100 protein-coding genes (1 of these 100 cut by a window edge) are annotated in these 115,343 nt (G+C 54.1%); 61 read left to right on the top strand and 39 right to left on the bottom strand.

The annotated features are described in order from the left end of the window. Nucleotides 1-21: 21 nt before the first annotated feature. Both IEY39_RS26395 and IEY39_RS26390 read left to right on the top strand, forming a co-directional pair. Nucleotides 22-1,386 (top strand): methyltransferase RsmF C-terminal domain-like protein, encoded by a 1,365-nt coding sequence (locus IEY39_RS26395; RefSeq protein ID WP_188937315.1) that lies wholly within the window; start codon nt 22-24, stop codon nt 1,384-1,386. Between the two features lie 41 nt (nt 1,387-1,427). Next, nucleotides 1,428-2,504: a muramidase family protein gene (locus tag IEY39_RS26390; RefSeq protein WP_188937314.1), complete on the top strand. Its 1,077-nt coding sequence runs from the start codon at nt 1,428-1,430 to the stop codon at nt 2,502-2,504. Here the strand turns inward: IEY39_RS26390 and fmt are convergent. Then, a complete protein-coding gene (gene fmt, locus IEY39_RS26385) occupies nt 2,482-3,426 on the bottom strand; it encodes a methionyl-tRNA formyltransferase (protein ID WP_229689106.1) in 945 nt (314 codons plus the stop codon). The genes IEY39_RS26390 and fmt overlap by 23 nt on opposite strands. Further along, nucleotides 3,416-4,576: an exo-beta-N-acetylmuramidase NamZ family protein gene (locus tag IEY39_RS26380; RefSeq protein WP_229689105.1), complete on the bottom strand. Its 1,161-nt coding sequence runs from the start codon at nt 4,574-4,576 to the stop codon at nt 3,416-3,418. Before IEY39_RS26380 ends, fmt begins: the two co-directional genes overlap by 11 nt. Before the next feature lie 51 nt (nt 4,577-4,627). Here IEY39_RS26380 and IEY39_RS26375 point away from each other — a divergent pair, with 51 nt between their 5' ends. Further along, nucleotides 4,628-5,083 (top strand): FKBP-type peptidyl-prolyl cis-trans isomerase, encoded by a 456-nt coding sequence (locus IEY39_RS26375; protein WP_188937312.1) that lies wholly within the window; start codon nt 4,628-4,630, stop codon nt 5,081-5,083. Nucleotides 5,084-5,090: 7 nt separating this feature from the next. Here IEY39_RS26375 and IEY39_RS26370 read toward each other — a convergent pair whose 3' ends face one another. Further along, nucleotides 5,091-6,014, bottom strand: a complete 924-nt coding sequence (locus IEY39_RS26370; RefSeq protein ID WP_188937311.1) for a CPBP family intramembrane glutamic endopeptidase — start codon at nt 6,012-6,014, stop codon at nt 5,091-5,093. 31 nt (nt 6,015-6,045) lie between these two features. Here IEY39_RS26370 and pepT point away from each other — a divergent pair, with 31 nt between their 5' ends. Beyond that, the gene (pepT, locus tag IEY39_RS26365) at nt 6,046-7,299 is read left to right on the top strand and encodes a peptidase T (protein ID WP_188937310.1); all 1,254 of its coding nucleotides are present in this window, start codon (nt 6,046-6,048) and stop codon (nt 7,297-7,299) included. A 23-nt stretch (nt 7,300-7,322) separates the two neighbouring features. Here the strand turns inward: pepT and IEY39_RS26360 are convergent, their stop codons facing one another. Continuing rightward, the gene (locus IEY39_RS26360; RefSeq protein ID WP_188937308.1) at nt 7,323-8,309 is read right to left on the bottom strand and encodes a YpdA family putative bacillithiol disulfide reductase; all 987 of its coding nucleotides are present in this window, start codon (nt 8,307-8,309) and stop codon (nt 7,323-7,325) included. Between the two features lie 52 nt (nt 8,310-8,361). Between IEY39_RS26360 and IEY39_RS26355 the strand changes: the two genes are divergently transcribed. The 3 genes from IEY39_RS26355 (at nt 8,362) to IEY39_RS26345 (ending at nt 10,520) form a co-directional block, all read left to right on the top strand. Further along, the gene (locus tag IEY39_RS26355) at nt 8,362-9,297 is read left to right on the top strand and encodes an SPFH domain-containing protein (protein ID WP_188937306.1); all 936 of its coding nucleotides are present in this window, start codon (nt 8,362-8,364) and stop codon (nt 9,295-9,297) included. An 87-nt stretch (nt 9,298-9,384) separates the two neighbouring features. Beyond that, nucleotides 9,385-10,089, top strand: a complete 705-nt coding sequence (locus tag IEY39_RS26350) for a MotA/TolQ/ExbB proton channel family protein (protein ID WP_188937304.1) — start codon at nt 9,385-9,387, stop codon at nt 10,087-10,089. Nucleotides 10,090-10,115: 26 nt separating this feature from the next. Then, nucleotides 10,116-10,520 carry an ExbD/TolR family protein gene (locus IEY39_RS26345; protein WP_188937303.1) on the top strand — a complete coding sequence of 135 codons (405 nt, stop codon included), beginning with the start codon at nt 10,116-10,118 and terminating at the stop codon, nt 10,518-10,520. Nucleotides 10,521-10,557: 37 nt separating this feature from the next. Here IEY39_RS26345 and IEY39_RS26340 read toward each other — a convergent pair whose 3' ends face one another. Continuing rightward, complete coding sequence (locus tag IEY39_RS26340) at nt 10,558-11,898, bottom strand: carbohydrate porin (RefSeq protein ID WP_188937301.1); 1,341 nt, start codon at nt 11,896-11,898, stop codon at nt 10,558-10,560. A 62-nt stretch (nt 11,899-11,960) separates the two neighbouring features. Further along, complete coding sequence (prmC, locus tag IEY39_RS26335) at nt 11,961-12,806, bottom strand: peptide chain release factor N(5)-glutamine methyltransferase (protein ID WP_188937299.1); 846 nt, start codon at nt 12,804-12,806, stop codon at nt 11,961-11,963. Nucleotides 12,807-12,864: 58 nt separating this feature from the next. On the opposite strand from prmC, the gene ribD reads away from it, so the two are divergent. From ribD to IEY39_RS26320, 3 genes are read left to right on the top strand one after another with little or no spacing between them, the layout of a single operon-like run. Further along, complete coding sequence (gene ribD / locus IEY39_RS26330) at nt 12,865-13,881, top strand: bifunctional diaminohydroxyphosphoribosylaminopyrimidine deaminase/5-amino-6-(5-phosphoribosylamino)uracil reductase RibD (protein WP_188937298.1); 1,017 nt, start codon at nt 12,865-12,867, stop codon at nt 13,879-13,881. Continuing rightward, complete coding sequence (locus tag IEY39_RS26325) at nt 13,835-14,485, top strand: IMPACT family protein (RefSeq protein WP_229689104.1); 651 nt, start codon at nt 13,835-13,837, stop codon at nt 14,483-14,485. Before ribD ends, IEY39_RS26325 begins: the two co-directional genes overlap by 47 nt. Before the next feature lie 48 nt (nt 14,486-14,533). Beyond that, nucleotides 14,534-16,315 carry a hypothetical protein gene (locus IEY39_RS26320; RefSeq protein ID WP_188937297.1) on the top strand — a complete coding sequence of 594 codons (1,782 nt, stop codon included), beginning with the start codon at nt 14,534-14,536 and terminating at the stop codon, nt 16,313-16,315. Here the strand turns inward: IEY39_RS26320 and IEY39_RS26315 are convergent. After that, a complete protein-coding gene (locus IEY39_RS26315; RefSeq protein WP_188937296.1) occupies nt 16,293-17,195 on the bottom strand; it encodes a 3-hydroxyacyl-CoA dehydrogenase family protein in 903 nt (300 codons plus the stop codon). The genes IEY39_RS26320 and IEY39_RS26315 overlap by 23 nt on opposite strands. A 7-nt stretch (nt 17,196-17,202) precedes the next feature. Further along, complete coding sequence (locus tag IEY39_RS26310; protein ID WP_188937295.1) at nt 17,203-17,838, bottom strand: carboxypeptidase-like regulatory domain-containing protein; 636 nt, start codon at nt 17,836-17,838, stop codon at nt 17,203-17,205. A gap of 163 nt (nt 17,839-18,001) precedes the next feature. On the opposite strand from IEY39_RS26310, the gene IEY39_RS26305 reads away from it, so the two are divergent. After that, complete coding sequence (locus IEY39_RS26305) at nt 18,002-19,102, top strand: Mrp/NBP35 family ATP-binding protein (protein WP_188937294.1); 1,101 nt, start codon at nt 18,002-18,004, stop codon at nt 19,100-19,102. Here IEY39_RS26305 and IEY39_RS26300 read toward each other — a convergent pair. Next, the gene (locus IEY39_RS26300) at nt 19,099-19,596 is read right to left on the bottom strand and encodes a hypothetical protein (protein WP_188937293.1); all 498 of its coding nucleotides are present in this window, start codon (nt 19,594-19,596) and stop codon (nt 19,099-19,101) included. The two genes, IEY39_RS26305 and IEY39_RS26300, sit on opposite strands and share 4 nt — an antisense overlap. Nucleotides 19,597-19,644: 48 nt before the next feature. Here IEY39_RS26300 and IEY39_RS26295 point away from each other — a divergent pair, with 48 nt between their 5' ends. Genes IEY39_RS26295 through IEY39_RS26285 form a run of 3 tightly spaced genes read left to right on the top strand, consistent with a single transcriptional unit; the run spans nt 19,645 to nt 21,901 of the window. Further along, nucleotides 19,645-20,256, top strand: a complete 612-nt coding sequence (locus IEY39_RS26295) for an FMN-binding negative transcriptional regulator (RefSeq protein ID WP_188937292.1) — start codon at nt 19,645-19,647, stop codon at nt 20,254-20,256. 9 nt (nt 20,257-20,265) lie between these two features. Continuing rightward, nucleotides 20,266-21,087: an orotidine-5'-phosphate decarboxylase gene (pyrF, locus tag IEY39_RS26290; RefSeq protein WP_188937290.1), complete on the top strand. Its 822-nt coding sequence runs from the start codon at nt 20,266-20,268 to the stop codon at nt 21,085-21,087. Between the two features lie 43 nt (nt 21,088-21,130). Further along, on the top strand, nt 21,131-21,901 hold the full coding sequence (locus IEY39_RS26285; RefSeq protein WP_188937289.1) for a hypothetical protein: 771 nt from the start codon (nt 21,131-21,133) through the stop codon (nt 21,899-21,901). A 152-nt stretch (nt 21,902-22,053) separates the two neighbouring features. Here the strand turns inward: IEY39_RS26285 and IEY39_RS26280 are convergent, their stop codons facing one another. Genes IEY39_RS26280 through IEY39_RS26260 form a run of 5 tightly spaced genes read right to left on the bottom strand, consistent with a single transcriptional unit; the run spans nt 22,054 to nt 26,932 of the window. Beyond that, a complete protein-coding gene (locus tag IEY39_RS26280) occupies nt 22,054-23,277 on the bottom strand; it encodes a cation:dicarboxylate symporter family transporter (protein WP_188937287.1) in 1,224 nt (407 codons plus the stop codon). Beyond that, on the bottom strand, nt 23,274-24,587 hold the full coding sequence (kynU, locus tag IEY39_RS26275) for a kynureninase (protein ID WP_188937286.1): 1,314 nt from the start codon (nt 24,585-24,587) through the stop codon (nt 23,274-23,276). Before kynU ends, IEY39_RS26280 begins: the two co-directional genes overlap by 4 nt. Nucleotides 24,588-24,640: 53 nt before the next feature. Next, nucleotides 24,641-25,693, bottom strand: coding sequence for a DUF4097 family beta strand repeat-containing protein (locus IEY39_RS26270; protein ID WP_188937284.1), 1,053 nt, complete (start codon nt 25,691-25,693; stop codon nt 24,641-24,643). Next, nucleotides 25,668-26,381 carry a hypothetical protein gene (locus IEY39_RS26265; protein WP_188937283.1) on the bottom strand — a complete coding sequence of 238 codons (714 nt, stop codon included), beginning with the start codon at nt 26,379-26,381 and terminating at the stop codon, nt 25,668-25,670. Before IEY39_RS26265 ends, IEY39_RS26270 begins: the two co-directional genes overlap by 26 nt. Continuing rightward, a complete protein-coding gene (locus tag IEY39_RS26260; protein ID WP_229689103.1) occupies nt 26,378-26,932 on the bottom strand; it encodes an RNA polymerase sigma factor in 555 nt (184 codons plus the stop codon). Before IEY39_RS26260 ends, IEY39_RS26265 begins: the two co-directional genes overlap by 4 nt. A gap of 142 nt (nt 26,933-27,074) precedes the next feature. Here IEY39_RS26260 and IEY39_RS26255 point away from each other — a divergent pair, with 142 nt between their 5' ends. From IEY39_RS26255 to IEY39_RS26245, 3 genes are read left to right on the top strand one after another with little or no spacing between them, the layout of a single operon-like run. Continuing rightward, a complete protein-coding gene (locus tag IEY39_RS26255) occupies nt 27,075-28,265 on the top strand; it encodes an acyl-CoA dehydrogenase family protein (RefSeq protein WP_188937280.1) in 1,191 nt (396 codons plus the stop codon). Continuing rightward, nucleotides 28,262-28,801: a shikimate kinase gene (locus tag IEY39_RS26250; RefSeq protein ID WP_188937278.1), complete on the top strand. Its 540-nt coding sequence runs from the start codon at nt 28,262-28,264 to the stop codon at nt 28,799-28,801. Before IEY39_RS26255 ends, IEY39_RS26250 begins: the two co-directional genes overlap by 4 nt. Continuing rightward, nucleotides 28,798-29,193 carry a DUF423 domain-containing protein gene (locus tag IEY39_RS26245; protein ID WP_188937276.1) on the top strand — a complete coding sequence of 132 codons (396 nt, stop codon included), beginning with the start codon at nt 28,798-28,800 and terminating at the stop codon, nt 29,191-29,193. Before IEY39_RS26250 ends, IEY39_RS26245 begins: the two co-directional genes overlap by 4 nt. Here the strand turns inward: IEY39_RS26245 and IEY39_RS26240 are convergent. Then, a complete protein-coding gene (locus tag IEY39_RS26240) occupies nt 29,188-31,050 on the bottom strand; it encodes a sensor histidine kinase (RefSeq protein ID WP_188937275.1) in 1,863 nt (620 codons plus the stop codon). The two genes, IEY39_RS26245 and IEY39_RS26240, sit on opposite strands and share 6 nt — an antisense overlap. Nucleotides 31,051-31,181: 131 nt before the next feature. Here IEY39_RS26240 and IEY39_RS26235 point away from each other — a divergent pair, with 131 nt between their 5' ends. Beyond that, nucleotides 31,182-33,755: an FtsK/SpoIIIE family DNA translocase gene (locus IEY39_RS26235; protein ID WP_188937273.1), complete on the top strand. Its 2,574-nt coding sequence runs from the start codon at nt 31,182-31,184 to the stop codon at nt 33,753-33,755. A 98-nt stretch (nt 33,756-33,853) separates the two neighbouring features. After that, nucleotides 33,854-34,528, top strand: coding sequence for an outer membrane lipoprotein periplasmic chaperone LolA1 (gene lolA1 / locus IEY39_RS26230; protein WP_188937268.1), 675 nt, complete (start codon nt 33,854-33,856; stop codon nt 34,526-34,528). A 14-nt stretch (nt 34,529-34,542) separates the two neighbouring features. On the opposite strand, the gene IEY39_RS26225 is transcribed toward lolA1, so the two are convergent. Continuing rightward, on the bottom strand, nt 34,543-35,106 hold the full coding sequence (locus tag IEY39_RS26225) for a UbiX family flavin prenyltransferase (RefSeq protein ID WP_188937266.1): 564 nt from the start codon (nt 35,104-35,106) through the stop codon (nt 34,543-34,545). A 52-nt stretch (nt 35,107-35,158) separates the two neighbouring features. On the opposite strand from IEY39_RS26225, the gene IEY39_RS26220 reads away from it, so the two are divergent. Then, on the top strand, nt 35,159-35,743 hold the full coding sequence (locus IEY39_RS26220) for a thioredoxin family protein (RefSeq protein ID WP_188937264.1): 585 nt from the start codon (nt 35,159-35,161) through the stop codon (nt 35,741-35,743). Nucleotides 35,744-36,127: 384 nt separating this feature from the next. Here IEY39_RS26220 and IEY39_RS26215 read toward each other — a convergent pair whose 3' ends face one another. Beyond that, nucleotides 36,128-37,384 carry an aminotransferase class I/II-fold pyridoxal phosphate-dependent enzyme gene (locus IEY39_RS26215; RefSeq protein WP_188937262.1) on the bottom strand — a complete coding sequence of 419 codons (1,257 nt, stop codon included), beginning with the start codon at nt 37,382-37,384 and terminating at the stop codon, nt 36,128-36,130. Between the two features lie 92 nt (nt 37,385-37,476). Between IEY39_RS26215 and pafA the strand changes: the two genes are divergently transcribed. The 27 genes from pafA (at nt 37,477) to IEY39_RS26070 (ending at nt 77,116) form a co-directional block, all read left to right on the top strand. After that, nucleotides 37,477-39,126 (top strand): alkaline phosphatase PafA, encoded by a 1,650-nt coding sequence (gene pafA, locus IEY39_RS26210; protein ID WP_188937260.1) that lies wholly within the window; start codon nt 37,477-37,479, stop codon nt 39,124-39,126. 173 nt (nt 39,127-39,299) lie between these two features. Continuing rightward, on the top strand, nt 39,300-39,626 hold the full coding sequence (locus tag IEY39_RS26205; protein ID WP_188937258.1) for a HesB/IscA family protein: 327 nt from the start codon (nt 39,300-39,302) through the stop codon (nt 39,624-39,626). A gap of 36 nt (nt 39,627-39,662) precedes the next feature. Further along, the gene (gene sufB / locus IEY39_RS26200; RefSeq protein WP_188937256.1) at nt 39,663-41,108 is read left to right on the top strand and encodes a Fe-S cluster assembly protein SufB; all 1,446 of its coding nucleotides are present in this window, start codon (nt 39,663-39,665) and stop codon (nt 41,106-41,108) included. Nucleotides 41,109-41,120: 12 nt separating this feature from the next. Continuing rightward, entirely contained in the window at nt 41,121-41,891 is a 771-nt protein-coding gene (gene sufC, locus IEY39_RS26195) for a Fe-S cluster assembly ATPase SufC (RefSeq protein WP_188937254.1), read from the top strand. A gap of 2 nt (nt 41,892-41,893) precedes the next feature. Next, complete coding sequence (gene sufD / locus IEY39_RS26190) at nt 41,894-43,213, top strand: Fe-S cluster assembly protein SufD (protein ID WP_188937253.1); 1,320 nt, start codon at nt 41,894-41,896, stop codon at nt 43,211-43,213. Continuing rightward, entirely contained in the window at nt 43,203-44,456 is a 1,254-nt protein-coding gene (locus IEY39_RS26185) for an aminotransferase class V-fold PLP-dependent enzyme (protein WP_229689102.1), read from the top strand. The genes sufD and IEY39_RS26185 overlap by 11 nt, the downstream gene beginning before the upstream one ends. Beyond that, on the top strand, nt 44,453-44,881 hold the full coding sequence (locus IEY39_RS26180) for a SufE family protein (protein WP_188937251.1): 429 nt from the start codon (nt 44,453-44,455) through the stop codon (nt 44,879-44,881). The genes IEY39_RS26185 and IEY39_RS26180 overlap by 4 nt, the downstream gene beginning before the upstream one ends. Further along, a complete protein-coding gene (locus IEY39_RS26175; RefSeq protein ID WP_188937249.1) occupies nt 44,878-45,198 on the top strand; it encodes a metal-sulfur cluster assembly factor in 321 nt (106 codons plus the stop codon). Before IEY39_RS26180 ends, IEY39_RS26175 begins: the two co-directional genes overlap by 4 nt. Before the next feature lie 125 nt (nt 45,199-45,323). Next, a complete protein-coding gene (locus tag IEY39_RS26170; protein ID WP_188937247.1) occupies nt 45,324-48,593 on the top strand; it encodes a SusC/RagA family TonB-linked outer membrane protein in 3,270 nt (1,089 codons plus the stop codon). A gap of 23 nt (nt 48,594-48,616) precedes the next feature. Then, nucleotides 48,617-50,164: a RagB/SusD family nutrient uptake outer membrane protein gene (locus tag IEY39_RS26165; RefSeq protein WP_188937246.1), complete on the top strand. Its 1,548-nt coding sequence runs from the start codon at nt 48,617-48,619 to the stop codon at nt 50,162-50,164. An 11-nt stretch (nt 50,165-50,175) separates the two neighbouring features. Continuing rightward, nucleotides 50,176-51,369: an oligogalacturonate lyase family protein gene (locus tag IEY39_RS26160; protein ID WP_188937244.1), complete on the top strand. Its 1,194-nt coding sequence runs from the start codon at nt 50,176-50,178 to the stop codon at nt 51,367-51,369. Between the two features lie 13 nt (nt 51,370-51,382). Further along, nucleotides 51,383-55,456, top strand: coding sequence for a glycosyl hydrolase (locus IEY39_RS26155; protein ID WP_229689101.1), 4,074 nt, complete (start codon nt 51,383-51,385; stop codon nt 55,454-55,456). Continuing rightward, nucleotides 55,453-56,214, top strand: a complete 762-nt coding sequence (locus IEY39_RS26145; protein WP_188937242.1) for a rhamnogalacturonan acetylesterase — start codon at nt 55,453-55,455, stop codon at nt 56,212-56,214. Before IEY39_RS26155 ends, IEY39_RS26145 begins: the two co-directional genes overlap by 4 nt. Continuing rightward, nucleotides 56,214-61,112: a DUF8487 domain-containing protein gene (locus tag IEY39_RS29955; RefSeq protein ID WP_229689100.1), complete on the top strand. Its 4,899-nt coding sequence runs from the start codon at nt 56,214-56,216 to the stop codon at nt 61,110-61,112. Before IEY39_RS26145 ends, IEY39_RS29955 begins: the two co-directional genes overlap by 1 nt. Before the next feature lie 15 nt (nt 61,113-61,127). Then, nucleotides 61,128-63,365: a glycoside hydrolase family 88/105 protein gene (locus IEY39_RS26130; protein WP_188937240.1), complete on the top strand. Its 2,238-nt coding sequence runs from the start codon at nt 61,128-61,130 to the stop codon at nt 63,363-63,365. Next, nucleotides 63,362-66,313, top strand: a complete 2,952-nt coding sequence (locus tag IEY39_RS26125) for a glycoside hydrolase family 2 protein (protein ID WP_188937238.1) — start codon at nt 63,362-63,364, stop codon at nt 66,311-66,313. The genes IEY39_RS26130 and IEY39_RS26125 overlap by 4 nt, the downstream gene beginning before the upstream one ends. A 126-nt stretch (nt 66,314-66,439) precedes the next feature. After that, nucleotides 66,440-67,717, top strand: a complete 1,278-nt coding sequence (fucP, locus tag IEY39_RS26120; protein ID WP_188937237.1) for an L-fucose:H+ symporter permease — start codon at nt 66,440-66,442, stop codon at nt 67,715-67,717. After that, the gene (locus tag IEY39_RS26115; protein ID WP_188937236.1) at nt 67,714-68,049 is read left to right on the top strand and encodes an L-rhamnose mutarotase; all 336 of its coding nucleotides are present in this window, start codon (nt 67,714-67,716) and stop codon (nt 68,047-68,049) included. The genes fucP and IEY39_RS26115 overlap by 4 nt, the downstream gene beginning before the upstream one ends. Before the next feature lie 4 nt (nt 68,050-68,053). After that, entirely contained in the window at nt 68,054-68,809 is a 756-nt protein-coding gene (locus tag IEY39_RS26110) for an SDR family NAD(P)-dependent oxidoreductase (RefSeq protein ID WP_188937235.1), read from the top strand. Nucleotide 68,810: 1 nt separating this feature from the next. Next, on the top strand, nt 68,811-69,668 hold the full coding sequence (locus IEY39_RS26105) for a fumarylacetoacetate hydrolase family protein (RefSeq protein WP_188937234.1): 858 nt from the start codon (nt 68,811-68,813) through the stop codon (nt 69,666-69,668). Further along, entirely contained in the window at nt 69,655-70,509 is an 855-nt protein-coding gene (locus IEY39_RS26100; RefSeq protein WP_188937233.1) for an amidohydrolase family protein, read from the top strand. The genes IEY39_RS26105 and IEY39_RS26100 overlap by 14 nt, the downstream gene beginning before the upstream one ends. Then, nucleotides 70,506-71,294: an L-fucose dehydrogenase gene (locus IEY39_RS26095; protein WP_188937232.1), complete on the top strand. Its 789-nt coding sequence runs from the start codon at nt 70,506-70,508 to the stop codon at nt 71,292-71,294. Before IEY39_RS26100 ends, IEY39_RS26095 begins: the two co-directional genes overlap by 4 nt. Before the next feature lie 4 nt (nt 71,295-71,298). After that, nucleotides 71,299-72,309: a zinc-binding alcohol dehydrogenase family protein gene (locus IEY39_RS26090; protein ID WP_188937230.1), complete on the top strand. Its 1,011-nt coding sequence runs from the start codon at nt 71,299-71,301 to the stop codon at nt 72,307-72,309. Further along, the gene (locus IEY39_RS26085; protein WP_188937229.1) at nt 72,306-73,325 is read left to right on the top strand and encodes a sugar kinase; all 1,020 of its coding nucleotides are present in this window, start codon (nt 72,306-72,308) and stop codon (nt 73,323-73,325) included. Before IEY39_RS26090 ends, IEY39_RS26085 begins: the two co-directional genes overlap by 4 nt. Continuing rightward, complete coding sequence (locus tag IEY39_RS26080; RefSeq protein WP_188937227.1) at nt 73,315-73,986, top strand: beta/alpha barrel domain-containing protein; 672 nt, start codon at nt 73,315-73,317, stop codon at nt 73,984-73,986. The genes IEY39_RS26085 and IEY39_RS26080 overlap by 11 nt, the downstream gene beginning before the upstream one ends. Beyond that, nucleotides 73,983-75,464: a tagaturonate reductase gene (locus IEY39_RS26075; protein WP_188937225.1), complete on the top strand. Its 1,482-nt coding sequence runs from the start codon at nt 73,983-73,985 to the stop codon at nt 75,462-75,464. Before IEY39_RS26080 ends, IEY39_RS26075 begins: the two co-directional genes overlap by 4 nt. Next, nucleotides 75,461-77,116 carry a UxaA family hydrolase gene (locus IEY39_RS26070; protein ID WP_188937224.1) on the top strand — a complete coding sequence of 552 codons (1,656 nt, stop codon included), beginning with the start codon at nt 75,461-75,463 and terminating at the stop codon, nt 77,114-77,116. Before IEY39_RS26075 ends, IEY39_RS26070 begins: the two co-directional genes overlap by 4 nt. Before the next feature lie 48 nt (nt 77,117-77,164). Here IEY39_RS26070 and IEY39_RS26065 read toward each other — a convergent pair whose 3' ends face one another. From IEY39_RS26065 to IEY39_RS26020, 10 genes are all read right to left on the bottom strand, one after another. Further along, nucleotides 77,165-78,286: an IPT/TIG domain-containing protein gene (locus IEY39_RS26065; protein ID WP_188937222.1), complete on the bottom strand. Its 1,122-nt coding sequence runs from the start codon at nt 78,284-78,286 to the stop codon at nt 77,165-77,167. 101 nt (nt 78,287-78,387) lie between these two features. Further along, nucleotides 78,388-79,530 (bottom strand): IPT/TIG domain-containing protein, encoded by a 1,143-nt coding sequence (locus IEY39_RS26060; protein ID WP_188937221.1) that lies wholly within the window; start codon nt 79,528-79,530, stop codon nt 78,388-78,390. Nucleotides 79,531-79,580: 50 nt separating this feature from the next. Continuing rightward, nucleotides 79,581-80,711: an ABC transporter permease gene (locus IEY39_RS26055; protein WP_188937219.1), complete on the bottom strand. Its 1,131-nt coding sequence runs from the start codon at nt 80,709-80,711 to the stop codon at nt 79,581-79,583. Then, a complete protein-coding gene (locus IEY39_RS26050; protein ID WP_188937218.1) occupies nt 80,708-81,814 on the bottom strand; it encodes an ABC transporter permease in 1,107 nt (368 codons plus the stop codon). The genes IEY39_RS26055 and IEY39_RS26050 overlap by 4 nt, the downstream gene beginning before the upstream one ends. A gap of 14 nt (nt 81,815-81,828) precedes the next feature. After that, nucleotides 81,829-82,569 carry an ABC transporter ATP-binding protein gene (locus IEY39_RS26045; protein ID WP_188937216.1) on the bottom strand — a complete coding sequence of 247 codons (741 nt, stop codon included), beginning with the start codon at nt 82,567-82,569 and terminating at the stop codon, nt 81,829-81,831. Nucleotides 82,570-82,571: 2 nt separating this feature from the next. Further along, the gene (locus tag IEY39_RS26040) at nt 82,572-83,474 is read right to left on the bottom strand and encodes an ABC transporter ATP-binding protein (protein ID WP_188937215.1); all 903 of its coding nucleotides are present in this window, start codon (nt 83,472-83,474) and stop codon (nt 82,572-82,574) included. Between the two features lie 2 nt (nt 83,475-83,476). Beyond that, the gene (locus tag IEY39_RS26035) at nt 83,477-84,412 is read right to left on the bottom strand and encodes an HlyD family secretion protein (protein WP_188937213.1); all 936 of its coding nucleotides are present in this window, start codon (nt 84,410-84,412) and stop codon (nt 83,477-83,479) included. 13 nt (nt 84,413-84,425) lie between these two features. Continuing rightward, on the bottom strand, nt 84,426-85,718 hold the full coding sequence (locus tag IEY39_RS26030; RefSeq protein ID WP_188937211.1) for a TolC family protein: 1,293 nt from the start codon (nt 85,716-85,718) through the stop codon (nt 84,426-84,428). A 63-nt stretch (nt 85,719-85,781) separates the two neighbouring features. Beyond that, the gene (locus IEY39_RS26025) at nt 85,782-86,414 is read right to left on the bottom strand and encodes a TetR/AcrR family transcriptional regulator (protein WP_188937209.1); all 633 of its coding nucleotides are present in this window, start codon (nt 86,412-86,414) and stop codon (nt 85,782-85,784) included. A gap of 80 nt (nt 86,415-86,494) precedes the next feature. Next, complete coding sequence (locus tag IEY39_RS26020; protein WP_188937207.1) at nt 86,495-87,796, bottom strand: hypothetical protein; 1,302 nt, start codon at nt 87,794-87,796, stop codon at nt 86,495-86,497. Between the two features lie 140 nt (nt 87,797-87,936). On the opposite strand from IEY39_RS26020, the gene IEY39_RS26015 reads away from it, so the two are divergent. Continuing rightward, entirely contained in the window at nt 87,937-89,136 is a 1,200-nt protein-coding gene (locus IEY39_RS26015; protein ID WP_188937206.1) for an aspartyl protease family protein, read from the top strand. Here IEY39_RS26015 and IEY39_RS26010 read toward each other — a convergent pair. From IEY39_RS26010 to IEY39_RS25985, 6 genes are all read right to left on the bottom strand, one after another. After that, nucleotides 89,113-89,613, bottom strand: a complete 501-nt coding sequence (locus tag IEY39_RS26010) for a GNAT family N-acetyltransferase (RefSeq protein WP_188937205.1) — start codon at nt 89,611-89,613, stop codon at nt 89,113-89,115. The genes IEY39_RS26015 and IEY39_RS26010 overlap by 24 nt on opposite strands. After that, nucleotides 89,606-90,049 (bottom strand): MarR family winged helix-turn-helix transcriptional regulator, encoded by a 444-nt coding sequence (locus tag IEY39_RS26005; protein ID WP_188937204.1) that lies wholly within the window; start codon nt 90,047-90,049, stop codon nt 89,606-89,608. Before IEY39_RS26005 ends, IEY39_RS26010 begins: the two co-directional genes overlap by 8 nt. Nucleotides 90,050-90,116: 67 nt before the next feature. Next, complete coding sequence (locus tag IEY39_RS26000; protein WP_188937203.1) at nt 90,117-91,808, bottom strand: GMC oxidoreductase; 1,692 nt, start codon at nt 91,806-91,808, stop codon at nt 90,117-90,119. Further along, on the bottom strand, nt 91,798-92,472 hold the full coding sequence (locus tag IEY39_RS25995) for a 3-keto-disaccharide hydrolase (RefSeq protein ID WP_188937202.1): 675 nt from the start codon (nt 92,470-92,472) through the stop codon (nt 91,798-91,800). The genes IEY39_RS26000 and IEY39_RS25995 overlap by 11 nt, the downstream gene beginning before the upstream one ends. A 39-nt stretch (nt 92,473-92,511) precedes the next feature. Next, on the bottom strand, nt 92,512-94,740 hold the full coding sequence (locus IEY39_RS25990) for a TonB-dependent receptor (RefSeq protein ID WP_188937201.1): 2,229 nt from the start codon (nt 94,738-94,740) through the stop codon (nt 92,512-92,514). Nucleotides 94,741-94,838: 98 nt separating this feature from the next. Beyond that, nucleotides 94,839-95,207 (bottom strand): hypothetical protein, encoded by a 369-nt coding sequence (locus tag IEY39_RS25985; protein ID WP_188937200.1) that lies wholly within the window; start codon nt 95,205-95,207, stop codon nt 94,839-94,841. 119 nt (nt 95,208-95,326) lie between these two features. On the opposite strand from IEY39_RS25985, the gene IEY39_RS25980 reads away from it, so the two are divergent. From IEY39_RS25980 to IEY39_RS25970, 3 genes are read left to right on the top strand one after another with little or no spacing between them, the layout of a single operon-like run. Continuing rightward, nucleotides 95,327-95,785 carry a MarR family winged helix-turn-helix transcriptional regulator gene (locus tag IEY39_RS25980; protein ID WP_188937199.1) on the top strand — a complete coding sequence of 153 codons (459 nt, stop codon included), beginning with the start codon at nt 95,327-95,329 and terminating at the stop codon, nt 95,783-95,785. A 25-nt stretch (nt 95,786-95,810) separates the two neighbouring features. Next, nucleotides 95,811-96,269 carry a DoxX family protein gene (locus IEY39_RS25975; RefSeq protein WP_188937197.1) on the top strand — a complete coding sequence of 153 codons (459 nt, stop codon included), beginning with the start codon at nt 95,811-95,813 and terminating at the stop codon, nt 96,267-96,269. Further along, nucleotides 96,266-97,015: a universal stress protein gene (locus IEY39_RS25970; RefSeq protein WP_188937196.1), complete on the top strand. Its 750-nt coding sequence runs from the start codon at nt 96,266-96,268 to the stop codon at nt 97,013-97,015. Before IEY39_RS25975 ends, IEY39_RS25970 begins: the two co-directional genes overlap by 4 nt. Before the next feature lie 34 nt (nt 97,016-97,049). Here the strand turns inward: IEY39_RS25970 and IEY39_RS25965 are convergent, their stop codons facing one another. Continuing rightward, entirely contained in the window at nt 97,050-99,299 is a 2,250-nt protein-coding gene (locus IEY39_RS25965) for a hypothetical protein (protein ID WP_188937195.1), read from the bottom strand. A gap of 296 nt (nt 99,300-99,595) precedes the next feature. Between IEY39_RS25965 and IEY39_RS25960 the strand changes: the two genes are divergently transcribed. From IEY39_RS25960 to IEY39_RS25935, 6 genes are all read left to right on the top strand, one after another. Then, nucleotides 99,596-99,796 (top strand): hypothetical protein, encoded by a 201-nt coding sequence (locus IEY39_RS25960; RefSeq protein WP_188937194.1) that lies wholly within the window; start codon nt 99,596-99,598, stop codon nt 99,794-99,796. 317 nt (nt 99,797-100,113) lie between these two features. Beyond that, nucleotides 100,114-100,953 (top strand): chromate resistance protein ChrB domain-containing protein, encoded by an 840-nt coding sequence (locus IEY39_RS25955; protein WP_188937193.1) that lies wholly within the window; start codon nt 100,114-100,116, stop codon nt 100,951-100,953. A gap of 78 nt (nt 100,954-101,031) precedes the next feature. After that, entirely contained in the window at nt 101,032-102,207 is a 1,176-nt protein-coding gene (locus IEY39_RS25950; RefSeq protein WP_188937192.1) for a chromate transporter, read from the top strand. A gap of 11 nt (nt 102,208-102,218) precedes the next feature. Then, entirely contained in the window at nt 102,219-103,085 is an 867-nt protein-coding gene (locus tag IEY39_RS25945; protein WP_188937191.1) for a DUF1259 domain-containing protein, read from the top strand. After that, a complete protein-coding gene (locus IEY39_RS25940; RefSeq protein WP_188937190.1) occupies nt 103,082-104,095 on the top strand; it encodes a hypothetical protein in 1,014 nt (337 codons plus the stop codon). The genes IEY39_RS25945 and IEY39_RS25940 overlap by 4 nt, the downstream gene beginning before the upstream one ends. After that, nucleotides 104,092-105,063, top strand: coding sequence for a YncE family protein (locus IEY39_RS25935; protein ID WP_188937189.1), 972 nt, complete (start codon nt 104,092-104,094; stop codon nt 105,061-105,063). The genes IEY39_RS25940 and IEY39_RS25935 overlap by 4 nt, the downstream gene beginning before the upstream one ends. 62 nt (nt 105,064-105,125) lie before the next feature. Here IEY39_RS25935 and IEY39_RS25930 read toward each other — a convergent pair whose 3' ends face one another. The 4 genes from IEY39_RS25930 to IEY39_RS25915 all read right to left on the bottom strand — a co-directional run bounded on the left by IEY39_RS25930 (nt 105,126) and on the right by IEY39_RS25915 (nt 110,342). After that, complete coding sequence (locus IEY39_RS25930) at nt 105,126-105,929, bottom strand: DUF4382 domain-containing protein (RefSeq protein ID WP_188937188.1); 804 nt, start codon at nt 105,927-105,929, stop codon at nt 105,126-105,128. 83 nt (nt 105,930-106,012) lie between these two features. Then, complete coding sequence (locus IEY39_RS25925) at nt 106,013-108,664, bottom strand: TonB-dependent receptor (protein ID WP_188937187.1); 2,652 nt, start codon at nt 108,662-108,664, stop codon at nt 106,013-106,015. A gap of 13 nt (nt 108,665-108,677) precedes the next feature. Continuing rightward, nucleotides 108,678-109,718, bottom strand: coding sequence for a FecR family protein (locus IEY39_RS25920; RefSeq protein WP_188937186.1), 1,041 nt, complete (start codon nt 109,716-109,718; stop codon nt 108,678-108,680). Nucleotides 109,719-109,754: 36 nt separating this feature from the next. Beyond that, complete coding sequence (locus tag IEY39_RS25915; RefSeq protein WP_188937184.1) at nt 109,755-110,342, bottom strand: RNA polymerase sigma-70 factor; 588 nt, start codon at nt 110,340-110,342, stop codon at nt 109,755-109,757. A 579-nt stretch (nt 110,343-110,921) separates the two neighbouring features. Between IEY39_RS25915 and IEY39_RS25910 the strand changes: the two genes are divergently transcribed. The 4 genes from IEY39_RS25910 to IEY39_RS25895 all read left to right on the top strand — a co-directional run bounded on the left by IEY39_RS25910 (nt 110,922) and on the right by IEY39_RS25895 (nt 115,258). Next, nucleotides 110,922-111,392: a hypothetical protein gene (locus IEY39_RS25910; RefSeq protein WP_188937183.1), complete on the top strand. Its 471-nt coding sequence runs from the start codon at nt 110,922-110,924 to the stop codon at nt 111,390-111,392. Nucleotides 111,393-111,462: 70 nt separating this feature from the next. Beyond that, on the top strand, nt 111,463-112,374 hold the full coding sequence (locus tag IEY39_RS25905; protein ID WP_188937182.1) for a hypothetical protein: 912 nt from the start codon (nt 111,463-111,465) through the stop codon (nt 112,372-112,374). A gap of 21 nt (nt 112,375-112,395) precedes the next feature. Then, on the top strand, nt 112,396-113,001 hold the full coding sequence (locus IEY39_RS25900) for an AraC family transcriptional regulator (protein ID WP_229689099.1): 606 nt from the start codon (nt 112,396-112,398) through the stop codon (nt 112,999-113,001). Nucleotides 113,002-113,056: 55 nt separating this feature from the next. After that, the gene (locus IEY39_RS25895) at nt 113,057-115,258 is read left to right on the top strand and encodes a heavy metal translocating P-type ATPase (protein WP_188937181.1); all 2,202 of its coding nucleotides are present in this window, start codon (nt 113,057-113,059) and stop codon (nt 115,256-115,258) included. A gap of 70 nt (nt 115,259-115,328) precedes the next feature. On the opposite strand, the gene IEY39_RS25890 is transcribed toward IEY39_RS25895, so the two are convergent. Next, nucleotides 115,329-115,343 carry the 3' portion of a rhodanese-like domain-containing protein gene (locus IEY39_RS25890; protein WP_229689098.1) on the bottom strand. Its footprint extends 438 nt past the window's final position, so only the last 15 of its 453 coding nucleotides appear in the window; its start codon lies off the right edge, out of view; it ends in the stop codon at nt 115,329-115,331.

The following is a 115,343-nucleotide window of genomic DNA, read 5'->3' as shown; positions in this document are numbered from 1 at the left end:
TGCGATAACTTTGTACCGATAGTGCCATCCCAGCTACCAAAAGAATTCCTTTCTTCCCTCGAAGGTCTGCCCGGTTATGAAACGGCGGCTTTCGAAGCCGTGCACGCCGCGGGGGATACCCCCACCTCCATCCGTATCAACCCCGCCAAACCCCCTGTCAGCCTGCCGGACAAGGCTACACCGGTGCCGTGGTCTTCCTATGGTTATTATCTTCAAACACGGCCCTCTTTTACCTTCGACCCCCTATTCCACGCCGGAACATATTATGTGCAGGAGGCCTCCAGCATGTTCCTCGAACAGGCGTTGCGCCAGACCATCGACCTTACCCAGCCGCATAAGGTGCTCGATCTCTGTGCCGCGCCGGGCGGAAAGTCGACTCTGCTGCAATCCATTTTGTCGCCGGACAGCCTGCTCGTAAGCAACGAAGTCATCCGAAATCGCGTTACTATCCTGCAGGAGAATATGATCAAATGGGGCGCTGCCAATGTGGTCGTCACCAACAACGATCCCCGCGATTTCCAACGGCTGGAGAACTATTTTGACGTCATCGTAGTCGATGCTCCCTGTAGCGGCAGCGGACTCTTCCGCCGGGAACCCGAAGCCGTTGAAGAATGGAGTCCGGGAAATGTTCAGCTCTGCTGGCAGCGGCAACAGCGGATACTGGCCGATTGTTGGCCTGCGCTCCGCCGCGATGGCATCCTCATCTATTCAACCTGTTCCTACGCGAAAGAAGAAGACGAGGACATCCTCGACTGGATAACAACCGAACTCGATGCGACAAGCTGCCGGCTGCAGCCCGCGCCGGAATGGAATATCATAGAGACGGTGGGCAAAAGCGGCGCTTATGGCTATCGGTTCTATCCCCATCAGGTGAAAGGCGAGGGTTTTTTCATCGCCTGTTTGCGGAAGAATGACGGAGCCGGCTTTTCACCGCCCCGTAAGATGAGCCATCCCGAACACCCAAACAAAAAAGAGCAGGCATCCTTATCCGAATGGATCGCTGCTTCGACGCCGCTTGCTTTCTTTGTGCACAACGAGCAGGTACATGCCTTTCCCGAGCCGTTGCTGCTCGAGTTACCTATCCTGCAATCCGCCTGTTATCTGAAGGAGGCAGGGCTTTCGTTGGGGCAGCTGTCCGCAAAGGAATTTATCCCCAACCACCATCTGGCCATGAGCACGATGGTCTCGCCTGGTGTTCCGGCCCTGTCCCTATCCCGTGAGCAGGCCCTGCAATACCTTCGAAAGGAAGAAATGCGCGCCGAGACCACGCACCGGGGCTGGACGCTTGTGCAGTATGAGGGCCGCAGCCTGGGTTGGATCAAAGCCTTACCCCAGCGCTCGAACAATTACTATCCGAAGGAATGGCGAATACTCAAAAGAGAATAAAAAACCGCATCTTTGCTTCAAACCACATAAAAAAATAATGTATGCGATCACCGGCTACCGTACTTTTACTGATCGGCTTGTTTTTTATAAAGTTTGCCAAATCCCAATCCAATGAACTGATCGTCTTTGGCCAGACAGGTAAGTTATACCTCGAACATACGGTGGTAGCCAAAGAGAACTGGTATAGCGTCGGCAGGCTTTATAATATCAGCCCCAAAGAGCTGGCTCCTTTTAATCATCTTACGCTGAACAATCCCCTCATCATCGGGCAGATACTCCAGATACCACTGACGGCCGTCAACTTCTCCCAGACAATGCAAAAGACACCCGCCGAGACGTTGATTCCGGTGTACTATATAACCCAGGAAAAAGAGTGGATGTATCGCATCAGTGTCAATCATAACAAGGTTCCCATCCCGACCCTGGAGAAATGGAACAATATGAACAAGGATGCAGTACACCCGGGGATGCATCTGATCGTGGGTTATCTGAAAGTAAAGACGGATTTGTCTGCGTTGGCAACTACACCCACCACGACGCGACCCGCGCCTCCCCCGCCGCCCGTGACCACCACCGCTGAAACAAAACCTGTCACGGCTAAAACCACCGACACCCCCAGTACAAAATTCGAATCGGCCACCACGACAACCCAGGCGGCAAAACCCGCCGTCACCGCCAAAGAGACCAAAGAGGTGAACAACCCGCCGGCCACTACGACTAGCGCTCCGGCCACGACGACCACCGCTCCGGCCACGACGCCAGTCAGCGCACCACCCACAACAACGAGTCCCGCTGCTCCGCCGGCGCCTCATTTCGATGGCGGGGTATTCAAGGCTGATTTCCTCGACAACGGTAAAACAGCCAGTGGCGTGGCAGGCATCTTCAAGAGTACCAGCGGCTGGCAGGATGGGAAGTATTATGCGCTGATGAACAACGTGGCCATCGGCAGCATCGTAAAAGTGACCGATGGGACGAGCGGCAGAAGCGTCTACGTAAAAGTTCTCGGTCAGCTGCCCGATATGAAGGAAAGCGCAGGACTCACCATCCGCATCAGCAATGCCGCGGCGGCAGAGATGGGAGCCACCAGCGATCGGTTCAATGTCCAGGTAAACTATTAAACCGGTAGCCTCTTAAGAAATCGGTGACCGCCATTTTCTTTTTTCCTTCCAGCTGTAGCTCGGTGACGCGGATATAGCCATCCGCCGTTGCAAAGCGGAGATAAGTCTTTCCGTCGGTATCATAGACCCCCGGCGCGACATCCGGGGCAAGCGTGTGCAGCACTTTTTCGGCGCGATAGATCTTCAGCAGCTTTCCATCCAATTGCGTAAAAGCAGCCGGAAAGGGCGACAGCCCCCTGATGAGGTTGTACACGGCAAACGTTGGCTTGTTCCAGTCGATGTGGCCCGTCTCCGTGAAGATCTTAGGCGCATGCTTTAAATCCGTCGGATTTTCCTGCGGCTTTGGTCGCAACGTACCGGTGGCCAAACCTTCTACCGTGCGCACCAATAGCTGCGCGCCAATAACCATCATCCGATCGTGCACATCGCCCGCCGTGTCGGTATCCGCGATGGGAAAACGATCTTGTAAAAGGATACTTCCCGTATCTATTTGATGTTGCAATTGGAAGGTGGTGACACCGGTCTCTGTTTCACCATTGATCACCGCCCAATTGATAGGGGCGGCGCCCCGGTATTGCGGCAACAGCGAGCCGTGGAGGTTGACGGTTCCCATCGGGGGCATGTCCCATACGATTTCCGGCAGCATGCGGAAGGCGACGACAATCTGCAGGTCGGCGCGAAATGCCCGCAACGCCTCCAGAAAACCCGGGTCGCGCAATTTCTCCGGCTGCAGGATGGGCAGGCCTTCTTTCTGCGCGTATTTTTTTACGGCGCTTTCCGTCAGCTGCATCCCCCGGCCCGCAGGCTTATCCGGAGCCGTCACGACGGCAACGACCATACAACCGGCGTCCAGCAGCGCCTCCAGGCTGGCGACGGCGAATTCGGGGGTGCCCATGAAAACAATACGGGGATTAGTCGGCATACAGCAAATATTTTTTTCTTAAGGTCTTAAAATGGCTCAGCGCCGGCTCCCAGCTCTTGCGGATCTCATCCTCCGTCAGCCCTTCGCGTAATTGCTGCCGTAACGTCGACGATCCCGTCAACCGGTCGAAACCACTACCGTTGCCGTTAAAAAAATGTTCTTTATCCGGGAATAGCGCATAGGCCTTCAATAGCCATTGCAGCGACCACCGGTTTCCGGTCGCTTTTTCCACATTTATCGCGCTTAGGTCGTAGCCATAACAAACTTCGCCCATTTGCGGCGGGTGGGTAGCCCCGGGGACGCTCTCGGGAGTGAAACTATATCCTTCATGCGGAAAGGCCGGATGACCGAATTGTTGAAAAGGTTTTGACGTCCCCCGACCCAGGCTCACCGGTGTCCCTTCGAACAAACAGAGGGCAGGGTAGAGGTATACAGACTGCATCGTAGGCAGATTGGGTGAAGGCTTCACCGGCAGTACATACCTGCTGCCGTGCGTATAGTTCTTGCAAGGAATGACAATAAGCCGGAAGGCAGTATCTCCTTTGACCCAGTGTTCGCCCAACAGCATGCGGGCATATTCGCCGATGGTCATGCCATACACTATCGGGATGGGCTGCATGCCGACAAACGACCGGAAGGCGGTGTCCAGCACAGGACCGTCTACATAGAAGCCATTGGGGTCCGGCCGGTCCAGGATGACCAAAAGCCGATGGTTCTCTATAGCCGCTTCCATATATCGCTGCATCGAGGCGATATACGTATAAAACCGCACACCTACATCCTGGATATCGAATAGCATCACATCGATACCCTCCAGGTCAGCCGCAGTGGGCTTGGTTTTGTTACCATAAAGTGAAATAATGGGGATGCCGGTTGCCGCATCCACCTGGTTGCCTACCGTTGCGCCTGCATCGGCCTCCCCGCGGAAGCCGTGTTCGGGCGAGAATATCTTCGTGATACGGATGCCCTTCTTTAATAAAGAGTCTACTAAATGGGTCTTTCCGATGACGGAGGTGGTATTTGCAAAGACGGCCACGGTCTTGCCGCTGAGCATCGGCAGGTAGAGATCCGTCTGCTCGGCGCCCGTTTTTATCTGTGCGCCCGCCGCCAGTTGCAGCAGGCAAATGCTCAAAAGGATCATGCTTCTCATGGTCCGCAATTTAATTATTCTTCCTACCTTGCACGAATAATAAAAACGCATATGGCACAAGAAGTAAAATCCGGCGATACCGTTAAAGTTCATTATCATGGACGTCTCTCCGATGGGACGACATTCGATTCCTCCGAAGGTCGTGAACCCCTGGAATTTGAAGTAGGCAGCGGTATGGTGATAAAAGGATTCGATGACGGCGTGATGGGTATGACTGTAGGCCAGAAAAAGACCATCGAGATCCCTGTGGACGATGCCTATGGACCCCGCGACCCCCAGGCGATAATCGAATTTCCTATTGATCGCTTTCCTCCCGGGCTCAAACCCGAAGTAGGGATGCAGCTGGCCATGAATAACGGCGCCGGACAACAGATGCCGGTGGTCATCGTAGAAGTGAATCCCGAATTTGTCGTCCTGGATGCGAACCACGCGCTTGCCGGTCAGGATCTGATCTTCGACCTCGAACTCGTCGAGATCAATACGCCTTCCCGGATCATCATGCCTTAGAGAAATTTCAGGTTGGTCCCGGTGCGGTAGACGAGCTTGCCTGGCGGTATTTTTTCTCAAACACCAGTGCAAGCACGCAAAGCGCTATTACCGATACGGCCGTAGTCAGTATCGAGCCTTCCAGTCCGAAGTCACCCCCTGTAATAGAGAGGTCGCCTTTTGGTTCTGCCACCAGCACGGAGGGCAGCTGGAACCCGCTTACATGGAAACCAAGGATGGGGCCCTGGAAAAAATTCCAGCTGAGGTGGAAAAAGAACGAGAACCAGAGATTCTTCGTATAGATATAGTTGATGCCGAGTAGGGTCCCTGCCAGGAAGAGGTTGACAAACGCCAGCGTATGAAGACCGGGGTTGGCAAAGTGGAAGATGGCAAAGAGCAGTGCGGATAGGATAAGCGCAACCCATTTGTTGGAGAAGGATTCCATCAGGTTACCCAATACATAGCCCCGGAATACCAGCTCTTCACTAAAGGCGATGAAGGCCATCAGACCCAGCGAAACGAATGTCGTAGACGGGTCCCAGGTGATGTCGGTCCATTCCAGGTGACCACTTGCCTTCATCAGCAGGGCGGCGATCCCAAGCAGGGCCGGGCCCATGAATAATCCCGTTACGGCTTCATTGGGGAAGGCATCTAACGACCAGCCCAGGCTGCCCAGGCTCCGGCGGTCGATCCAAAGCCGGAAGATCGCCACGCTGATGAAAGAGACCGCCAGCTCCACCATAACGATGAGCCAGAAATAGTTGGTCATCAGCGTTTGGGACAGCGAGGTAATCGTTTCCGCCTTCAATTGATCAAGGGAAATGCCCGCTACCACCACCCCAATGGCCGGGATGGCAATAAGCAATGTCAGCACCCCAAAGACGATGGCAAAAAGCAATACACGCAGCCACCCTTGTCGGATCACCGGTTTTTTTGTAGCCTGATCAGCCATAGGTGTTATATTCGCGAGGTAATTTACGAACATGTTTGATAACTACACCTTCACAGTGGCGGAAAGATTTCTCCGTTATGTCCGCATCGATACCCAGAGCGACCCCCAGTCAGGCAGCCATCCTTCTACAGAAAGGCAAAAACACCTGGGCAGGCTGCTGGTGGAAGAGCTGCAAACCCTTGGTCTGGCCGACGCTACGCTCGACGATTTTGGTTATGTCTATGCCACCCTGCCCGCCAATACAGAAAAGACCGTGCCCGTCATCTGCTTCTGCGCACACATGGACACCGCCCCCGACTGTACGGGGACGAATGTCAATCCGCTGGTGCACTATAACTACGATGGCGGCGACATCGTGTTGCCCGACGACCCGACTCAAATAATCAGCCCTCGGGAACATCCCTATCTTTCCATGCGTAAAGGCGACGATATCATCACCGCTTCCGGCACTACTTTGCTGGGCGCCGATGACAAGGCCGGCATCGCCGTGATCATGGATCTGGTGCATTTCCTGGGGCAAAACCCCCAGCTCAAACATGGTACTATCCGCATCCTCTTCACTCCCGATGAAGAGATCGGCAGGGGAGTGGATAAGCTCGACCTTGCCCGGCTTGGCGCCGATTTTGGTTATACGCTGGATGCCGGCGAACGCGGCACATTCGAGGATGAGACCTTTTCCGCCGACGCGATGACCATCACCTTTCATGGGGTCAGCGCTCATCCGGGCTACGCAAAGGACAAATTGGTCAATGCCATAAAAGCGGCTGCTCACTTTGTCGACTCCCTGCCAAAAGACGAATTCTCGCCCGAAACCACTGAAGACCGTTATGGATTCGTCCATCCCGTCCGCATCTCCGGCATCGCCGAAAAAGCGACAGTAGAATTCATCATCCGCGACTTTGTCACCGCAAAGCTCAAAGCATATGAAGAATACATCAAAGACAAAGTGGAAGACACGCTAACCGTTTTTCCCGGCGCCAAGGCCGGCATCACCGTCAACGAACAATACCGTAACATGAAGGAAGTGTTGGACAAACATCCTGAGGTCACTCAATACGCCATCGAAGCCATCGAAAGGGCAGGGCTGGAGGTGCGTCGCAGCAGCGCCCGGGGTGGCACCGATGGTTCGCGGCTTTCCTTTATGGGGCTTCCCTGCCCCAATATTTTTACGGGGGAAATGGCCTTTCACGGCAAACACGAATTTGTCAGCATCCAGGATATGCAGGCCTCGGTAAAGACGATCGCCTGCCTTGCGCTCATTTGGGAAGAACGGTCACCCGGCTGACCATCACGCCTGCCGGCGTCGGACTAGCTGGGCTGATCAACCGCCGTCTTTTGAACAATTGACCGCATGATCTGCTCCGCATGTACGCGGGAATTCTCGATAAACCAGACATGTGTATTCATTCCACCACATACCACCCCCGCCAGGTAAAGGTTGGGGACATTGGTTTCCATGGTATCGGGGTTATAAAGCGGTTGCAGCCGGCCGTCATCCGAAAGGAGGATACCGCTGCGCCGCAGAAAGTCAAAGTCCGGTTGGTATCCCGTGAGGGCGATGACATAATCGTTGGGTATGGTCTTTATGCCGTCAGGAGTCTGAATATCCACTTCACAATGTCGGATAGCCGATAGGGTGGATTGCGTATAGACAGTGATGCTGCCCTCTTTTATGCGGTTTTCGATGTCGGGTTTTACCCAATATTTCACCCGGGGACCGATGCCTTCCCCACGGATCACCATCGTAACTTCCGCACCTTTGCGCCAGGTCTCCAATGCGGCATCCACCGCGGAGTTGCTGGCGCCCACGACAACCACCTTCTGCATAGCATAGAAATGGGGCTCCTTATAGTAATGGGTCACTTTTGGCAGGCCTTCGCCGGGGATATCCATCAGCACCGGGATATCATAGAATCCCGTGGCCAGGATAACATAGGTGGCGGTATAAATGTTACTGGCGGCGATCACCTCGAACCCGTCTCTCACCGGATGGATCTCGCTAACCGCTTCCTGCAGCCGAATATTGATATGGTTGGACACCGCCACCCGGCGATAGTATTCGAGAGCCTCGCTACGGTTGGGTTTCACGTTGTTGCTTACAAATGGGACACCGCCTATCTCTATCCTTTCGGATGTGGAGAAAAAGGTCATATTGGCCGGGTACCGGTACAAGGAGTTGACCAGACAGCCTCTTTCCAGGATAAGATAATCGAATCCCGCCTTGCGGGCTTCCAGGGCGCAGGCGATACCGATAGGGCCACCGCCTATAATGATGATGTTGTAGTTTGTACGCATTTTTATAGTTCCGGCCACAAATTTATGTACATTCACCCATAAAACTTTCCATATGGAGACTATCAATGTTCTCACTATCATCGTGGTCCTCATCGCCCTTGCCGTGGTTTTCAGCAGCCTCGTGTCTGTTACCCAGGGATACGTTTACGTTGTCACCATGTTTGGTAAATACCAGCGCATCTTTCGGCCAGGATTGAATTTCAAGATCCCCTTCCTGGAAGCGATATACAAAAAGATATCCATCCAAAACCGGAGTGTCGAACTGGAATTCCAGGCCGTCACTGTCGATCAGGCCAACGTCTACTTTAAGAGCATGCTGCTCTATGCCGTACAAAACCCCGAAGAAGAGACCATCAAAAAAGTCGCCTTCAAATTCATCAGTGATCGCGATCTGATGCAGGCGCTTACCCGCACTATCGAAGGCAGCATCCGCTCTTTTGTCGCTACGAAAAAGCAGGCCGAGATCCTCGGACTCCGGCGGGACATAGTCGAATTTGTAAAAGAGCAGATCGACCATTCGCTCGAAGAATGGGGTTACCACCTGATGGACTTGCAAATCAACGATATCACCTTCGACAAGGCCATCATCGAATCGATGAGCAAGGTCGTAGCCAGCAATAACCTCAAGGCTGCTGCCGAAAACGAAGGCCAGGCCCTTCTTATCACCAAGACAAAGGCGGCGGAGGCGGAAGGCAACGCCATCAAGATCTCTGCCGAGGCCGAGAGAGAGGCAGCCCGGCTTCGTGGGCAGGGTGTCGCATTGTTCCGGCAGGAAGTAGCCCATGGGATGAGTGAAGCCGCCGAAGAGATGAAGCGGGCCAACCTGGACACCAATGTCATCCTCTTCAGCATGTGGACAGAGGCGATAAAGAACTTTGCGGAAGTGGGCAAGGGAAACATCATCTTCCTCGATGGCAGCGCCGAAGGGATGGAGAATACGATGAGGCAGATACAGGCTATGGTGATGAAACAGGGCCAGTCCAAGTAGCTGCGTGTCAAGTCAATTTTAGGATTTCGTTAAGAAAATACGCGACCCCGGCCCGTCGTTATTGCTGTAAATCTTTACATTTACCACATGAATTTATTCTTCCTGCAGGTAATCATCGATTCAGCAAAGATCAAAGACAGCCTGGACAGAGCCGCCCAGATAGCAGCCCAGCAAAAACAAACTTTATGGGATATCCTGCTCAAGGGCGGCCCCCTCATGATCCCCCTGGCTATTCTCCTGGTGATAGCCCTCTTCGTCTTTTTCGAACGCTATCTTGCCATCAAAAAAGCCTCGAAGATGGATGATAACTTCATGAGCATCATCCGCGACAATATCATCAGCGGGAACATCCAGGCCGCCCGCAGCCTGTCGAAGAATACCAATACGGCGGTGGCCCGGATGATCGACAAGGGCATCCAGCGGGTCGGCAAGCCCATCGATGCCATCGAGCGGAGCATGGAGAATGTGGGGAAACTCGAACTCTATAAGATGGAAAAGAATCTGAGCATCCTCTCTATGGTAGGTTATATCGGTCCTTTGTTTGGATTTTTGGGCACCATTGCCGGGATGTTCCAACTGTTCTACAGCATCGCCAACACTGGGGAGTACAGCATCTCCAACATCGCGGGCGGCATCTATGTAAAAATGATCTCCTCGGCGTCCGGGCTTATCATCGGTATCATCGGCTACGTGGCCTATCGCTACCTCAACGCCCAGATCGACAAGGCTACCAACAAGATGGAAGTGGCCAGCGCCGATTTCATCGACATCCTGCAGGAACCCACGCGATAGACAAGTCAATCAATTCATCCTTTGACATGAACTTAAGAAGAAGACATAGAGAAGAAGCCGAAGTCCATACGGGTCCACTGAACGATATATTGTTCATTCTGCTCCTGTTCTTTCTTATTGTTTCCACGCTCGCCAACCCGAATGTGGTCAAGCTGTCGCAGCCTAAGTCCAAAAGCGACACCAAGGCCAAACAGACGGTGGTAGTCTCCATCGATGCCAATAAGCAATTCTATGTGGGCACTACCAAGGTCACGATAGATGAATTAAAGGCAAAACTCCAGCCCTTTCTCGCAAAGGAGCCCGACCAGCCATCCGTCGTCATCAATGCGGATAAATCTGTGCCGGTCGACGACGTTGTACAGGTGATGCGGGTAGCCCGCGACCTTGGGGCCCGCACGGTGCTGGCGGTTGATAAGAATGGTGCTCAATAATTCAATAGGTTACAACGGCCTTCCGGCGCGGGGAACACTAAAACTCCACGTGCACCCGCGCCGCAAACAAATGAACCGGCCCCCGGTCCTTATTATAAGCAGGGTTTTGGACAAACTGGTAATCCAGCGTTCCCCAGATATTCGTAAAAAGCTTCGCCTCGTAAAAGACTTCCGCGATGTTCTCCCGGCCGTAATGCGGCAATTGCCCGTCGCCGATCATAAATCCATATCCGCCAATGGCCAGGAAGTCCCGGTGATCCTTTGAAATGCCGTTGCTCAGCAACGCCACCCCGATGTTGTCCGCCTTCCGCTTCCAGGAATCCCCATAGATGCGTATCCCGCCGCTGAGGGTATTATCGATCTCCGCAAACGCCCAGGTGGCCGTCTTACCGTCATTCCACCCCAGCCGCAGGAAGGTGCTGATCGCATGGCCCAGTTCCTGCTCGGCATTGAGGCCAAACCCTATCTTCTTATCGCCATATCGAATTCCGGTATTGATGATCGCCAGGTTGGTGTCCGAACCGGATAGTTTGCTGTTGATGATATCCCGGTATTTGGGCGCCTTGTTGACATTGTAAAACCCGAGCAGCCGAACGGCGCCTTTGTGTCCGTGAAGGGTATAGCGTTTCTCGAATTCGAGGTTCTCGCTGTTGGTTTGGAAATAATGCTGATCCATATCCGGACCGTTGGCATACGTTGGTTCCAAAACTGTTCCTGCCCGCAGGGTCCAGCCGGGTTTCACCAGTTCGGCAACAAAGCCATAGGTATACCCCCGGGTGTTGGCGGCATAGTCATAGGCACCGTTGTTCATCAGGGCCCAGTTCATGAAATCCATCCGGGGCTCGTGGCTCACATTGCTGTTGTCAAAAAAGTCGCCCAGCGAGAATTTTCCGGCGGTGAGGGTGATGCGGGAGGTCGAAACCCGCTCCTTCACCTGGTTGGCATCGTCTTCGAGGTCCTCAAAATGGTCTTTGTCGAGAAAAATATGCTGCCGAAGGAAAAGGCGTCCGGTGTAGACTGTCGGCTCCGGGTTGCCGATACGGAAGGTCTCGCCATTGGGGAAACCAGCTATCCCCAGCGTGCTGCTCACCCCACGTCCCCCGGCCATTTCGGGATTCCAGAAAGCGGAAGCCCCTTTCCAGAGGGAATGGCCCACGTAGATGGTGCTGGTCACCGAATAAGCCTTCTCATGGCCGGGTTGCAGGCTGTTGGTGCCGGAATAGGGTGCGGAAAAGGTGGGATGCCATTGTATGATCCCCGTGAACTGAAAATGCGTGCTCCAGCCGGAGTCGCTGAATAGGGCATCATTGGATTGAGAAAAAGCCGTTGCTGATGTAAGAAAGCCGATAAGCAGAAAGAAGAAGGTCCTGATTCGCATTAGAACTTTTTAATTCCGCGCGAAAATAGCTCACCAGGATATATAGGTAAAATATCTTATTGTTACCACGTTGCTTTTACCATCCGTTGCTTCCCCTGCAAGTCTTTCCGTAAAACCACCTCCCGCGCCCCCAGTTGGACGAGCAGGTTTTGCACCGCCATACCCATCTCTTCATGTATCTCGGCGAAAAGGGCGCCTCCGGTCGCCAGCCGCTGCCGGGCAAATTCCCCCAGGGCCCGGTAAAATACCAAGGCATCATCATTCGGAACGAAAAGTGCGGAACCAGGCTCATAATCAGTAACATGAGTCGCCATTGTGGGCTTTTCGGCCACCGGGATATAGGGTGGGTTGCTCACCAGCCAGCGCAGGGGTGGTAACTCCGCCCACCGGCCGCTATCCAAAAAATCCAGCTCGAAAAAGCCAACTCTTACCCCCAGTTCGTGGGCATTCCTCCGGGCAACCGCTAATGCATCCGCGCTAACATCACAGGCATACACATCCACCGCAGCCAACCTATGGGCCAGCGTCACTGCGATACACCCGCTGCCCGTACCCACATCCAGCAGCCTGCCCTCTCCGGAGGCCTCGGCGATGACCCACTCCACCAACTCTTCGGTCTCGGGCCTTGGGATCAGCACCCGCTCGTCGACATAGAACTTCAGCCCCCCAAACCAGCTTTCCCCCAGCACATACTGTACGGGCCGGTGGGCCAGCAACTCATCGCGGCAGCTTTCGTAGACGGCTAGCACCACCGGCGGCATCGGCTCCGTCCGGATCATCATTCGCTGTAATTTCTTCTTGCCGCTGATCGCTTCCATCACCCAATCGGCGATGACAGCCGCTTCCCGTTCGCCATACAATGGAGTCAGCCCGCCGGCCAGTTCTTTTTGCGCAGAAAACCAATCCATCCGGTAAAAATAGCCCGTTTAAGTTTAAATTTGCGCCTTGATCTCACCGGAAACATACATGCATCGATGCCTCGAACTGGCCCGGCTTGGCGCCGGCCACGTCGCTCCGAACCCGATGGTTGGCGCCGTGCTGGTGTTTGAAGACCGCATCATCGGAGAAGGCTATCATCGGCAATACGGCAAGGCTCACGCCGAGGTCAACTGCATCGACTCGGTTAGCGAGGCGGACCGCGACCTCATCTCCCGGTCGACCATCTACGTCTCGCTGGAGCCCTGTGCGCATCATGGCAAGACGCCACCCTGCGCTGATCTGCTTATCGCGAAGAACATCCCCCGGGTTGTCGTCGGTTGTCGCGACCCCTTCCCGAAGGTGGATGGGAAAGGCATAGAAAAACTAAAAGCGGCAGGCATCGAGGTCACGCTGGGTGTCCTGGAAAAGGAATGTATCGACCTCAACCGGCGCTTTTTCACCTTCCATACACGACACCGACCCTATATTGTACTGAAATGGGCGCAGAGCGCCAACGGGTATATTGCCCGCCCCGGCGAGCGAACGCCCATCTCAAACGAATATACCAACCGCCTCGTCCATAAATGGCGTTCGGAAGAGGCTTCCATCCTCGTCGGCCCCCGTACGGCCCTCATCGACAACCCGGCGCTTACGGCCCGCGGCTGGACGGGACCCGATCCCATCCGGCTGGTGATCGACAAAGACCTCCAGCTGCCAGCCGGCCTGCAACTCTTCGACAGGAAGGTGAAGACGATCGTATTCAATACCTTGAAACACGAAGAAGAGAACAACCTCCTATACTACCAGGTGGCTGAAGACAGCAGCCTGGTCAACCAGCTCATCACCGCCCTTCATCGCTTGAAGATAGATAGTGTGCTCGTCGAAGGTGGCGCCCGTCTGCTTCAGTCCTTTATCGATGAGGGTGTCTGGGATGAGGCGCGGGTTATCACCAACAACGATCTTGTCATCCCCGCCGGACTACCGGCCCCCCGTTTGCAAAACGCGAATCCCATATCCCATGAAAGCCTATTGTCTGATACTATTCGTTATTACCATCATGACTGATCAGGATTTCTATTACACCATCGGGAAAAGCGGAAAAGCCGAATTCAAAGACAGAGGCAGCAAGTTCATCGGTTATGTCTGTCCGGTCTCTTCCGTGGACGAGTTTAAGGAAAGACTCAACGACATTAAGAAAGAACATCCCAAAGCCACGCATCATTGTTTTGCCTACCGGCTTGGCCTCGATGGCAACACCTTCCGCGTAAGCGATGCCGGCGAACCCTCCGGCACCGCCGGCCGGCCAATCCTGGGGCAGATAGACAGCAAGGGACTTGTCAACGTGCTGGTGGTCGTGGTGCGTTATTTCGGGGGCACCCTGCTGGGCGTACCAGGGCTCATCAATGCCTATAAGTCCGCTGCCGCGCTTGCGCTTCAGACGACCCCGCTGGTGCAGAAGCCGGTGGAAAAGGAATTCGTCGTGCAATTCGACTATACGCAGATGAATGAGATCATGGTGCTGGTGAAACAATACAATTGCCGGGTCGTCCGGCAGGAAATGCAACTTTTTTGCAATATGACTATTGCCATACCCCGCAACAGGGTCACCGAAGTCAGTTATAAGTTGCACGAACTCAGGAATGTAGAACTTTCGCCCGCTGTAGTATAATTTTGAGGTCCACTTAAGCGTTTTAAGCGGTAACCCAATCGTAACCCTTTGAAAAAACTACTCTCTGCCCTGACCGTGACCATTCTGACAGCATCCCTCATCGGCTTCATCGCCTGTAATAAGGATTCTTCTGCCAGCAATACCACCTCCGGCAGCAACGATATTCCTCCCGACATCACCGTAACAGCCAGCCTGCAAGGCCGCGTGGTCGACGAAAATGGCGTGCCCGTGCAAGGGGCTGCCGTCACCAGCGGCACGGTCAGCACTACGACTGACATCAATGGGTTATTCAACTTTTCCAATATCAGTCTTTCGAGCCGTTTTGGTTACGTACAAGTGGTGAAGAGCGGTTATTTCACCGGCAGCAGAAGTATCATCACCAATAGTGGCGCTTCCAATTATGTCACCATACAACTGACGCCCCGGACGGCTACCGCAACTTTCCCGGCCGCTTCCGGTGGGACCATCTCCGTCCAGCCCGGCGACAGTGCAGCCTTCACCGCCAACTCCATAGTCAGCGCGGCAACAAACGCCGCCTACACCGGGACGGTGCATGTATTCGCCACCTACCTCGATCCCACTGCCGCCGATCTCTATAAACATATGCCCGGCGATCTCAGGGGCATCGGCAGCGATGGAAAGGAAACGGCCCTGCAAAGCTTTGGAATGCTCAGGGTAGAGTTAGAAGATGACGCAGGCAACAAGCTGCAGATCGCATCCGGGCAGAAGGCTACCCTTACCTGGGCGATACCCGCAACCTTACAATCTTCTGCTCCGGCTACCATTCCGCTGTGGTATTTTAATGATTCCACCGGCCGCTGGATCCAGCAGGGTTCCGCCACCCGCCAGGGTAACAACTATGTGGGGACGGTGAGCCATTTCTCCTGGTGGAATTGCGATGCGCCTATCGGAACGGTCGTTTTTAAATTGCATGTAAAAGATCAATACGGTAATCCGATACCCCACACCTATGTTGAATTCACCTCTTCCACCATGGGGACCAGGGGCGGCTATACCGATGCCAATGGCTTTGCGCAGGGTTTGATCCTGAAGGGGCAGGCCCTGGTGATGAAGGTGGTGACGGAATGTGGTAATGTGATGGGCGGGATCAATGTCGGTCCGGCATTGCAGGATCAGGACCTGGGCACAGTCACTATAAACGTGAATCCTGTTGATCTGACCCTGACGGGCACCGTTGTAGACTGTAGCAACAACCCCGTAGATAGCGGAATGGTCAATGTCACTATAGACGGGCTCGATTATCGTGCTGCCGTGACCAAGGGCGCCTTTACTCTCCCCATAGTCCGGTGTTATGCTACGGCGGCGAATATTCCGGTGACGCCCACTGACTTTATAGGGCAGCAGACGGGTTCGACAACCACCATCAACGCCGGCTCCGGCCAGGTGAAAGTAGGGCAACTGTCGGCCTGTGGTATTACTAATACGCAATTCGTCACGGTGACGGTGAATAACGCCACTTACAACTGGACCACCCCCACGCCGCCCAACACCATTACCTATCAGGTTTCAACCGGGTCTATCGGCACGACACCCGCTACTTTCGAGCAGATCCTGGCTTCGGATAATTCTACTCACAGGCTCAGTCTCAATTTGACGAACCTTTCGGGTACGGGTCAGTATTCGGCTTATATGACGCTTAACGCGCCCAACACCAATTACGCTTATGGTAATCCGGTAACCTGTAATGTTACCTCCTTTGGCGCCGTAGGCAGTTTTATCACCGGGACGTTGAGCGGCAATCTGAAGGATACCATAACCAATACATCCTATCCCCTCACCGGCAGTCTCAAAGTGCAGCGGACTCAGTAAACCGGGCGCTGACGACCAGGTCTTTGCTGCCGTGGGTATACTTGTAAAACCCTTCGCCGCTCTTGATGCCGAGGTAACCTGCCGTGACCATATTGGTCAGCAAGGGGCAGGGGGCATATTTAGGATTGCCAAAACCATCGTGTAATACGTGGAGGATGGACAGACACACATCGAGCCCGATGAAGTCCGCCAGTTGCAGCGGCCCCATAGGGTGCGCCATTCCTAATTTCATGATCGTGTCGATTTCGTTGACTCCTGCCACGCCTTCATAGAGGCTGTAGATGGCTTCGTTGATCATGGGCATAAGGATGCGATTGGCGATGAATCCGGGATAGTCGTTTACGACACAGGGGGTCTTACCCAGTTTCTCCGCCAGCGTTACCACCTGCCGGGTCACCGAAGCATCGGTCGCATACCCATTGATCACCTCCACCAGCTTCATCACCGGCACCGGGTTCATAAAGTGAAGGCCGATGACGGCCGCCGGCCGCCGCGTCACCGAAGCGATCTTCGTTATCGAAATAGAGGAAGTGTTGGAAGCCAGGATACAACCCATGGGCGCATGCTCGTCCAGTTGACGGAAGATGCTCAACTTTAATTCGGTATTCTCGGTAGCTGCTTCGACGATGAGGTCGGCCTTGGAGACGCCCGCAGGTATCTCGGTATAAGTGGTGATGGCATGCAGGGTCGACTTCTTATCATCCTCCGTCAGCGCCCCCTTGGCTATTTGCCTGTCGAGGTTCAGCGCTATCGTTTTCAACGCTTTTTCCAGTTGGTGCGATGAGGTATCTATCAGGCTGACGGTAAATCCTTTCTGTGCGAAGACATGCGCGATGCCATTGCCCATGGTACCGGCGCCAATTACGGAGATATTTTGCATATGGAAGCTAGTTGTTATTTCGGAAATCTCCCCGCTTCCAGGCCTGGATGAAGTCAGCCCAGGCAAGGGGATTGAAGATGTTCTGCGGCGGGGTCTGCCCGGTGTAGTAATAGCGTTGGGCGCTTTGTCGCAGATAGGTGCTCGTCGCCTCGCCTGAGCTTGCGGGAAGGTTCCTGGCGAGTATCCGCCGCTTGGCGGCATCATTGTTTTGACGGGCTATTTCAATGTCGTCATCCGGAACTTTCGTGTTGACGAAGTCCCGTTCGAATTGCTCTCTTGTCGGCCGGGCCGCGATGATCGTGGCGGGCAGATATTGGGCATCCACCGTCATTAATTGAATGAGACTAATTTGGTTACCACGAGTCGTATCCGAAACATGATACGTAATAGGCTTATAGCCGATGCTGGTAAATTCTATCACATCACCTTTCAGCACGACAAGGGAAAATACCCCCTGATCGTTCGACAGCGTACCCCGTCCTCCTCCTTTTACTACCACACTCACGGCCGGTATCGCCTTCAGGCTGTCGGCTGTCATTATGACACCATATAGTTCTACGACGGAGTCTTTAAGCTTGTCAAATTGAGCATGTACGGCGAAGGGGGCGGACAGAAGCAGAAAGTATAGTACAAATTTTTTCATTCAGCTGAAAACTTCAAGTTTTGTCAATTAGGTGCAAATTAAACTTTTAAAAGTGCAAATCGCAAACAAAGTAAGGCCGCCATTGGTTAATTTTGTCTCAAAATAACCTTTTTAACAAAATCTTGCTAAACTGGGCGGAGCCCAGTTTACAAATCTAATAAATATGACCACGGAAAAAGTTTTACAAGCTCTTAGCAACGTACAGGAACCCGATCTGGGAAAGGACATTGTGACGTTGAACATGGTGCAGAATCTGGAGATCGACGGTAACTATGTGGCTTTTACCGTTGTCCTTACTACGCCGGCATGTCCGCTGAAAGATCATATCAAGAATGCCTGTATCAATGCAATAAAGCTGCTTGTAAATAAAGACGCGACTGTAAATGTGAAGTTTACAGCCAACACCACCACCCAGCGAAAAGATGCGCGCGAAATGCTGCCGAAAGTGAAGAATATCATCGCCGTCGTCAGCGGCAAGGGTGGGGTAGGCAAGAGCACTGTTGCCGCCAATTTCGCTCTGGCTCTGGCTCGCGGTGGCGCCAGTGTCGGATTGATGGATGCCGATATTTATGGCCCCAGTGTGCCCATTATGTTTGGCGTGAGGGGACAACGCCCGATGATGATGCAGGGTGGTGAGAATGGCAAAGGGCTCATCGTGCCGCTGGAAAAGTATGGTATCAAACTGATGAGCATCGGGTTGCTGGTAGATGAAAAGAATGCCGTCGTCTGGCGCGGACCGATGGCCAGCAGCGCTATCCGGCAATTTGTCACCGATGTGTTCTGGGACGAGCTTGACTATCTTGTCATCGACATGCCTCCGGGTACGGGAGACATCCATCTCACGCTGATGCAGACGGTTCCCGTGACGGGTGTCATCGTCGTTACGACGCCCCAGGACGTTGCGCTTGCCGATGCGAAGAAGGGCATTGCCATGTTTGGCCAGGCACAGCTGAAGGTCCCGATCATCGGGCTGGTGGAGAACATGAGCTACTTTACACCGGCAGAGCTGCCCGATCACAAATACTACATTTTCGGAAAGGAAGGCGGCAAAAGACTCGCCGAAGAATATGATCTGCCTTTCCTGGGCCAGATACCGCTTGTGCAAAGCATCCGCGAAGGCGGGGACACCGGTGTTCCTATCATGATGAGCGATGACGCCGTCACCAGGAAGGCGTTTGTCGATTTTGCCGGCAACGCAGCCCGCAGCATCGCGATGCTGAATGCAAACATTAGGGCAGATAAAGTGGCCGAGGTAGTTGCTTAAAAGGATAATCTCGCCCGACAATAGTTGAGAAAGACGCGGATCAGCAGGAACAACACCAGTCCCAGCAGGAGGCCGCCTATCAGCCCGCTGAAACCGCCGATAAGCAGGACAGCTATTCCGCTGAGGTGAAGGTGAAAGAGGCGGTTGATAAAATAAAACCCTATCTCCCCGATGAGGATACCGCTGAGGCAGCCGGTAACGGCTACAACGGTTTTAAATCCCGCGCCGATGCTTTTCCTATACAGCCCCACCAGCACGCCTGCGGAGAGGACACCCGCCACTACCAGCCCGAAAAGGACAAGCATCGCCAGCGTCGCGATCATCGAACCGGCAAGCGTAGCCCCTATTATAATCGAAACAAACGCGATGCCCAACGCCAGCAGGAAAAGATTGAATTCGTCGTCATCATTCAGATGCGGGACGGATGGATCCTGGGCATAGCCGCTTACGGCCAGGAGAAGGACAACGAGGATGAGGATCAGCAGGCGCTTCATAGAAAGACAGGTATTCCTTAAAAATACACTTTTTTCGTAATTTGCAGCATGTACATTCCCCGCCGCTTCGAAGAAAAAGACAAATCAACGATCTACGACTTTATCCGCGCCAACTCCTTTGCCATCCTCGTTTCCATTCAGGAAGGGCGGCCCATCGGCACCCACATTCCGCTGCATCTCGAAACAGGTGCAGACGGAAAAGACTTCCTGACAGGACATATCTCCATCGGCAACGAACAGAAGCATACGCTTACCGAAGGTGCGCGCGTGCTGGCTATCTTCGCCGGTCCGCATGCCTATGTCTCCCCCCGCTGGTATACGCAGATTAATGTCCCCACCTGGAACTATATCGCCGTTCATATCTACGGCACGGTCACCATTATGGAGGGCGAAGAACTGCGTACAGCGCTTTCCCGGCTCGTCGATACCTATGAACAACACCTGCCCCACCCGATGCGTATCGACGATATCCCCGAAAAGATGCTGCACGACAACCTCCGCGGCATCATAGGGTTTCGCATCGCCATCGACGAGATACAGGCGGCTTACAAGCTCAGCCAGAACCGCGATGAGCAGAGCTATCACCAGGTGATCGATCATCTCTCACAGGGAGACGAAACAGCCCGCGCTGTTGCTGCAGAAATGAAAAAAAGACGCTAGCTTTGCGCCATGACTCGCCAGCAGCTGATAGCCCGCATCCGCAACACGGGTTCCTACCTTTGTGTCGGGCTCGATTCGGAAAAAGCAAAACTCCCTCGCCATCTTCTCTCCCATCCCGATGCCGGAGACATTGTGTATGAATTCAACCGGCAGATCATCGACGCGACAAAAGACTACTGCGTAGCTTACAAGATCAACACTGCCTTCTATGAGGCTGATGGTGTTAAAGGCTGGGAGACTTTGGAAAGGACTGTCAACTATATCCCCTCCACCCACTTCAAAATTGCCGACGCCAAGCGTGGCGACATCGGCAACACCTCTTCTCAGTATGCCCGGGCTTTTTTTGAGACGCTGAATTTCGATGCGGTCACTGTGGCCCCGTATATGGGTGAGGACAGCGTGAAGCCTTTCCTCGAATACAAGGACAAATGGACCATCCTGCTGGGGCTGACCTCCAACCCGGGCTCGCGCGACTTCGAATTACAACCCGCGGGGAATGGGCTCTTATACGAAAAAGTGCTGACTACGGCTGCCGGCTGGGGCAGTCCGGACAACCTGATGTACGTGGTGGGGGCAACACAAGCCGCTGAATTCACCCGCATCAGGAGTCTCACTCCCGACCATTTTTACCTTGTACCCGGGGTGGGCGCTCAGGGCGGGAGTCTCGAAGCCATCTCCAGGAATGCGATGAACAAGGACGTAGGTCTGCTCGTCAACGCCAGCCGCGCCGTCATCTATGCTTCCGCCGGCGAAGACTTCGCGCAGGCCGCGGGGTCCGTAGCAGCCGAATATCACCGTGAGATGCAACAATACCTCACTATACTCAGGTAGAATGCGAGCTTCCACGTAAATTCGGTACCTAATTTTCAGTTATATGAACAATTGGGTGGGTGGTTTGATAACCTTGATAAGTGGAAGTGCCATATGGGAAGGAGTAAAATTCTTTTACCCGAGTATCTCCAGGGAAATAAAGACATACAGGGAGGCGTATAAAAATCTTTACGAGAGTATTGACCCTATCCTGAAAGCTGCGGATGAGTTGTATGGTAAGCTGATCTCTATCGCGAATGAAGATTTCTCCACATTTACCAATAGGGGAAAATCGAACGCAACGGATGTCGACTTGAACCGGAAATATATTTATTATCTATTTGCTCAATTTTTGGCTCAGCTGGAATATATCAGGATGAAAAGTCAGTATTCTTCCATCTCTAAGATCAGAAAGGGTAGGGAATTGCTTAAATTCATTGAGACCTATGAGTCACGAACTTTCAGATTGGTAGATAGATCTATTCAGCGAATGATTGGCGAAAGTTTGATCTTAAATTCTACAGGTTCATATAAGGTCATGAGTTTAAGCCAGTTTTATATCAACATTCACGATGCTTCCTCTAAAAGTAATATATGGATAAAGAAGATCGAGGACAAGCTATTGGCCACAAACGATAAAGAAGTACGCCAATCAGTACTTGTTTTTGGAGTGATTGTAGCTGCGTTGATAAATCATTTTGATCCTAAAAGCAGAATAGTCAGAAGCCGTAAGATTTATAAAAACAAGTTGAGTCGGGATAGCAAAAATAAAATCAGCAAAGTTCTTTTTACCAGTTATCTGCCGTTTATAAAAAATAAGGAAATATATTATTAAAAAAAGTGTCCGCCGGTTAACGCTGCCACTCAATAGGCAACAACCATTGGACAACTTCAGTAAGTTTGACAGTCGGTTTCTGCAGGACACCATAAAGGTAATAAGAAATTTGATTACAATTGACTAACTGATACTTTTTAGACTTCCCAACGTCAGGAATGCGCGTAAGTAATTGATTGATATTCCTTTTCACTCTTCGCGATGACCAGCGTGGCAACCCCATTGCCGATGATATTGGTGATGGCCCTGGCCTCGCTCATGAATTTGTCCACGGCCAGCAGAAAGGCCAGGCCTTCCACGGGTATCTTCTGGATGGCCGTCAACGTCGAGGCAAGCACGATAAACCCACTGCCCGTGACACCGGCCGCCCCCTTGGAAGTGACCATCAAAATACCTAAAATGGTGAGCAGCTCGCCGGGGGTCAGTGATACATTGTACAGTTGGGCGAGAAAAATGGTGGCCATGGACAAGTAGATAGATGTTCCGTCGAGGTTGAAAGAATAGCCCGTCGGCACCACCAGCCCAACCACCGGCTGGCTGCAACCCATCTGTTCCAGCTTGGCCATCAGCGAGGGCAGGGCTGCCTCGGAGGACGAAGTTCCCAACACGATGAGTATTTCCTCTTTGATATTCCGCAGATAGGTGAAGATATTCAGCTTGAAGTACCGCAGGATCGATCCCAACACAACGATAACAAAAAGGATCATCGTTGCGTACACGCTAAGCATCAGCTTCCCCAGCGGGATCAGCGTCCGGATGCCATATTTCCCGATGGTGAAGGCCATGCCGCCAAAGGCGCCTACTGGAGCCAGCAGCATGACATATTTCAATACACGGAATACCATGCGCGTGCATATCTCCAGCACTTTCATGATCTTTTCCCGCCTGGCCTGCATGCTAAAGACGATGCCTGCGATGATGGCCAGCACCAGCACCTGCAAGGTGAGGTTGGTTCGGAAGAATTCCCACCAGTCAAATCCTTTCGCACCCTGCACGACATATTTTTTGGCGTTCTGTATGGGAAGGCCCGCCCTGTCGATATGCCCCGGCTTGATGAGATAGGCCATGAAGATACCGATGGCCAGGGACAGCGTGGTCACCACCTCGAAATAGACCAGCGCTTTTACGCCGATGCGCCCCACTTTTCTGAGATTGCTCATCCCGGTGATACCCGTCGCGATGGTAAGAAAGATGATAAAGGGGATGAAGACTTTGATCACGTCGACAAACCAGTCACCAAGGGGTTGCATCTTCACCGCTGCCGCCGGTGCAAAGTAGCCCAGTAAAATGGCGGAAACGAGGGCCACGCCCACCAATAGGGTCAGATGCCGTAACAACCAGTCGATAAGCCGGAGAAGAGGATGCCTGGTGGTCATAATAGTTGCCGTAAGATATGGCAAAACCGGTAGACATCCTCGAAGGAGTTATACAACGGCGCCGGCGCCACGCGCACCACACCCGGCTCCCGGTAGTCGGTTACCACGCCCTCATCCATCAATTGCTGCTGGATGATCTTACCGCGGCCGGCAGCGCCAAAATGCAATGATAACTGCGCCCCCCGGCTTTCGGGCTCAGCAGGCGTGATCACCCGAAATGCCCCGTCTTCCAGCGACTCCAGCAGTGAAGCCAGATAGCCGGTAAGTTCTCTGCTCTTCGCCACCAGCCTTTCTATACCTGCTTCCTCAAAGATCGCCAGGCTGGCTCGCAGACAGGCCATATTAAACACCTGGGCCGTGCTCATGCTCCAGCCTTCGGCGGTGGGTTTTGGGATAAATCCCCCTAAGCCACCTCCGGTGGCTTGTCCGGAGGACAGACTTTGATGGTCCATTTGGAAGCGGCTCGTGCTGTCATTCCCCCACCAGCCACCCAGTCGCACCAGTGTTTTATCCTGGACATGCCGTTGATGGATAAAGGCCCCGCCTGCCGCACCGGGCCCGCCGTTGAGATATTTATACGAACACCACACCGCAAAATCCACCCCCCAGTCATGCAACGCCAAGGGCACATTCCCCACGGCATGCGCCAGGTCGAAACCAGCGACTGCTCCCGCCCTGTGCGTCGCAGCGGTGATCGTCGCCATGTCGAATACCTGGCCGGTGTAGTAGTTGAGCCCGCCAAACAACACCAGCGCGAGCGAACCCTTTTCCCTTTCGATGGCGGCCATCAGGTCTTCCTCCCGGATAAGGCTTTCTCCTTTCCGGGGCGCCACTTCTATGACGGCATCCTTTGGGTCGAAACCGTGCCATTTCACTTGCGTCTCCATGGCATACTGGTCGGAAGGAAAGGCGCCGGCCTCCATGATGATCTTATATCGTTGTGGGGTGGGGCGATAAAACGTAAGAAGCAGCAAGTGCAGGTTTACCGTCAGCGCGTTCATAACGGTCACCTCTTCTTCCAGGCAGCCGGCGATGCGCGCCAGGGGACCGCGAAGCGTTTGCGGATAGGTCATCCAGGGATTCCGGGCCTTCCAGTATCCTTCGATCGCCAGTTCCCGCCAGTCGATCAATTCCTGCCGGATCGACTCCTCCGCGGAAACCGGCTGCAACCCCAGCGAATTGCCGCAGAAGTAGATCATTTCGCCCCCTTCTCTTTTGGGAAAAACAAACCGGGAGCGAAAGCCCTGCAGCTTATCCTCCCGGTCTTTTTGTTGTGCATAAGCCAGTGACGGCTCGGTTATTTGCGGCATGCCATCTCGTTTGAACGCAAGATAAGCATTGTACCGTTTAGTCTGATAGCACGCTATCGCGCTTCCGATTCGCTGACAGAAGTCTTCTCCTTGTCCTTGTTCTTATGCTTGTTCCTTTCCTTATCCATCTTATCATCCTGATTTTCGTTGTCCTGGTCGCCGGCATAGGAGAGGCGCACCGACCCAAAGCTGCTCTTGATCTTTATCCTTGCCTTGCCATCGCCGGATTTCCCGCTATAATCCTTGTCGAAGTGCGGTCCATAGCTGCTGTCATCCTCCTTCTGTTCGTCGATGTTGATATCGCTTTCGTTGTGGAAATGGCCAAAGCTCGTGTGGACATCAAACTGCGCCGACAGGGTCTTGTCCACTACCACGCGTACCCCGGAGTAGGATTCGAAGACGGCAAGCTCGTTGATATTGTCGGCTACAATGAATTGTACATGCTGGGAGAACTCGCTGGTTATCTTCACATTTCCACCCACTTTGCCGATATGGGATTCCTTGTTGAACTTAAAAACGACTTTTCCATTGCTTACCGAAGCGATATAGGCCCGGCCGAACTCCACGTCGATCTGGTCTACATTATCCAGGTCGCCGGTGTTGAGGCTGCCGAATTTGCTCGTCAGCGTCACCAATCCCTTGAAGGCTGGTATTTCGGTCTTGCCAAAGCTGTTCTCTATCGCCAGCCGGTTGGCCGCCGGCATGTGTATGACATAGTCGATGTAGAAGCCGCGTTCGTTGTCACCGTGCCTGTTGCCGCCGCCGTTGTGGATATCACCGACCTTTGTCTTGAACCAGATGTTATTGCCGTCCTTGCCATCCTTGACGTCTATCCTGTTCATGATCGCCTGGGCTCGTTCTTCCGTGGAAGCCCTTGCGCTGATCTCGATGTCCACCGTGATCTCCTGTTTATCCCAGGTGGAGACTACGACATTGCCAAATGAATTCTCGATCTGCAACTTGTCATCGGCCGTCACCGAATAGTTCTTGTTAATCAGTCTCTGCTTCCTTACTTCCTGGTCGCCGCCTGCGGCACGGCTCATCACCGGAGCAGATAAGACAAGGAGCGTGACTGCCAGATTAAGTAGTCTTATATGCTTTTTCATACTCTGCCTTTTTTGAATGGTTGATTTGTTTGATGATGTCAAGCTGATGATTCAGTAATCCCATCTGCAGTTGAAGATTCTGTAACATCGCTTCTAAAAGTTGTTCACGATTGGGGTTTTTCGGTAGCTGACTTTGCAGGTTGTGATAGACACTGTCCAGTTTGCTGACATCGGAGGCGAACTGCCGGTACAGCAGCGGTTCGTCTTTTTCGATGGCTTTCAATTGGTTATGTTTTATCTCGACAAGCCTTGCATAGTGATACATTTCTTCGTCCATTGAATTCTCAAGGTCTCCTGCCTTGTTGTCCTCTTTGTTGTCCTGGGGCCGGATAGTAGCAAGCGTGGGCTCGTTCGATCTGGTCTGGGTCGTATCCTTTGTTGTTTGGGGGGCCTGGGCCAACGGAGCAACCTGCTTGCCGCCATCACCCGCGGGAGAAGTTTGAGTCTTGACCATCGGGGGTTGGGTCGTCGTCCGGGTGCCGAAATACCATACTGATCCCGCTATCAGGAGGACGACGGCTGCTGCTGCGCTGAATCTCCTCCAGTCAAGTCGGACGACCAGCGGGGGGCGTTTTTTTTTCCCGGGGTTCACCTCCTGAGCGATCTTCTCCCAAATTTTTTTGTCCGGCTCCTCCGTGTCGAATTCCTCCCGGTGATCTTGGACAAATTGTTCTAACCGGCTGTTCATGATGCTCCTTGTTTTAAATGTTGTAACAATTTTTGTTTGGCCCGCATGTACTGGGTTCTCACCGTGGCATGCGATACCTGCAGTATCTCTGCAATCTCTTCCTGGTCATATCCTTCAAAAAGATAGAGGGTCAGTACGGTGCGATAGCCGTTTGGCAATAATCCTACCGCTTTTTTGATATCCTCTATCCTCAACGCTATCTCGTTCTCATCCGGGGTGTCATCCTCCGGCAGGTGTCCGATATTGGTCTTTTCGATGTCGATCAGGTCCATTTTCCGTTTGCGCAATTGGTTGATGGATTTATTGATCACGATCCGTTTTAGCCATGCGCCGAAAGTGGATTTATAGTGGAAGTCTTCCAGGCTTCGGAAGGCGTCCGTAAAGGCCTCCTGCAATACGTCCTCCGCATCCCCCGTATGGTTGACGATGCGCAGACTCGTGTTGTACATCGCCTTGGAATATTTCTGGTAGAGTTCGCCGAAAGCCCGGGAATCCCCTCGCTTGCAGCTTTCAACCAGTTCGTCGTGTAGTATTGGTTCCGTTAATTCCAATTCGGCTATTTTAGCGTTCATTGTGTTCCGGCGACAGGCTTAAACCCCGTCTCCTGCAAATAAGTACACATGTCTTTTCGGCATGTTGCATCAAAGTCTAAAAAACAGGCATTTTTCTTACTTTTGACCAAAACCGCTCGCCATGGCTGTCACGTCAAAAGTAGATGTTTTTCAAAGCCCTGATTACTTTCGCCTGGATGAATTACTCACCCAAGAACACCTGTTGGTCCGCGACGCGGTTCGCACCTATGTCAAGAAAGAGATCTCCCCAATTATCGAAGACTGCGCCCAAAAGGCAGAATTTCCGCAAAAGATCGTCGCCCAACTGGGAGAATTAGGGTGTTTTGGCCCTACCATCCCCGAAGAATATGGTGGCGGGGGGCTCGATTATATAAGCTACGGGCTGATGATGCAGGAGTTGGAACGTGGCGACAGCGGGGTCCGGTCGACGGCTTCCGTCCAGGGTTCCCTGGTGATGTATCCCATTTATGAGTATGGCAGTGAAGAACAGCGACGTAAATACCTCCCCAGACTGGCGAGCGGCGAATGGCTGGGCTGTTTTGGCCTGACCGAGCCCAACCATGGCAGTGACCCCGGAGGAATGTTGACAAATATCAAAGATGCCGGCGATCATTATATCCTCAACGGCAGCAAGATGTGGATCAGCAATGCCCCTTTTGCCCAGGTGGCCGTGGTTTGGGCAAAGGATGAGGAAGGTATCATCCGGGGGCTTATTGTCGAGCGTGGCATGGAAGGCTTCTCCACCCCCACCACCCATGGCAAATGGAGTCTGCGGGCTTCCGCCACGGGGGAATTGGTTTTTGACAATGTCCGTGTCCCGAAGGAAAACCTCCTGCCCAATGTCCAGGGATTAAAGGGGCCCCTGGGTTGTCTCACCAAGGCCCGCTATGGCATTGCCTGGGGCGTCGTAGGGGCTGCCATGGACTGTTATGATACGGCTCTCCGGTACAGCATGCAGCGGGTACAGTTCGGCCGACCCATCGCGGGCTTCCAGTTGCAGCAGAAGAAGCTGGCCGAGATGCTGACCGAGATCACAAAGGCCCAGCTGCTCAATTGGCGGCTGGGAGTGCTCATGAACGAGAACAAGGCGACACCCGCCCAGGTGTCGATGGCCAAACGCAACGGTTGTGAGATAGCTGCCAACATCGCCCGGGAAGCCCGGCAGGTGTTGGGTGGGATGGGCATCACCGGCGAATACCCGATCATGCGCCATATGATGAATATAGAAAGCGTGCTTACTTACGAGGGCACCCATGACGTGCACCTCCTCATCACCGGAATGGATATCACCGGATTAAACGCATTTAAATGAAAATATTTCTCATTGGCTTCATGGGCTCCGGCAAAACGCACTGGGGCCAGCGGCTGGCAAAAAAGCTGGAGCTGCCTTTTTACGATCTGGACAGCCTTATCGTCGAAAAAGAGAGTAGGTCGGTTGCCGACATTTTCGCCGACCAGGGCGAAGAATACTTCCGTTTCCTGGAAAAGGAAACCCTCGAATCGGTGACCGAACAGCAGGAAAGCTTTATCCTTTCCTGTGGCGGCGGCACCCCCTGCTTCTTTAACAACATCGAATTCATGAAGAAGAGCGGCAAGGTCATCTGGCTGAATACCTCGGTCGATGTGCTCCGGCAGCGGCTGCAAAGGGAGAGATTGAGCCGGCCGCTTATTGCAGAGATCACCGAAGACGACCTGCAACGCTATATCATCCGGAAACTAAGCGAACGCCGCATGTATTACCAGCAGGCAGATGTGACGGTGAGCGAAGAAAATACCAACCTTGACGAACTGATACAAATTTTATTACGAAACGAACAAGAACCCGATAGACTGAAAGAAGAATTATGAATCGGAATTTTTTATCTGTCGCAGCATTACTGGGCGCGCTATCCGTCGCCCTTGGCGCCTTTGCCGCCCACAAGTTAAAAACAATGGTAGGCCCCGATACGGTGGCGATCTTCGAGACCGGCGTACGGTATCAATTCTACCATGTCTTCGCCCTTCTTTTTGTTGCCTTCCTCTCCGAAAAGATCCACAACAGGTGGATGATCTGGGCCGGCAACTGCTTTATCATGGGCATCGTCTTTTTCTGTGGTTCGCTTTACGTCCTTACGGCCCTCACCATCGCCGAGAACACCCACCGCACCCTTGCAGGCATCGCCACCCCCATCGGCGGCGTCTTCTTCATCGCTGGCTGGATCTTTCTGTATCTTGGGGTGGCGAGAAAGGATAAATCATAAGGTTAAATAGAACGTTGTTCGCGTTCCCTCCTTGTTCTCGATATTGAACCCGCCATCGATGGAGGCCATCCGCTTTTTCATATTGTTGAGGCCGTTGCCGAATTTTCGCAGCTTTTCCATATTGATGCCTACCCCATCATCCTGGATCTCGATGACCAGCCGGTCGTTGACCGAAATATTGATCTTCACCACACTGCTCTGCGAATGCTTTAACACGTTATTCAACGCCTCCTTCACCGACAGGAAGATATTCCGGCGTTTCTCCCCGGTGATCTCCCGGGGCGGGATGGAAGCCGGCATGGTAAAATAACAGTCGATGGCAGTATTCTCGAAGAACTCCACGGCATAACTACGGATATAAGCAATGAGGTTTTCCACCGAATCGTTGCTGCTGGTCATCGTCCAGATGATGGTATTCATCTTATTGATGAGTTCGTTGGCGGAATTGGAGATCTTCTCTATTTCCGGCAGGGTCTGGTCTTTCATCTTGCTCTTGACGATCTCGCTCATCAGGCGGATGGCCGTTACCCCCGAACCTAGTTCGTCATGCATGTCCACCGAGATGCGGTTGCGCTCGTCCTGCTTTGCCGCCAGCACGGCTACCTGTTTTTCCATCTCCTTACGCTCGGTTTCCAATTTCAGCTTTTCCTCCTTCTGGATGCTGACAATTATCTCCATCTTGTTCTTATAGCTGAGGGCGAAAAGGAAGAAAAGCGTCTCAACGGTGATGCCCACTTCATAATGGAACAGCGAGGCATTGAGAACGGAGACCCCGCTGACGATCTTGATGTTCATCGAGATCATCACCAGGGAAATGATCGACAGCAGGCAAAGGGAGATGTTACCCATGACGATATAGTTCATCAGCCGGTTGTGATAGCCCAGGCCTTTGATGATAAAGATCGTGGAGGTAGCCAGCAGCAGCAGCTTGGTGTACGTCTCGAGGTTATTGGCGAGGCGGAAATCCGGGGAGAAGTAAAAGGCCAGGGTATAAAGACAGGTGAGGATCGCGATGCCGGCAGAGCCCCAGAGCAGGTAACGGTCCAGCGCCTTGTAATGCTTACTGGTCTCCAGGAATTTGCGATGGAAGATGATATAACAGATGTAGCCTGCGGAGAAGATGATATTGTCCAGGAAACCCTCGAAGAAAAAATTGAAGGAGGTGGTCACATTGTGCAGTGTCGCCTTGAGGAAGAGAAGCACGCCGATGCAGATGGAATAGCCGATGTAGTACAGGAATTCGGGTTTCTTGCTTTGGATATATTCGCTGAAGGCATAAAAGATCATCATCAGCATGAGGCCGGCAAACAGGTTGGTGATGACATCGATGGAAGTCTTATTGCGGTGCTGCAGGACGATGCCTTCTGTGATGAGGGTATCCCGGGTGAGAGTGGGATTGATGGAATTGGAGGGCGCCTTGATATAGGACAGGGCGGCGAAAAAAGTGGCGCTATCGTGTGGCGCGAGGGTTATCTTCCGGTATCCGAGACTGTCAGCATCGTTCGGCAGCTCGCGTGGCAGGGCCTCGACGTGTGAACCGCCGGGCGTAAGCCGGTAGAGCTCGATGGTGTCGACAAGCCAGCCGGGACAGAAAAAGACGCTTTGCTGCACGTCGCTGCGATTGGTGAGGAAAAACCGCAGGATAGTCTTTTTGTTGATGAGCGCCGGCGCCATGAAATGGATGTATTTCCGGGTGTCCTGCTTGTAGGGTAGGGAAGGCAGTTGCTGGATGGCAATATTTTTGTTGTCGGAGAAATAGTACCAGGTGTTGGGGGAAATATCGTTCAGCAGGCCGGCACGGGTCAGGTCGGCTGCGGGGGTTAGTTGGGAAGTTTGGGCCTGGTTTTCAAGCCGCATTATCAATAGGAAAAGGCCCAACCAACATGCTTTAAGGATATTCACGCCCTTTTTTTTAATTGTAAAGTAAATAATTTTATAATTGTCCTCTAAACCGGACGGAGTCCGGCTGTAATATTATCTTTGTATCCATGGCAAACCGACTGAAGTCAAAGAAGAGCCAGAAGCCCGCTGCCGACAAGAAGCTGAAGCCTGAAAAGGAATCCCAGGTCACCGTAAAGCAGCTTGTCAAAGACGAACGTACCCATAAGATCACCGGGGCCGTTTTTCTCCTGCTGGCCATCTTCCTGTTTATTGCTTTTACTTCCTATCTCTTCACCTGGAAAGAAGACCAGGACAAGGTCTTTCATGGCGCTTCCATCCTGCTTCCTTCCTCCAATGTAAAAGTAAGCAACCTGCTGGGAAACCTTGGCGCATTGGTTTCGCATGAATTCTTTTTCAAAGGTTTTGGCCTGGCCTCTTATTTCTTTTGCTCCATCTTTTTTATCATCGGGGTCAACCTGCTTTTTGCCCGGCGAATATTCTCTATCAGCCGCAACCTCCGGTATGTGCTGGCGGGCCTGCTCTTTTTTTCCGTAGCAGCGGCCTTTGTCACCCATGGCATGGACTTCCCCTGGGGTGGCGCTGTCGGGGATATGATCAGCGACTGGCTCACCCGTTTCCTGGGTTGGATCGGCACGGCCGCCCTGTTGCTGGTGGCGGGTCTGGCCTACATCATCTGGCGGTTTAACCCCGTATTCCATGTCCCTTCCCTGCCCAAGAAGGAGCAGGCGGCGGCGCCTGTCCCTGTCCCCGAACCCGTCGAGCCGGAGAAACCTGCACCAAAGGAGAAGGGTAAAAAAGGCGCAAAGTTATTCGTCGATGAATCCTTTAATAATGGCAAAGGCAATGTGTTGAAGGAAGACGGCGGCATCGTTGCCATCGCGCCGCCACTGGAGGAAGAGCCGCATATAGAGTTCACCGTCACCGAACGCGAAGGTTCCGGGGAGGCGCCGTTCGACCCCGATCCCATCCTGGCGGAAGCCGAAGAAGAGGACGATATCGATGAAGAACCCGGCGAAGAACCGCCGCCACCGTTGAAGATGCCGCCCATTCCGCCACTGGCGAAGACACCCGGCGATCTGCAATTGGAGATCAAGACTGCCCCCGAACCACCCGCAGAGCCCGAGGCGGCAGGGGAGGAATCCCTTATTCCGGAGAATATGCCGGATTACGAACCTACGCTCGATCTCCGGGACTATAAGTACCCTGGCCTCGAGCTTCTCGAAGCGCACGGCAGCGAAAAGATCGTCCAGGACCCATCCGAACTGGAAGCCAACAAAAACCAGATCATCAATACCCTCAAGAACTACGATATTTCCATCTCGAAGATCAGCGCAACGGTAGGCCCCACCGTCACCTTGTATGAGATCGTGCCCGCCGCGGGCGTGCGCATTTCCCGGATCAAGAACCTGGAAGACGATATCGCGCTTAGCCTGGCCGCATTGGGTATCCGCATCATCGCCCCCATCCCCGGGAAAGGAACGATTGGGATAGAGGTTCCCAACGTAAAGAAGACCGTGGTCAGCATGCGTACCCTGCTGTCCTCGGATAAATTCCAGCACAGCAACTTCAACCTGCCGATTGCAATAGGGAAGAAGATAGATAATGAAAATTTCATTGTCGACCTGTCTTCCATGCCTCACCTGCTGATGGCGGGCGCTACCGGACAGGGGAAGTCGGTTGGTCTGAATGCTATCCTGGTCTCGCTGCTCTATAAGAAGCATCCTTCCCAACTGAAGCTGGTGCTGGTAGACCCCAAAAAGGTGGAGCTGAGCATCTACCGCACTATCGAAAAGCATTTCCTCGCCAAACTGCCGGGTGAAGAAGAAGCCATCATCACCGACACGAAGAAAGTGGTCCATACCCTCAATGCGCTCTGTATCGAGATGGACAACCGGTACGATCTGCTGAAGGAAGCCAATGCCCGCAATATCAAAGAATACAACGAGAAGTTTATCAAGCGGCGGCTCAATCCCCAAAAAGGCCACCAATACCTGCCCTTTATCGTGCTGGTCGTGGATGAGTTTGCCGATCTGATCATGACCGCCGGCAAGGAAATAGAAATGCCCATCGCCCGCCTTGCCCAATTGGCGCGTGCCGTCGGCATCCACCTGATCATCGCCACCCAACGCCCCTCGGTCAATATCATCACGGGTACCATCAAGGCCAACTTCCCCGCGCGCATCGGGTTCAAAGTGTCTTCCAAGATCGACTCCCGGACGATTCTCGACGCCGGCGGGGCCGATCAGCTCATCGGGAAAGGTGACATGCTCATTTCTTACAACGGGGAGATCACCCGGCTCCAATGCGCTTTTGTCGACACTCCCGAAGTGGAAGCGATCACCCAATTCATCGGCCGGCAAAGGGGCTATCCCGAGTCCTACAAACTACCGGAATATGTCGATGAGAAGGAGATGGAGGCAAAAGACTTCGATCTCGGCGATCGTGATCCCCTCTTCGAAGAGGCCGCAAGGCTTATTGTCGTCAACCAATTGGGCTCCACCTCGCTTATCCAGCGCAAGATGAAGCTGGGTTACAACCGGGCCGGGAGACTCATGGATCAGCTGGAAGCCGCGGGTGTCGTTGGACCCGGCCAGGGCAGCAAACCCCGCGACGTGCTGATCAAGACCGAGCACGAACTGGAGCATTATCTTAATCCTTAGCCAATTTTTAGCAGCGCAACCTGCAGCTCTGGCTGTTTTAAACTATCTTCGCGGCGCATAGTCTATGAGGCTGTAATACAACAATTAAAAAACTCAACGTGAACAAAAAATCTATTTTCTTTTGTCTCATACTCGCAGCAGGCGGATTGCTGGCGCAGGCTCAGAATAACAGTCTTGGCAAGAATGACCCTGCCGCTAAAAAAGTGTTGGACGGCCTCAGCGCAAAGTTGAAATCCTTCAAGGCGGTGCAGTCGGGGTTTACCCTGACGGTAGCGGATGCCAACGACAAAATACAGGGCAGCAAAAGCGGAACCATCTATATCAAAGGCAATAAATATCACATCAACGTTGTCGGCGGCCAGGATATCTTCTGTGATGGAAAGGATGTGTGGACCTATGACAAATCATCCAACGAAGTGACGATCACCAAGTCGGACCCCAGCACCCAAACCATCACCCCGGATAAGATCTTTACCGATTTCTACGACAAGGATTTCCTCTACAAGCTGAATGGCGAATCGAAGATGGGCGCCCACATCGTACAAGAAGTAGAACTCACCCCGACGGATAAGTCAAAACCTTTCTTCAAAGCCCTGCTGTATATCGACAAAACAGCGCATACCCTTGTCAGTATCAAATGGTTTGACAAAGGCGGAACCAAGTATACCCTTCAGACGAATAAGCTCAACGGCAACGCCACCTTCACTGATGCACAGATAGCCTACAACAAGGCTAAGTTCCCCGGCGCGGAAGAGGTAGACCTGCGCAACTGATCTTCGGGTGGGTCTTATTCCGTGGTTCCCCAACGAAAGGTATCGATTTTCAACCCTGCCAGGTCGATGACCCGGTCTACAACCGTGGCCGCCACTTCGTCGATGGTTTTGGGAAGGCTGTAAAAGGATGGCGTAGCCGGGCAGATGATGCCCCCCGCCAGCGTCACCGTTTCCATATTGCGGATATGCATGAGGTTATAAGGAGTATCGCGAACCACGCAGATGAGCTTGCGCCGCTCTTTAAGGATGACGTCGGCAGCCCGGGTGATCAGATCGGAAGAAACACCCGTCGCAATGCGGCCAAGAGTCCCCATACTGCAGGGAATGATGATCATGGTGTCGTATTTCCCAGAACCCGAGGCAAAAGGCGCCATAAAATCGCGTGGCGAAAAGAAGGGAAAACCATGATTCGACCAGGCCGTGTTGCCCAACTCTGTCTGCCACACCTCCTTAGCGTTATCCGACATGACTACGGCTACCGACTCCCATTGCCCGCGCAGGGCGGCCAGCTTATCCAGCAGGAGCCGGGCATAGATGGAACCGCTGGCGCCGGTGATGGCCACGACAATTTTGCGCATATAATCTCGTTATATTTGTGCGAATAGTAACTTGCAAAGTAACACGGAAAGCTTGAAATTCACGTATTTATTCTCCATCTGCCTCGCCGCCTTCATCCTGGTGGTGTTGCCCAGCGCCAGGAAGCCTCTTCCCGGGCCTGCCTCCGCCACATTAGCCGGATCTGCCTCTGCTATATCGGTAAATTCCGGCGCCGTTACCTGGCTCAGCATCGACGAGGCCGCCAGCAGGCTGCAACAAACAAAAAAGCCTGTACTGATCGATCTGTATACTACGTGGTGCGGATGGTGTAAACAAATGGATAAAAAAACTTATTCGAATAAAGCCGTTGCCCAATACCTCAACGAGAAGTTCTACACCGTCAAGGTCGACGCCGAAAGCCATGCCACCATCAATTGGCAGGGCAGGAGCTATAATTTTAGCCCGCAATATCGCTGCAACGAATTCGCGGTTTATCTTGCCCATGGGCAACTGGAATTTCCCACCACCATCATCATCGTGCCCGGAGAAGAACCCCAGGCCATCCCCGGCTTTATGGAGCCCAGGGACCTCGAACCGCTGGTGAAATACTTCGGGGAAGGGGATTACCGCACCCGGTCGTTCGACGAATACCACAAAAGTTTCCACACCACCTGGTAAGTTTCCATCCAACCCGGCAAGTTCTCTCCACCAACCGGCCAGGATTTTGTCTTTTTTCGGGCTTCTGCAGGCCCGCGTTATGTATTTTTGGCTATAACGATTTAGCTCCAAAAAGTCTACCCAATAACGCTAAAGGATTATCTGTAGAAAAATCACTTGACGAAAATCAACTTAATTGTATTAAAATAAAAAAAAATGCCTACTAACCGCTCTGGTTCAATCAGACACACTATCTTTGTTTTTTCATAGGATAAGGTTTAATGGTTAATGGTATTTGATTAGTGCAGCCCCGCGTAAGCGGGGCTTTTTATGTTCAGTTTTAGGTAAAAAATAAAAAAACCCTGATTAAAAATCAGGGTTTCCATGTATATCGATATGTAGGTTTTATGCCTCGGCCATATGCGGAATTGCCTCTACCTTATAATCTCCCGCATCGAGTTTTTTCTTAGTGACCCGGAAAGCCTCGAGCGTCCGCTGGATGTCCTCATCCGTATGCACGGCCGTCGGTACCAGGCGATAGATAATATGCCCTTTTGGAATGACGGGATAGACGACGATGGAACAAAAGATATGATGGTTTTCCCGCAAGTCCATAACCATGGCCGTTGCTTCGGGAACATCGCCCTTCATATATACCGGGGTCACGGGCGAGTTGGTTGCGCCGATATCAAAGCCGTTGTCCCGTAGTCCCTTTTGGAGTTTGTTGACAACATCCCAGAGTTTCTTGCGCAGTTCGGGCTGCGTCCGCAGCATCTCCAGTCTTTTCAGGTTGCCGATAGTGACCGGCATGGGCAGGCTCTTGGCAAAGATCTGGCTGCGGGTATTATAGCGGATATAATCGACGATGCCTCTGTCTCCTGCCATAAATGCCCCGATCGATGCCATGGATTTAGCAAAAGTCGAGAAATACAGATCGATCTTATCCTGTACTCCCTGCTCTTCTCCGGCGCCGGCGCCTGTCTTGCCCAACGTACCAAAACCGTGAGCATCGTCTACCAGTAACCGGAATTCGTATTGGTCCTTCAGCGCGGCGATCTCTTTTAATTTGCCCTGGTCGCCGGCCATCCCGAATACCCCTTCGGAGATGACGAGGATACCGCCGGTGCCTTGCTTCTCGATGAGTGCCGTGGCACGCTGCAGCTGCTTTTCACAATCCTCGATATCGTTGTGCTTGAAAACGTAACGGTGTCCGGGGTGGAGCCGCAGGCCATCGATGATGCAGGCGTGGCTTTCCGCGTCGTAAACGATGACGTCGTGCCGGCCGCAAATGGCGTCGATGGCACTCATAATGCCTTGATAACCATAATTAAACAATGTAGCGTCTTCTTTTTTTACGAATTCGGCCAGCTCTTTTTCCAACTGCTCATGATGAACGGTGTTGCCGCTCATCATCCGGGCTCCCATGGGAGCCGCCATGCCAAACCGGGCTGCTGCTTCTGCATCCACTTTCCGGATATCGGGATGATTTGCCAGACCAAGATAGTTGTTGAGACTCCAAACTATTTTCTCTTTTCCTCTGAAGAACATCCGGCTGCCGATCTCTCCTTCCAATTTTGGGAAAGCGAAATAACCATGTGCTCTCTCCCGATGTTGTCCGATGGGGCCGTTGTGCTTCAGCAATTTTTCAAAGATATCTGCCATAGTATTATGAAATTATTATTAACTCAATGGTGGTGCAAAAATAACGCATTTGGCGATGCTGTAATTCAAATACTTTTGCGCAAATTTTTACCATGAACCGGAAGCCCCTACTCACCCTCACCTTCTTCCTGCTTGCATTTGCCGCCTGTAACCCCAAAAAAACGGCGGATGTAAAGCGCCCAAAACTCGTGGTTGGAATCGTGGTCGACCAGATGCGCTGGGATTATCTCTACCGCTATTCCGCGCACTATGGCGAGGGGGGCTTAAAGCGACTGCTGAAGGAAGGATTTTCCTGTGATAATACCATGATCAACTATCTTCCCGCCTTTACTGCTGTCGGCCACGCCTGTATCTTCACCGGCTCGGTACCTGCCTTTACGGGCATTGCCGCCAACGATTGGGTGGAGCAATCCACCGGACAACGGATGTATTGCACCGACGACAGCACGGTCAAAAGCATCGGCGCCGAAGACCCGGAGTCGAAGGAAGGTAAGATGTCCCCGCGTAACATGCTGGTTTCCACCGTTACCGATGAGCTGATGCTGGCCAGCAATTTCCGGAGCAAGGTGGTCGGGGTCTCTATCAAGGACAGGGCCGCCATCCTCCCGGCAGGCCACAGCGCCACAGCCGCCTTCTGGCTGGATGACTCTACCGGTCATTTCATCACCAGCAATTATTATATGACCCAATTGCCTTCATGGGTGGATGGCTTCAACAAGCAGGAGCCCGTCAAGGCATATGTGAAGAACAAATGGACGACACTTTATCCCAAGTCGACGTATGGCGAAAGCGATACCGACGATCAGCCCTATGAAGGCAAATTCAAGGGCGACAGTACGACAGCCTTTCCTCATAACCTTGATTCCTCTTATAAAATTGCCAAGTCCAGTTTCCGTTATACCCCCTTCGGCAACACGCTGACCCTGGACTTCGCCAAGGCTGCCGTCGAGGGATACCAACTCGGACAAGGCGACGTTACCGATTTCCTCACCATCAACTGCGCTTCAACGGATTATGTCGGCCATCAATTCGGTATCAATTCCATCGAAGAAGAGGACACCTATCTCCGGTTCGACCGCGATCTGGCCGCTTTCCTTACTTTTCTCGATGAAAAGCTGGGGAAGGACGGATATACCCTTTTCCTGACAGCCGATCATGGCGCGGCCCATGCCGTCTGGTTCTCTCAGAACCATGATATCCCGGCCGACTACTTCCTTCCCGCCCAATTGACGGACAGTCTCAATGCCATCCTGGGCCATGATTTCCAGACTCCTAACCTGGTGGACACCATCTCCAACTACCAGGTGACCTTCGCTATGAAGACCATCAGGGCGAAGAAGCTCGATTTTAGCGCCATCAAAAAAGTGGCCGTGGACTGGCTTCGCCGCCAGCCGGGCATCACCTACGCCATCGATATGAGCAATATCGGCGAGGGGCCCGTTGCCGAACCCGTCCGCAGCATGGTCATCAACGGCTATTACTACAAACGCAGTGGCGCTATTCAATTGATACCCAATGCGGGATGGTTTGAAGGCCGGGGCAAGACCGGTACCTCCCACGGCACCTGGAATCCTTATGATACGCATATCCCCCTCATCTTCATGGGGTGGGGCATCCATTCCGGGCACACCGAAGACCCGGTGAAAATGACCGATATTGCCCCCACCGTGGCAGCCTTGTTGCATATCCAGATGCCTAATGGGTGTGTAGGGAAGCCGATTACCCAGGTATTGAAGAAATAGTTGCGAATTCTGTATACACGCTTCCGAAATCGGGAGAAAATTGGGTTTCGCCGGTCACAACGCCGTAATATCTGCCCTATCACATGGAATTACGGTGTATTTGTCGGAATTTCGCCCTTGGAAACTCTTCCGCTTATAAGTTGTTATAATAGCGGACTAAAACAAGGAGAACCATGATTACAGTATCACCCGCGGCAAAAGACTATATCGACAGACTGATGGCCGATCAGCAGGCCGCCCCCAACTCCTTTGTGCGGGTTGGCGTAAAAAGCGGCGGTTGCTCGGGGCTGGAGTACAAATTGGACTTCGACACCGTGCAAAAGGAAGGCGACCAGGTCTTCGAGGATAAGGGCATCACCGTCGTCGTGGATATGAAAAGCCTGCTCTACCTCTATGGTACCGAACTGGATTATTCCGGCGGTCTCAATGGTAAAGGGTTGACTTTCAATAATCCCAACGCATCGCGGACGTGCAGCTGCGGAGAAAGCTTTGCTGTTTAAAGTCTGTAAAAAACTACCAACTACCACCGAACTGATATGGCCAACGAAAACGAAATACTTGATAATATAGCCAACAAGGAGTACGAATTCGGCTTTGTGACGGACATCGAAATGGATATCCTCCCGGCAGGCCTTAATGAAGACACTATCCGCTATATTTCGGAGAAGAAGAAAGAGCCGGCCTGGCTGCTGGAATGGCGGCTCAAGGGCTTCCAGGCCTTCCGGAAACAAAAGCTTCCCGAGTGGCAGAACTTTACCCTGCCGTCCATCGATTTTCAAAAAATATCCTACTACGCCGCCCCCCGCAGCAAGAAGAAATACAACAGCCTTGACGAGGTGGACCCTGAACTTCTGGCTACTTTCGAGAAACTGGGTATCCCGCTTTCCGAACAGAAGGCTCTGGCAGGCGTCGCGGTTGATGCCGTTTTCGATAGCATTTCGGTAGCTACCACTTACAAGGAAAAGCTGAAGGAGCTCGGTATCATTTTCTGCAGTTTCGGCGAGGCCGTACAGGAACACCCCGAGATCGTTCAAAAATACGTGGGTTCGGTAGTGCCGCATTCCGATAACATCTTTGCCGCCCTCAACGCCGCCGTCTTCTCCGATGGCTCGTTTGTTTATATCCCCAAAGGTGTCCGCTGCCCAATGGAGCTGTCCACCTATTTCCGTATCAATACCGAGAATACCGGCCAGTTCGAGCGGACCCTCATCATCGCCGACGAAGGCAGCTATGTCAGCTACCTCGAAGGCTGTACGGCCCCCATGCGGGATGAAAATCAACTGCATGCTGCCGTCGTTGAGCTTATCGCGCTCGGGAATGCCGAGATAAAATATTCCACCGTCCAGAACTGGTATCCCGGAGATAAGGATGGGAAGGGCGGTATCTACAACTTTGTTACCAAACGGGGCATCTGTAAAGGCGCCAACGCCAAGATCTCCTGGACCCAGGTGGAGACCGGCTCCGCCATCACCTGGAAATATCCCAGTGTTATTTTGCAAGGAGACAACTCCACCGGTGAGTTCTATTCGGTGGCCGTCACGCGCAACAAACAGATCGCGGACACCGGCACCAAGATGCACCATATCGGCCGCAACACCCGCAGCCGTATCATCTCGAAGGGCATATCTGCCGGTCAGGGCCAGAACAGCTATCGCGGGCTGGTACAGATCGGCGCCAAAGCCGATGAAGCCCGGAATTTCACCCAGTGCGACTCCCTGCTCATCGGTGACCAGTGTGGTGCGCATACTTTCCCCTACATCGAATCGAAGAACAATACCGCCACGGTTGAACACGAGGCTACCACCTCCAAGATCGGTGAAGACCAGATCTTCTATCTCAACCAGCGGGGCATCGATTCGGAAAAAGCCATTGCCCTTATCATCAATGGCTATGCCCGGGAAGTACTCAATCAGCTTCCGATGGAATTTGCCGTCGAAGCACAAAAGTTATTATCTATCACGCTTGAAGGAAGCGTAGGCTAAACAATACAATAAATGCTGATCATTAAGAATCTACACGCTGAGGTCGAAGACAAGAAGATATTGAAAGGCATCGATCTGACGGTCAATGCGGGCGAGATACACGCCATCATGGGACCCAATGGCTCCGGCAAGAGCTCACTGGCTTCCGTACTCGCCGGTAGGGAGAGTTACCAGGTTACCGAAGGCGAGGTCCTCTTCGAGGGCAAGAATCTGTTGGAAATGGAACCCGAGACCCGGGCCCGCGAAGGCCTCTTCCTCGCCTTCCAATATCCCATAGAGATTCCCGGAGTTTCCAATATAAACTTTCTCAAGACGGCCATCGGCGAGATAAGGACGTATAAAGGGCTGCCGCCGATGGATGCAAAGGAATTCCTGAGGCTGACCCGCGAAAAGCAAAAGCTCGTGGAGTTTGACGCCCAACTCGTCAACCGGTCGCTGAACGAAGGTTTTTCCGGTGGGGAAAAGAAGCGCAACGAGATCTTTCAGCTGGCTATGCTGCAGCCCTCCCTTTCCATCCTCGACGAAACCGACTCGGGCCTCGACATCGACGCGCTGCGCATCGTAGCCCAGGGGGTGAACAAGCTGCGCTCGGATAAAAACGCCTTTATCATCATCACCCACTACCAGCGGCTGCTGGAATATATTATTCCTGATTTCGTCCACGTCCTCTATAATGGCCGTATCGTAAAATCCGGCACAAAAGAGCTGGCGCTCGAACTGGAAGAAAAAGGATATGACTGGCTCAAGGAAGAGTCTCGTGAACAAGAAGCAACTACCATTTGATCATGAACGTGCTACAAGAACAGACGATCCCCCTGTACGGGAGAATTGTCGAAAAATATAGTAAATTGTCGACTACCGCAGCCTCACAACAGGCACGCCAGTCGGCTTTTCATCGCTTCCAATTGCTGGGCTTTCCAACCATCAAGAACGAGGATTGGAAGTACACGAATATCACCCGCTTCCTGAAGGACGAATATGCGCTGGAAGCACCCTCCGCGGGCGCCCCGGCTGAATTATCCGAACTTCTCGCAAAAGCCGCGATCCCCGATCTCGACTGCTATGGCATTGTCCTGGTCAACGGGGTCTGGGACGGCAAAATTGAAGGCGGTGAGCTTCCCAAAGGCATCGAGCTACATCGGGTCTCGGATGCGCTGAGCCAACCCGGGGACTTGTTTACCAACGACAACTGGGGCAACCTGCATTTTGCCGCGCTGAACGCCGCCCTCTATACGGACGGCCTCTTCATCCGCGTCGCAGCCAATATCGTTATTGAAAAGCCCCTGCACATCGTTCATGTGTATACCAGCGATTACAACCTGATGGTCCAGCCCCGTCACCTCTGGATCGTTGACCGCAACGCGCAGCTGTCCGTCATCGAATCGACGGTAAGCGGCCTGTCGGGCGAGGTGAAGATCTGGGTCAACAACCTCACCGAGATCATCGTGCACAACGATGCAAAACTCGATCACGTCAACCTGCAGACTGCTGCAACGGGAACCCGCCTCGTACAGCAAACCATCGTCCACCAGAAAAAGCAAAGCCTTTACAACAGCTATACCTTTACACTGCCTGGCGCCGACCTCGTACGCAACGACCTGCAGGCCCGGCTGGAAGAAGATCATACGGAGACCCATCTGTATGGCCTCTATCTCACCGCAGGCGACCAGCTGGTCGATAACCACACGCTCGTCGATCATCAGAAACCCCATTGCTTCAGCAACGAGCTCTATAAGGGCGTGTTGCTCGAACGGTCGACCGGTGTCTTCAACGGGAAGGTATATGTGCACAAAGACGCACAGAAGACCAATGCCTTCCAGCAGAACAACAACCTGGTGATCGGTAAGAAAGCGACCATCGACTCCAAGCCCGAACTGGAGATCTTCGCCGACGACGTAAAATGCAGCCATGGCTCCACCGTAGGGCAGTTCAGCGAAGATGCCCTCTTCTACCTCCGTGCCCGCGGCATCGGGGAAGCCACCGCAAAGGCCCTGCTCATCAATGCCTTTGCCTTCGACGTCACCGAAAAGATAAAATTCCCGGCCGTAGAAACGTATATCAACCAACAGATCAGTCACCATATCCCTGTCAATCATGCAGGATAATGCAACCATAATAGAACCTTCGATGCTGGACATCGAAAAGATCAGGCGGGACTTTCCCATCCTGGAGCGTACGGTCTATGGATATCCACTTGTCTACCTGGATAATGCGGCTACAACACAGAAACCCGAGCAGGTGCTGAAGGCCATGGACGACTACTACCATACTATCAATAGCAATGTGCACCGCGGCGTCCATTATCTAAGTCAGCAGGCGACAGAGGCTTATGAAGCGGCGCGCCATACCGTGGCGGATTTCATCAACGCCGCCCATACCCACGAGATCATCTTTACCCGCGGGACATCCGAAGCCATTAACCTGGTGGCGGCTTGTTTTGGTAAGACTGAGCTCCGGCCCGGTGATAGTATCCTCGTCTCGGCCGTCGAACACCATTCCAACATCGTTCCCTGGCAGCTCATCGGCGAGGAAAAAGGCGCTACCCTGAAGGTGATCCCCGTCGACGAGAATGGTGATCTTATCATCGATGAATTGGATCATCTGCTAAAGGGCGTGAAGATCGTAGCGGTGAACTATGTCTCCAACTCCCTCGGCGGTATCAACCCCATACGGGAGATCATCGCCGCGGCACACCGGCACGGTATTCCCGTATTGGTCGACGCTGCACAGGCCGTACAACACCTCACCGTCGACGTACAGGAGCTCGATGCCGACTTCCTGGCCTTCTCCAGTCATAAAATATATGGCCCCACCGGTTTTGGTATTCTCTATGGCAAGGAGTCATGGCTGAACAAACTACCTCCTTACCAGGGTGGGGGGGAAATGATCAAAACGGTTACGTTTGAAAAGACCACTTATAACGATCTTCCTTATAAATTCGAAGCGGGAACACCCGACATGGCCGGGGCTATCGGTCTTGCTGCCGCCATCGGCTACGTTCAGGAGCTTGGCATCTCCAACATCCAGCAGGCTGAACATAGCCTGATGACTTATGCACTCGACGCGATGCGGGAAATTCCCAACCTCCGGTTCGTCGGTGCGGCCGATGCCACCCACCGGGCTGGGGTCATCTCCTTCCTCGTCGGCGACATCCATCCCTTCGACATGGGCGAGATTCTCGACAAACAGGGCATCGCCGTCCGCACGGGGCATCACTGTGCGCAACCGGTTATGGACCGCTATTGCATTCCGGGAACAGTCCGCGCCTCGCTGGCCATCTATAATAACCGGACGGACATCGACAGACTTACCGCCGGCATCCGAAAGGCCGTAAAGCTACTCGCATGACGATCAAGGAGCAACAGGACGAGATCATCGCCGACTTTGACTTTCTCGGCAATTGGGACGATAAATACGAATACATCATCCAGCTGGGCAAAGAACTGCCGCTGATCGACGCACAATACAAAAAGGACGAAAACCTTATCAAGGGTTGCCAGTCCCGGGTCTGGTTGCACGTAGACTACCGCGAAGGAAAGCTCTTCTTCACCGCCGAAAGCGATGCGGTGATCACCAAGGGGCTGATCAGCCTGCTCATCAAGGTCCTTTCCGATCATACCCCGAAAGAGATCACCGATGCACAAATTACGTTCATCGATACCATTGGCCTGAGCAGCCATCTCTCGCCGACGCGTTCCAATGGACTGTTGTCGATGGTGAAGCAAATAAAAATGTACGCCGTGGCCTATCAGTCTAAATCTTTACAGTCATGAGCGAATCCAACACACTCAGTCTGCGCGACGAGATCGAAGCACAGTTAAGAACCGTCTTCGATCCGGAGATTCCCGTCAATATCTTCGATCTCGGCCTTGTCTATGAGATCAAGATCGGCGACAACGACAATGTTAAGATCACCATGACCCTCACCGCGCCCGGCTGTCCCGTTGCCGGCGACATCGTCCGCGATGTACAGGAGAAGATAGAATCCCTTCCCGGCGTCATGGACTGCCACGTACAGCTCACCTTTGATCCGCCCTGGACAAAGGATATGATGACGGAAGAAGCCAAACTGGAACTGGGTTTCCTCTAATAATTGTCAGTCTTACATTTCCGACAACGTTTGCGTAAATAGTGGTCCGAAAGCAGGATGCAGCAGGATAGTCCCCCCGGGACGTTTCTCTACTTTTATGGCAATACATCAAAACGATTCTTGCCATGCGTGACTGCTTTCTTTCCCGTCTCTGCTCACCTATTTTCACCTGGACCTTGTTTTTCCTCTTGCTAACCGGCCCGGTATTGGCGCAGAACGAAGCTCCTTCACATCCGGTGAAGGGAAAAATTACAGATGACGCCGGCCAGCCCATTCCCGGCGCCAGTGTCATCGTCAAAGGCTCCCGCACTGCCGTCACGGCGGATGCAAACGGGGAGTTTTCCATCATGGTACATAAAAAAGATGTCCTCATCGTCTCCTATGTCGGTTTCCAGGACAAGGAAGTGAATGTCGGTACAACGATGACTTTCAACATCGGCATGGTAAAAGGCGACAAGTCGATGGACGATGTGGTCGTGATAGGCTATGGCTCGCAAAAACGTCGTGACGTGTCAGCCGCCGTTGCAACTATGGACACCAAGAGCCTGCAGGAGAAACCCATCACCCGCATCGACCAGGCCATGGTCGGCCAGATGCCCGGCGTGGTAGTGCGGCAGCAGACCGGGATGCCCGGCTCCGGCTTTACGCTGCTGGTGCGCGGCACGGGTTCGATCAGCGCCGGCACCGAACCCCTCTATGTCGTCGATGGTTTTCCGCTCGACGTCAACAGCCTCAACACCGCCGGTGGCTTCTCCAACGGCAACCCGCTGAACAATCTTAATCCCGATGACATCGAAAGCATCCAGGTGTTGAAGGATGCGGCCGCAGGCGCCATCTATGGGTCGCGTGCCGCCAATGGTGTCGTACTCATTACGACAAAGCGCGGGCAGGTCGGCAGGACCCGGCTTTCCATCAATGGCAACGCCGGCATCAGCCAGGTGGCCCGGAAACTGGACGTGCTGAAACCCGGGGAATGGACCCAGATGGCTACCGAGCTCGAAAACGATAAATGGGTCGCCAGCGGCGCCGGCCGCACCGCAGACCAGACTATCGCTCAACGCCAGGCCATCCTTGGTCTCGCTTCCAACGTGTATAACACCACCTATATGCCCGACCCGCGTTGGAGCATGCCTGGCCATCCCGGCATCCAATACGTCAATTGGCAGGACGCCGCCTTCCGCACGGCCCCTTTCCAGAACTATGAGGTCTCGGCCAGCGGCGGCACCGAAACGGTCCGGTATTTTGTTTCGGGTGGTTATATGAACCAGGAAGGTACATTGATCAACACCGGCTATACCAATTACAGCGTCCGCGCCAACCTCGAAGCCACAGTGGCAAAACGGCTCAAACTTGGCTTTAACATCGCGCCCACCTATTCCGTCATCAATGCACCTGCGGCGGAAGGAAAGGATAACCAGCTCATGCACCTCTACAATATGATCCCCGTCGTGGAGGACAGCGCCGGATTGAATACGGGCGCGGGCAAGAATGCCGTCTATGGCTGGGCTACCTCCAACATAAGCCCCGTGGCCTATCTCAACAATGTCATCGCTTCCAACAAGACAACCCGCAATCTCTACACGGTATACGGCGAACTGCAGATCATCAGCGGCCTCACCGCCCGCAGCACCTTCAACTACGACCAGTCCAGTCTGGACAGCAAAAGCTACATCTCCGACTTCGTTGCCGGTAATGTAACCGATCGCTTAAACTCTCCTGGTAAGGACGCTTCCGGTACCTACAGCGGATTTACCAAACAGAACTATGTAAATGAGAATACCCTCAATTTCGTCAAGACCATTCACGACGACCATACCATCAACGCCGTTGCAGGGGTATCCTATAACTATGTACACCTGGAAACCTTCAAGATTGCGACGGCCGGTGGCTTTGCCAACGATCTGGTCACTACCCTCAGCAACGCCATCCCCAGCCCCGCCGGGGTCACCGTCACCGGCACCACCACCGAGAGCAACAATACACTCTTCTCCTACTACGGCCGGTTGCAATACAGCTACCAGGGTAAGTACCTGCTATCGGGCACTGTCCGCCGGGATGGATCCAGCCGCTTCGGGAAATCCAGTGAATACGGCAACTTCCCTTCCCTGTCCGCCGGCTGGCGTGTCTCGCAAGAGAAGTTTATGCAGCCCATCGATTTCATCAACGATCTGAAACTGCGTTTCAGCTGGGGTAAATCGGGCAACAACAACATCGGGGACTACTCGGCCATCCCGACGCTCATCACCGGCGCCGTCGGCCAGACCCTGTATGGCAACTACAGCTTCGGCGGTAGTTCGAATGCCACGGCCGTCACCGGCCAGGTGCCCAACGGCCTGCCCAATCCCAATCTCCAATGGGAAACTTCCAACACCTATGATGCGGGTCTGGATGCCACTATCTGGCACAACCGCATCAACATTATATTCGATGTCTATCAGAAGAAGAATACCAACCTGCTGCTGACCATCCCCATACCTGCCGCATCCGGCACAACTTCCCAACTGCAGAACATAGGCGCCGTGCAGAACCGCGGTCTCGAACTCGGCATCGGCGCTACCATCTACCGCACCCACGACTTCCTCTGGACAGCCAACGGCAACATCGCCTTCAACCAGAACAAAGTGGTTTCCCTCGGCGATCTCGGCGATCTCATCAATATTCCCAATGCCTTTGGCCTCGGTTACCCGCCCTTCATCCTGCAGAAAGGACAACCGATGTATGAATACTATGCTATTAAATCTGTTGGCATCCTCACCCCGGATGATATCAATAACCCCAAAGTGGCCAAGCTGCCAAAACAAGTAGCAGGAGACGAAAAATTCCAGGATGCCAACGGAGACGGTGTCATCGATGCCAACGACCGTGTCCACGCCGGCCAGCCTACCCCGAAATATACCTGGGGCGTCACCAACTTCTTCCACTACAAAGCCTTCGATCTTAGTATCCAGGTGTACGGCCAGCATGGCGGCGCTATTCTTTCTTACATCGCCCGCGCCATCGACAACCCATCCAACGGCCTGGCCACCACCCTGGGCGTCTGGCGCAACCGCTTCATGGACACCCGGCAGAACTATAACGCACCCCGCGGCAGAATCTATTCTACCTATGCCATTCCTTATACGACCACGGACTGGATCTACTCCACCGACTTCCTCCGCATTCAGAACATCACGCTTGGATATAATTTGAAGAGTATCCTCAAAACCGGCCTGTTCAGCAATGCCCGCGTCTATGCCTCGATGCTCAACTGGTTTGGCTGGGATAAGTACAAGGGCGGCGTCAATCCCGAAGCCCAGAACACTAACCTCACCAATGGCACCTATCCGCTACCCGGGGACTACGGCGCCATACCGCTTAGCAAGTCAGCTATCCTCGGGGTAAATGTTTCATTCTAACTCAACGCATCAAATTCTTTCTAATGAAAACATTCAACCATATATTCAGCATAACCGGCAGCCTGGCGCTTTCCCTGCTTGCCCTCTCCTGTAGTAAACAGCTTAACCAACAACCGCCTTCGACCACCACCACCGCACAGTTCTACAGCAACACAAACGACTTCCTCCAGGCCGTCACTGGCGCCTACAACCAGCTGCGCGCCTATCCCGACGAGGTGCTCTGGATGGGGGAGATGCGTTCGGATAATATCTATGCCACTTCCGACGGCAATCGTGATTGGCAGCTCATCCGGAATTTCTCGCCCAACCTTACCACCGTCTCGTTTGTCAATAGCGCCTGGGACAACAATTTCAACGGCATCTACAATTGCAACAGCGTACTCGACAACCTGGTGACAAAGGGCACGAATGTCACGGACCCCAACCTGCGCGCCCGGTTTGCCGCCGAGTGCCATTTTCTGCGGGCCTTCTACTACTTCCAGCTGGTGCGCCTCTATGGGGAAGTACCCATCGTCCAGCACGTCATGACGGCCTCTGCCATCGAGAAGGTGAAACGCAGCTCCGTTTCGGATGTCTACAACCTCATCATCTCCGACCTCAACACGGCCATCGACAGCCTGCCCAACAGCTACACGACCGTCGACATCGGCCGGGCTACCAAATGGGCCGCCAAAGGGCTGCTCGGACTCGTCTACCTCACCCGTAGCGGCCCCACCTATGCAGGCGTCGACGGCCCTACCCAGGGTACCAACGAATGGAACCTGGCTATGGCCCAGTTTAATGATATCATCGCCAGCGGTCAGTTCACTTTTGGAGCCAGCTACCCGAATATCTTCTCTTATACAAACGAGAACAACCCCGAAGTGCTCTTCGACGTCCAGTTTATGAGCACCAATAATGGTGCGGATTTTCCCAGCCAACTGACTCCCCTTTCCTATTGGGGTGGCGTCGGCATCGCCGGAACCTACGGCAATGGCTACGGTTCGTGCACCTTCGATATCTCCAAAAACCTCCGGGCTTCGTATGCCGGCAGCATGGGCGCCGCCACCGATGTCCGGGATACCTTTAACATTGACTGGAAGTATCCGATCAATACCAGCAATCCGCCGGCGATGGATACGGCCAACCCCTTTATCAAAAAATACATCAACATCGCCAAAAGAGGTGTTGCCTATAACGACTGGCCCATCAACTTCATCGTCATGCGCTACACCGACGTGCTGATGATGAAGGCCGAATGTATCCTCAACGGCGCCACCGGCGGTGCCCAGTCGACCGTGGATAGCATCGTCAACCTGGTAAGAAAACGCGCCGGCATCGCCGCAGTCTCCCACGTCACCCTGCCCATGCTGATGGAAGAGCGCCGCCGCGAATTCCTGGGCGAGGGCATCCGGTGGAACGACCTGGTTCGCGAAGGTATGGCCGTGACGACGATTAATAATTGGATCACCGCCGATGGCCAGTCCTCGACGATCGGTCAGGTGATGCCCGCCTTTGTCATCTACCCCGTTCCGGAGGCGGAGATGCTCACTGCGCCAGGATTATATACCCAGAACCCGGGTTATCAATAAAAATCATTGGTATGAAAATATTCCCCATCCTTCTTCCCGCTGCCCTGCTGTTGATCCGAACGACGATCGTCGCACAGCCGCTTGCAGCAACCGGTCCGAAGAAAGCGATGCCCGACGAATGGATCGACCAGGACACGCATCACAAGGTGGTGCGCCTGTCCCGGAAACCGGGTAACAACCTGAGCTTCTATTTTCACAACAATCCCTTCATCGGGGATAAGATGATCTTTAGCTCCAGGGATAGCACGGGTAATCATCTGTATACGGTCGATCTCAAAACGCTGACGCTGCATCGCGTCAGCGAGAATGGCAGCAACGCCGAGATCGTCGGCCACCATAGCAAGAGCGTGTATTACCAGTCCCATGACAGCGTCTTCAACACCAGCATCGAGACGGGCAATTCCAGGCTGATCTTTGTCTTCCCCGCCGACTTCAAAGGCAGCATCACCACCCTCAATGCCGATGAGACGCTGCTGGCGGGTGGCTGGGCCAGCGATGAGCAACGCGCCATCTATCGACAATATCCGGAGAAACATGACTACTTCAATCGCATCTTTGATGCCCACCTCCCCAATATGATCTTCACCATCAACGTGAAGACCGGGGAATTGAAGAAGATACACGGGGAGAACACCTGGCTGGGACACATCCAGTTTTCTCCTACCGACCCCGATCTGCTGATGTTCTGCCACGAAGGCCCCTGGCAAAAGGTAGATCGCATCTGGACGATCAGGATGGGGTCGGGTGAGGTGAGGCTGATGCACAAACGAACGGTTGAGAATGAGATCGCCGGGCATGAATTCTTCAGCCCCGACGGCAAGACCATCTATTTCGACTGGCAGATACCAAAGGGGGAGACCTTCTTCCTGGGGGCGGCGGATGTCGCAACCGGCGCGGAAAAGAAATACGCGCTCACCCGGGACGAATGGTCGATCCATTTTAATGTTTCCTCCGACGAGTCCCTGTTCTGTGGTGATGGTGGTGATGAAGGCCAGGTCGCCAAGGCAAAGGACGGTCGCTGGATCTATCTCTTCCGGCCCGAAGGATATCGCTTCGTGGCCGAGAAACTGGTAAATATGAAAGATCAATATTATAAACTGGAACCCAATGTCCACTTTTCACCCGATAATAAGTGGGTCATCTTTCGCGCTAACTTTGAAGGGAAGGAAGAGGTCTATGCAGTAGAATGTAAAAGATCATCATAAACTATCTGAACCCATGCGTTATCCTGTGGCCCGTTGTTACCGGCTCTTCATCCTCCTGCTCGTACCTTTTTTCACCCGTGCCCAACTCGAATGGCCCGCCATCACCGCGCAGACAAAACCCTGGACACGCTGGTGGTGGATGGGTAATGCCGTCGATAGCGAGAACCTCACCGCCAATATGACGCAATACCAGGCTGCGGGCCTGGGCGGGCTCGAACTAACCCCCATCTATGGGGTAAAAGGATACGAGTCCCGCTTTGTCGATTACCTTTCGCCCCAATGGATGAACCTGTTTTCCTACACCCTCGGGGAGGCTAAACGCCTTGGCCTGGGACTGGATATGTCCACCGGTACGGGATGGCCGTTTGGGGGTGGACCGCTGATAGATTCCACCTATGCCTGTCGCGAGCTGTTCACAAAGACCTGGACCGTTGCCGGCGGAGCCAACCTCGCTGATACGATGATCAGATTCATCCAGGAACCCTATGTCCACACCGATGGCCGGCCGACGACCGTCGCGCAGTTGAAAGAACCCGTTTTTTCCAACGCAGCGCTCCAGGCCCTGGCCCTCTTCCAGGTGCGCTTCCCCGACACCGCACCCTTGCAGACCCTGATGGGGTATTCCTCCACCGGCGAGGTGCTCGATCTTACTTCGAAGGTAGACGCCACCGGCCATCTCGACTGGACGGCGCCTCCTGGCAGCAACTGGACCCTCTATGGCCTCTTCCTGGGCTGGCACGGCAAAATGGTGGAACGTGCGTCGCCGGGAGCAGAAGGCAATGTCATCGACCATTTTTCGGCGAAGGCCCTGCGCAAATACCTGAGCCGCTTCGATACGGCCTTTGCCGGTCATGAGCTGCAGCCATTGCGCAGCTTCTTCAACGACAGCTATGAAGTGGATGACTCCCGTGGCCAAAGCAACTGGACGGCGGCCTTCTTCGAAGCCTTCCGCAGTCATCGTGGGTACGATCTTCGCCAGCACCTTCCGGCCCTGTTCGGCAAGGACAGCCCCGATGTTAACGCCCGGGTGCTGTGCGACTACCGGGAGACCATCTCCGATCTGTTGCTCGAACAATTCACCCGGCCCTGGCACGATTGGGCGCATACAAAAGGCGCCATCATCCGCAACCAGGCTCATGGCTCTCCGGCCAATATCCTCGACCTCTATGCCGCCAGCGATATCCCCGAGACGGAAGGCCAGGAAATTCTGCGGTATAAATTCGCCACCTCTGCCGCCCATGTCACCGGCAAACCCCTGGCTTCTGCGGAGACCGTCACATGGCTGAACGAACATTTCCTGAGTTCGTATAGCGACGTAAAAAGGGCCCTGGATGGTTTTTTCCTCGGCGGCGTCAATCATGTCTTCTATCACGGAACTGCCTATACGCCTATAAACGACCCCTGGCCGGGCTGGCTCTTCTATGCTTCCGTTCATTTCACTCCCAATGACCCGGAGTGGCGCGATTTCTCCGCGCTGAACCAATATGTCGCCCGCTGCCAGTCCTTCCTCCAACAGGGGGCGCCGGATAATGATATCCTGCTCTACTACCCGATTTACGACAGCTGGTCAGAGCCCGGTCCCGGCAATGCACCACTGAAACACTACGACCGCATGGACCCGGAATTTACCAACACCGGTTTTAAGGAATGCGCGGAATATCTGCAAGCACATGGGTACGCGTTTGATTATGTTTCCGATAAGCAGCTGCAACAACCGCTGCCGGCCCGGTACAAGACTATCCTTCTTCCGGATTGCCGCTATCTCTCGCCTGGCGCTCTGGAAAAACTGATCGCCCTCGAAAAAAAGGGCGTCACCGTTCTGGTTTACAAGGCCCTGCCTTCCGGCCCTCCCGGACTCGGTGACCTCGCGCAACGTACCACTGCCTTCGGGCAACTGCTCGCCGGGCAGAACTTCGTTGTAAGCGCCCACCTCTCCACGCTGTTGGCGCACGCTCGTGTCAGCCGGGAAGCCCTTGTCGAAGACAGCCTCGCCTTCATTCGCCGCAGCTATGGTGACGGTCGTGTCTATTTCATCGTCAACCACGCCACAAAGACCTTCACCGGCTATGCGCCGCTTGCAGCGCCCTTCACCACTGCCGCCATCTTCGACCCCATGACGGGCGAAAAAGGGCTGGCTCGTCAAAAAGACAATGCCGTCTACCTCCAATTGGCGCCCGGGAAGTCCTGCATCATCGAAACCAATGTAGCGACGCACGATGCGCTCTTTGCTTATTATACCCCTGCGGGCGACCCGATTGCCATCGAAGGCGACTGGCGGCTCGAATTCCTCAGCGGCGGCCCCACGCTTCCTCCGGCCGCAACGCTAAAACAGCTGGGTCCCTGGAGTGATAAAACGTTCGAGGGCACCGCGAAATATACTCTCACTTTCGCCCGTCCTTCCGGCTCCGCCAGGGCCTGGCTACTCGATCTCGGCAAAGTGGCCCGCACCGCGGAGATCAACCTCAACGGTAAAAAGATCGCCACCCTCATCGGTCCCGACTACCGCCTGACGCTGCCGGCATCGGCTCTCCAACTCCGTAATTTCCTGGAGATAACAGTCTCCGGCGGCATGGTCAATCGCATCATCGACATGGATCGAAAGCAAATTCCCTGGAAGAAGTTCTATAACTATAATTTCCCACCCCACCTACGCAGCAACCGGGGCCCCGATGGCTTATTCGACGCTTCGAAATGGACCCCGGAGGACGAGGGTTTGATGGGCCCTGTTACGCTCACCCCGCTGACCAACGCGGCCGACCCTGACTGGACTACGCATGTCGGCGCACGTGCCCTTCCTCCATCAACAACGATCTTCCCCGTCACCGGCGCAGACAACACCGGCGTCACGCTTTCCACAAAAGCTATCCAGTCCGCCATCGACGCCTGCTCAGCCAAAGGCGGCGGCATCGTCACCCTGGCCCCGGGTAAATATCTCACCGGCTCGCTCTTTCTAAAGGACGGCGTCACGCTCCGTCTCGACAAGGACGTTCAATTGCTCGGCAGCCAGCATTTTGAAGACTACCCGGAGATCGACACCCGCATCGCCGGCATCGAAATGCGCTGGCCCGCCGCCCTTATCAACATCATCGGGGCAAAAAAAGCCGCCATCACCGGCGAAGGGACAGTGAATGCGCGCGGTAAGTTCTGTTGGGATAAATATTGGAACATGCGCAAAACCTACGATCCCAAAGGTCTGCGGTGGATCGTCGACTATGACGCCAAACGCGTCCGTACGCTGCTCGTACAGAATGCCGAAGACATTACGGTACAAGGCGTCAAATTCATCGACGCCGGCTTCTGGACGGTACAGGTGTTGTATTCGAAATATGTTACGGTCAACGGCATCACGGTCCGCAACAACGAAGACGGGCATGGACCCAGCACCGATGGTGTCGACATCGATTCCTCTTCATGGGTGTTGGTTGAGAATTGCGATATCGACTGCAATGACGACGACTTTTGCCTCAAGGCGGGCCGCGACTGGGATGGTCTCCGCGTCAACCGGCCCACCGAATATGTCGTCATCCGCAACTGCACCGCCCGTAAGGGCGGTGGACTGCTCACCATCGGCAGCGAGACCTCCGGCGGCATCCGCCATGTGCTGGCCACCGATCTCACCGCAAAAGGCACTGGCAACGGCTTTCATATCAAATCGGCGACGACCCGGGGCGGAACCGTTGAGGACATCCATGTCCGAAACATTCACATGGATAGTGTCGGCAACGCCATCCTCTTCACCATGAACTGGAACCCGGCCTATAGTTATTCCATGCTTCCCGCCGGCTATAACTCCGACTCCATCCCCGCCCATTGGAAGACGATGCTCCACAAGATAGAACCCCCGGAAAAAGGCATTCCGCATTTTAAAGACATCTATGTCTCGAATATCACCGTGGGTAGTGCCAAAAAAGCCATCTCGGCCACCGGGCTGGAACAATCGCTGATCACTGGCTTTCATATCGAAAATACCACTATCAATGCCGCCACGGCCGGGGAGGTTAACTGGGCCAAAGACTGGCATCTGGATAAAATGACTATCAATACAAAGGATGGTTCGCAACTACAGATCAAAAATTCCCAACCATGATAAGAGTATCCTTCCTTATTCTTTTTTTCACAGCTCTTTTACAGGATAGCAGACCCACGGTCTACATCATCGGTGACTCCACCGTCATGAACGGGAAAGGCAGGGGCGACGGCAGCCTCTGGGGCTGGGGCAGCTTCCTCGGCCAGTCTTTTGATACTACGAAGATCGCTGTCCGGAATTACGCGCTGGGAGGCCGCAGCAGCCGTACCTTTATCACCGAAGGGCACTGGGACAAGGTGCTGGATCAGTTGAAACCCGGTGATTATGTCATCATGCAATTCGGACATAACGACGGCGGACCGCTGGACGATACAGCCCGCGCCCGCGGAACGATAAAAGGTATTGGCGAGGATTCGGCAAATATCTATAACCCCATCTTGAAAAAGAACGAGACCGTCCATACCTACGGCTGGTATATGCGGAAATATGTTACCGATACAAAATCGAAAGGTGCTACAGCCATCATCTGTTCGCCCATCCCCCGGAATATCTTCAAGGACGGCAAGGTGATCCGCAATTCGGGCGATTATGGCAAGTGGGCGCAGGAAACGGCGACGACTACCGGGGCGTATTTCATCGATCTCAACGCCATCATCGCCGATCAATATGATCAGCTGGGACCCGACAAGGTAAAGGATTTCTTCCCCGGTGATCATACCCACACCAACGAAGCCGGCGCCAAACTCAACGCCACGTCTGTCGTCACCGGTCTGCGCCAGCTGCATGGCCTTCTGCTGACTCAATATCTTCGGCCCTGATGCGCGCATTCCCGACCATATTGCTGCTTGTCGGCTTCCTCTCTACGCACGCGGCCGATACCCTAAGCCTCGCCGGTGTCTGGCGTTTCCGCATGGATCCGCATGATGAGGGGGAAGCTCAACATTGGTTTGCAAAAAAACTCCCCGACTCCATTTATCTCCCCGGCTCGATGATGCAGAACGGCAAGGGCGATCCCGTCACTATCGACACCAAATGGACTGCCAGCATCTACGACAGCAGTTGGTTCTTCGATCCGCGGATGGCCAAATACCGGCAGCCCGGCAACCTCAAATTCCCCTTTTGGCTCACCCCGCCAAAACATTACCTTGGCGCCGCCTGGTACCAGCGAACCATCGATATTCCGGCCGGCTGGCAGGGCCGTCACATCGTTTTGTACCTCGAACGTCCACACAGCGAGACCACCGTCTGGCTCGACGACAAACCCATGGGACATTACTACGGGTTTTGTACGGCGCAGGAGTTCGACCTCACCGGCCTTGCCCCCGGTCGTCACCTTCTTACCCTCCGCATCGACAATCGCATTAAGGATATCAATGTCGGTCCCGACTCCCATAGCCTCACCGACCAGACGCAGGGCAACTGGAATGGCGTCGCCGGCAGACTCCTGCTGACAGCCCGCCCCGCCACCTACATCGATGATGTCCAGGTATACCCCGACATTTCCCGCAAGATTGCCCGTGTCCACATCACCGTGCATGGGGGCCATGGCTCCATTACCCTCTCTGCCGCCAGCTTCAATACCAGCGAGCACCAACACATTCCCCCTCATACCTACCCCATCACCGGCGATTCGCTGGATATCGACCTTCCCATGGGTGACCACCCCCTTCTCTGGGATGAGTTCGATCCCGCGCTTTACAGGCTTAGGGTCAAACTCGACAACGGCGACATACGCAATATCGAGTTCGGGATGCGCGAATTCAAAGTCGAGGGCACTCACTTCACTGTCAACGGCCGCACGGTCCATCTGCGCGGGATGGTCGAGAACTGCGAATTCCCGCTCACCGGCTATGCACCGATGGACGAACGTTCGTGGGAAAGGGTCTTTCGTATCGCGCGATCTTACGGTCTCAATCATATGCGCTTTCACTCCTATTGCCCACCGGAGGCGGCGTTTCAGGCGGCAGATCGCGTTGGCTTCTACCTCCAGCCCGAAGGGCCGTCCTGGGCCAACCATGGGTCTTCCCTTGGCGATGACAAACCCATCGACCAATTTATCTTCGATGAGACCAACCGGATGGCGACGGCCTATGGCAACTATGCGTCATTTTGTATGCTGGCCTATGGCAACGAACCACGCGGCGGCCACCAGGCCGACTATCTGACAAAGTTTGTCCGGTACTGGCAGAATAAAGATCGCCGTCGCGTATATACCGGCGCGGACGTCGGCAGCAACTGGCCCCTGATCCCCGCCAACGATTATATGGTGAAATCGGGTCCCCGCGGGCTCAACTGGAACAGTCTCCCCGAATCCATGACGGACTATCATGCCGTCGTTGAAAAATTTGCCGTTCCCTATGTCACGCACGAAATGGGCCAGTGGTGCGCCTATCCGGATTTTTCGGAGATCCCCAGATATACCGGTGTCTATAAGGCCAAAAATTTTGAGATATTCCGCGACGATCTCGGGCAACAGGGCATGGGTGACGAAGCCCGCCGTTTTCTCATGGCTTCCGGAAAGCTACAAGCGCTTTGTTACAAGGCGGAGATCGAAAGATCTTTGCGTACGAAAGGCTCTGCCGGCTTCCAATTGCTTTGTCTCACCGACTATTCCGGCCAGGGCACGGCGCTGGTGGGCGTCCTCGATGCCCTCTGGCAGGAGAAAGGCTATATCAACGCAAAAGCCTGGTCGCGGTTCTGTAATTCGACCGTACCGCTCGCCCGGCTTCCGAAATTTGTCTGGTACAACACCGATACGCTTACCGCGGCGATCGAACTCTATCACTACGGCAAGGCGCCACTGCACGACGCGGTTATTGACTGGGATCTCCGCGACGACAGCAACGCCATTCTGGCAAGAGGTGCTTTCACAGGGAGGGATATCCCAACCGGCGATGTCACCACCATCGGCGGAATAACCATCCCGCTAAATGCGATCAGCCGTGCTACGCATCTTCATCTCGAAGTCGCCGTCCGCAACACACCCTATGCCAACGAGTGGGACTGCTGGGTCTACCCGGCGAAGCTGCCGGCTTTATCATCCGACCACGTTTACTATTGCACCGAGCTCAACGAAAAAGCGCACATGCTGCTCGATTTCGGCGGTACGGTTTTTTTTAATGCTGCGGGCAAGATCAGGAAAGGTAAAGAGATCGTCATGAACTTCACTCCCGTCTTCTGGAATACTTCCTGGTTCAAGATGCGGCCACCACATACCCTCGGCATTCTCCTCGATGCTGCCAACCCGGCGTTTCAGCATTTTCCCACCAGCTACCACAGCGATTATCAATGGTGGGATATCCTTTATAAGGCGCAGGTGATGCATCTCGAGGATTTTCCAAAAAGCTTCCGCCCGCTGGTGCAACCCATCGATACCTGGTTTTTGAATCGCCGGCTCGGGCTTATCTTCGAGGCAAGGGTAGGGAAGGGGCGGCTCATCGTCAGCAGTGCCGATCTCGGTCCCAATATCTCCGCCGATCGCCCGGCCTCTCGTCAACTCTATTACAGTCTTATCAAATACATGGAGTCGCCCCGATTCCATCCTGCTGCCGAAATAGACTATGTCACCATCAAATCGCTGATCAATGATTCAAGCCGCTTTGTCTGGTCGGCTCACTCCCGGGCTAACCCCGACGAGCTAAAACCAAAACCTGATAGCCCCATTGACCGCCATGCCCTCATCGATCGTCATAACCCCGTGAACACAAATGCCGACCCGCTTTCAGCGCTCTCGGTTGGCAATGGCCGCTTCGCTTTCACCGTCGACGTCACGGGGCTGCAATCCTTCCCCGAAGCCTATGACAAAGGCATCTCCCTCGGCACCGAATCCGAATGGGGTTGGCACAGCTTTCCCGACACGGCCGGCTACCGGTTCGCCGAAACCCTCAAACCCTATCACATCCATGGCCGTGACATCACCTATAGTGTCCAGTTGAAGAATAAAGCAGTCGATTACTTCCGCGAGAACCCTCACCGGCTTCAACTCGGCAACATCGGCTTCGAGCTAAAAAAACAGGACGGCAGCCCCGCCACCCTCGAGGATATAAAAGACATCCACCAGGAGCTCATCCTTTGGTCGGGCGAGATCAGAAGTCATTTCACCCTCGAAGGCACACCCGTCGATGTCTCTACTATCGCCGACCCCGACAACGACGCCATCGCCATAAACATCCATTCGGGCCTCATACATCAAAACCGGCTCCGGATTCGCCTCCGCTTGCCCTATCCCACCAACGCCTTCACCGATTACGGCGACAACTGGACCCACCCCGAAGCCCACAAAACAACCATCGAAAACCTCACCCCCACTGGCGCCCGCATCCGCCACGACCTCGATACGACTACATACTACATCCAAGCCACCTATACTAACGCAACGCTCACCAAACACCAACCTCATTACTACCTCATTACCCCCATGGCGGCGGTGGACACCTTTTGTATCACCGCACTCTTCATATCCGCTCTCCCATCCCCGTCCAACGGAGAAACCTATGCGCGCATAAGGGCTGCAGCCGCGGAAGCCTGGCGTGTCTACTGGCAAACCGGCGCCGCCGTCGACTGCTCCGGCAGCATAGACCCCCGTGCCGCCGAACTCGAGCGCCGTATCGTCCTCTCCCAATACCTCACGCGCATCCAGGACGCGGGGGACTACCCACCACAGGAAACCGGCCTCACCTATAACAGCTGGTACGGCAAACCCCATCTTGAAATGCACTGGTGGCACGACGCCCACTTCGCCCTCTGGAACCATCCCGAACTGCTTCAGCGTTCGCTCGACTGGTATGCAACGGCTGCCGCCGGCGCAAGAGCCATCGCCCGGCGCCAGGGATACGCGGGTCTTCGCTGGCAGAAGATGACCGACCCCCGAGGCGGCGAAAGCCCCTCCTCCGTCGGCGCCTTCCTCATCTGGCAACAACCGCATTTTATCTACCTCGCCGAATTAACATACCGTGCCGCAACCGACAAAGCATCTATCCTGAAAAAGTACGGCGCCCTCATTGACTCCACCGCCGATTTTATGGCCTCCTATGCGGCATACGACAGCATCATACAACGCTACGTCCTTGGCCCGGCCCTCATCCCCGCGCAGGAGCGGTTCAAGGCCGACAGCACGGTAAATCCCTGCTTCGAACTGGCCTACTGGCGTTGGGCATTGGCAGTCGCACAACAATGGCGCGCCCGCCTCGGTCAACCCGCAAACTCCGACTGGCAGCGGGTAGAAGACCAATTGGCTCCCCTGCCTCAACACGACGGCCTCTATTATCCTACCGAAGGCGCCACCGACGCCTATACCAACCCGCGTTATCGCGGCGACCATCCCGTCGTCCTGGCCACCTACGGATTTCTGCCAAAAACAACCGGGCTCGATACTTCAACGATGCATGCTACCTTTGACTGGGTGATGACTAATTGGGACTGGGAGTCCACCTGGGGCTGGGACTATCCGCTCATCGCGATGACGGCGACCAGGCTAGGGCTGCCCGAAAAAGCCATAGACGCCCTCCTGATGCCGGTGAAAAAGAACACGTATCTGCCGGACGGTCATAACTACCAGGACGAGCGGCTCCGGCTCTACCTGCCGGGCAACGGCGGCCTGCTGGCGGCTGTCGCGCTGATGTGTGCTGGCTTCGATGGGTGCACAATAGGAAACCCCGGTATCCCGAAGGACGGAAAATGGAAAGTAAAATGGGAGGGACTACAACCGCTCCCCTAAAATAAAACCGCTATTATGTCGCTAAGATCGGTTCTCGCCATCGTCCTCGTCGTCACGGCCGCCGCGCAAAGAAGCACCGCGCAACCGGGTCCGCAACAGCAGGACATCCTCCGCGCAATGCGCCTGGCCAACGGCTATTTCATGACCAAATGGCCCGACCCGGGCAAGGAGATCGTTACCAACGTCGCCCGCCCCAGTCATATCTGGACCCGCGCCGTCTACTACGAAGGACTGATGGCCTTGTATTCCATCGACGCAAAAAAAGAATACCTCGACTACGCCATCGACTGGGGTAATAAGCACGATTGGACCCCACGCAACGGCATCACTGACCGCAACGCCGATGATCAATGCGCCGGCCAGACCTGGATCGATCTGTACACCATCGACACCCTGTCGCAGCGCATCACGCCGGTAAAAGCCTGCATCGGCAACATGGTCCACAGCGACAAAGCCGACGACTGGCACTGGATCGACGCCATCCAGATGGCCATGCCCGTGTTCACCCGCCTCGGTGTCGAATACCACGACACCTCTTACTTCCGGAAGATGTACGATCTCTATCATTATACCAAGACTATCCATGGCGCCCACGGACTCTACAGCTCCGAAGAGCACCTCTGGTGGCGGGATAAAGACTTCGTTCCACCCTACAAGGAACCCAACGGACAAAACTGCTATTGGAGCCGGGGCAATGGTTGGGTGCTCGCTGCCCTGGTCCGCGTTCTTTCCCTCCTGCCGCTGAACGACCCGCATCGCGCCGAATACCAGCAGGACTATCTCGACATGGTAAAAGCCCTCGTACCGCTGCAGCGCGCCGATGGCTACTGGAACTGCAGCCTGCACGATTCCACCCATTTTGGCGGTAAGGAGCTCACGGGCACCGCACTCTTCACCTATGGCATCTCCTGGGGTATCCGCCAGGGTTATCTTGATAAGAAGGCTTATTATCCAATCGTGGCTAAAGCCTGGACGGCTATGGCCACCGAATCCCTGCACGAAAACGGTATGCTGGGCTGGGTACAGGGGACGGGTAAGGAGCCAAAGGATGGCCAGCCGGTGACCTATGACAAGATACCCGACTTCGAAGACTATGGTCTCGGCTGCTTCCTGCTTGCCGGCAGCGAGGTCTACCAGATCGCCACGCCACCCGCCGCTAACCTCGATGAATCGAAGGTTCCTTCTTACGAAGAGCCCAAACTCGATCTCACCAACAAGAAGGACTGGAAAACAACCCAACGCCCCGCCATCCTGCAACTTTTTGCAAAAAATGTGTACGGCCGTGTCCCCGAACAAAAGATCCCCGTCACCTACGAAACGACAGCGACAGATCGTAATGCCCTTGGCGGCATCGCGATAAAAAAGGAGGTCACACTTCATTTCCTGCCCGGCGACACCGCTGCCAGCCTCCATATGATGCTCTATCTTCCCAAAAACGCCAAGGCCAGGGCCAGTGTTCCCGTCTTCGTGGGCTATAGCTTCACGCCCAATGCCGTGACGGATACTTCGGCTCAATGGCCGTTGAAAGAGATCGTCAAGCGTGGTTATGGTGTCGCTGTCGCCTGGTATTGGGATATCGAACCCGACCGCGCCAATGGCTGGCAAACGGGCATCCGTACGCGCCTGGCGGACAAACTGAAGATCCAGCCCCGGGAATGGAGCGCCTTGTCCGCCTGGGCCTGGGGGCTGAGCCGCATGGCCGACTACCTGAAAACGGAAGAAAAAGTCAACCCACTACAGCTCATCGTCATCGGCCACTCCCGCCTCGGCAAGGCCGCCCTCTGGGCCGGGGCAAACGATCAGCGCTTCACCATGGTCGTTTCCAACGAATCAGGGGAAGGTGGCGCGGCCTTGGGCAAACGCGACTATGGCGAGACCATCGCCATCATCAACGACAAATTCCCCTGGTGGTTTTCCCCCAACTACAAACAATACGGCAGCAACCCCGCCGCTATGCCCACAGATCAATACATGCTCTTGTCGCTGATCGCTCCGCGGCCCTTGTACGTCGCCAGCGCCATCGGCGACCAATGGTCGGACCCGAAAGGCGAGTTCCTCAGCGCCGGGCTTGCCGACCCCGTCTATCATCTCTTCAATAAGAAAGGTCTCGAGACTGCCAGCATGCCAGCCCTCGAACACCCTGTCGGCGAGACCATCCGTTATCACATTCGCACCGGCAAGCACGACCTGACCCGCTATGACTGGCAGCAATACATGGATTTTGCTGACAGACAATTCAAAGCCAAAAAATGAGACCCGCAGCCTTATTTCTGTTCTTGCTGTTTGCCCTGCCATCCAGCCATGCCCAGCAGCGGATAAAATATAACTTCAATCCCGGCTGGCTGCTCTTCGCCGGCGACCCAAAAGATGCGAGCGCCCCCGGCTTCGATGACGCAAACTGGCAGCCGATATCATTGCCCCATGCCTTTAATGAAGACGATGCCTTTAAAAAGGCGATCCAGCATCTTACCACAGGTATTGCCTGGTACCGCAAACATTTTCGCATTCCAGCCAGTGCCAAAGGCAAAAAGGTTTTTCTCGAATGCGAAGGCATCCGCCAGGCCGGGGAATTCTATCTCAACGGCCACTGGCTCGGCCGTAGCGAGAACGGCGTCATGGCGTTTGGATTCGACCTCACACCCTGGCTGAAGGTGGACTCCGACAACGTCATCGCCGCCCGCATCGACAACCACTGGGATTATAAGGAACAGGCCACCGGAAGCACATTCGAATGGAACGACCATAACTTTTACGCCAACTACGGCGGTATCAACAAGAACGTCTGGCTGCATGTCATGGACCCCCTCCACCAGACCCTGCCCCTGTATTCCTCACTCCATGCGACAGGCATCTACATCTACGCAAAAGACATCGACATCTCCGCAAAGGCCGCCACCATCACGGCGGAGTCCGAAATAACAAACGAAGGCGAACAACCCCGCACCTTCCGGTATGAAGTCTCCATCCGGGACTGCAACGGCCGGCTCGTCAAAACCATGCACGGCGAGCCCCAAATGCTCGCCCCCGGCCAGACTACGACCGCCCACGCCGCAGCCCGTATGGGTAATCTCCATTTCTGGAGCTGGGGTTACGGTTATCTCTACCACGTCTCCACCCTGCTAAAAGATGGCGCCGCGACCATCGATTCCGTCACCACCGTCACCGGCTTCCGCAAGACGGCTTTCACGGGTGGCATGCTCACGCTGAACGACCGTCCTATCCAGATAAAGGGTTATGCGCAGCGCACCACCAATGAATGGCCGGCTCTCGGCCAGTCCGTTGCGCCCTGGCTCAGCGATCTAAGCAACCACCTCATCGTCGAAAGCAACGGCAATCTCGTCCGCTGGATGCACGTCACTCCCTGGCATCAGGACGTACTCTCCTGCGATCGGGTAGGGTTGATGGAAGCCATGCCGGCAGGCGATGCCGAGAAAGATGTCGAGGGTCGGCGATGGCAGCAGCGGGTCGAGCTGATGCGTGACGCCATCATCTACAACCGCAACAACCCCAGCATCATCTTCTATGAATGCGGCAATAAAGGCATCAGCGAGGCGCATATGCAGGAAATGAAGAGCATCCGCGACCAGTATGATCCGTATGGCGGCCGCGCCATCGGCGCCCGTGAAATGCTCGACTCAAAAACAGCGGAATATGGCGGCGAAATGCTCTATATCGACAAGAGCGCGGACAAACCGCTGTGGGAGATGGAATACTCCCGGGACGAAGGCTTACGGAAATATTGGGATGAGTATTCACCACCCTATCATAAGGACGGTGACGGACCGCCCTACAGGGGAGAAGATGCCAGCATCTACAACCGCAACCAGGACTCTCATGCTCTCGAAGACATTGCCCGCTGGTACGACTACTGGCTCCAGCGTCCTGGCACTGGTCACCGCATCAGCGCCGGCGGGGTCAATATCATCTTCTCGGAATCGAATACCCATTATCGTGGGGCGGAGAACTACCGGCGAAGCGGGGAAGTAGACGCCCTGCGCATCCCCAAAGATGGCTTTTATGCTCACCAGGTCATGTGGGATGGTTGGGTCGACATAGAAAGACCGCGTATCCATATCATCGGCCACTGGAACTATGCTCCCGTCGTGAAAAAGGACATCTACGTCGTCTCTTCCGCTGAGAAGGTGCAACTGTTCATTAACGGGAGATCGCTTGGCTGGGGGAAACAAAGCAACCGCTTCCTCTTCACCTTCCCTGACGTCGAATGGCAGCCGGGGACCATCAGCGCCACCGGCTACGACGCACGGGGTAAGCCCCTCTGCTCCGCCAGCCATGAGACGGCCGGCAAACCCGCCGCCATCCGGCTCACGCTCCACACCGCACCCAATGGCTTCAAAGCCGACGGCGCCGATCTGGTGCTTGTTCAGGTAGAGGTGACGGATGCCCAAGGGCGCCGCTGCCCCACCGATTTGTCGACCATCCATTTCGAACTCACCGGACCCGCCGAATGGCGCGGCGGCATGGCACAGGGGCCGGATAATTATATTCTTTCCAGAGACCTGCCCGTCGAATGTGGCGTCAACCGCGTCCTCCTCCGCAGCACCACAAAACCCGGCGCCGTCGTCCTCAAGGCCACTGCCGAAGGCCTCGCTCCCGCTACGCTCACCTTCCAGGCCCATCCCTTTAAGGTAGTCGATGGCCTGGCGCTCCAAATGCCTGACGACGGTCTCCCCTCAAGGCTCGATCGTGGGCCAACTCCCGCCACCCCCTCCTTCAAAGCCACCCGCACCCCGCTTGTCATTGCTTCGGTAACAGCCGGGGCCAACACCGATCTTGCCGCCCGTAGCTGTGACGACAACGAAACCACCGACTGGCATAACGACGGCGCCTTGTCCACCGCCTGGATCGAATACCGCCTCCATCACCCCACCCCCATCGGCGAGATCGTCCTTAAATTGAATAATTTCCGCACCCGAAGCTATCCTTTGTCCATCCTTATAGACGGCCAACAGGTCTGGCATGACTCCACTCCTCGAAGCCTGGGTTATACTCTCATCCGCTTTACTCCGCACACCGGCAGCACCATCCGGATCCAACTGACGGCCGCATCGGGCACGCAAAACACCAGTACAACGGAAGTCAACGGCAAAACCCTCGATGACGGGCCGGGTTCCGCCGGGGCCAATGCTCCTGGTCGTTTAAGCATCGTTGAAGCTGAATTCTACGGGAACGATATTCATTAAAATAAGCTAAATTGGCGTTTATTGTGTTAGAATAACTTAATACTCGGATAACATCGAAGACCCATTCTCCGGCGAAATTTGTTTTCTTTGACTTTTGAGCAAAACGATTCTTAACCATACGAACAAATGACAAAAAACAAATATCTTTTCCCGTTCATCCTGGTCTGTACACTCTTTTTTTTATGGGCCTTCCTCCACAACATCAACGGAATCCTGATCCCTCATCTGAAGAAAGTCTGTCAGCTTAGTGATACCCAGTCCTCGCTCATCGATTTTGCCGTGTATTTCGGCTATTTCGTCATCGCCATCCCCGCCGGTCTGTTCTCCCACCGATTCGGCTATAAGAAGGGCATCCTCATGGGTCTCTTCCTTTTTGCTGCCGGCGCCCTGCTCTTTCTGCCCGCGGCAGATAGCCGCAATTTTATCCTGTTCCTGGTAGCGCTCTTCGTGGCGGCCAGTGGGGCAACCTTCCTGGAAACAGTGGCGAACCCGTATGCAGCACATATGGGGGCGCCGGAAACTTCCGAACAGCGGCTTAATTTCGCCCAATCGTTTAACGGGCTGGGCGCGGTGGTCGCGCCGTACATTGGCTCCACCTTCATTCTGTCCGGCGTCGAGCATAGCAAAGCCGAGCTGGATGCCATGAAGGCAAATAGCCAATTGGCGGCTTATCTGCAGCACGAGGCAAGTTCTATAAAGCCGCCCTATCTGATAATGGCCGTAGTGCTGGTCCTCGTCGCCATAGCCTTTATCTTCACGAAGTTGCCCGATGTGAGGGAAGAAGACGGCGGCGGGCACGGCACCGGGTTCTCGCCAAAGGTGCTCCGGATACCGCATGTTCGTTGGGCAGTCATCGCAGAATTTTTCTATGTAGGGGCCCAGGTAGGTGTGACGAGCTTCTTTGTTCGTTTTTCAAAATTCACGGCGGGCATCCCCGAAAAAACTGCCGGAAATATGCTTGGCGCAGCCATGATCGGTTTTATGGCCGGCAGGTTCCTGGGTACTTTCTTTATGCGCTATATCAAACCAGCCAGGTTGCTGAGCATATATGCGACCATTAATATCGGGCTCCTGCTGGTCGCCTTGATGGCGCATGGGCGCGTCGCCGTCTATGCAATGATGGCGATCCCCTTCTTCCTGTCGATCATGTTCCCTACGATATTTGCACTCGGCATCAAAGACCTGGGCGAGGAAACGAAGATGGCTTCCTCGTTCCTTGTGATGTCGATCATCGGCGGAGCCTTTACGCCGGTGATGATGGGATTGATCTCCGACGCGACGGGTAGCATCCAGGTTGCCTATATCATGCCGGTGGTCTGTATGGCTTTCATCTTGTATTTCGGACTCCGCGGCCATAGAATCAAGGAGGTTCCTCAAACCCAAAAAACCCCTGCGCTCGCATGAGATATTGTCTTGCCCTCGACCTGCAACCCGACCCGGCCCTCATCGCCGAATACGAAGAGTGGCACCAGAACGTCTGGCCCGAGATAAAGGAAAGTATTTTGGCAAGCGGCATCACACAGATGGAGATCTACCGGCTCGAAAACCGCCTCTTCATGATCATGGAGACCGCGCCCGGATTTAGTTTTGAGAAGAAGGCTGCCATGGATGCCGCCAACCCCATCAATGCGCGTTGGGAAGAGTTGATGTGGAAGTATCAAATGGCCATACCCGGCGGCAGCCCCGGCGAAAAATGGCGGCTGATGGATAAGATTTTTTCACTTAGTACCGAATAAATAAATGTTCAATCTCGAAGGAAAACATGCCGTCATCACAGGCGCCGGCAGCGGCATCGGAAAAGCAGTAGCGGTCTTGCTGGCAAAACAGGGGGCCACGGTCTATGTAGCGGATATCAATGAAGAACAGGCAAACAACACCGCAGGAGAGATCGGTGGCAACGCCGTCGCAAAAATTGCCGATGTCTCCAACCAGGAACAGACAAAAGCGATGTTCGCGAGTCTGCCACGCCTCGACATCCTGGTCAATAGCGCCGGGGTCTCGCATATCGGGACGGCCGAATCCACACAGGAAGCCGATATGGACCGGCTCTATACCGTGAATATAAAAGGGGTCTATAATTGTTTGCATGCCGGCATCCCCGTCCTCAGAAAGAGCGGCGGAGGCGCCATCATCAACATGTGCTCCATTGCCGCCACCGTGGGCATCCCCGACCGGTTTGCCTATTCCATGACAAAGGGCGCGGTCTATTCCATGACCCTTTCGGTGGCAAAGGATTATTTGAAAGACGGCATCCGGTGCAACTGCATCTCCCCGGCACGCGTCCATACCCCTTTCGTGGATGGCTTCCTGAAAAAGAACTACCCGGGGAAAGAACAGGAGATGTTCGAAAAATTGTCCAGGACTCAGCCTATCGGCCGAATGGCAAAGCCGGATGAGATTGCCGGGCTCGTCCTCTACCTCAGCAGCGACGAGGCCTCGTTTATCACTGGTACAGACTACCCGATAGATGGAGGATTTATAAAATTAAACAACTGATATGCGACTCATCCGACACGGCGAGATCAACAAAGAGAAGACAGGCATTGTCCTCGACAGTAAATTTTATGACACCTCCGCCTTTGGCGAAGATTATAATGAACAGTTCTTTGAGACGGACGGCCTCAAACGCCTCGCCACATTCATAGCCGAGAGCAAAGGCAAGCTGCCCACGCTGGCGGCCGGTTTTCGTCTTGGCTCGCCCGTCGCGCGACCCTCGAAGATCATTTGCATCGGGCTCAATTATAAAGATCACGCAAAGGAAACCGGCGCCACCCCGCCGCCCGAACCCGTCATCTTCATGAAGGCCACCACCGCCCTCGTTGGCCCCAACGACGACATCATCATTCCGCGCAACAGCAAGAAAACCGACTGGGAAGTAGAACTCGCCGTCGTCATCGGCAAAAAAGCAAGCTATGTGGACGAGCACGAAGCATTGAACTACGTCGCCGGCTACTGTCTCCACAACGACGTCTCCGAGCGCGAATTCCAGATCGAACGCAGCGGGCAATGGGACAAAGGCAAGGGCTGTGATACCTTCGCACCCCTCGGACCCTGGCTGGCGACACCCGACGAGATTGCCGATCCCCACCAGCTCCGCCTCTGGCTGACAGTCAACGGGAAGAAGATGCAGGACGGAAATACCGCAAATTTCATCTTCAATATTCCTTTCCTCATCGCCTATACCAGCCAGTTTATGACCCTGTTGCCGGGTGACATCATCAGCACGGGGACGCCGGCAGGGGTAGGGTTGGGGATGAATCCAAATGTCTACCTTCAGCCTGGCGACGTCGTCGAACTGGGTATCGACAACCTGGGTCAGGCCCGTCAAAATGTAAAAGCTTATGGCGCAAAATGAACCACTACCGCTAAGGATCGATGCCCACCAGCATTTCTGGAATTTCGATCCCATCCGGGACAGTTGGATCACCGATGAGATGAAAGTCATCAAAAAGGACTTCCTCCCCGGTGACCTGCAACCCCTTTTACAGGCCAACGGCATCGATGGCTGCATCACTGTCCAGGTCGATCAGTCCGAAGACGAGAACGACTACCTGCTTAGCAATGCCGGGCAGCACGATTTTATAAAAGGGGTAGTAGGCTGGGTCAACCTGCAGGATCCCGATGTCGAGCGTCGCCTCGAACACCTTACCAAATTCCCAAAACTCAAAGGGTTCCGTCATATCCTTCAAGGCGAGCACGACCGCGCCCTGATGCTCAAACCATCCTTCAAACGCGGCATCGGTTTGTTGAAGGCCTATGGGTATACCTATGATGTTCTGATCTATCCCGATCAATTGGGGTATACAAGTGAGTTTGTGGCTGCCTTCCCCGACCAGCCCTTTGTCCTCGACCATATCGCCAAACCGCATATCAAAGACCGGTATATCACCGACGAATGGAAGGACGCCATGCGGGCCGTGGCCGCACATCCCAACCTGTACTGCAAGATCTCGGGTATGGTGACGGAGGCCGACTGGTATCATTGGAAACCCGAACATTTCAGGGTATACCTGGACACGGTGGTGGAAGCCTTTGGCACCCAGCGTATCCTCTATGGCTCTGACTGGCCTGTCTGCCTGGTGGCAGCAAGCTACCAGCAGGTATTCGGCATCGTAAAGGATTATTTTTCTACATTTTCAAAAGATGAGCAGGACGCCTTCTTTGGTGGCAACGCGATAAAATTTTATAAATTATGAACCTGGAATTACAAGATAAGGTGATCATCGTCTCCGGCGGGGCAAAAGGTATCGGCGAAGGCATTGTCAAAGTATTGGCTTCCGAAGGAGCCATCCCGTTTATTGTCGGCCGCAACGAAGCAGATAACAAAGCGGCAGTAGCCGCGGTGGAAGCAGCCGGTGGGAAGGCTTACCATACGGTTGCCGAACTTACCGAACCAAAAGCCTCGGAAGCTGCCGTTAAAACAGTTCTCGATCGCTTTGGTCGTATCGACGGCCTGGTCAACAACGCCGGCGTCAACGATGGGGTAGGGTTGGAACACGGCAGCTATGACGCTTTTATGGCCTCCCTGCACAAGAACCTCGTCCATTATTACCTTCTTGCCCATCATGCGCTGCCAGCATTGAAAGCGACAAAAGGGGCCATCGTCAACATCAGCTCGAAGACGGCCGAGACGGGCCAGGGCGGGACAAGCGCCTATGCCGCCGCCAACGGTGGCCGCAACGCCCTCACCCGGGAATGGGCGGTGGAATTGCTGAAATACGGCATCCGGGTCAACGCTATCATCGTGGCCGAATGCTGGACGCCGTTGTACGATAAGTGGATCAGCACCCTGCCCGACCCCAAATCCAAACTGGAATCCATCGTAAAAAATATCCCGCTTGGTCAGCGCATGACGACAGCCGGGGAGATCGCCAATATGACGGCCTTCCTTCTATCGCAACAGAGTAGCCATACAACAGGTCAGCTCATCCACGTCGATGGCGGCTACGTGCACCTCGATCGCGCACTCGCTAATGCCTAAGATCATGAAAACACTCGTCTGCATAGAACCTGGACAATTCGCCTATCGTGAAGCGGAAGCGCCGATCGCAAGACCCGGCGAAGCCATCATAAAGATCCGCCGCATCGGCATCTGCGGTACCGACCTGCATGCCTTCGAAGGCACCCAGCCTTTTTTCGAATATCCCCGTATCCTGGGTCACGAGCTATCCGGCGACCTCGTCGACTTCGATCAAGGTCCAGGATTCCAACCCGGCGAAGCGGTAACCATCATCCCCTATTTCAATTGTGGCAAATGCATCGCTTGCCGCAGCGGCAAACCAAATTGCTGTACGACGATAAAAGTCTGCGGGGTCCACATCGACGGGGGCATGGTCGAATACTTGCGAGTTCCCAGCCAATTCCTCGTCCATGGGCGCGGCCTTAGCTATGACCAGCTTGCGCTGGTCGAACCCCTGTCCATTGGCGCGCATGCTGTCCGTCGCGCCGCCATTCAGCCGGGGGAATTTGTACTCGTCATCGGCGCGGGACCCATCGGCCTCGGAACTATGGAATCGGCCCGCATCGCGGGCGGAGAAGTCATCGCCATGGACATCAATGAAGACAGGTTGCGCTTTTGTCGCGAGAAGCTACAGATTCTCCACACCGTCAACGCCACCCTCGACCCAATGGAACAGCTGCAACACATCACCCGCGGTGACATGCCCACCGTCGTCATCGACGCCACCGGCAGCCGTAAGGCTATCAACGACGCCTTTCGGTTCATGGCCCATGGCGCACGTTATGTCCTCGTCGGCTTGCAGAAAGGAACTATAGAGTTCAGTCATCCCGAATTTCACAAGCGGGAAGCCACACTCATGAGCAGCCGCAACGCTACCCGCGAAGACTTCGACGCGGTGATGGACGCGATGCAAAAAGGACTTATCGATCCCCCCACTTATATCACCCACCGGGTATCTTTCGATGAGTTGAAACCCCAATTCCCTGGCTTCCTCGATGCCGCGAACGGAGTAATTAAAGCAATGGCAGAACTATGAACAAGAAAGTATTATCCTTTGGCGAACTCCTGTTACGCATCTGTCCCGGCGGCGATTGGCTGCGGGACAACAGCCTTCCGTTTTATATCGGCGGCGCCGAGGCCAACGTCGCCACGGCCCTTGCCCTCTGGGGCCTCCCTTCGGTCTATTTCACCGTGGTGCCCGACAACGCCATGACCCGCGAGATCTCCGAATGGCTCGAAGAAAAAGGCGTCGACATCAGCCGCATCCTCTACCAGGGCGAACGCCTGGGGCTTTACTACCTTCCCCAAGGAAAAGACCTCAAGAATGCCGGGGTGATCTACGACCGCGCACATTCTTCCTTCTCGGCCCTCAAACCGGGTGTCATCGATTGGGATGCCGTCCTCCGCGATATAGGCTGGTTACATTTCAGCGCTATTTCCCCGGCGCTCAACAGCTGTGTCGCCGCCGTCTGCACCGAAATGTTGCAGGCCGCAACACAAAAGGGGATCACCATTTCCGTCGACCTCAACTACCGCGCCAAGCTCTGGCAGTATGGTGTTGCCCCCACCGATGTCATGCCCGCGCTGACAGAGTACTGTCACCTGGTGATGGGTAACCTCTGGGCCGCCGAAAAGATGCTGGGCATCCCCGTCGACACCTCACTGGTAGATACGGATACGAAGAAGGACTATCTCGAACACGCCTGGCTCACCAGCGAACAGATCATGCAGAATTTTCCGAACGTAAGATTCGTCGCCAATACCTTTCGTTTTGACCACGGGGAAAAAGGTATTCGTTATTACACGTCCCTCTATACTGAAAAGACGCTCTATCATTCCAAAGAATATATTTCCGCCAGCATCCTCGACAAGGTGGGAAGCGGCGACTGCTACATAGCGGGACTCATCTATGGGCTCCACCGTGGCCGGCCTGTCCAGGATACCCTCGAATTTGCAACGGCCGCGGCCTATCAAAAATTATTTATTCCCAGCGACGCCACCAATCAACCGGCGGAAGTCATCGAAAAATTTATGCATAGCTATGAGCGATAAGAAAGTCATCTTACAAAGTATCCTTGCCCAGGGAATCCTACCGCTTTTTTATTGGGAGAGCCCATCCGTTTGCCTGAAGGTCATCCAAACGCTTTACAGAGCGGGAGTCCGCGCCGTAGAATATACCAACCGCGGGACGGCGGCCCTCGATAATTTCACTATGCTCAAAAAGACGCTCGCTATCGAGGCGCCCGATCTTTATCTTGGCATCGGTACGGTGAAGTCGAAAGCGGAAGCCGAAGCCTTTGTAAAAGCCGGCGCCGATTTCATCGTAGCCCCGATCATCAACCCCGAAGTAGCCGACGTCGCCGCAAAGGCAGGGCTGCTCTGGATACCGGGTTGCATGACGCCTACCGAGATCTATCTGGCGCAGCAACACCGGGCGGAGGTGATCAAGATCTTCCCCGCCAATATCCTTGGCCCGGAATTCGTCAGCTCTATCAGGGAATTATTCCAGGGGCAACGTTTTATTCCCACCGGCGGGGTGGAGATCGAGGAAACGAACATCCGCGCCTGGATCAAGGCCGGGGTGTGTGCCGTCGGACTGGGCAGCAAGCTCATCAGCAAGGATATCCTTATCAATGAGAATTACGACTTATTATACCAGCAAACAATAAAGGCCCTCACCATCGCGAGGACCGTCATAAACGATACAAAATGAACCTCTCAAAAGAAACCCTGAAGCAGGTCACCGCCCGGGGTATCACAAAACCCGCCGACGCCATCTTTTCTCTTCCGGAAAAAGTGTTGCAATTCGGCACCGGCGTCCTGCTGCGGGGCCTGCCGGATTATTTCATCGACAAGGCCAACCGCCAGGGACTGTTCAACGGCCGGGTCGTCGTCGTCAAATCCACTGATTCGGGGGATTCCGGCGCCTTCGACCGGCAGGACGGTCTCTACACCCTCTGCGTCCGGGGCATCGAAGAAGGAAAAAAAGTGGAAGAGAATATCATCTGCTCGGCCATCAGCCGGGTCCTCTCCGCGCGTGATCAATGGCAGGACATCCTCCGGCTGGCCCATAACCCGGAAATGCAGATCATAATCTCCAATACCACGGAGGTTGGTATCCAACTGGTGGAAGATAATATCCACCATGTTCCGCCGGTTTCCTTCCCCGGCAAACTGCTGGCCTTCCTGTACGAACGCTATAAGGCCTTCAACGGAAGTCCTGACAGCGGCATGGTCATCGTCCCCACGGAACTCATCGTCGATAATGGCAAAAAGCTGGCCGGCATCGTAAAAGAGCTGGCGCTGATGGGTCAGCTGGAAACGGCCTTCCTCGGGTGGATGGAACAGCATTGCCGGTTTTGCAGCTCGCTGGTCGATCGCATCGTCCCCGGTAAGCCCGACGCCGCTACCTTGCAACAATTACAGCACGATCTGGGTTATACAGACGATCTCCTGTCCATCTCCGAGGTCTACCGCCTCTGGGCTATCGAAGGCGACGAAAAAGTGCGCAAAACGCTATCCTTCGCCGCAGCCGACCCCGGCGTTATTATCGAGCCGGATATCGAGGTCTACCGGGAACTGAAGCTCCGGCTGCTGAATGGGACGCATACGCTTAGCTGCGGACTGGCTTATCTGTCGGGTTTCAACACCGTGAAGAACGCTATGGATGATACTGCCTTTTCCACCTTTGTCCAGGACCTCATGTTGAAGGAGATCGCCCCGGCCATTCCCTATACGCTACCCCTGGAGGATGCCCGTGACTTTGGACTCAAGGTGCTCGACCGGTTTCGGAATCCGCACCTGCAGCATCAATGGATAAGCATCACTATGCAATACACCTCGAAGATGAAAAGCCGCGATATTCCCGTTTTGTTGCGCCACTATGAGCAGCACGATACGCCGCCGCCACACTTCGTCCTTGGATTTGCTGCCTATATCCTCTTCATGCGCGGCGGCCAGCCCCCGCACCCCGTCAACGACGACAAAGCCGGCTACTTCGCCGATCTCTGGAAACAATATCCCGCTCCGGAAGTAGCGACGCTTGTCCTGAAAGACAAATCGCTCTGGGGCGCCGACCTGTCCCAGCTGCCAGGATTCGAAGGCGCCGTCCGCCTCTCCCTCGACGACCTGATCAACAAAGGTCCGGCCGCAACCCTGGCTAAACTAACCACCCAAAAAAGTACAATATGAGCACTCAAACTATACTAAAGGTTCATCCCGCCGACAACGTGCTGGTGGCGCTGACCAATCTTCCCAAAGACACAAAGGTCTCCTATGAAGGCCAGGACTACATCATCCAGGAAAATGTAAAGGCAAAACACAAATTTGCCACCACCGACCTCCAACCCGGCGACTCCATCACCATGTATGGCGTATTGGTCGGCAAGGCGCAGCAACCTATAAAGAAAGGCGGCCTCATCAGCACTACCAATGTCAAACATGCCGCAAACGATTTTACCATCGGCAAGCGCCACACCGAATGGGTGCAGCCGGATATTGCCCGCTTCAAAGGGCGCACCTTCAACGGCTATCACCGCGCCGATGGCAGTGTGGGCACGGCCAATTACTGGGTCGTTGTTCCGATGGTCTTCTGCGAGAACCGGAATCTCGACGTCCTGCAGCAGGCCCTCGTCACCGATCTTGGCTATGGCCGTAACAGAACCTACCAGCGGCAATCGCAACAGCTCGTTCAGCTCTATAAGTCGGGTAAATCCATCGAACAAATACTCTCCGCTGACCTGGAGGCCGACTACCAGAACAACGCCAATCAGCGGCTTTTTCCCAATGTGGACGGTATCAAATTCCTTACCCACGACGGGGGCTGCGGCGGTACCCGGCAGGATGCCCAGGCGCTCTGTGGATTGCTCGCGGGATATATCACGCATCCCAACGTCGCCGGAGCTACCGTACTGAGCCTTGGCTGTCAGAATGCCCAGGTCAGCATGCTCGAAGAAGAGATAAAGAAGCGTAGCCCGGAATTCTCCAAGCCGATGTATATCCTCGAACAGCAGAAGGTCGGTACCGAATCCGCCTTTCTCTCTGAAGCTATTAAACAAACCTTCGCTGGGCTTATCCTCGCCAACCAGCAGCACCGGCAGCCCGCGCCTCTGAGCAAACTCTGCATCGGGCTGGAATGCGGCGGCTCGGATGGATTCTCCGGCATCTCCGCCAACCCCGCCATCGGCTACACCTCCGACCTGCTGGTCGCCATGGGTGGCTCGGTGATACTCTCTGAGTTTCCCGAGCTCTGCGGTGTAGAACAGAACCTTTCCGATCGCTGTGTCGATACCGCCACTGCCGAACGTTTCTCCCATCTTATGCACACGTATAACGACCGGGCCAAGGCCGTCGGCTCGGGCTTCGATATGAACCCTTCTCCCGGCAACATCCGCGATGGGCTCATCACCGATGCCATCAAGTCGGCCGGCGCCGCAAAAAAAGGCGGTACCTCTCCCGTCACCGACGTGCTCGATTATCCGGAGAAGGTGACTAAGCCCGGGCTCAACCTCCTGTGTACCCCCGGCAATGACGTCGAGTCGACCTCGGCCGAAGTTGCCGCGGGCGCCAACATCGTCCTTTTCACCACCGGCCTGGGCACACCTACTGGCAACCCAGTGACGCCGGTCGTCAAGATCGCTACCAACACCGCCCTCTTCGAACGGATGCGCGATATCATCGACATCAACACGGGTACCATTGTCGAAGGCGCCGAGACGATAAAACAGGCGGGAGAGCGGATACTCGACTATGTCATCGACGTAGCCAGCGGCGAGACCCAGGTTGCGGCGGTCCGCCACGTGCAGGACGACTTCATCCCCTGGAAGCGCGGGGTGTCGCTATAAAAGCGCTATAAAGGGGCATCCGGGCTTCGAAGCGAGCCGGTGGCGGCATCAATGCATTGTCATCCTCACTACGCTGCCGATGGGGTTGCCGGGCCCATTGTTGACCTCCGTCACATAGATCGCTCCGCTCTTGTCCAGGGCGATCCCGCAGGGGTCAAAAAGATTCGCGGATACCAGTTTGGTCAGCTTTCCGTCCGGGGTGATCCTGCTTACCCAGCCATTGGCAGGCCCCTGATCGAAGATCGTTACATAGAGATTCCCATTTGCATCGAGGGTGATACCGTTCTGGCCGTCGTAATTGATCTTTGCCAGGATGCTTACCTGGCCGGAGGGGCTTATCTTAGAAATGACGCCATTAGTGTTGGTATAGGCCGGAGTAGTATAATGGGCTACATAGATGGTGCCGTCGGCAGCAACCGCCACGCCGCTGGGATGATAAAAGCCGGTGTCGATCTTCGTGACTATCCCCGATGGCGTGATCTTGTCTACAGAACTGGTGGCATCATTCGTAGTATAGATGTTCCCGCTCTTGTCCAGGGCAACCTGCATGAGTGAAGCGGAATCCCTGGCAATCGTATCAACCACGCCCGCAGGAGTCAGCTTCTCGATAAAGGGACCGTATCCCGACAACACCGACAAAAAGAAATTTCCTGTCGGGTCCTGTACAATACCCATCGCCGCGGCCACGGAATCGTACCTGGTGACAACACCCAGTGGGCTGATCTTATGGATAAGAAAATCTCCATAGGTGGTGACATATACATCACCGGTGCTATCCAGGGTAAGATAATAGGGGGCTTCGAGGTTGCCCGCCAGCGTCGTCACGCGGTAGGTGGTGTCATAGCCAAACGTTCCGGCGGAGTGGGTCTTCCCGTTCACGGTTACCGTAACTTCACCGGTACCTGCAAGCGTAGGCACCCGTGCGATCAGCAGGGTATCGCTGGCGCTGACGATCACGGCCGGTCTTCCGTTGAAATATACACTGTCGCCGGTGGCCGAACTAAAAGAAATCCCGGAAATGCTCACCAGGGTGCTGTCCGGGCCGTGACTGGGAGACAGGCTGAAGACATGCGTCGGCGAGGGCGGCGGAATAGGGAGCCAATACTTTTGGCAGCCGGAAAGAATAAACACGCTGATGGATACGGTGAGGACAAAGGCTAGCTTTCTCATAAGTGATACGATTAGGAGTAGTCGCTAAAATAGTCTTTTATTCGCATTCTTCAAAACCTGCCAACTACATCGTTTTCCGGTAGGAAACGCGGGGTATCGCTTTAATGCGGCGTCAATTTGATCACATTGCCATAAAGATTGGTGTTGCTGGTGATGTTATTTACCACGTATAGCTTCCCGGTTTTATCGACGGTTATGCCTATGGGAACAACTACATGGGTGGTAATCGTGTCATTCTCCAAACCTATGGTTGTACCATACTCCTCCGACTGGATCGCTATCACCTGACCGTTGGAGGAGGTGATATAGATCTTATTATTGTTGTCGACAGCAATACCGTCCGCCCGCAGGCCCGAACGTACTGTACTTACGGCGCCGGAAGGGGTGATCCTTACTACCGTGCCGGAGGTTAGGCTATTGGGATTACTGTTGGTGGTCGCATAGATATTGCCGTCGCCACCTATCGCTACGCTGCTGGCTTCCGGTAGATTGCCTGCAAAGACGCTGACCACCCCCTGTGGCGTGATCTTGTCGACGCTGTTCCTGGTGTTGTTTCCTGCATAGAGGTTGCCTTTTGCATCGATGGCAAGACCAAAGACCACTCCCGAGTCGGTCGCGAACCTGGAAACAACGCCGGAGGGGTTGATCTTATAGATGGTGGTGGTATTGGGAAAGTTCTCCTGGGAGGCAACAAAGAGATTGCCGGCCGTGTCGAAGCTAGTCCCGTTGCAATACGGCACTGTTGCCCAGCGGGTTAGGTTGCCCTGGGGACCGATCTTATAGATGCTGCTGTCCCCTTGGGTCGAAACAAAGAGGTTGCCATTGCCGTCGGTGGAGATATAATTCGCGCCATTGAAACCACCGGCCACCGGGCTGAGCCAGTAACTGGTATCGAAGTCGAAGAAAGGCCCCTGAATCGTATTGCCATTCGCCTTTACGGTGATATACCCATCCCCGGCCAGTGTAGGGACTCTCGCTGTGAGCAATGTGTCGCTGCTGCTGATAAGGGTAGCCAGTTTGCCGTTGAAAAAGACGCTATCGCCTCCCGGAGTCGTGCCGAATAGCTTCCCTCTGATGGTCACGACCGTGGAATCCGATCCTGTTGTCGGGCTGATAGCGGTGATACCTGGCGTAGGAGGTGCGGGAGGGTTAGCGGGAGGAGTCGAACTATCCTTATTGCAGGCGCCGATGAATAACAGGCTGGTGCATGCGGCAATGAGGATTGTAATGATAGGTGTTTTCATAGCCCTAATATAAGCATTACTTTCCGGCGCTCCTGACCTCCAATGTCAATTTATGATGTTTTCCTATAGTTGAGCACCGCCCACCCGTTGAGCACGATCCCGATGACGGCCAGCGCCCCCAACCAGGGCAGGATATCCGAAAATCCGCTGCCCTTCAGTACGACTGCGCGCATGATCTTGATAAAATGACTCGGCGGGAAGGTCGTTACGATCGCCTGCGCCCAGGCCGGCATGCTGTCGACAGCCGTGAATACCCCACTCATCATGTTAAAGATGTTGATAAAGAAAAAGGACAGCGACATCGCCTGCTGCTGGGTGCCGGAATAGGTGGCGATCAGCAACCCAAGCCCCAGCATGGAGAACAGGTAAACGATCAATGAAACATACAGTACCCACAGGCTGCCCAGGGGGACGATGCCATAGCCGATCCACCCCACCAACAACCCCATGGTGAACAACACGATGCCCAGCACCATAAAGGGGACCATCTTGCCGATGATGAAAATGTGTTTCTTTATCGGCGTCACGTTTATCTGTTCTATCGTTCCACTTTCTTTTTCCTGGACGATATTAAAGGCGGATTGCATGGCCACCATCGCCGTCACCAGCGTCACCAGGATAGCGGGTACCATATAAAGATGATAATTTAAGAAGATGTTGTACCAGTTGGAAGAAGCCACGCTCACCTGCGGAGCCTCTTCGGGTGACCCCGTCGAAGCGCTCCCCACCTGCCATTGCGCCCGCACATTCTCATTGAAGTCGCTGATGATGCTGTTGAGATAGGCCCCTCCGAGGTTGGCCTTTGTCCCTTCTATCGCATTGATCGCGACATACACCTGCTTCTTGTCCTCCCGCACCAGGTCGCTTTCGAAATGCGCGGGAATCTGCAAGGCAAGATCAGCCTTGTCCGCTTCGACCATCCCCAGCGCGTCATGATAGGAGGCCGTATATCCCTGCAACTTGAAATAACCCGAAGAAACGATCTTCTCGATGAGCCGCAGCGACGTCGTGGAATGGTCGTTGTCCGCCACGGCAATCCCGATATTCTTGACGGTATAATCGGCAGCCAGCGGAAGAATGATCAGTTGGATCAATGGCGCCAGCAGTAAGGTTCTTAGCAACTGCCTGTTACGCAGCAGTTGGCGAAACTCTTTTTCTAATAAGAAGCCGAGAGTTTTCATTGCAATCTGATTTTAAATTGTCTAAGACTAATAGTAAACAACAGCACGCACATCCCCGTCAGGATCAGCATCTCGCGCCAGACAGACTCAAACCCCAATCCCTTCAGCATCACTCGCTTGATGATGATAAAATACCAGCGGGACGGCACCAGGTTGGACAGCACCTGCAGGGCCACCGGCATATTCTCTATCGGGAACAGGAAGCCGGTGAGCAGCATCGTCGGCAGCATCATCCCCATCAGCGAACCCATCATCGCCGCCTGCTGCGTCTTCGCGCTGATGGACAACAACAACCCGATGGATAGCGAGGTCATGATAAAGAGCACGGTTCCCGTCACCAGCAGGAGCAGGCTCCCTTTCACCGGCAGATCGAGAAAGATATCGCTTAGCACCAGGATGATAATAAGATTCACCACCGAGATCAGCAGGTTGGGTGCTAACTTGGAGATAATAATGTAGATGGGTTTGAAGGGGGACACAAGTAAGATCTCCATTGTGCCCAATTCCTTTTCTCTTACTATCGCCACCGAGGTCATCATCGTACACACCAGCATCAGCACCAGCGCCATCACCCCTGGCACGAAATTGGGCGCCCCCCGCAGCTCGGGGTTATACATCATCTGCACCTCCGGCTCGATCTGCATCGGCTGACTCGCGTCCTGCGCCAGGTCGCTGTTGAAATCGTTGACGATGTTGGTGAGATAGTTCGTAATGGTCGTTGCCTGGTTGGGGTCTGACGCGTCGGCGATCACCTGCATCGTGGCCTTGCCCGTGTGGATGAGGTCGTCCCCAAAGCCGGCCGGGAAGATCACCGCCATCTTGATATTCCCTTTTTTAAAGGCGGCATTGAGCTCTTCCGCGCCCGCCAGGCTGCGCTGGATGTTGAAATAGGGACTGCCCGAGATCTTGGAAATAAGCTTTGTGGTCACGGCATCCTTGGAATAGTCCACCACGGCGATGTGGGAATTCTTTATCTCGTTGGACAAGGCAAAGCCAAAGAGCACGATCTGCGCGATGGGCAGGCCGAACAGCATCAGCAACGTCTTGCGGTCGCGGAAGACATGCAGGAATTCTTTGCGGATAAATGTGATTAATTGTCGCATAACGGTACAATTTTTTAGTCGCCCTTTCTTTTTGCCTTGCGGGCTAATTCATAAAAAACATCTTCCATCGAGCCGCTGCCAAACTGCCCTTTCAACCTAACCGGGCTGTCCAGCGCTGCGATGACCCCATCCACCATGATCGACACCCGGTTGCAGTACTCGGCTTCGTCCATGTAGTGGGTCGTTACAAAGACGGTGACCCCTTTGTCTGAGGCCGCATAGATGAGATCCCAAAACTGTCGCCGGGTCACCGGGTCGACCCCGCCCGTGGGCTCGTCGAGGAAGACGATCTCGGGTTCATGTACGATGGATACCGAGAAGGACAGTTTTTGCTTCCAGCCCAGCGGAAGCTCCCGCACCAGCGTCTTTGCCTCTTTCTGCAACTGCAGCTCTTCCAGCAATTGCGTCGTTTTCGCCCGGATGGCCGGACCGCTCATGCCATAGATGCCGGCATAGAAACGGATGTTCTCGGCTACAGTGAGATCGTCATAAAGGGAGAATTTCTGGCTCATATAGCCAATGCTGTTCTTGATCCTCTCCGTTTGGGTATAAACATCAAAGCCTGCGATCGTTGCTTTTCCCGACGATGGCGCCAGCAGTCCGCAAAGCATCCGCATCGCCGTCGTCTTCCCCGCTCCGTTGGCGCCGAGAAAGCCGAAGATCTCCCCCTTGGCGACATCGAAGGTCAGCTCGTTGGCCGCGATAAACGACCCGAAGCGTTTGGTCAGCCGATCGGTATGGATAACCGTTTCCATGTTTAGTTCTTTAAAAGATGAATAAAACAATCTTCGATGCCGGGAGTGATCTTCTCCATCGTGGCATCGTCCAGCCCTCTGGTCTTCAGATGGGCCAGTAACCCGTCGGCGACACCGCTGCGGAAGGTCACATGCAGGGCGTCTCCAAAAGCAAAGCAGGTCTCCGTCCCTTCATATGCCCGCGCCTCCCGCAGCAACAGATGGGTATTGGCTGCTTGCACAGCATACAGATCGCCGGGGAAAGACTGCACGATATCCGCCGGGTTATCGACAGACAGGATCGTTCCCTTCTGGATCAATGCTATGCGGTCGCAAAGCTTTGCCTCGTCCATATAGGGAGTGGATACTAAAATAGTTATCCCCTCCGCTTTCAGCCGTGCAAGCATCTCCCAGAATTCTTTGCGGGAAACAACGTCCACGCCGGTGGTAGGTTCATCGAGAAAAAGGACCGCGGGCTTATGAATCAGCGCGCAACATAAAGCCAACTTTTGTTTCATGCCTCCCGATAGTTTTCCTGCCCTGCGGTCCTTGAAAGGTTCTATCTGTTGATAGATATCTTTGATCAATGCATAATTCTCTTTGATGGTGGTACCGAACACGGTTGCGAAGAAATGCAGGTTCTCTTCGATGGTGAGATCCTGGTAGAGGCTAAACCGGCCCGGCATATAGCCCACGCTGTTTCTGATCTTCGTATAATCCTTTACGACATCGAAGCCGTTGACCATCGCCCTGCCCTTGTCTGCCAGCAGCAGCGTGGTCAGGATGCGAAAGAGGGTCGTTTTTCCGGCGCCGTCGGGACCGATGAGCCCAAATAGCTCCCCTGGCTTTACTTCAAAGGAAATATCCTTGACGGCCAGAACAGTGCCCTTATTATATGTCTTGGTAATATTGTCGAGGGTGATCATGGCTAGAATTTTACTTCTCCGTACATCCCTAATTTTAAATAACCGTCATTCTTTACGCGGATCTTCACCGCATAGACCAGGTTGGCGCGTTCGTCGCGGGTCTGGATGGTCTTTGGAGTGAACTCCGACTTGTCGGAAATGAAGTACACTGTGCCCGTATATTCCCGGTATTGGTCCGTCCCTTCGTCCGAATAGACCTTGCAGGTCTGTCCCAGTTTTACTTTAGTCAGGTCGGAGCCCGTAACATAGGCCCTAAGCGTAACCGTATCCAGGTTGGCGATCTTATACAAGGCCTTTCCCGTGGTCGTCATCTCGCCCTGCAGCGCATACTTGGTAAGTACCGTACCGCGGAGGGGGTTGACGATCCTGCCCTTGTCGATATTGTCCTGCACCTGCTTTGCGGACATTTCCAGCGGCGCCTGTTCACTGTAAATCGTGCGGTTCTGGGTTTCGATGTTGGAGTCGTCCAGTGCTATCTGCTGCTTGGACACCGCTATTTGCTTCTGCAGCTGATCGATGGCCGAATTGATATCATCCAGCTGTTTTTGCGTCGCGGCATCGGCCTTTAGCAGGTTCTCCGTCCGGGTTTTTTCCCGCAATTGCTGCTCCAATTGGGATTCCTGCACTATCAGTTGCCGTTTTACCAGTTCGATCTGTGGTTTTGGATTCGTGGTCTTCTGCCGCAGAGCCGCTATCGTCGCCTGTATCTGCTGTTTCTGAATAATGGTGTTAGACATATCTATCTGCCCGATGACGGCATACTTTGCCAGCGTATCGCCTTCCTGGATGGGGAAGGAGAGTATCTTCCCGTTCTGCTCGGCCGAAACGATCACCTCGTCCGATTCAAAGACCCCCGAGGCGTCCGTCACTATCTTGTGTCCGTTGCAACCCGCCGCAACCAGGGCAAGACCAGCGGCGAGAATAAATAGCTTTTTCATTGTTGTTGTTTTATCAATTACCAGATGTTGTTTTATAGTTGTATTGGGTCATAAGCAATTGCATCTCATGTACGGCCCTGTCCTGCCGGGCCTGGGCCGTCGCGTTGACGTCGAGGACATAGTCGTTGGCGCTGATCACCCCGTTCTCCAGTTGCACGGCCGAGGTCTTGCCAACGGACTCGCGCAGCCGGACGATCTCGTCGTCGCTCTTGATAAGCGCCCGGTATTTCCGGATGTCAGCATTATCCTGCCGCATGGTCAGGTTGGTATTGAACAGGAAAGTATTGCGTTGCGCCCGCACCATTTCCTCGTTGTTGTGGCTGATCAGCCGGTCTTTCTTATAAGTATAGCTTCCACCAATGGTCCAGGTGAGCCGCAGTCCTGTTAGGTAATAGCTGCTCAGCGAAGTGGAGAGAAGATTCATCGGGTTGGGTTGGCCGACACCACCCTGGAAGAAGGCGCTCACCTGCGGAAACAGGTTGAGCCGGGTGAGCCGCAGATTTTCGGTGTACGACTGCAGCTGCAGATCGTAGGCCTTCAGCTCAGGCCGGTTGATCGAATCGGTAACAGCTGGCTCTTCGGGCCGCACCAACGCTGTCGTGCTGTCCACCGGCCTATTGATAAACAGGCTCAGCATATCCGTATAGGCGGAGCGCGATGCACTCAGTTCGACGCTGTGCTGTTCGGTCGTCAGCAGTTCGGCCTTGAGCTTGTTGAGACTGCTGACGAAATCCGTACCGTTGCGGATAGCCGCTTCTACTTTGGCGATGCCCGTGCGGATGTCCTGGGCCGCCAGTTCGTTCTGCTGCAACTGGTCATCGATGAGTAAGGCCCCGAAATAGAGTTGGTTGATCCGGTCTTTCAGCGCATACAGATCGGTAGACAGGTTGGCTTCCTGCAGGTCTGCATCGGTGCTGCTGATGATCCGGCGTTGTTTGTTGATACCGAAGTCGGTGAGGGTCTGCGATATTTCGCCATAGAGTTTGTACTGATCCTTGGGAACGGTGGGGATGCTGAGATTATACCCGGGTATTTTCGGCAGGGTCACCTGCGTCACAGCGGACTGGTAGGTCGCCTGCCCGTTGACGGACAACTGCGGGTAGATGCCCTTGGCGATATTAGAGATATTATAATCCCGCGTCTTTGCGATAAGGTCCCGCTGGCGGGTCAGCGGATAAGCGGCTTCCCCCAATTGATAACAGGCCGCAAGTGTCAGCCGGTCGGCCTTCTGGGCTCGGGCGCCGCCTGGCGCTCCCAGCAGCAGCGCCGTGGATAAAGCCAGTAAGGTGGTCATTGTCTTGATCATAAGAATTATAATTTTGTTTTAATCATTTGATTAACACGAGTCCAAAAAAAAGGCGCGGTTCGCCTATTTTCCCGGGGGTTTCATCATCATCCTGATCCACATCGGCACCAGGGTCCTGCGTTCTTGCATAAAGGCAGCGAACTGCTCATCCGTTGTTTGCGTCGTCCGCTGCAGGATCGGCCTGGCTATAAAGGGAAAGATCGTCAGCCCTATCAGGTTAGCCACGAAGTGGAATGGCTCGAGCGCTGTCTTGCCCTCCCTGTTCGATTCCTGCAATTCCTTAAAGAGCTGCGTCCGGGCCGGCATAAATTCCTGGTTGATCCTCGCTGCTATCGCGGAAGGATTGCCTTGTAGCTCGCTAAGGACGAAAAGCGGCAGATCTGGGTTCTTGCTGATAAAATCGATGTAGGTTCCCACCATTTTCGCAATCTTGTCTTCCATTGTCAGCTGCTCATCCCGGAAATGGCCGGTCATCAGGCCCATCAACCCCCGGAAATTCTCTATCATGATGATGTCGAACAATTTCTGTTTGCTGCGGAAATAATAATTCAGCAATGCAAGGTTGATGCCCGCCTCATCGGCTATGTCCCTCGTTCTGGTGGCCGCAAACCCTTTTTGCGTAAACAGCTTGCGGGCTGCTTCCTTTATCCGTTCTTCCGTCGATGCTTCCTTTGCCTTGATCTTCGTTTTCGACATGACACAAAGCTAGGGCGGATTTTTGATTTAAGCAAACATTTTAATCAAATGATTAAAAAAATATTTTAAAACATTGCTTATCATTGAAAATCATCCTTATACGATACTTTCCCGTTGCTCAGCGAAACGTAATCCACCGTTCCCGTCCCCTGAAACCGGTAGAGGATACCGATGATCTTGCTCCGGAGGATATGGCGTGGCACGGTATAGGCAAGCCGGTCGTTGATCATGATCTTCGCCTTCCCGCTGTCCGACTCGATGCGCAGCTTTACATCATTATTGAAATCCACTCCAAGCCCTGACAGGTCTTCCCGCTTCCCGCTGGTATAGAAATAGGTGAAAAAAAGGTCTACCGTGGAGACACACCCCTTGGCGGCCAACGGCACCCAGATGGCCGTCCCTTCGCATAACAGATAGATGCGCGACAGTTGGCAAACCGCCGACCCCTCGGCATAGTCGTTCTTTACCCTGGTCTCAAAGACAAAATGGTCGGAATAGATTTCGCCGAAATCCCGCACGTTCGCAAACATCACCGTTGGCGGCGAGGGTTGGAGCTGGATGTTCTTTGCCTTTATCTGGTCGACCGATAAGCTCATCTTTCCATCTGCGATCGCCTCTTCCTTTTTGAAATACACCGGTACGGGGTCCTGTTCAACGAGAGGCAACCAGCCATCTGTCTTGATGAGCAGGCTATGGGTCTTCACTACATGCCCCTGCACTTGCAGCGTGGCATGATAAAAATCCGGGTAGTAATAAACAGAAGTATACTGATGGCCGTTGCGGGGCACCTTCACCCGCCGCGTCGAGTCCCAGGATTGTTGGATGACGACAGAGTCATCCGGGCTCCGGCTGGCGTCATAGTCAAAGATGACGGAGTTGGGCAACCCGGAGGTCACCGTTTTCTTACTGCTGAAAGCATAGTCCCTGGCCTGTGGCGGGGGCTGTTGCCCCTTTAGAAAGACCAGGACAAGCAAGATCACCGCCAGCGGCGCCACCAGCCAGGTAGCCTTTCGCCACCGGCGCGGCCGCTCGACTTTTTGTTCCGGCGTGGGTGGAACCACTTGCTCCGTCACCGGCTCCACCGGCGCAGGCGCCGCCCCGTTCGACCCATTCCCAAACTTTACGCTAAAATCCCGCCAGTTATCAAACCCCAGGAATAGAACCAGGGTGTTTAGCGTATGGGTATTGGGCAGGCTGTCGTACTTCACCTTCCCCCAGATGCGTTTTAAAGTGACATGGCTGATCGTGACATCGGTCTCCTCCCGGATCAGCTCGCTTAGTTGAAGAAAATCCTGGTTACCCCATTTCTCGCTATCTCCCCAGCCGGTTTTTTCCTCATATAGCTTTTTTACCTGCCGGATCAGGCTTTCATCGGTTGACATAGCGTGTTACTTAGGTGTGTAAATATAGTCGAGTTGGGGCGCCCGCCTGGAGTTGTACCAACTTGTACCAACATGTTCCGGGCATGATTCGCTTTTTCCCGACGCTTGACTCAATTTAGTATAAGCAATTTAACACATTTATGTGGCGCCACCTCCTTCTGCTTTGCCTTATTAGCGTCTCCACCCTGCGGCCGGTGCACGCCCAGAGCAGTGAACTACTTCCGGCCGACCGCTACCTGACCAGCATCTCCTTCCGTGTCCTCAATGGCGGCATCATCCTTGGCAAGGTGCGCCTCGATCCCTTCCCCGACTCGCTCAATTTTATCTTCGACACTGGCTGCGGCGGGGCCTCCCTCGACTCGACCACCGCTGCCCGCTTCAAACTGGCGCCCCGGGAGAGTGCCCATTTCGTCCGCGGCATCGCCGGCAAAATGCCCCAGCGGCTGCTTGATAGCTCCCGGCTTTGCATCGGGTCGCTCACCCTGGACAGCCTGAAGCTGCAGGTGAATGATTATGACATCCTCAGCAGTATCTATGGGGAAAAGATCGATGGGATCATCGGTTACAGTTTCTTCTCGCGCTATCTTGTCTGGGTGGACTATGACAACAACAGTATGGACATCTATACCAAGGGACCCATCCGGTACCCGGTAGGCGGCTTTTTGCTTCGCCCCCGGCTTTTTGGCCTGCCGATGCTGGAGGGCCACCTGACCGATGCGCGCAATATCAATTCGCGATTTTATTTTGACACCGGCGCGGGCCTTTGCCTGCTTTTTTCCTCCAATTTCACCTCGGATAGCGCCGTGTTCAGTCCCAAACGCAAAAAACCCGTACTCAGCCAGGGTGCCGGTCTTGGTGGTAAAATGGCTATGCAGCTCACAACCCTCCGCACCTTTTCCCTCGGCCCTTTCCACTTCCGGCAGATACCAACCTATATCTTTGATGATGAATATGACGTCACCAGCTATCCCCAATTGGGCGGGTTGATCGGTAACGACCTGCTGCGCCGCTTCAACCTCATCATCAATTATCCCCGTAGTGAGATCTATATCCTTCCCAATGCTTCTTACAACCAGCCCTTTGATTACAGCTACAGTGGGGTCTTTATTGCCCTCATCGACGGAAAAGTGATAGTCACCGATGTCATGCCCGGTTCTCCGGCCGAAAAGGCCGGGCTAAAGGAAGGCGATATCATCCTGGAGATAAATGGGGACAAACAGCAGAATGTCCAGGTCTATCAGTCCCTGCTGCGCACCATCGGGCCCAGAATAAAGGTCCTCGTCCGGCATAATACGGGTGAGGAGGCGATGGTATCATTAAAGGTGAGTAGTATTCTTTAGTTCCAGGTCGTATCGCCTTTCTATCAGCACCTTGTTAAAGGCTGCCGACTCCTTTTCTTCGGTGAGCCGGAACCCATGTCGCTCGTAGAGGGCGGCAGCGGTCTCCAGCTCATTTGTCGTCCATAGATAGGCCTTATTGTATCCGCAGGCTCGCAGCCAATCCATAAAAAGCTGCATCAGCCGCTTTCCAAGGCCACTACCCCGGTATTCCGGTAACAGGATAAAGTAGCGCAGCTGCGCGACTTTATCCCGGTGCATCCCCAGCAGGAAGCCGATCATCCGACCCTGGTGCTCACAGACCCATACGCGATCTTTCGCCGGGTCATAACGGAGGGCGAATTCCCCAAGCCCCTCCAGCACATAACCCTCGAAGCCCAGGCCATAGCCGTATTCCTGCGTATATACCTGTCCGTGCAGATGAGCGACGAGGCCCAAGTCACCCGGCAGCAATTCGGTGCGTATGATGATCTCATTCATAGTTATCGGGTTTTACGTTTAGCAATTGCATCACAGCCTTCATGTGTCCAACCAGCTCTTCCCGTTGCGCCTCACTCAATGGCTCGAGGATGCGACCGATCTGCTCATCCGAGGCGCTGTTCAGCATCCCAAATTCCCGCTGCCCCTTTTCTGTAAGCGAAAGCAGAAAAGCCCGGCCATCCCCGGGCGACTTCTTTTTGGAAACGATCTTTTCTTTCTCCAGCTTCTTGAGCAGGCGGCTAAGGTAGCTTTTGTCGATGTGCATCATCTCGATGAGCTGCGAAGCCTGGATGTGGCGTGCTGCGTGTATCTCGTAGATCAACCGGGCCTCGGCCAGCGACCAGGCGCTGTCGAGCAGGTGCTGATCGAGCAGCCCGATGACGTCCGTATACCACCGGGTGAAGGCGCGTATCTCCTGGATCGGTCTTTTTTTCATGATCCAAAGCTACGACATTTAGTTGACAAAGTCAACTATTTTTTCCGAGGCGCTTTCCAGCCGGCCGTCACAGGTTGCCTTTTTTCATCTCAGCAACGGCATAATTCGCCGCACGCGCGGTCAGCGCCATATAGAGGATGGAGGGACTCTGGTTGCCGGTGCTCGTCATACAGGCCCCATCGGTGACGAACACATTCTTACACCCATGTAGTTGATTGTGTCCATTCAGCAGCGAGGTCTTCGGGTCTTTCCCCATGCGGCAGCCGCCCATCTCGTGGATGTCCCGGCCCGGCGCCCAATGATTGTCGTGTTGTGTAATATTCTTAACCCCGATGCGATCGAGCATCTCCGCACTTTGAGTAAGGAAATCCTTTAACAGTCGCTCATCATTGTCATCATAATCCACCTTCGTCACCAGCAGTGGGATACCCCATTGATCCTTTTCGGTGGGATGCAGGCTCACGGTATTTGTTTCCTTGGGGATGGTCTCGCCCTGCATATACATATACATACCCCAGCCGCCCGGCAGGCTGCACGCCTCTTTGAACGCCGCGCCGATCTGTTCCGGTAAAGCGCTTCCGTCATCGGTGCTGCGATACGACCCCATAAAGGCCATATAACCACCGACGAAATCGGTATCTTGTTTCTTCAGATTGCGGAAGTTGGCCATCATACATTCCGATGGCCGGCGGCCGTAATAGTATTTATCCCGGAAGCCGTCGACCGTCCCGCCGAGACTCCCACGATAGTTTTGAAAAGCGACATACTTGCCCAGTAGTCCGTTGTCATTCCCCAGCCCGTTGGGCCAGCGCCGGGACGTCGAATGAAGCAGCACCAGGTTGCTGTTCAGCGCCGCGGCGTTGACAAAGATGATACGGGCGAAATATTCGATGGCCGCATGGGTATTGGTGTCGATGATCCGCACCCCCGTGGCCTTGCCTTTTTGCTCGTCATAAATAATGGAATGTACCACGGAGAAAGGCCGGATGGTGAGGTTGCCCGTCTTCTCCGCCCAGGGGAGGGTAGAGGAGTTCGAGCTGAAATAGGCGCCAAAGGGACAGCCCCGCATACACAGATCGCGCGCCTGGCATTGTGCGCGGCCCTGTTGCAGGTGAATGGGTTCCGGCCGGGTCAGCTGCGCCCAGCGGCCGGCGATCATATACCTGTCCGGGTAGGACTTCCTTATCTCCTGCTGTAAATGCTTCTCTACACAGTTCAGCTCGAACGCCGGCAGATAGTCCCCGTCCGGCATCGCCTCCAGGCCGTCGCGGTTGCCACAGATGCCGGAGAAGCTTTCGACATGCGAATACCAGGGTGCAATCTCCTCATAGGTGATGGGCCATTCGATGCCGTATCCAAAACGCGCCGGGTTGGTAAACTCATAAGGACTCCACCGCGGGCAGGCCCGCCCCCAGATGAGCGATTTCCCGCCCACCTGGTAACCCCTGATCCAATCGAAGGGTTTCTCCTGCACATAGGGATGGTCTTTGTCGCGGATGAAGAAATGCGCCGTGTCCTCGCCAAAACCCGCTGCCGTGGTGATCAGCGGGTTCTCCTCGACAAACTTTCGCGGCATCTCCTTACGATGCGGAAATTCCCAGGGCGCCATCAGCGCGGTAGGGTAGTCCTTGTTGTGCACGACATTGCGGCCCCTTTCGAGCACAAGGGTCTTCAGCCCCTGCTCGCACAATTCCTTGGCTGCCCATCCGCCGCTGATGCCGCTGCCGATGACGATGGCGTCGTAGGTATTATTTGGCATAGCGTACGCTGATTTCTTTGAAATAAACGATATCGTTGCTGCTGTGATTCTGGATGCCGAAATACCCGACGTCGGGTCGCCGCCCGCGCTGGGGTTCGAAATCGAATTTCCGTTCGGGCACCGGATCTCCCTCGCGGTAGTCTGTCACCTTTATCCCGTTGACGAGGACGATGGTACGCGGTCCGTCCAGGGTGATATCCATCGTATTCCACTGTGGTCCCGGTTTCCCCGGCTTGGCCAGGGGTTTTGTCAGCGAGTATAGTGTTCCGGTGATATGATAATCATCCTCCTTCGATCGTTCGGGATGATTGTCGATCTGAACTTCGTAGCCATAATGGACGGGCATCCATTCCTCCCGTGGTTCGAGGGGAATGCGGATAAAAACACCCGAATTGTCGTTCTCGTCCTTCATCCGGTAGACGACATGAAAGGTGCAGTTGCCAAAGGTCGACCCGGTGTAATACAGCAGTCCCATCCCGCCGACGCCGTGGAGCAGCCCGCCTTCGACGACCATGCTGCCCGGCCCGACATGCTTCCAGCCGTCGAGGTTTTTGCCGTTGAAAAGTAGTTTGGTATGTTGCGCCGGCGCAGGCGCAAACGCAAGGATCGGCGCCACCCCCATCAGCAGGGCCACGCCGATCCCGCAGAGTGTAGTATAGTTCATATAGCAGGCTTGTACTACCCCCAAGGTAAGAAAAAGCCATCAAAAGAATACCGCCACCTTCACCTTCGCGAAAAAAGGCATCCCCGGCGTAAAGCTGAGGTCATCGACAGGCGCCGGCTCCTGCCGAAGCTGCGAGTTGATCTCATACTGCGCGTCCTGCCATTTTGTATTCAACACGTTCTGTATCTCCAGCCCCACTTCATATCTTTTCCTGGTATAGGCGGCCGACACATCGGTGAGGAAATACCCTTTGGCAACGATCGAATTGTCCGGATTAGCGGGCCGGTTTGACATGTATCTATAGCTTATCCCGCCGTTGAGCCCGCCGGGCAGCTTAAAGAACAATCCGCCTGCACTGGATAAGGGCACTGACAAGGGCAGGTAGTTCTGCCCCTTGGCAGCCTCTATATCTCTGGCATTACTGATATTGATGTCGAAGTTGGCAAACAGCCATGAAGAGAATTGATAGCGGGCCGAAAGATCGATCCCCTGTCTCCTGGTCTTACCACCCGGGTTGAAGGTCCCGTCATCGGCACTATAGACGAATTCCTGCTGCAGATAGAGATACCAGACGGCGGCATTGACGAACAGCTGTGGCAACGGCTTCCAGTTGATACCAAGGTCGGCGCCATAGGCGGAAGGAAGGACGTCGATGCCCTGGTTGCCCACTACAACTTTGGCGTCATTGGAATGGAAACCCTTACCCGTCTTGACGTACACCTGCATCCTGTCATTCAACGTGTAGGCGATATTCAGCTTGGGGCTCACCACCGTCTTGCCCCTGGATGGCTGCTGTGGATTCAGCTTATCCCGGAAGTCGAAATAAAGATAGTCCAGCCGCGCGCCGGCATTGAAAAGCCAGTTGCCCACCCGGTAATTCTCGTCGAGATAGCCGTTGAGCGCCATTTCCCGGACATCCCCGTATTGAAGGTAATCGAGTACGTAATTATAGTTTTTGGTATGGCTCAGCTCGCTGCCATAGATGTTGTTCAACTGCCAGCCCAGTCCGAAAGCGGAGGTCAGCTCTTTATTGGCCGTGAAATAAGCATGATGCGTCAATCGCCCGTTATAGCCATACAAGTCTCTCGTCTCCCGTTGCCGCAGCTGATCGCCATTGATGCTGTCATTGGCGAAAAAGGTCTGATCATAATGTTCGTTGAAGAAATACCGCGAATAATAGGCCTGATGTTCCATCAGCAGTTTGTCTGAAAGGGTAGTGGTCAATCGCGCTATGGCCGTGGTACGGCTGGTGTAGCCACCCTGTGCGCTGTCGATCGCCCCCCAGCGGCTGATCAGTCCTTCGTCTACTGCCCGTTGGGGTATCTCCCCGGAAGACCGCCAGTTGCTGCTGAAGGTGGAAAGCGTTACTTTCAACCGGGTCCGGCTGGAAAGCGCGACATTGTATTTGCCGAACAGGTTGCCGCGGCTGAAGTTTTGGGGATGATCGTAAGGCCCATCCGTATAATTCACTTCTCCTGCGATATAAGCGCTTTCTCCCCGCTGTTTTGCCCTATCGCTTAGCAGGTTCACCATGGCAAATACTCTCCCGGTATTGAACATCCCACCCTCTATCTTCACCTCACTCTTATCCAGCACATCCCGGGTGCGGAATGAAACATAGCCCGCCGTCGTAAAGTCGCCATGATCGGTATAATACGGCCCTTTGCCATACTCATAGCTGGTCACCAGTTCGGGGATCAGGAAGTGAAGGTCGGAAAAGCCCTGCCCATGTGCGTGGGAGGGCAGGTTCACCGGCATATCATCTACTGCGACGCTGACGTCCGTGCCGTGGTCGGCATCGAATCCGCGCATAAAGATATGTTCTGCCAGGCCGCCACCCTGGTGTTGCATCAGGAAAAGCCCGGGCACCAGTCGCAGGAGGTCCTGAGCGGAATTCAAAGGGCGGAGCCGGAGGTCGATGCCGCTGATCGTGTGGAAAGAGGCATTATTGGACACCGGCACAATCGTCACCGCTTTCAAGTCCACCGCTCCCTGGTCGAGGGCGACAAGCAGGTTTCCCGAGCGCGGAACGGCCACCGTTTGCGCGCGATAACCGATATAAGTAATTTGCAGGCTGTCGGTAGGCGACGCTATGGTTAGTTCGAAGTTCCCAAGACGGTCTGAAACAGTATTTGTTTTCTCATAGGTGATCACGGCATCTTCCAAGGGCTGGTCAGTTTGCCGGTCGACGATCCTGCCTTTAACAAGGGTTTGCGCGAACAGCAGCTTGCAGCTCAGCAATAACCCAAGGGTCAATATCTTTCGCATATTTTGGTTATCTCATGAATAAATAATAGGCATACTTTTCCCTTGCTTCGTTGGTGCAATGGAAGAATAGGTACTACAAAACATCAGTAAGAAGAACCTCAGGCCCGGGGTGGATGGAAAAAGGAATGCGTCGGAGAGGGGGGAAGATCGGCCGGGACAAAGCCGCCGCGGACTGTGGCAACGTCAGGAGAAAAACAAGCAAAATGAAATCCGCCCTCTAAGGAGAGGACCAGGAATTTGAACCCGTCCCTGCGGCCGGAATTCTCCTGATCCTTGTTGTTCTCTTTATGCAGCCGCTTGCACAGGTAACACCGGCCTTCACATTTCAGCTCGGGCCGGCCCCGGTTAACGCACAAATTTGCCGCAATGAATCTTTTGTTCAGGGCATAGTCCCACTCGATCAGGTAGCTGCTGAAGCAGGTGCCCAGCATGCCGATCAGGAATATGGTGGCGGTGACGATGCGCATTCGGGCGCAAAAATAGTAAATAAACGATTGATTGCCATAATTGTCTCGGAAGCAAAAAAAATAGTTAAATATTTAACCATTAAATGCTTAACTTTATTGCGAGAACGAAAACACAGAAGATGCCCAAAAAGAGCAACGGGGATGACCCCATCATCGGGTTCGTGGACGCCATCATCAATGTGCGTCAGGCGATAAAGCAGCTGGCCATGCAAAAGCTGCGGGAGTTGCACGACCGGGAGATTTCCTATGAGATGCTCCAGGTAATGCTCGTCCTGTGGAAAAAGCACCAGATCAATCAGCAGGAGGTGGCCGATACAGTGCAGAAAAATAAGGCCAGCCTCACCCCGCTGATCGACAACCTGGTCGGAAAAGGTCTCGTTACGCGTTCGGAAGACCCGGTTGACAGAAGGAACAAGATCATCACGCTTACAAAAAAGGGCCAGGACTATAGAAAGAAATTCACCCCGATGATCAATGATATCTATCGTCTCGTCAAGGGAGATATCCCCGACGGGAAATTGAAAGAGGTGACGGGACTGCTGCTGGCGGTGAGCGGCAAGATCACTACCGGCAAGTAAGATCAAAAACATAAAACTTCAACATATGAACACTGCTCAAAGAATAGGCGCCTGGGGCAACCGGCATCACCCCTGGATCCTGGACATCATCCGGATACTCCTGGGCCTGTTCCTCCTAACCCGGGGGATTATCTTTTTCAACAACGCCGGCTATCTCCGTTTTCTCATCATCGACAAGGGTGTGTTAAGGCTGCCGGACGGAATCATCACCGCCATCATTTATTATGTTACCTACATCCATATCCTGGGTGGCGGGCTGATCATGGTCGGCATTTATACAAGGTTGTGGGCGTTATTGGAAGTGCCCATCGTTTTTGGCGCCGTATTTTTTATCAATATCACGCGGCCGTATGTCATTTCCGAGATCTGGCTGGCCATCCTGGTGCTTGCCTTATTGTGCCTTTTCGTGATCATCGGCTCGGGCCCGTTGTCAATCGATCGTCTTTTGGCAAACACTAAAACCCTAGGGGAGGATAGAACATGAAAAAGATATTGGTTCTTGTCGATTTTTCGGCGCCGTCGGTCAATGCCGTCGACTATGCGGCCGATCTTGCCAGGGATAAGGATTTCGGGGAAGTGATCCTGATGGCAAACCTTTTTGTTCCCCTGTTCGAACAGATCGTTCCAACGGCCGACCTGACCCAGGTGGACGCAGTGGATATCAGCGGCAGGAAAGAGAAGATGATGCAACAATTGCAGAAGTTGCAAACCAGGCTGGAAAAAAACCTCCCCCCGGCTATCAAAACCAGCACTGTCATCGGTTCGCACGCCTTATTGCGTTCGGTGCTGCACGAGGTGGCGGCAGATGGACCTTCCCTGGTCATCGTCGGCATCAGCAAACGCAATACGATGGAAGACTGCAGCATCGGCCGCCAGATCATCCCGCTGGCAAAAGTGACTCCGGTGCCGCTGCTTGTCATACCGCCGGAAAGCCATTACCGGCCCATCGAAGACGTTCTGGTTGCCCGCGCGCCCGCAGATGCCTCCCAGCCGGTGCCGCCCGGCACAACGGAAGCGTTGGTTACTTTGTTCGGTGAGGTGCACTACCAGCAATATGCCCTGGAAAAAAAGGATATGTTGCAGGGAGTCCTGCAGGCCGCCGCGGAAAGGAAGGTGCAGATCATCATCGCCTTACCCGGCAAACGCAGCTTTTTCTACAATCTCACGCATCAAAACATCATGCATGGGATTGTTCTCAATGCAGAGAAGCCGGTGCTTATTCTGAAATAGCCCCGGCTTCACTTATAACCGCGCAATCAATAGATCAATATAGTACCTTCTGGCACCAGGCGACACGCCCGTTGATGAGCAGCGCCATCACCTCAACCGCATGTTTCACCGGATGTGGAAGGCTGAGGGTATTGACGCCTTCGCCAAACGAAACATTCTGCTTTTCCAATAGCTGGCCGCTGACGCTGTATTTGACAAGGACACCGTCACATGCCGTGGCCGTGTTTACAAAAAGCATCAGGTTTTCCGGGTTATTGGTGGCGAGATAGATAGCTGAAAGCGGTGACTTACCTGCACCTATCGTGATGGTCGGCGAATAATAGGTGGCCCCGCTGGTGGTAACGGCCTTTACCCGGTAGAGATTGGTACCGTTCAACGGATGCTGATCCATAAAGGAGAAAGAACCGGCAACGTCAGTTCCACCGGCATGCGGATTGAACACTGAACCTATCGCCTGGAATTCATTTACGCCATCGCTCCGTTCGACCACAAACGACTGGTCGAGGCTCTCATCGAGGTCCTGGAAAGTAAGATCGATCTGCTGGCCGATGGCTGTTCCTTCCAGCTTAAGCCCATTGGTCAGCATGATGGCGAACATAGAGGAGAGGACGTTTACCGACGCAGTGTCCGTACAACCGTTGCGTTTTTCCGTCACGGTAAGATGGTAGGTTCCCCACACCGTGTCGTTGATGGGGTTTTGGACAGTGGAGGTAAAACTACCCGGTCCGGTCCAGTTCCAGAGCAGGCCATGCGACTTGCCGAATGGCGTGGAGTAGTCGCTCTTAGCCGTGTCGCCGCCATAGAATTGCAGCAGACTGCTACCCAACATCCCCACGTTTGCACTTGCAACGGGTGGGAAGGTATCTATCGGCACGACGATGGTATCCACCTTGGTCGCGGGACAGCCCAGCGCGGGGGAAGCCGACACGATATACGAGCCGGCCTTGGAGACATTCAACTGCGAACTGTCGCCGTTCGCCCCGGTGATGGTGCCGCCATTGATGGTCTTCCAGGTATAGTAGCCGGCGGTGCTGTTATTCGTCAGGGTGATGGTCCCGGCGGTGTGATTACACCGTAGGGTATCTGGATTCACTCCAAAATCCATGACGGGCGGCCGCAGGAAGGTGAGGGGCGCCATGAAGTCCTTGAGGTCGGCTGTAAAAGAGGCCGAAGACCGGGAGGCAAAGAGGATGTCGGAGAACATCGACTGGCAGGGATTCAATGTCGCATACAAGGCCGGGTCCACCCCGATGCGGGTGAGGTTGAGGCCTACTTCGATAAACTGCGTAGCCTGGTAATAAGGACTCCACCCCGACGAGCTGTTGGTAGTACCCCAGGGTGCATCTGTAGTAGTATCATTGGCAGGTACTCCCGAATAGTTGGAGATGCCGGCGCCCCAGGCCGTAGTCCCGGCCTTGCTGACGACTGACGCATAGCCATAAGTGCTGCCGGCGGCGGTGTTGTAGGTGCCGTTGAAATTGAAATATTTTGGCGTCAGCGCTCCACCGAAATAGGTGCTGAACGTACTCTGGCTCACCCACAGGCGGACGTCGATGATGGGCGGTGAGCCGGGCAGGAAGGTACAGGCAATGATCATATCCCCCGTCTGGGTGACGTTGCCGCTGGCATCGAAGAGCCATTCGGTGTGGCCCCAGGCGGTTCCCGCAGAAGTAAATATCCCGAGTGTCGAGTTATAACTAATGGTATTCTTGTACAGTTCTACATCATAATAACTGTTGGCGGCATTGCCATAGGCAGCGATACCGGTGAAGAACCACAGCGAGTCGTACACCGATAAGCCGTCCCGGCGCATGTGGGCGTAGGCGTCTACCAGGTCGTTTTTGCTGGGTACCGAAGAGATACCGCCTGTCCAGACATTTGGGTTGTCGCCGTTCTTGGCCGCCATGGTGAACACCGTGGAATCCTTCAGGTTGGCCGCCGCGCAATAATCCCGGCCGTAGGCTGCGTCGAGCCACAGCTTCCCGCTCACCTTGGCATAAAGCAGCTTGGACATTCGTTCGGTAAAGGTGGTATTATTGCCCGCCGACAACGAGGCCTTGTAGGCAGCCCAATTGGTCGTATCGATCACATTATTACCAAATCCGGAGGGAGCAAACCAATCATCACTGATGACGTTGCCGGTGACGAGGCCATATTTCAGCCAATTGGCCCGGATGTCACCATCTACGCCGAAGCCGGCATAGAGGCCCCCATTATTTAATTGCGCCTGGGAGGCCATCGGCAATAAACCCGCAAACAGCAGGATGCGTACAACTCGTTTCATAAGTAACGGATTTAAGTTTTTCACAGGAAAAGGCCGATAAGGAGGATAAGTATTTACGGCGCTCAGGATAGGGGTTTTCCGGGGTCAAATTAGTAATAATTTTCAGTTCGTGCAACCATTTTGAGCCGAAGTTTTACACAAATGTCGTTCAGGGTCTGGCGTTTATATAAATGCCACAGGCTTAATAGAATACAGGGATGTACGTATTTTTCCACAAAAATGTCCTATCGCCCAATTTGCTGAAAAAATACAGCGTTTTGGTCATTACCAGGGTGACTCCCTGGAAATCAATGCCCATGATAGAAGTCTCCAATGCCTCCGTACTGGTCATCGACGATGAAGAGATGGTCCGGGATAATATCGAAGAGATTCTCTCTCCCGCGCGATCAAACCTCGAAACCGATTCGATGGTCCGGGCCGCCGGTATTCTTTTTGATACCGCGACAAAACCGGTCAATGGCTCCGGCGTCGCCGGCGCTTCCCGGCATCGGGCATAAAAAACCCACCGGAAATCCGGCGGGCTTGCTCTAACCAGTTCCATAGCCTTTGAACCTAAGCCTATCGCTGAAAAAAGTTGCATTTGGTTTTCATAGCAATATAGTAATAGCATCAACAAAGTATCTTTGTACGTCAACACAAGAAAGCATTCGAGAGTGCGGCAGAAAAAGGTTGGTAATAGAACAGGCTTATCTGTAGAACAGGCTGTAAGGACGCGAGAGTGGTTTCTTCGATAACTAATTTACGCAATTAGGAACACAAAATCCAAAAAAATTTTTGGCTCTGTAGTCCCCCGTATCTTTAGGCAAAAAAAGGCATGAAGTGGATCACCCGCGAACGGCCGAAGATAGACCGCATCGCCTGCCCCTGGCTGATAAAACGGTTCATCGACCCGAAAGGGGAGATCATCTATGTGCCATACGACCAGGTGATGGCAAAAGCGGCAGAGCTGGACGCCATCCCCTTCGATGTGCCCGGCGTGGAGTACACGCATTACGGCGCGGAGTGCACGTTTGACTACTTTGTTCGCAAACATCACATCACCGACCCCGCCGTACATACGCTGGCGACCATCGTTCGCGGCGCGGATACCGATCACCACGAGCTGGCCCTCCAGTGCGCGGGGGTATGGGCCGTGTCGGCAGGCCTGGCCCATAACATCCGGGACGACCAGGAGTTGCTGGCAATGGGGATAGTAATGTATGATGCTTTGTACTCCTGGGCGAAAAACCTGCAGGATCTCCGGCATACCCAGCAACCATTTGAGCATCTGCTGCTCAACGTCTACCATCACTACCTCAAACAAGCACCCGGCGCAAAAAGAAAGCCGCCGGCCTGGGTGCAGGAGCTCAAACATCTGATCCAGGATCATATCGACGACAATCTCAGTCTGAAAGAGCTCTCAAAAGGATTGGAAATAAGCCCCTCCTACCTCTCCCGCGAATTTTCCCGGTATTTCGAAGACCTGTCCTTCGGCGAGTATATCCGCAAGCAGCGCATCGAAAAAGCAATACAGCTGATGCAGACGCCCAACTATTCCCTCACAGAGATCGCTTACCTCACAGGGTTTTCCGACCAAAGTCATTTCACCCGTATTTTCAAACAGCACACGGGTCAGAACCCGTCGGATTACAGGCGGCAGTTGCGCAAAAAGTAATTTTCGTACAAAAGGGTCATTTCTATTCTATTCCAGAAGTAGCCCGGGGTGTAGCATTGCGGTCTCAACTGGAAAAAGATGCCTGCTCCACCTGTTTACAGCTTACGGCAATTGGGGGCTTATTTCCTGCGGCTCGGAACGACGGGTTTTGGCGGACCGGTAGCCCTCGTAGGATATATGCACCGCGATCTTGTCGAACAGCGGCATTGGATCTCCGAGGACGAGTACCGGGAGGGGCTGGCCCTGGCCCAGCTCGCGCCCGGCCCGCTGGCGGCTCAACTGGCCATCTACCTTGGATTCGTCCACTACCGGTATAAGGGCGCCGCACTGGCAGGCCTGGCCTTTGTATTGCCGTCATTCATTATGGTGGTGCTGCTGGGGATGGGGTATAAGCTGTTCGGAGGAATGCCCTGGATCCGATGGGTATTTTATGGCGTGGGCGCCACGGTGATTGGCGTAATTGCGGTGAGTGCCTATAAGTTGACCACAAAGACGGTGGGCAGGCTGCAATGGGGGGAGATGCGAAAGCGGTGGCTGTTGTGGCTGGTCTGGCTGGGCGGTATCCTGGCAACCGTGATAACGGGGGCTGAGCCGCTATGGTGGCTGCTGGGGGCCGGGCTGCTGTATATGGTGGTCAAGGCGCCGCCCCGATGGATTCGCCGGAAGAGCCGGATGGCCGGCATCTGGCTGATAGCGACAGGTTTCTTCACCTTCGATGGAGGGACATTACAGCGGATGGGCTGGTTCTTTTTGAAGGCAGGGGCTTTTGTGTTTGGCAGTGGGCTGGCTATCGTACCTTTCTTGCATGGAGGCGTCGTATCGGGGTATCATTGGCTGACGGAAGCGCAATTCCTCGATGCGGTGGCGGTGGCGATGATCACGCCGGGCCCCGTGGTGATAACGGTGGGTTTCATCGGCTACCTGGTCGCGGGGTTCCCGGGTGCGGTAGTCGCGGCGCTGGCGACATTCCTGCCCTGTTATCTGTTCACCGTGATACCCGCGCCCCATTTTAAGCAATGGGCAGGCAACACCTCCGTGCGGGCCTTCGTCGATGGCATCACGGCGGCGGTGATGGGCGCCCTGGCGGGAGCGGTGGTGCTGATGGGACTTCGGACGGTGGTGGACTGGCCTACAGGGCTGCTGGCGCTGGGAAGCTGTCTTGTACTGTGGTATGGGAAAAAAGTAAAGGAACCGCATGTGATTCTCCTGGGGGCCATAGTGGGCTGGCTGTTGAAATTTTTTATACACACATAACAACGATCACTATGAAAGTCGGTAAAAAAGCATTGGGTCTTACCATTGCCGTATTGTTTGCCCTTAAAGGCTGGGCCCAGGTAGATTCCACCGGGCTGGATAACCTATTTGGAAAGAAAGGGACTGTAACAGGGAATGTCTACCGCATCACCTTCCCGCGGGGCGACCTCAAGGTAACCATAGGCGATTTCCCCGTCGCGCCTGGGCTGGCGCTTACCTCCTGGGTCGCCTTACACCGGATGGGGGCGGAGTCGATGATGATGGGCGACCTCGTGATGCTCGATTCGGAAGAGCCGGCGGTAGTGGCGAAGCTGGTGGAACTGGGCCTGGGTATCACGGCTATCCATAACCACCTCGTCGGCGAGAAGCCCGCCATCAAATTCCTGCATTTCTCAGGCAGCGGCGACGCGCTGAAACTTGCCGGGGAAATAAAACAGGTCTTGGCCATAACGGGGACACCCTTCGGTTCATCACCCGCAGGAGCAGCTCCCAGCCCGGACTGGTCGGCGGTGGAGGCGCAGCTTGGCGCCAAGGGCCGCAAGTCCGGCAACATCATTTCCTATAGCTTCCCCCGCAAGGAGAAGCTGATGGAAAGCGGCATGGAAATGCCCGCCCCGATGGGGATGGCGACTGGCATCAATTTGCAAATGGACGGCAGCAGGGCCGGGACGACTGGGGATTTTGTGCTGCTGGCCGACGAGGTGAACAAGGTGGTGAAGGCACTGGAGACACATGGTATCACGGTGACGGCTATCCACAACCACATGCTCTACGACGAGCCGCGGCTCTTTATGCTTCACTTCTGGGGCGTGGGTGAGCCGGGGAAACTGGCAGCAGGTTTGAAAGCAGCATTGGAAGAAACAAATTCGGCCTTATGAGACCCTGGAAGCTGTTTTTTGTTTCAATTCTCTTTTTCTTTTCCGTTTCATCCTTTGGGCAAAGTCCGGAACTTTCTTTACGGGAGTTCGCATCGGGCCAGATCAAAAAAGGGGTACGTTCCATTGGCATGGGCGGGGATGGCGCCACCTGGGGGAACTATTCCCTGGTGTACAGGGATTCGAGCACGGCTTTGCTGGACGTAGGCGCCACGATCTATCCAAACAACAATACATTCAGCTTTACCGCGGTAGGCGTTACGCTACCACCTTTTAAGAATGGGCTAACCCTGTACACGATAGCGTTATCGCAATACGCAACGAATATTTCAACGACGTTGAAGCATCCCGGATCAGGGGGGCTGGCGGATGCCGTTCATGGCGACGGGAATAATCAGGCTGTATTTGTAAAAGCCGCTATGCCACTGGGAAAAGGCTTTTCGGCCGGGCTTTTGCTTTCCTATGAGCTTTCGCAATTTGATTCCCATTCGGATAAATCAGTGGGTCAGTATGTCAATTATCAAACCCGATGGGTACCTTCGGGCGGATTGGGGTTGACGTGGCAACCTTCCAAACGCATCCTTGTCGGGTTCAGAGCCTTATTCAACAACGATAGGGAGCAACGGTCAGACAATGTGGGTTCCTCAACGGGTGCGAACAATACGCAGGAATACCGGCTGGGGATGTCCGTTGGGCTTTGGGAGGGAGCGTTAGCGGATGTTGGCGGTAACGTAAGGCATCGGAGCAATCAGCTGTACAACACAAAGAATACGGCCACAGAACCGAATCTGGGTTTTGAGCAGAACCTTTGGCATAGACACTTTGCATTCCGGTTTGGTCTGGATGAGACATCTGGCACCGGCGGCATCAGCCTGCGCTTTAGTCCTATCCTGATCGACGTAGCGTATGTGCGCAATCTGGCCACCGAACGGGTGGGCCCTATTTTTGGCGCCACAAGTAATTCTATCCTTTCGACCGTGGTATTCGATTTTGGAAAGAAATTCAAAAAATGAAGATCATGAACATCGCCTGCTTGCTGCTGACGTTGTTGTCTTGTAACGACGCAGTAGATACGACGCACCTCGAAAAAGACCTGCTGCACCTGGAGGTAAAAATACCCTTGTCGGGGGTACGGGGTAGAATCGACCACCTGGCGTATGACCCGGCAGGACACCGCGTCTTTGTGGCGGCCCTGGGGAATAACACCGTGGAGGTGGTCGACCTGGCGGCAAAGCAACGTTTGCATACCATCACCGGCCTGCACGAGCCGCAGGGAGTGCTGTATGTTCCTACCCTGGGACGTCTGGTTGTGGCAAATGGCGGCGATGGCGCCTGTATCTTTTATGATGGTAAGCAATATGCGGAGTTGGGACGCATCGCACTGGGAGACGATGCAGACAACGTGCGTTACGACGGGACACGGGTGTACGTCGGGTATGGCAGTGGGGGAATCGCGGTGGTCGACCCGGCAGTAATAAAAAAGACTGGCGATCTGCCGTTGAAGGGACACCCCGAATCCTTCCAACCAGGGGATGCAGGACGGATGTTCATCAATGTGCCGGACGAGGGAGCCATCGTCACGGCCGACCTGTCGTCGATGAAGGTGGGAGCCACCTGGGAGAACAGCGGGGCCTCCGCCAATTTCCCCATGGCGCTTGATGCACAGGGTGGCCGGCTGTTCGTGGGCTACCGCCACCCCGCGCAGGTGCGCGTGCTGGATAGCCGGTCGGGCGCGGTGCTGGCTTCCACGTCCTGTGTAGGGGATGCGGATGACGTATTTTATGACGCGGCCTCGGGATTGCTCTTTGTCTCGGGTGGCGAAGGGTATATCGATGTGCTGCGGGGGAAGACGCTGGTAAACCACATCGCAACCCGTAAAGGGGCGCGCACCTGTCTCTGGGTGCCGGCGGAAAAGAAGCTGATCCTCGCGGTGCCTGCCAGGGGTGGTGAAGAGGCGGCGTTGTGGGTGTATGGGATGTAAAAAAAGAAATCCGGGCACGAAAGGCGAACCCTTCTGCCCGGATCAGGTAGCATCCATAGGTGTTATTTCTTTTGCAGGGTCACCGTCCCGGCATTCGAGACGACACCCGTGCTTACGGGCACCATAATAGTAGTGTCTCTATACAAAGTATCCAGTGCATGGAAGGTGAGATTCCATGACCCGGCATTCACACCACCGAAGAAATAGTATCCGGTTGTGGAGTCCGGCAGGGCCAGCAGGGTATCCGTCCCCTGGATGGCAAACACTTCGGGCTTTGCTGCGGAAGGCAGGACATAGCCCTTGATGCTACCGCCAATGGCTTGGGTATAGGTACGGATCACCGGCTTCAGGATGTAGCCGCCATTGCCTGTCGTGACAATGCTGCTACCCGCATCGAAGTCGATCCAGAGGCGATAGACAATGCCGCTGGTCAGCGTTGCATGGATATTGAACTTCAATCCCGATTGTTGGGCAGAAGGGGTCTTCAAAGGGTAAGATACACCGTTGATCACAACGGAATTATTGTTTCCCAGGATGAGGCGCATCTGTGACAGCGTGCCTGCCGGCAGGTTTGCCGAGGCCAGCACCGTGTCGATGCCATTCCGGAAATTAAGCAGGTTGTATACTCCGGGACGAAGCAGGGGCAGGGTCTGCCAGCCCGAACTGGTACCGGAGTCGGAGGATACATTCACTTCCACCTTCTCTACATCGATATAGACAGCGTCATAAGGACCGGGACCGTCCGTCAAACGTACTTCCAGCTGACCGGTGCCGTTGTTGCTGCTGCTTTTGTTGCAGGCCGTAAAGATTAGAATGCCTGCCGCCAACGGAACAAATAGGTACAGAAGTCTGCGCGTGCTTTTCATTTTCATTGGTGTTTTCATATACAATAAGACAGGGAAACGGCCCCAGGGTCCTAGTGGCTGGAGAATTTTTTTAGGCTATCAAATTAAAACTTGTAAGTATACGTAATGCTTGGAATGACAGGGATAAGTGGCAATTCTTTGGCTACCACCTTCCTCGTGGCGGGATCGATCGTCCGGTAAACGAAGGAGTTATTGGGCCGGGCATACACATTGAATACGGAAAAGATCCATTCGGTCTCCGTGACCCGCCGCGCCGTGGTCCTGGTCTTTGCATAGTGTATGCTGAGGTCGAGCCGGTTATAGGGGCTCAGGCGGTAGTTGTTCTGGATAATATCCCAGGAGCCACTGTTAGGATTCTGGTTGCGTCCCCTGCCTCTCCCCCTGCCCCGCCCGGGGTTGGAATACAAGGCGTCATTGCCCGGAACAAAGGTGGAGTCCGGGCTAAGCGAAAAGGCCCTGCCGCTTGCCAGCAAGAAATTAGCAGCCACCTTCCAATGCGGCGTCAGCGAATAGGCAGCTGTGATATCCAGCACATGTCTCCTGTCATAGGCAAAGGGAAAGCTCTGGCCTTCGTTGAGCGAGTCGAACTGCTCATATGCATACGCCAGCGTGTACGCCAGCCAGCCGGTGAGTCTCCCCCTGTTCTTGCGGACATAGAATTCCGCGCCATAATCCCAGCCCTTGCCGAAGATGAGTTGGCTCTCGATGCTGTTATCGATGGCAGGGGTCGGTCCACCACCAAACAACAATTGATTGTCCAGGTGCTTGTAGTAGACCTCCAGACTGGTCTGGTAATCATTCCCCGAAAAATTCTTAAACAGTCCCGCGGAAATTTCTTGGGATACCTGCGGCTGGACGATACTGCTGCTGCCGATCCATATCTCGGCAGGGAAGGTAGCGTTATAGCTCTGCACCAAATGAATGTATTGGTGCATGGTAGTATAGGAGACCTTCACGCTGGTGCTCGCATCGATCAGATAAAGGAGGGCCAGCCTCGGCTCTATGGCAAAGTATTGCGCATCCGGTTTATAATAGTACGGCGCCCTTATCCCCACATACGCCTGCCATCGCCGTCCGAGTTTGATATCGTCGCCGGCATATACGGCAAGCCGCGAAGATGTCTTGGGCGGTATCCCCGAAGGGACAATGGTTTGCGGCGAATCCAGCGGAGCCACCTGCCCCGACAGCGTGGCAGGATAGAGGGTTTGATATAAATAGTCCACTCCCGCGCTGAGTTTATGTTCGGGCGAGGGATACCAGCTGAAATTGGTCTTTGCATCGATATCCCGGATGCCCGAATACAGCTGCGCAAAATACCCTTGCTGGGTGGCCGACAAAAACTGATGATAATTATTATACTCAACGGAAGTGTTGACGAATAACTTTCCCGAGAATTGATGGTTCCATCGCGCCGTAACGGCCGTGTTGCCGAAATGCATGGAATACCCGATGCCTGCACTATCCGTACTGTCGGCGGAATAGTTGTTGTTATCCCGTCCGCTGTAGAAGCTCAGCAACAGCCGGTCGTGCGGGGTAACCTGGAAGTTGAGCTTGGCATTCACATCATAGAAATAATAGTTGCTGAAATAATTGTTTTGAAGGATGGGGTGAAGCAGGAAGTCGGTCGTACTGCGACGGCCGGAAACAAGAAAGGAGGACTTGCCGGGTTCCAACGGTCCATAAAGCGTGGCGCCGGATGAAACGCTACCCAACTCGATGACCCCGCCGGTTTGTTGGTTGCTTCCATCCTTCATGGCGATGTCCAGCACCGAACTCACATGATCGCCATAGGATGCTGGAAAACCTCCCTTCATCAGGGTCGCGTGTTTGATGGTGGCCGGATTGAAGACACTCACCAGCCCGAAGATATGGCTTGGATTGTACAAGGTGGCGTCGTCGAGCAGGATCAGGTTCTGTCCGGCATTTCCGCCCCTGACGAAATAGCCCGGCGTCCCGTCTATGCCTGCCTGCACCCCGGGCAGCATTTCCACGCTGCCGATGAGGTCTCCGCTGCCGCCAACCGATGGCACGGCAGCGATCATGGCGGTCCCCAGGTCGAGCATCCCCGAGGAGTTCTTCCTTACAAAGTCTTCCCTTTTGTCGTTGACGACGGTAAGTTTGTTGATCTCTTCCTGCTCTACGTTGAGCAGCAGATCAAAAGACAGCGGGACATCGCCGTGCGCAACCACCCGCCGCACAAGGCTTTTATAGCCGACATAAGACACCTCCACGTCGATGCTGTCGGCGCCTTCCACGGTGAGCGAATAAAACCCATAGTTGTTGGACAATACCCCCGCCCCGCCGGTAGGTAGATATACGCTGGCGCCGATGAGTAATTCACCGGTGTGAGCGTCCCGTACATAGCCGCTAAGCGTAGTTTTGGCTGGCAGCAATTGTCCCGTAAGGACCACCTGATCGCCGATGAGATGATAGGTAAGAGTGGTTTGCCGGAATAAGCTATCCAGGAATTTGTGTAAGGGCATCTCTGATGCCATGATCGAAACATTCTTTTGGCCACGCAGCAATTCGGTCGGGTAGGCAAAGCGGACAGGGACGCGGGACTCGATTATCGCCAGGGCCTCAGGCAGCGGCCTGTCTTTTATGTTGATCGTCACCAGGGTTTCCGGCTTATCCTGGGCAGCAGCGGGCTGAGATAGAAAGGAAAGAAGAAGAAGAAAGAGCACCAAGGGGGCTAATACTGGCCATAGGCAGGGATTTGCAGTCATCCGCTTCATTACGATCGATCATTTACCTGGCAATATCCCTTTTTTTCAGGACATATGCACCGTCCTTTATAGTATATTCCAGGTTGAGCGAAGCACAGATCACCTGCAGGGCATTCTCCAATGATTCTCCATCCAGGTGGACGGTCAGTCTTTTTTGTGCGAACTGCATGTCGGTTAACCGAATTTGCTTGCCGGAATGTTTTTCCAGGGCGGCCAGGATCTCCGACAAAGGGGCATTGTCAAATCGCAGCGAATCGGCGATGGGTATAGTGGGACTCGTCTCCCGTATCTCCCCATTACGCTGGACCCCGGTATACAAACAAATGGAGCCACCCGCGGGTATTTCCCTGGACCCTCCGGTCTTTTTGGCGAGAAAGGCGATCCTGCCATCCGATACCGACACGGCAATACTGTCCGCCGTTTTTTCTATAGTGAAGCTTGTTCCGATGTCTTGTACGCTTGCGGCATCCATATCTACCCTAAACGGCCGTTGCTGCTGGTGCGCAACATCAAAATGGGCCTTCCCGCTGACGAGGATCACCGTCCTGCCAGTGGTATTGTACCCGGGAGCCACTTCGATACGGGTCTGCGATTGCAACACCATGGTCGAACCATCCGGGAGAGAAATGGCTTTCTGCTCACCCGCGGCCGTCTCATAAGAAAGAGCAGATTTTTGGGAGAAATACCACCATCCGGCCCCGGCTGTCAGGATAAGCACGGCCGCTGCCGCCGTCCACCGCCTGATGCTGATGACCCGCCTGCCAGGCGTCGTGGAGATCACCCTGGCTTCGGCCGAAGGTGTGGGCGCAGCTTCCTGATGTTTCGCGTCCATCTTTAGCCGAAGGGCTCCCCAGGCCTGGTTTTCGTCGGCCTGAGTGTAAAGGGTATAGTCCCCCATGCCCTCCTTCCAGATGCGCGCCAGCTTCTCGTACATTTCACGGTTAGCAGCGGAGGAATCCAGCCACTGCCTGAACCGAAGGTCCTCCTCAGGCGAAAGCTCGCCTTGCAGAGCCGATACGATCAGCTGGAAAGAAAGATCATCATATGAAGCGTGCGGGTCCATGATTCGATTATAAGACAAAAAAAAGTGTCGCCAGACCTAGCGCCAGGGCCAAAAAAATTCTTTTATCAGGATTATCCATACCGGCAGCGCATTCCAGTCACCCACCACCTCGTGCAACTCCTTTAATGCGCGGGTGATATGGTTCTTTACGGTCTTGATCGAAATACCTAGCTTGTCGGCGATCTCCTGTTGTTTCAATCCTTCAAAGCGGCTCATATTGAACACTTTGCGGCATTGCTCCGGCAATTGATCGATGGCCTTGTACAGCCTGATCTTCAGCTCATTACCCTCCATCTCCTTCCACTCAGTGGTCTCTTCTATTGCGTGGCCGAGCTGCTGTTGACGCTGCCGGTCGCGCCGGTCCCTGTCCAGTTCGTTGAGACTCCGATTGACCACTGCCCGGTGAATATAGAATTTCAGGGAAGTATGGATATCAATGGTGGCCGCATCCTCCCAGAGTTTGATAAACACGTCATTCACAATTTCCTGCGCCACACCGGGATCTTTGAGGTATTGGCACGAAGCCAGGAAAAAGAACCGATAATGCGCTTTGTAGTAGTTTTCAAATACCTGTCCATCCTTCTGTTGTATTCCGCGCCAGATTTGTTCTTCCTCGGGGCTCATGTTCCTGGATAGATGTTGGATTGATATTGGTAATAATTACCCCGGCAAGATAGGGAGAATACTTAAGGGTAGGTGTTTGAACCTAAAGACGGTTAAGTTTATCGAGCAAAGAGGTGAATAAGGTGTGGAAAAATTCGTTTTCCAGCTGATGATGATAGCATCTTTGTATCAGCAAAAGCGAAGCAAAAAAATCCGATATCCTTGAAAAACCAGCTATCCTAAATCGAAAAACCCAGTTGTCCAACATCCGAAAAACCAAGGATCCAGTATCCGAAAACCGTAGATGAACCAATGTCCGTGAAACGTACCCTTACCCTAACCCTGAATTCCAAACCGTACCCTTCCTCGATCGCGCCCTATGAAACCCCGATCCACACCTTGGAAAACCGATCCGTCGTATTGAAGACTTGTCCCGGGAGGGCGACCTCCCGGGCCTGTCCGAAACTAAAGCGACATTTGTGCCGTCCAAAACGCTATCACAATCAATGAATTGAACCCGCCGGATCCGGCGGGTTTTTTATTTGGCCAATTTTTGGCATCGTTTTGGCGTTATCCCGCGAATTACTTAAAAGCTAATACATGAAAACACTAAGCCTGTTTCTCGCAAGTGTGGGATTTTGCCTGTACTTCAACCAGGCGCAAGCCCAGGTTCACGTCAACGTCGACGTCAATATAGGGGTTCAACCGGCATGGGGCCCGACGGGATACGACCGGGTGGACTACTACTATCTTCCCGACATAGAAACCTACTATTATGTTCCCCAGCATCAGTTTATTTACTTCGACGGCGGCAGATGGGTCTTTGCTGCTTCCTTACCTTCAAGATGCCGGGATTACGATCTGTACAGAGGATATAAGGTCGTGATCAATGAACCCAGGCCCTGGCTGCGTCATGATGTTTACCGCGGAAGATATGCCCAATACCGGGAATGCTACGACCGCCAGCCGGTATTACGCGACCAGGATGATCAGGGTGAAGACGGCCCGGGTCATGGCCATGGCCGCGGACATGCATACGGCCATTATAAGCATCATAAGGATGACGATTAGGATTATAAGTGGAAATTATTATTTTTGTCGTCATTTGCTAACCATTCATATTCCTGAAAAACCTAAACGCATGAAGAACCTGTGTAAGCACCTCTCCCTATCTGCAGCTTTATTTTGTATGCTCGCGGTAACTACTATTGACGCCCGGGCACAATTGAAAACAATAGCAAAACCCGTTAAAAAAGACAGCACCGAAAAAAAAGAATCCCACTGGGTTTTCGGGGCTACCTATCTGAGCAATAGCGTATACCTCGGCAGAAAAGATTCCGTTGCCGTGCCGTATCTCACCCCTTCCATCGGCTACCATGACAAATCCGGATTATTCATCACCGGCTCGATCTCCTATCTGCCAGGTTCAGGCGAAAACCGCATCGACCTGAGCACCATCGAAGCCGGGTACAGCCATGCCACGGATAATTTCAACATTGAAGTGAGTGCTGCTAAGGACTTCTACAGTGATGCAAGTTTTGCCGTCACTTCGGCGATATCGGGAAGACTGTCGGCCTACCTGTCCTATGACTTCGGCTTTATCGAGCCGTCCCTGGACCTCGGAGCGGAATTCTCTGATAATACCGATATAGGGGTGGGCCTGGGCTTAGGCCATTCCTTTTCCATCATCGAAGACCACTTCGAGGTTGACCCGACTCTTCACGCCAACCTGGCGACGCAGAATTATTATGCGAGCTATTACAGCAAAAGGCGCTATAATCCAAAAAGACAGAGCAAAACTGGTAATAGCATAAATGCCAGCCTCGGTAATGCCTCCAGCTTCCAGATCATGGATTATGAATTCGAAGCGCCTTTCGAATATACCATCGGCAAAAAACTCAAATTGAATTTTACCCCGACACTGGCCATCCCGGTGAATCCATCGACAGTGACGCTGATGACAACATCCGGCAATCGTACTATCACCCAGACCACAACGGAAGACCTCAGCACCACCTTTTACTTTTCACTCGGATTTAGCTATACCTTATAGTAACTTGCAGAAAAATCTGCAGTGATCATCTATATCAAGAACATGGTGTGTCCCCGCTGCATCACGGCGGTGGAGGACGCATTCAAAGCCATCGGGGTCGAGCCGCTGTCGGTTCGATTGGGGGAAGTGACAGTAAAGGAGGCCTTGCCGGCTGAACAGCTGGCAAAACTGGCGGCCAGGCTACAGGAGCTGGGCTTTGAATTGCTGGATGACGTGCGGCGACAGCAGATCGAAAAGATCAAGGCCATCGTCATCAGGCACGTGCACCAGGGCGACGGTGAAAAAGTCGCTTTCTCAGCCTTGCTGGCGGCAGAACTCCACCGGGAGTATTCGCAATTGAGCAAGCTGTTCTCGGAGACGGAAGGCATCACTATCGAACACTATGTGATCTTGCAGAAGATAGAGAAAGTGAAAGAGCTGCTGGTATACAATGAAATGAGCCTTAGCGAGATCGCTTTTCAGTTGGGTTATAGCAGCGTGGCGCATCTTTCCGCCCAGTTCAAGAAGGTGACAGGACTCACTCCTTCGGCTTTCAAAGGCCAGGGGATCAGGCTGCGGAAGCCGCTGGACGCCGTTGGCGCAGATGCCCGCAACAATACCTCGAAGGGCGGCAGCAATAAAGTATAAATCTTTCCCATAAAGGTGTAACGACCGGGAGGTGGGAAGGCCTCACCTTTGGGTCATGAAAAAAACCTTCCCTGTCTTGAATATGACCTGCGCGTCCTGCGCGGTGGGAGTACAATCCATCTTACAAAAGCAGCCGGGCGTCCTGCACGCAACGGTGAACTATGCGTCAGGCAGCGCCAGCGTAGAATTCCAGCCGGGACAGACTGACCCTACGGCTTTGAAGGCTGCCGTACAGTCCGCTGGATACGATCTGTTGGTAGAACCCGAAACGGAGACAAACACCGTGATTGCCGAAAAACAGCGGTTGCGGTCTATCGCATTAAAGCGCCGTACCATCGGGGCCGTGTTGTTATCGACGCCGCTGGTGATCATCGGAGTGTTTTTTATGCACCTCCCCAATGCCAGTTACATCCAATGGGCATTGGCGACGCCTGTAGTGGTGGTGTTCGGACGCACTTTTTTTGTCAATGCCTGGAAACAGGCTCGTCATCGGTCTGCCAATATGGATACGCTGGTGGCGCTGAGTACGGGAGTAACTTATGGGTTTAGCATATTCAATACGCTCTTTCCAACCTATTGGACGGGCCGGGGCCTGCAAGCTCATGTCTACTTCGAAGCCGCGGCTGTGGTTATCACCTTCCTCTTACTCGGAAAGTTGCTCGAAGAACGCGCAAAAGGGAAAACCTCCGCCGCTATAAAAAAGCTGATGGGACTACAGCCAAAGACGGTCCTCGTGATCCGGCCAGGCGGGACGGCGGTGGAGTTGCCTGTTGCGGGTGTATTACCGGGCCATCGCATCCGCGTGCGGCCGGGTGAAAGGATTGCCGTGGATGGACAGGTGGTGGCCGGACATTCTTTTGTGGACGAGAGCACCATCAACGGCGAGCCGGTGCCGGTGGAGAAACTGCCGGGGGCAGCGGTGTTTGCCGGTACGACAAACCAGCGGGGAAGCCTGGAATTCGTAGCGGAAAAAGTGGGCGGTGATACCTTGTTGGCGCAGATCATAAAATTGGTGCAGGACGCGCAGGGAAGCAAGGCGCCGGTGCAGCGGCTGGTTGATCGCATTGCCGCCATCTTTGTGCCTGTGGTGTTGGGCGTCGCCTTACTGAGTTTTGCCGCCTGGTGGCTGCTGGGTGGGGTGGACGGATTCACCCATGGTCTGCTGGCGATGGTGACGGTGCTGGTCATCGCCTGTCCCTGTGCGTTAGGTCTTGCTACCCCGACGGCATTGATGGTGGGAATAGGTCGCGGCGCTTCGGCGGGCATCCTCATCAGGGATGCGGAGGCCTTGCAGCGGACGGGAAAGATAGCGGTGGTGGTGCTGGACAAGACAGCAACGGTGACAGAGGGCAAGCCGGTGGTCAGCGAGATCTATTGGGAGCCGGGACAGGAAGAGCACGCGGAAGCGCTGGTCGCGCTGGAAAGACGCTCGGAGCATCCCCTGGCAGCCGCGGTGGTGCAATACCTCAATACTCCCCCGAGCACCGCCCCGCTGGAAGCTTTTGAAAGCCTGCCCGGAATGGGCGCCAGCGCAAAGGTGGGGAAGGCGCTCTATCTTGTCGGCAACCAGCGGCTGATGCAGCTGGCTGGTGTTGCTTTAACCGAAGGTGCGCAATCAATGGCATCCCTCTCGGAAAAAGAAGGCCGGACGGTAGTCTACTTTGCGGGCAACGGGAAACTGCTGGCCGTCATCGTCATCGCCGATCGCCTTAAGGAGGGTTCAAGCGCTGCGGTGCGGAGTTTGAAGGACAGTGGCATCGAGGTGCACCTGGTCACGGGCGATTCCGAAGGTGCGGCCCTTACGGTGGCCCGGCAGGTGGGTATCTCTCGCGTCGCAGGTGGCGTGCTACCCGCTGGTAAAGCCGACTATATCCGGCAGTTGCAGGACAGTGGCCGGGTAGTGGCGATGGTGGGCGATGGCATCAACGATAGTGCTGCCCTGGCACAGGCGGATGTTGGGATTGCGATGGGAAAAGGGGCCGATGTCGCGATGGATGTGGCGCAGATGACGATCCTTTCTTCCGATCTGCGTAAAATACCAACGGCAATTCGCCTCTCGAAGTACACGGTAGCGGCCATCCGTCAAAACCTGTTCTGGGCCTTTATTTATAATCTCGCCGGTATCCCGCTGGCGGCGGGGATCTTGTATCCCGTCAACGGCTTCCTGCTAAATCCCATGATCGCGGGAGCGGCAATGGCACTCAGCAGTGTGAGCGTGGTGACGAACAGCCTGCGGCTACGCTGGAAAAAATTATAAACTAACGGCTCCTGGCAAGGGCAGGGTTCAAGAGCGAACTATTTGCCCCTTTGGCTTGAAGCGCGCCGGCCTATTTACTGGCTGT

Source organism: Puia dinghuensis (assembly GCF_014642875.1).
Classification (GTDB): Bacteria; Bacteroidota; Bacteroidia; order Chitinophagales; family Chitinophagaceae; genus Puia; species Puia dinghuensis.
Note: the sequence above shows the minus strand (reverse complement) of the source record. Positions and strands in the feature narration are given on the sequence as shown.

Coding starts and splice junctions, on each gene's coding strand:
- IEY39_RS26390 (WP_188937314.1), top strand. CDS start 1,428: ATGCGATCACCGGCTACCGTACTTTTACTGATCGGCTTGTTTTTTATA.
- fmt (WP_229689106.1), bottom strand. CDS start 3,426: ATGCCGACTAATCCCCGTATTGTTTTCATGGGCACCCCCGAATTCGCC.
- IEY39_RS26380 (WP_229689105.1), bottom strand. CDS start 4,576: ATGAGAAGCATGATCCTTTTGAGCATTTGCCTGCTGCAACTGGCGGCG.
- IEY39_RS26375 (WP_188937312.1), top strand. CDS start 4,628: ATGGCACAAGAAGTAAAATCCGGCGATACCGTTAAAGTTCATTATCAT.
- IEY39_RS26370 (WP_188937311.1), bottom strand. CDS start 6,014: ATGGCTGATCAGGCTACAAAAAAACCGGTGATCCGACAAGGGTGGCTG.
- pepT (WP_188937310.1), top strand. CDS start 6,046: ATGTTTGATAACTACACCTTCACAGTGGCGGAAAGATTTCTCCGTTAT.
- IEY39_RS26360 (WP_188937308.1), bottom strand. CDS start 8,309: ATGCGTACAAACTACAACATCATCATTATAGGCGGTGGCCCTATCGGT.
- IEY39_RS26355 (WP_188937306.1), top strand. CDS start 8,362: ATGGAGACTATCAATGTTCTCACTATCATCGTGGTCCTCATCGCCCTT.
- IEY39_RS26350 (WP_188937304.1), top strand. CDS start 9,385: ATGAATTTATTCTTCCTGCAGGTAATCATCGATTCAGCAAAGATCAAA.
- IEY39_RS26345 (WP_188937303.1), top strand. CDS start 10,116: ATGAACTTAAGAAGAAGACATAGAGAAGAAGCCGAAGTCCATACGGGT.
- IEY39_RS26340 (WP_188937301.1), bottom strand. CDS start 11,898: ATGCGAATCAGGACCTTCTTCTTTCTGCTTATCGGCTTTCTTACATCA.
- prmC (WP_188937299.1), bottom strand. CDS start 12,806: ATGGATTGGTTTTCTGCGCAAAAAGAACTGGCCGGCGGGCTGACTCCA.
- ribD (WP_188937298.1), top strand. CDS start 12,865: ATGCATCGATGCCTCGAACTGGCCCGGCTTGGCGCCGGCCACGTCGCT.
- IEY39_RS26325 (WP_229689104.1), top strand. CDS start 13,835: ATGAAAGCCTATTGTCTGATACTATTCGTTATTACCATCATGACTGAT.
- IEY39_RS26315 (WP_188937296.1), bottom strand. CDS start 17,195: ATGCAAAATATCTCCGTAATTGGCGCCGGTACCATGGGCAATGGCATC.
- IEY39_RS26310 (WP_188937295.1), bottom strand. CDS start 17,838: ATGAAAAAATTTGTACTATACTTTCTGCTTCTGTCCGCCCCCTTCGCC.
- IEY39_RS26305 (WP_188937294.1), top strand. CDS start 18,002: ATGACCACGGAAAAAGTTTTACAAGCTCTTAGCAACGTACAGGAACCC.
- IEY39_RS26300 (WP_188937293.1), bottom strand. CDS start 19,596: ATGAAGCGCCTGCTGATCCTCATCCTCGTTGTCCTTCTCCTGGCCGTA.
- IEY39_RS26295 (WP_188937292.1), top strand. CDS start 19,645: ATGTACATTCCCCGCCGCTTCGAAGAAAAAGACAAATCAACGATCTAC.
- pyrF (WP_188937290.1), top strand. CDS start 20,266: ATGACTCGCCAGCAGCTGATAGCCCGCATCCGCAACACGGGTTCCTAC.
- IEY39_RS26285 (WP_188937289.1), top strand. CDS start 21,131: ATGAACAATTGGGTGGGTGGTTTGATAACCTTGATAAGTGGAAGTGCC.
- IEY39_RS26280 (WP_188937287.1), bottom strand. CDS start 23,277: ATGACCACCAGGCATCCTCTTCTCCGGCTTATCGACTGGTTGTTACGG.
- kynU (WP_188937286.1), bottom strand. CDS start 24,587: ATGCCGCAAATAACCGAGCCGTCACTGGCTTATGCACAACAAAAAGAC.
- IEY39_RS26270 (WP_188937284.1), bottom strand. CDS start 25,693: ATGAAAAAGCATATAAGACTACTTAATCTGGCAGTCACGCTCCTTGTC.
- IEY39_RS26265 (WP_188937283.1), bottom strand. CDS start 26,381: ATGAACAGCCGGTTAGAACAATTTGTCCAAGATCACCGGGAGGAATTC.
- IEY39_RS26255 (WP_188937280.1), top strand. CDS start 27,075: ATGGCTGTCACGTCAAAAGTAGATGTTTTTCAAAGCCCTGATTACTTT.
- IEY39_RS26250 (WP_188937278.1), top strand. CDS start 28,262: ATGAAAATATTTCTCATTGGCTTCATGGGCTCCGGCAAAACGCACTGG.
- IEY39_RS26245 (WP_188937276.1), top strand. CDS start 28,798: ATGAATCGGAATTTTTTATCTGTCGCAGCATTACTGGGCGCGCTATCC.
- IEY39_RS26240 (WP_188937275.1), bottom strand. CDS start 31,050: ATGCGGCTTGAAAACCAGGCCCAAACTTCCCAACTAACCCCCGCAGCC.
- IEY39_RS26235 (WP_188937273.1), top strand. CDS start 31,182: ATGGCAAACCGACTGAAGTCAAAGAAGAGCCAGAAGCCCGCTGCCGAC.
- IEY39_RS26225 (WP_188937266.1), bottom strand. CDS start 35,106: ATGCGCAAAATTGTCGTGGCCATCACCGGCGCCAGCGGTTCCATCTAT.
- IEY39_RS26215 (WP_188937262.1), bottom strand. CDS start 37,384: ATGGCAGATATCTTTGAAAAATTGCTGAAGCACAACGGCCCCATCGGA.
- pafA (WP_188937260.1), top strand. CDS start 37,477: ATGAACCGGAAGCCCCTACTCACCCTCACCTTCTTCCTGCTTGCATTT.
- IEY39_RS26205 (WP_188937258.1), top strand. CDS start 39,300: ATGATTACAGTATCACCCGCGGCAAAAGACTATATCGACAGACTGATG.
- sufB (WP_188937256.1), top strand. CDS start 39,663: ATGGCCAACGAAAACGAAATACTTGATAATATAGCCAACAAGGAGTAC.
- sufC (WP_188937254.1), top strand. CDS start 41,121: ATGCTGATCATTAAGAATCTACACGCTGAGGTCGAAGACAAGAAGATA.
- sufD (WP_188937253.1), top strand. CDS start 41,894: ATGAACGTGCTACAAGAACAGACGATCCCCCTGTACGGGAGAATTGTC.
- IEY39_RS26185 (WP_229689102.1), top strand. CDS start 43,203: ATGCAGGATAATGCAACCATAATAGAACCTTCGATGCTGGACATCGAA.
- IEY39_RS26180 (WP_188937251.1), top strand. CDS start 44,453: ATGACGATCAAGGAGCAACAGGACGAGATCATCGCCGACTTTGACTTT.
- IEY39_RS26175 (WP_188937249.1), top strand. CDS start 44,878: ATGAGCGAATCCAACACACTCAGTCTGCGCGACGAGATCGAAGCACAG.
- IEY39_RS26170 (WP_188937247.1), top strand. CDS start 45,324: ATGCGTGACTGCTTTCTTTCCCGTCTCTGCTCACCTATTTTCACCTGG.
- IEY39_RS26165 (WP_188937246.1), top strand. CDS start 48,617: ATGAAAACATTCAACCATATATTCAGCATAACCGGCAGCCTGGCGCTT.
- IEY39_RS26160 (WP_188937244.1), top strand. CDS start 50,176: ATGAAAATATTCCCCATCCTTCTTCCCGCTGCCCTGCTGTTGATCCGA.
- IEY39_RS26155 (WP_229689101.1), top strand. CDS start 51,383: ATGCGTTATCCTGTGGCCCGTTGTTACCGGCTCTTCATCCTCCTGCTC.
- IEY39_RS26145 (WP_188937242.1), top strand. CDS start 55,453: ATGATAAGAGTATCCTTCCTTATTCTTTTTTTCACAGCTCTTTTACAG.
- IEY39_RS29955 (WP_229689100.1), top strand. CDS start 56,214: ATGCGCGCATTCCCGACCATATTGCTGCTTGTCGGCTTCCTCTCTACG.
- IEY39_RS26130 (WP_188937240.1), top strand. CDS start 61,128: ATGTCGCTAAGATCGGTTCTCGCCATCGTCCTCGTCGTCACGGCCGCC.
- IEY39_RS26125 (WP_188937238.1), top strand. CDS start 63,362: ATGAGACCCGCAGCCTTATTTCTGTTCTTGCTGTTTGCCCTGCCATCC.
- fucP (WP_188937237.1), top strand. CDS start 66,440: ATGACAAAAAACAAATATCTTTTCCCGTTCATCCTGGTCTGTACACTC.
- IEY39_RS26115 (WP_188937236.1), top strand. CDS start 67,714: ATGAGATATTGTCTTGCCCTCGACCTGCAACCCGACCCGGCCCTCATC.
- IEY39_RS26110 (WP_188937235.1), top strand. CDS start 68,054: ATGTTCAATCTCGAAGGAAAACATGCCGTCATCACAGGCGCCGGCAGC.
- IEY39_RS26105 (WP_188937234.1), top strand. CDS start 68,811: ATGCGACTCATCCGACACGGCGAGATCAACAAAGAGAAGACAGGCATT.
- IEY39_RS26100 (WP_188937233.1), top strand. CDS start 69,655: ATGGCGCAAAATGAACCACTACCGCTAAGGATCGATGCCCACCAGCAT.
- IEY39_RS26095 (WP_188937232.1), top strand. CDS start 70,506: ATGAACCTGGAATTACAAGATAAGGTGATCATCGTCTCCGGCGGGGCA.
- IEY39_RS26090 (WP_188937230.1), top strand. CDS start 71,299: ATGAAAACACTCGTCTGCATAGAACCTGGACAATTCGCCTATCGTGAA.
- IEY39_RS26085 (WP_188937229.1), top strand. CDS start 72,306: ATGAACAAGAAAGTATTATCCTTTGGCGAACTCCTGTTACGCATCTGT.
- IEY39_RS26080 (WP_188937227.1), top strand. CDS start 73,315: ATGAGCGATAAGAAAGTCATCTTACAAAGTATCCTTGCCCAGGGAATC.
- IEY39_RS26075 (WP_188937225.1), top strand. CDS start 73,983: ATGAACCTCTCAAAAGAAACCCTGAAGCAGGTCACCGCCCGGGGTATC.
- IEY39_RS26070 (WP_188937224.1), top strand. CDS start 75,461: ATGAGCACTCAAACTATACTAAAGGTTCATCCCGCCGACAACGTGCTG.
- IEY39_RS26065 (WP_188937222.1), bottom strand. CDS start 78,286: ATGAGAAAGCTAGCCTTTGTCCTCACCGTATCCATCAGCGTGTTTATT.
- IEY39_RS26060 (WP_188937221.1), bottom strand. CDS start 79,530: ATGAAAACACCTATCATTACAATCCTCATTGCCGCATGCACCAGCCTG.
- IEY39_RS26055 (WP_188937219.1), bottom strand. CDS start 80,711: ATGAAAACTCTCGGCTTCTTATTAGAAAAAGAGTTTCGCCAACTGCTG.
- IEY39_RS26050 (WP_188937218.1), bottom strand. CDS start 81,814: ATGCGACAATTAATCACATTTATCCGCAAAGAATTCCTGCATGTCTTC.
- IEY39_RS26045 (WP_188937216.1), bottom strand. CDS start 82,569: ATGGAAACGGTTATCCATACCGATCGGCTGACCAAACGCTTCGGGTCG.
- IEY39_RS26040 (WP_188937215.1), bottom strand. CDS start 83,474: ATGATCACCCTCGACAATATTACCAAGACATATAATAAGGGCACTGTT.
- IEY39_RS26035 (WP_188937213.1), bottom strand. CDS start 84,412: ATGAAAAAGCTATTTATTCTCGCCGCTGGTCTTGCCCTGGTTGCGGCG.
- IEY39_RS26030 (WP_188937211.1), bottom strand. CDS start 85,718: ATGATCAAGACAATGACCACCTTACTGGCTTTATCCACGGCGCTGCTG.
- IEY39_RS26025 (WP_188937209.1), bottom strand. CDS start 86,414: ATGTCGAAAACGAAGATCAAGGCAAAGGAAGCATCGACGGAAGAACGG.
- IEY39_RS26020 (WP_188937207.1), bottom strand. CDS start 87,796: ATGTCAACCGATGAAAGCCTGATCCGGCAGGTAAAAAAGCTATATGAG.
- IEY39_RS26015 (WP_188937206.1), top strand. CDS start 87,937: ATGTGGCGCCACCTCCTTCTGCTTTGCCTTATTAGCGTCTCCACCCTG.
- IEY39_RS26010 (WP_188937205.1), bottom strand. CDS start 89,613: ATGAATGAGATCATCATACGCACCGAATTGCTGCCGGGTGACTTGGGC.
- IEY39_RS26005 (WP_188937204.1), bottom strand. CDS start 90,049: ATGAAAAAAAGACCGATCCAGGAGATACGCGCCTTCACCCGGTGGTAT.
- IEY39_RS26000 (WP_188937203.1), bottom strand. CDS start 91,808: ATGCCAAATAATACCTACGACGCCATCGTCATCGGCAGCGGCATCAGC.
- IEY39_RS25995 (WP_188937202.1), bottom strand. CDS start 92,472: ATGAACTATACTACACTCTGCGGGATCGGCGTGGCCCTGCTGATGGGG.
- IEY39_RS25990 (WP_188937201.1), bottom strand. CDS start 94,740: ATGCGAAAGATATTGACCCTTGGGTTATTGCTGAGCTGCAAGCTGCTG.
- IEY39_RS25985 (WP_188937200.1), bottom strand. CDS start 95,207: ATGCGCATCGTCACCGCCACCATATTCCTGATCGGCATGCTGGGCACC.
- IEY39_RS25980 (WP_188937199.1), top strand. CDS start 95,327: ATGCCCAAAAAGAGCAACGGGGATGACCCCATCATCGGGTTCGTGGAC.
- IEY39_RS25975 (WP_188937197.1), top strand. CDS start 95,811: ATGAACACTGCTCAAAGAATAGGCGCCTGGGGCAACCGGCATCACCCC.
- IEY39_RS25970 (WP_188937196.1), top strand. CDS start 96,266: ATGAAAAAGATATTGGTTCTTGTCGATTTTTCGGCGCCGTCGGTCAAT.
- IEY39_RS25965 (WP_188937195.1), bottom strand. CDS start 99,299: ATGAAACGAGTTGTACGCATCCTGCTGTTTGCGGGTTTATTGCCGATG.
- IEY39_RS25960 (WP_188937194.1), top strand. CDS start 99,596: ATGATAGAAGTCTCCAATGCCTCCGTACTGGTCATCGACGATGAAGAG.
- IEY39_RS25955 (WP_188937193.1), top strand. CDS start 100,114: ATGAAGTGGATCACCCGCGAACGGCCGAAGATAGACCGCATCGCCTGC.
- IEY39_RS25950 (WP_188937192.1), top strand. CDS start 101,032: ATGCCTGCTCCACCTGTTTACAGCTTACGGCAATTGGGGGCTTATTTC.
- IEY39_RS25945 (WP_188937191.1), top strand. CDS start 102,219: ATGAAAGTCGGTAAAAAAGCATTGGGTCTTACCATTGCCGTATTGTTT.
- IEY39_RS25940 (WP_188937190.1), top strand. CDS start 103,082: ATGAGACCCTGGAAGCTGTTTTTTGTTTCAATTCTCTTTTTCTTTTCC.
- IEY39_RS25935 (WP_188937189.1), top strand. CDS start 104,092: ATGAAGATCATGAACATCGCCTGCTTGCTGCTGACGTTGTTGTCTTGT.
- IEY39_RS25930 (WP_188937188.1), bottom strand. CDS start 105,929: ATGAAAAGCACGCGCAGACTTCTGTACCTATTTGTTCCGTTGGCGGCA.
- IEY39_RS25925 (WP_188937187.1), bottom strand. CDS start 108,664: ATGAAGCGGATGACTGCAAATCCCTGCCTATGGCCAGTATTAGCCCCC.
- IEY39_RS25920 (WP_188937186.1), bottom strand. CDS start 109,718: ATGGACCCGCACGCTTCATATGATGATCTTTCTTTCCAGCTGATCGTA.
- IEY39_RS25915 (WP_188937184.1), bottom strand. CDS start 110,342: ATGAGCCCCGAGGAAGAACAAATCTGGCGCGGAATACAACAGAAGGAT.
- IEY39_RS25910 (WP_188937183.1), top strand. CDS start 110,922: ATGAAAACACTAAGCCTGTTTCTCGCAAGTGTGGGATTTTGCCTGTAC.
- IEY39_RS25905 (WP_188937182.1), top strand. CDS start 111,463: ATGAAGAACCTGTGTAAGCACCTCTCCCTATCTGCAGCTTTATTTTGT.
- IEY39_RS25895 (WP_188937181.1), top strand. CDS start 113,057: ATGAAAAAAACCTTCCCTGTCTTGAATATGACCTGCGCGTCCTGCGCG.